At 66.4% G+C, this 113,969-nt stretch carries 103 protein-coding genes, 3 tRNA genes and 3 pseudogenes (1 of these 109 running past the window's edge); 57 read left to right on the top strand and 52 right to left on the bottom strand.

The features are described 5' to 3' along the window. Both IPP91_18275 and cobA read left to right on the top strand, forming a co-directional pair. Positions 1–453 carry the end of a cobyrinate a,c-diamide synthase gene (locus tag IPP91_18275; GenBank protein MBL0143988.1) on the top strand. 963 nt of this gene lie to the left of the window's left edge, so the window shows 453 of its 1,416 coding nt (coding positions 964–1,416); the start codon falls outside the window, past its left edge; its stop codon occupies positions 451–453. An 84-nt stretch (positions 454–537) separates the two neighbouring features. Next, entirely contained in the window at positions 538–1,560 is a 1,023-nt protein-coding gene (gene cobA / locus IPP91_18270) for a uroporphyrinogen-III C-methyltransferase (GenBank protein MBL0143987.1), read from the top strand. Positions 1,561–1,581: 21 nt separating this feature from the next. On the opposite strand, the gene IPP91_18265 is transcribed toward cobA, so the two are convergent. Together IPP91_18265 and IPP91_18260 are read right to left on the bottom strand one after the other, a co-directional pair. Beyond that, entirely contained in the window at positions 1,582–2,235 is a 654-nt protein-coding gene (locus tag IPP91_18265; protein MBL0143986.1) for a response regulator, read from the bottom strand. Positions 2,236–2,238: 3 nt separating this feature from the next. Then, positions 2,239–3,438 carry a GAF domain-containing protein gene (locus IPP91_18260; GenBank protein MBL0143985.1) on the bottom strand — a complete coding sequence of 400 codons (1,200 nt, stop codon included), beginning with the start codon at positions 3,436–3,438 and terminating at the stop codon, positions 2,239–2,241. Between the two features lie 261 nt (positions 3,439–3,699). On the opposite strand from IPP91_18260, the gene IPP91_18255 reads away from it, so the two are divergent. Genes IPP91_18255 through sat form a run of 3 tightly spaced genes read left to right on the top strand, consistent with a single transcriptional unit; the run spans position 3,700 to position 6,679 of the window. Then, positions 3,700–4,431: a 4Fe-4S dicluster domain-containing protein gene (locus IPP91_18255; GenBank protein ID MBL0143984.1), complete on the top strand. Its 732-nt coding sequence runs from the start codon at positions 3,700–3,702 to the stop codon at positions 4,429–4,431. Positions 4,432–4,438: 7 nt separating this feature from the next. Further along, a complete protein-coding gene (locus tag IPP91_18250) occupies positions 4,439–5,419 on the top strand; it encodes a dimethyl sulfoxide reductase anchor subunit (GenBank protein MBL0143983.1) in 981 nt (326 codons plus the stop codon). 51 nt (positions 5,420–5,470) lie between these two features. Then, positions 5,471–6,679 carry a sulfate adenylyltransferase gene (gene sat / locus IPP91_18245; GenBank protein ID MBL0143982.1) on the top strand — a complete coding sequence of 403 codons (1,209 nt, stop codon included), beginning with the start codon at positions 5,471–5,473 and terminating at the stop codon, positions 6,677–6,679. A 25-nt stretch (positions 6,680–6,704) separates the two neighbouring features. Here the strand turns inward: sat and IPP91_18240 are convergent, their stop codons facing one another. Beyond that, positions 6,705–7,337: a Rieske 2Fe-2S domain-containing protein gene (locus IPP91_18240; protein ID MBL0143981.1), complete on the bottom strand. Its 633-nt coding sequence runs from the start codon at positions 7,335–7,337 to the stop codon at positions 6,705–6,707. Positions 7,338–7,447: 110 nt separating this feature from the next. Here IPP91_18240 and IPP91_18235 point away from each other — a divergent pair, with 110 nt between their 5' ends. Beyond that, entirely contained in the window at positions 7,448–8,275 is an 828-nt protein-coding gene (locus IPP91_18235) for a response regulator transcription factor (GenBank protein ID MBL0143980.1), read from the top strand. A gap of 44 nt (positions 8,276–8,319) precedes the next feature. Continuing rightward, positions 8,320–8,817, top strand: coding sequence for a hypothetical protein (locus IPP91_18230; protein ID MBL0143979.1), 498 nt, complete (start codon positions 8,320–8,322; stop codon positions 8,815–8,817). A gap of 45 nt (positions 8,818–8,862) precedes the next feature. On the opposite strand, the gene hemN is transcribed toward IPP91_18230, so the two are convergent. Then, complete coding sequence (gene hemN, locus IPP91_18225; protein MBL0143978.1) at positions 8,863–10,296, bottom strand: oxygen-independent coproporphyrinogen III oxidase; 1,434 nt, start codon at positions 10,294–10,296, stop codon at positions 8,863–8,865. An 88-nt stretch (positions 10,297–10,384) separates the two neighbouring features. On the opposite strand from hemN, the gene fnr reads away from it, so the two are divergent. The 4 genes from fnr to IPP91_18205 all read left to right on the top strand — a co-directional run bounded on the left by fnr (position 10,385) and on the right by IPP91_18205 (position 14,903). After that, a complete protein-coding gene (gene fnr, locus IPP91_18220; GenBank protein ID MBL0143977.1) occupies positions 10,385–11,125 on the top strand; it encodes a fumarate/nitrate reduction transcriptional regulator Fnr in 741 nt (246 codons plus the stop codon). Between the two features lie 149 nt (positions 11,126–11,274). Further along, on the top strand, positions 11,275–11,718 hold the full coding sequence (locus IPP91_18215) for a universal stress protein (GenBank protein ID MBL0143976.1): 444 nt from the start codon (positions 11,275–11,277) through the stop codon (positions 11,716–11,718). Further along, positions 11,718–12,125, top strand: coding sequence for a TraR/DksA family transcriptional regulator (locus IPP91_18210; GenBank protein MBL0143975.1), 408 nt, complete (start codon positions 11,718–11,720; stop codon positions 12,123–12,125). Before IPP91_18215 ends, IPP91_18210 begins: the two co-directional genes overlap by 1 nt. Positions 12,126–12,134: 9 nt before the next feature. After that, positions 12,135–14,903, top strand: coding sequence for a bifunctional acetate--CoA ligase family protein/GNAT family N-acetyltransferase (locus IPP91_18205; GenBank protein MBL0143974.1), 2,769 nt, complete (start codon positions 12,135–12,137; stop codon positions 14,901–14,903). A 71-nt stretch (positions 14,904–14,974) separates the two neighbouring features. Here the strand turns inward: IPP91_18205 and IPP91_18200 are convergent, their stop codons facing one another. From IPP91_18200 to IPP91_18110, 19 genes are all read right to left on the bottom strand, one after another. Beyond that, the gene (locus IPP91_18200) at positions 14,975–15,277 is read right to left on the bottom strand and encodes a hypothetical protein (protein ID MBL0143973.1); all 303 of its coding nucleotides are present in this window, start codon (positions 15,275–15,277) and stop codon (positions 14,975–14,977) included. A 38-nt stretch (positions 15,278–15,315) separates the two neighbouring features. Continuing rightward, positions 15,316–15,831 carry a FixH family protein gene (locus IPP91_18195; protein ID MBL0143972.1) on the bottom strand — a complete coding sequence of 172 codons (516 nt, stop codon included), beginning with the start codon at positions 15,829–15,831 and terminating at the stop codon, positions 15,316–15,318. Beyond that, on the bottom strand, positions 15,828–17,261 hold the full coding sequence (ccoG, locus tag IPP91_18190) for a cytochrome c oxidase accessory protein CcoG (GenBank protein ID MBL0143971.1): 1,434 nt from the start codon (positions 17,259–17,261) through the stop codon (positions 15,828–15,830). The genes IPP91_18195 and ccoG overlap by 4 nt, the downstream gene beginning before the upstream one ends. Positions 17,262–17,309: 48 nt before the next feature. Further along, the gene (gene ccoP, locus IPP91_18185; protein MBL0143970.1) at positions 17,310–18,224 is read right to left on the bottom strand and encodes a cytochrome-c oxidase, cbb3-type subunit III; all 915 of its coding nucleotides are present in this window, start codon (positions 18,222–18,224) and stop codon (positions 17,310–17,312) included. After that, a complete protein-coding gene (locus tag IPP91_18180) occupies positions 18,221–18,388 on the bottom strand; it encodes a cbb3-type cytochrome c oxidase subunit 3 (GenBank protein MBL0143969.1) in 168 nt (55 codons plus the stop codon). The genes ccoP and IPP91_18180 overlap by 4 nt, the downstream gene beginning before the upstream one ends. A 4-nt stretch (positions 18,389–18,392) precedes the next feature. After that, positions 18,393–19,007, bottom strand: a complete 615-nt coding sequence (gene ccoO, locus IPP91_18175) for a cytochrome-c oxidase, cbb3-type subunit II (protein MBL0143968.1) — start codon at positions 19,005–19,007, stop codon at positions 18,393–18,395. Positions 19,008–19,019: 12 nt separating this feature from the next. Next, positions 19,020–20,465: a cytochrome-c oxidase, cbb3-type subunit I gene (ccoN, locus tag IPP91_18170; protein MBL0143967.1), complete on the bottom strand. Its 1,446-nt coding sequence runs from the start codon at positions 20,463–20,465 to the stop codon at positions 19,020–19,022. Between the two features lie 118 nt (positions 20,466–20,583). Next, a complete protein-coding gene (ccoS, locus tag IPP91_18165; protein MBL0143966.1) occupies positions 20,584–20,733 on the bottom strand; it encodes a cbb3-type cytochrome oxidase assembly protein CcoS in 150 nt (49 codons plus the stop codon). A 21-nt stretch (positions 20,734–20,754) separates the two neighbouring features. Then, a complete protein-coding gene (locus IPP91_18160) occupies positions 20,755–23,130 on the bottom strand; it encodes a cation-translocating P-type ATPase (protein ID MBL0143965.1) in 2,376 nt (791 codons plus the stop codon). A 43-nt stretch (positions 23,131–23,173) separates the two neighbouring features. Continuing rightward, on the bottom strand, positions 23,174–23,677 hold the full coding sequence (locus tag IPP91_18155; GenBank protein ID MBL0143964.1) for a dihydrofolate reductase: 504 nt from the start codon (positions 23,675–23,677) through the stop codon (positions 23,174–23,176). A 69-nt stretch (positions 23,678–23,746) separates the two neighbouring features. Continuing rightward, on the bottom strand, positions 23,747–24,541 hold the full coding sequence (locus IPP91_18150) for a thymidylate synthase (protein MBL0143963.1): 795 nt from the start codon (positions 24,539–24,541) through the stop codon (positions 23,747–23,749). Then, positions 24,538–25,026: an N-acetyltransferase gene (locus IPP91_18145; GenBank protein MBL0143962.1), complete on the bottom strand. Its 489-nt coding sequence runs from the start codon at positions 25,024–25,026 to the stop codon at positions 24,538–24,540. Before IPP91_18145 ends, IPP91_18150 begins: the two co-directional genes overlap by 4 nt. An 8-nt stretch (positions 25,027–25,034) precedes the next feature. Then, positions 25,035–26,267 (bottom strand): hypothetical protein, encoded by a 1,233-nt coding sequence (locus IPP91_18140; GenBank protein MBL0143961.1) that lies wholly within the window; start codon positions 26,265–26,267, stop codon positions 25,035–25,037. Between the two features lie 68 nt (positions 26,268–26,335). Beyond that, positions 26,336–26,764 (bottom strand): biopolymer transporter ExbD, encoded by a 429-nt coding sequence (locus IPP91_18135; protein MBL0143960.1) that lies wholly within the window; start codon positions 26,762–26,764, stop codon positions 26,336–26,338. Between the two features lie 25 nt (positions 26,765–26,789). Further along, the gene (locus IPP91_18130) at positions 26,790–27,221 is read right to left on the bottom strand and encodes a biopolymer transporter ExbD (protein MBL0143959.1); all 432 of its coding nucleotides are present in this window, start codon (positions 27,219–27,221) and stop codon (positions 26,790–26,792) included. A 4-nt stretch (positions 27,222–27,225) separates the two neighbouring features. Then, on the bottom strand, positions 27,226–28,083 hold the full coding sequence (locus IPP91_18125) for a MotA/TolQ/ExbB proton channel family protein (protein MBL0143958.1): 858 nt from the start codon (positions 28,081–28,083) through the stop codon (positions 27,226–27,228). Between the two features lie 58 nt (positions 28,084–28,141). After that, positions 28,142–28,783, bottom strand: a complete 642-nt coding sequence (locus IPP91_18120; GenBank protein MBL0143957.1) for an energy transducer TonB — start codon at positions 28,781–28,783, stop codon at positions 28,142–28,144. Positions 28,784–29,377: 594 nt separating this feature from the next. Continuing rightward, a complete protein-coding gene (locus IPP91_18115) occupies positions 29,378–32,236 on the bottom strand; it encodes a TonB-dependent receptor (GenBank protein ID MBL0143956.1) in 2,859 nt (952 codons plus the stop codon). Positions 32,237–32,697: 461 nt separating this feature from the next. Next, the gene (locus IPP91_18110; GenBank protein ID MBL0143955.1) at positions 32,698–35,412 is read right to left on the bottom strand and encodes a TonB-dependent receptor; all 2,715 of its coding nucleotides are present in this window, start codon (positions 35,410–35,412) and stop codon (positions 32,698–32,700) included. A gap of 295 nt (positions 35,413–35,707) precedes the next feature. Here IPP91_18110 and rimP point away from each other — a divergent pair, with 295 nt between their 5' ends. The 11 genes from rimP to IPP91_18055 all read left to right on the top strand — a co-directional run bounded on the left by rimP (position 35,708) and on the right by IPP91_18055 (position 45,457). Further along, the gene (gene rimP / locus IPP91_18105; GenBank protein ID MBL0143954.1) at positions 35,708–36,172 is read left to right on the top strand and encodes a ribosome maturation factor RimP; all 465 of its coding nucleotides are present in this window, start codon (positions 35,708–35,710) and stop codon (positions 36,170–36,172) included. Between the two features lie 17 nt (positions 36,173–36,189). Beyond that, the gene (gene nusA / locus IPP91_18100) at positions 36,190–37,677 is read left to right on the top strand and encodes a transcription termination/antitermination protein NusA (GenBank protein ID MBL0143953.1); all 1,488 of its coding nucleotides are present in this window, start codon (positions 36,190–36,192) and stop codon (positions 37,675–37,677) included. A 23-nt stretch (positions 37,678–37,700) separates the two neighbouring features. Next, the gene (infB, locus tag IPP91_18095) at positions 37,701–40,376 is read left to right on the top strand and encodes a translation initiation factor IF-2 (GenBank protein ID MBL0143952.1); all 2,676 of its coding nucleotides are present in this window, start codon (positions 37,701–37,703) and stop codon (positions 40,374–40,376) included. Between the two features lie 25 nt (positions 40,377–40,401). Continuing rightward, entirely contained in the window at positions 40,402–40,776 is a 375-nt protein-coding gene (rbfA, locus tag IPP91_18090; protein MBL0143951.1) for a 30S ribosome-binding factor RbfA, read from the top strand. A gap of 9 nt (positions 40,777–40,785) precedes the next feature. Then, positions 40,786–41,679 (top strand): tRNA pseudouridine(55) synthase TruB, encoded by an 894-nt coding sequence (gene truB, locus IPP91_18085; protein ID MBL0143950.1) that lies wholly within the window; start codon positions 40,786–40,788, stop codon positions 41,677–41,679. A 103-nt stretch (positions 41,680–41,782) separates the two neighbouring features. After that, positions 41,783–42,052, top strand: a complete 270-nt coding sequence (rpsO, locus tag IPP91_18080; GenBank protein ID MBL0143949.1) for a 30S ribosomal protein S15 — start codon at positions 41,783–41,785, stop codon at positions 42,050–42,052. A gap of 126 nt (positions 42,053–42,178) precedes the next feature. Then, positions 42,179–44,326: a polyribonucleotide nucleotidyltransferase gene (gene pnp / locus IPP91_18075; GenBank protein ID MBL0143948.1), complete on the top strand. Its 2,148-nt coding sequence runs from the start codon at positions 42,179–42,181 to the stop codon at positions 44,324–44,326. Between the two features lie 82 nt (positions 44,327–44,408). Then, positions 44,409–44,485: transfer RNA gene (locus IPP91_18070), tRNA-Pro, on the top strand. Between the two features lie 28 nt (positions 44,486–44,513). Beyond that, positions 44,514–44,590 (top strand) — tRNA-Arg (locus IPP91_18065). A gap of 35 nt (positions 44,591–44,625) precedes the next feature. After that, positions 44,626–44,700, top strand: a tRNA-His gene (locus IPP91_18060). Positions 44,701–44,743: 43 nt separating this feature from the next. Further along, entirely contained in the window at positions 44,744–45,457 is a 714-nt protein-coding gene (locus IPP91_18055; protein MBL0143947.1) for a DUF3313 family protein, read from the top strand. A gap of 44 nt (positions 45,458–45,501) precedes the next feature. Here IPP91_18055 and IPP91_18050 read toward each other — a convergent pair whose 3' ends face one another. Further along, on the bottom strand, positions 45,502–46,566 hold the full coding sequence (locus tag IPP91_18050; GenBank protein MBL0143946.1) for a hypothetical protein: 1,065 nt from the start codon (positions 46,564–46,566) through the stop codon (positions 45,502–45,504). Between the two features lie 203 nt (positions 46,567–46,769). Continuing rightward, positions 46,770–47,216 carry an SsrA-binding protein SmpB gene (smpB, locus tag IPP91_18045; GenBank protein MBL0143945.1) on the bottom strand — a complete coding sequence of 149 codons (447 nt, stop codon included), beginning with the start codon at positions 47,214–47,216 and terminating at the stop codon, positions 46,770–46,772. 81 nt (positions 47,217–47,297) lie between these two features. Between smpB and IPP91_18040 the strand changes: the two genes are divergently transcribed. After that, a complete protein-coding gene (locus IPP91_18040) occupies positions 47,298–47,762 on the top strand; it encodes a type II toxin-antitoxin system RatA family toxin (protein MBL0143944.1) in 465 nt (154 codons plus the stop codon). Further along, positions 47,762–48,052 (top strand): RnfH family protein, encoded by a 291-nt coding sequence (locus tag IPP91_18035; protein MBL0143943.1) that lies wholly within the window; start codon positions 47,762–47,764, stop codon positions 48,050–48,052. Before IPP91_18040 ends, IPP91_18035 begins: the two co-directional genes overlap by 1 nt. Here IPP91_18035 and IPP91_18030 read toward each other — a convergent pair. From IPP91_18030 to IPP91_18015, 4 genes are read right to left on the bottom strand one after another with little or no spacing between them, the layout of a single operon-like run. Next, the gene (locus IPP91_18030) at positions 48,018–49,628 is read right to left on the bottom strand and encodes a hypothetical protein (GenBank protein MBL0143942.1); all 1,611 of its coding nucleotides are present in this window, start codon (positions 49,626–49,628) and stop codon (positions 48,018–48,020) included. The two genes, IPP91_18035 and IPP91_18030, sit on opposite strands and share 35 nt — an antisense overlap. 9 nt (positions 49,629–49,637) lie before the next feature. Then, positions 49,638–51,953, bottom strand: coding sequence for a hypothetical protein (locus tag IPP91_18025; protein MBL0143941.1), 2,316 nt, complete (start codon positions 51,951–51,953; stop codon positions 49,638–49,640). A gap of 43 nt (positions 51,954–51,996) precedes the next feature. Then, positions 51,997–52,437, bottom strand: a complete 441-nt coding sequence (locus IPP91_18020) for a DUF4124 domain-containing protein (protein ID MBL0143940.1) — start codon at positions 52,435–52,437, stop codon at positions 51,997–51,999. A gap of 48 nt (positions 52,438–52,485) precedes the next feature. Next, positions 52,486–52,857 carry a hypothetical protein gene (locus tag IPP91_18015; GenBank protein MBL0143939.1) on the bottom strand — a complete coding sequence of 124 codons (372 nt, stop codon included), beginning with the start codon at positions 52,855–52,857 and terminating at the stop codon, positions 52,486–52,488. Between the two features lie 142 nt (positions 52,858–52,999). Between IPP91_18015 and guaB the strand changes: the two genes are divergently transcribed. From guaB to IPP91_18000, 3 genes are all read left to right on the top strand, one after another. Next, positions 53,000–54,460, top strand: coding sequence for an IMP dehydrogenase (gene guaB / locus IPP91_18010; protein MBL0143938.1), 1,461 nt, complete (start codon positions 53,000–53,002; stop codon positions 54,458–54,460). A gap of 12 nt (positions 54,461–54,472) precedes the next feature. Continuing rightward, the gene (guaA, locus tag IPP91_18005; protein MBL0143937.1) at positions 54,473–56,050 is read left to right on the top strand and encodes a glutamine-hydrolyzing GMP synthase; all 1,578 of its coding nucleotides are present in this window, start codon (positions 54,473–54,475) and stop codon (positions 56,048–56,050) included. Positions 56,051–56,640: 590 nt separating this feature from the next. Beyond that, positions 56,641–57,729, top strand: a complete 1,089-nt coding sequence (locus IPP91_18000) for an AraC family transcriptional regulator (protein MBL0143936.1) — start codon at positions 56,641–56,643, stop codon at positions 57,727–57,729. A 299-nt stretch (positions 57,730–58,028) separates the two neighbouring features. On the opposite strand, the gene IPP91_17995 is transcribed toward IPP91_18000, so the two are convergent. The 9 genes from IPP91_17995 to IPP91_17955 all read right to left on the bottom strand — a co-directional run bounded on the left by IPP91_17995 (position 58,029) and on the right by IPP91_17955 (position 70,313). After that, entirely contained in the window at positions 58,029–59,567 is a 1,539-nt protein-coding gene (locus IPP91_17995) for a DUF1254 domain-containing protein (protein MBL0143935.1), read from the bottom strand. A gap of 57 nt (positions 59,568–59,624) precedes the next feature. Continuing rightward, a complete protein-coding gene (locus tag IPP91_17990; protein ID MBL0143934.1) occupies positions 59,625–61,118 on the bottom strand; it encodes a DUF1254 domain-containing protein in 1,494 nt (497 codons plus the stop codon). Positions 61,119–61,272: 154 nt separating this feature from the next. Then, positions 61,273–61,425: a hypothetical protein gene (locus IPP91_17985; protein MBL0143933.1), complete on the bottom strand. Its 153-nt coding sequence runs from the start codon at positions 61,423–61,425 to the stop codon at positions 61,273–61,275. Positions 61,426–62,186: 761 nt separating this feature from the next. Then, positions 62,187–62,882: a two-component system response regulator KdpE gene (gene kdpE, locus IPP91_17980; GenBank protein ID MBL0143932.1), complete on the bottom strand. Its 696-nt coding sequence runs from the start codon at positions 62,880–62,882 to the stop codon at positions 62,187–62,189. After that, positions 62,879–65,623, bottom strand: coding sequence for a DUF4118 domain-containing protein (locus IPP91_17975; protein ID MBL0143931.1), 2,745 nt, complete (start codon positions 65,621–65,623; stop codon positions 62,879–62,881). The genes kdpE and IPP91_17975 overlap by 4 nt, the downstream gene beginning before the upstream one ends. Positions 65,624–65,629: 6 nt before the next feature. After that, positions 65,630–66,208 (bottom strand): potassium-transporting ATPase subunit KdpC, encoded by a 579-nt coding sequence (gene kdpC, locus IPP91_17970; GenBank protein MBL0143930.1) that lies wholly within the window; start codon positions 66,206–66,208, stop codon positions 65,630–65,632. A 10-nt stretch (positions 66,209–66,218) separates the two neighbouring features. Then, a complete protein-coding gene (gene kdpB / locus IPP91_17965; protein MBL0143929.1) occupies positions 66,219–68,303 on the bottom strand; it encodes a potassium-transporting ATPase subunit KdpB in 2,085 nt (694 codons plus the stop codon). A gap of 19 nt (positions 68,304–68,322) precedes the next feature. Beyond that, the gene (gene kdpA / locus IPP91_17960) at positions 68,323–70,131 is read right to left on the bottom strand and encodes a potassium-transporting ATPase subunit KdpA (GenBank protein MBL0143928.1); all 1,809 of its coding nucleotides are present in this window, start codon (positions 70,129–70,131) and stop codon (positions 68,323–68,325) included. Next, positions 70,131–70,313: a potassium-transporting ATPase subunit F gene (locus tag IPP91_17955; protein MBL0143927.1), complete on the bottom strand. Its 183-nt coding sequence runs from the start codon at positions 70,311–70,313 to the stop codon at positions 70,131–70,133. Before IPP91_17955 ends, kdpA begins: the two co-directional genes overlap by 1 nt. Before the next feature lie 271 nt (positions 70,314–70,584). Between IPP91_17955 and IPP91_17950 the strand changes: the two genes are divergently transcribed. Beyond that, positions 70,585–71,397, top strand: a complete 813-nt coding sequence (locus tag IPP91_17950) for an SDR family NAD(P)-dependent oxidoreductase (protein ID MBL0143926.1) — start codon at positions 70,585–70,587, stop codon at positions 71,395–71,397. Positions 71,398–71,413: 16 nt separating this feature from the next. Here the strand turns inward: IPP91_17950 and IPP91_17945 are convergent, their stop codons facing one another. Then, complete coding sequence (locus IPP91_17945) at positions 71,414–71,773, bottom strand: hypothetical protein (protein ID MBL0143925.1); 360 nt, start codon at positions 71,771–71,773, stop codon at positions 71,414–71,416. A gap of 58 nt (positions 71,774–71,831) precedes the next feature. After that, a pseudogene (locus IPP91_17940) lies at positions 71,832–72,374 on the bottom strand (arylsulfatase). On the opposite strand from IPP91_17940, the gene IPP91_17935 reads away from it, so the two are divergent. Next, complete coding sequence (locus tag IPP91_17935) at positions 72,327–72,566, top strand: helix-turn-helix domain-containing protein (GenBank protein MBL0143924.1); 240 nt, start codon at positions 72,327–72,329, stop codon at positions 72,564–72,566. The pseudogene IPP91_17940 and the gene IPP91_17935 overlap by 48 nt on opposite strands. 6 nt (positions 72,567–72,572) lie before the next feature. On the opposite strand, the gene IPP91_17930 is transcribed toward IPP91_17935, so the two are convergent. Continuing rightward, the gene (locus IPP91_17930) at positions 72,573–73,337 is read right to left on the bottom strand and encodes a DUF3313 domain-containing protein (protein ID MBL0143923.1); all 765 of its coding nucleotides are present in this window, start codon (positions 73,335–73,337) and stop codon (positions 72,573–72,575) included. A gap of 288 nt (positions 73,338–73,625) precedes the next feature. On the opposite strand from IPP91_17930, the gene IPP91_17925 reads away from it, so the two are divergent. From IPP91_17925 to dnaE, 4 genes are all read left to right on the top strand, one after another. After that, positions 73,626–74,798 carry a PQQ-binding-like beta-propeller repeat protein gene (locus IPP91_17925; GenBank protein ID MBL0143922.1) on the top strand — a complete coding sequence of 391 codons (1,173 nt, stop codon included), beginning with the start codon at positions 73,626–73,628 and terminating at the stop codon, positions 74,796–74,798. 64 nt (positions 74,799–74,862) lie between these two features. Next, on the top strand, positions 74,863–76,299 hold the full coding sequence (locus tag IPP91_17920; GenBank protein MBL0143921.1) for an aspartate aminotransferase family protein: 1,437 nt from the start codon (positions 74,863–74,865) through the stop codon (positions 76,297–76,299). Next, positions 76,275–76,763 carry a tRNA adenosine(34) deaminase TadA gene (gene tadA, locus IPP91_17915; protein ID MBL0143920.1) on the top strand — a complete coding sequence of 163 codons (489 nt, stop codon included), beginning with the start codon at positions 76,275–76,277 and terminating at the stop codon, positions 76,761–76,763. Before IPP91_17920 ends, tadA begins: the two co-directional genes overlap by 25 nt. A gap of 60 nt (positions 76,764–76,823) precedes the next feature. Next, entirely contained in the window at positions 76,824–80,237 is a 3,414-nt protein-coding gene (gene dnaE / locus IPP91_17910; protein ID MBL0143919.1) for a DNA polymerase III subunit alpha, read from the top strand. Positions 80,238–80,277: 40 nt separating this feature from the next. On the opposite strand, the gene IPP91_17905 is transcribed toward dnaE, so the two are convergent. The 3 genes from IPP91_17905 to metG form a co-directional block, all read right to left on the bottom strand. Beyond that, complete coding sequence (locus IPP91_17905; protein ID MBL0143918.1) at positions 80,278–81,531, bottom strand: MFS transporter; 1,254 nt, start codon at positions 81,529–81,531, stop codon at positions 80,278–80,280. A 186-nt stretch (positions 81,532–81,717) separates the two neighbouring features. Continuing rightward, positions 81,718–82,086 carry a peptide chain release factor-like protein gene (locus tag IPP91_17900; protein ID MBL0143917.1) on the bottom strand — a complete coding sequence of 123 codons (369 nt, stop codon included), beginning with the start codon at positions 82,084–82,086 and terminating at the stop codon, positions 81,718–81,720. A 91-nt stretch (positions 82,087–82,177) separates the two neighbouring features. Next, entirely contained in the window at positions 82,178–84,328 is a 2,151-nt protein-coding gene (gene metG, locus IPP91_17895; protein ID MBL0143916.1) for a methionine--tRNA ligase, read from the bottom strand. A 173-nt stretch (positions 84,329–84,501) separates the two neighbouring features. Here metG and apbC point away from each other — a divergent pair, with 173 nt between their 5' ends. The 8 genes from apbC (at position 84,502) to IPP91_17855 (ending at position 90,638) form a co-directional block, all read left to right on the top strand. Beyond that, entirely contained in the window at positions 84,502–85,590 is a 1,089-nt protein-coding gene (apbC, locus tag IPP91_17890) for an iron-sulfur cluster carrier protein ApbC (GenBank protein ID MBL0143915.1), read from the top strand. A 21-nt stretch (positions 85,591–85,611) separates the two neighbouring features. Beyond that, positions 85,612–86,178, top strand: coding sequence for a dCTP deaminase (locus tag IPP91_17885; protein ID MBL0143914.1), 567 nt, complete (start codon positions 85,612–85,614; stop codon positions 86,176–86,178). Between the two features lie 166 nt (positions 86,179–86,344). Beyond that, entirely contained in the window at positions 86,345–87,529 is a 1,185-nt protein-coding gene (locus IPP91_17880; GenBank protein MBL0143913.1) for a type III PLP-dependent enzyme, read from the top strand. A gap of 13 nt (positions 87,530–87,542) precedes the next feature. Further along, a complete protein-coding gene (locus IPP91_17875) occupies positions 87,543–88,559 on the top strand; it encodes a hypothetical protein (protein MBL0143912.1) in 1,017 nt (338 codons plus the stop codon). 51 nt (positions 88,560–88,610) lie between these two features. Beyond that, the gene (locus IPP91_17870) at positions 88,611–88,868 is read left to right on the top strand and encodes a hypothetical protein (protein ID MBL0143911.1); all 258 of its coding nucleotides are present in this window, start codon (positions 88,611–88,613) and stop codon (positions 88,866–88,868) included. Beyond that, the gene (locus IPP91_17865) at positions 88,865–89,071 is read left to right on the top strand and encodes a hypothetical protein (protein MBL0143910.1); all 207 of its coding nucleotides are present in this window, start codon (positions 88,865–88,867) and stop codon (positions 89,069–89,071) included. The genes IPP91_17870 and IPP91_17865 overlap by 4 nt, the downstream gene beginning before the upstream one ends. An 8-nt stretch (positions 89,072–89,079) precedes the next feature. After that, positions 89,080–90,057: a threo-3-hydroxy-L-aspartate ammonia-lyase gene (locus IPP91_17860; GenBank protein ID MBL0143909.1), complete on the top strand. Its 978-nt coding sequence runs from the start codon at positions 89,080–89,082 to the stop codon at positions 90,055–90,057. Next, positions 90,054–90,638: a 1-acyl-sn-glycerol-3-phosphate acyltransferase gene (locus IPP91_17855; GenBank protein ID MBL0143908.1), complete on the top strand. Its 585-nt coding sequence runs from the start codon at positions 90,054–90,056 to the stop codon at positions 90,636–90,638. Before IPP91_17860 ends, IPP91_17855 begins: the two co-directional genes overlap by 4 nt. Positions 90,639–90,668: 30 nt before the next feature. On the opposite strand, the gene IPP91_17850 is transcribed toward IPP91_17855, so the two are convergent. Then, positions 90,669–91,637: a tripartite tricarboxylate transporter substrate binding protein BugD gene (locus IPP91_17850; GenBank protein ID MBL0143907.1), complete on the bottom strand. Its 969-nt coding sequence runs from the start codon at positions 91,635–91,637 to the stop codon at positions 90,669–90,671. Positions 91,638–91,775: 138 nt separating this feature from the next. Here IPP91_17850 and ampE point away from each other — a divergent pair, with 138 nt between their 5' ends. From ampE to IPP91_17820, 6 genes are read left to right on the top strand one after another with little or no spacing between them, the layout of a single operon-like run. Beyond that, positions 91,776–92,702: a regulatory signaling modulator protein AmpE gene (gene ampE, locus IPP91_17845; GenBank protein ID MBL0143906.1), complete on the top strand. Its 927-nt coding sequence runs from the start codon at positions 91,776–91,778 to the stop codon at positions 92,700–92,702. 14 nt (positions 92,703–92,716) lie between these two features. Beyond that, positions 92,717–94,399: a carboxypeptidase gene (locus IPP91_17840; GenBank protein ID MBL0143905.1), complete on the top strand. Its 1,683-nt coding sequence runs from the start codon at positions 92,717–92,719 to the stop codon at positions 94,397–94,399. A 55-nt stretch (positions 94,400–94,454) separates the two neighbouring features. After that, positions 94,455–95,267 (top strand): AmmeMemoRadiSam system protein B, encoded by an 813-nt coding sequence (amrB, locus tag IPP91_17835; GenBank protein MBL0143904.1) that lies wholly within the window; start codon positions 94,455–94,457, stop codon positions 95,265–95,267. Next, the gene (gene amrA, locus IPP91_17830) at positions 95,260–95,823 is read left to right on the top strand and encodes an AmmeMemoRadiSam system protein A (protein MBL0143903.1); all 564 of its coding nucleotides are present in this window, start codon (positions 95,260–95,262) and stop codon (positions 95,821–95,823) included. Before amrB ends, amrA begins: the two co-directional genes overlap by 8 nt. Next, complete coding sequence (amrS, locus tag IPP91_17825) at positions 95,804–96,916, top strand: AmmeMemoRadiSam system radical SAM enzyme (GenBank protein MBL0143902.1); 1,113 nt, start codon at positions 95,804–95,806, stop codon at positions 96,914–96,916. Before amrA ends, amrS begins: the two co-directional genes overlap by 20 nt. After that, positions 96,913–97,812: an amidohydrolase family protein gene (locus IPP91_17820; GenBank protein MBL0143901.1), complete on the top strand. Its 900-nt coding sequence runs from the start codon at positions 96,913–96,915 to the stop codon at positions 97,810–97,812. Before amrS ends, IPP91_17820 begins: the two co-directional genes overlap by 4 nt. On the opposite strand, the gene IPP91_17815 is transcribed toward IPP91_17820, so the two are convergent. The 6 genes from IPP91_17815 to IPP91_17790 all read right to left on the bottom strand — a co-directional run bounded on the left by IPP91_17815 (position 97,807) and on the right by IPP91_17790 (position 103,230). Further along, positions 97,807–98,772, bottom strand: a complete 966-nt coding sequence (locus IPP91_17815) for a tripartite tricarboxylate transporter substrate binding protein (GenBank protein ID MBL0143900.1) — start codon at positions 98,770–98,772, stop codon at positions 97,807–97,809. The two genes, IPP91_17820 and IPP91_17815, sit on opposite strands and share 6 nt — an antisense overlap. 50 nt (positions 98,773–98,822) lie before the next feature. After that, positions 98,823–99,635 (bottom strand): 3-oxoadipate enol-lactonase, encoded by an 813-nt coding sequence (gene pcaD / locus IPP91_17810; protein MBL0143899.1) that lies wholly within the window; start codon positions 99,633–99,635, stop codon positions 98,823–98,825. 37 nt (positions 99,636–99,672) lie between these two features. After that, positions 99,673–100,629 (bottom strand): TAXI family TRAP transporter solute-binding subunit, encoded by a 957-nt coding sequence (locus tag IPP91_17805; GenBank protein ID MBL0143898.1) that lies wholly within the window; start codon positions 100,627–100,629, stop codon positions 99,673–99,675. Positions 100,630–100,641: 12 nt separating this feature from the next. Continuing rightward, positions 100,642–101,568 (bottom strand): ribosome small subunit-dependent GTPase A, encoded by a 927-nt coding sequence (gene rsgA / locus IPP91_17800; protein MBL0143897.1) that lies wholly within the window; start codon positions 101,566–101,568, stop codon positions 100,642–100,644. Between the two features lie 68 nt (positions 101,569–101,636). Beyond that, positions 101,637–101,966, bottom strand: coding sequence for a 4a-hydroxytetrahydrobiopterin dehydratase (locus tag IPP91_17795; GenBank protein ID MBL0143896.1), 330 nt, complete (start codon positions 101,964–101,966; stop codon positions 101,637–101,639). Between the two features lie 13 nt (positions 101,967–101,979). Beyond that, entirely contained in the window at positions 101,980–103,230 is a 1,251-nt protein-coding gene (locus tag IPP91_17790) for a M48 family metallopeptidase (GenBank protein MBL0143895.1), read from the bottom strand. 72 nt (positions 103,231–103,302) lie between these two features. On the opposite strand from IPP91_17790, the gene orn reads away from it, so the two are divergent. Continuing rightward, on the top strand, positions 103,303–103,887 hold the full coding sequence (gene orn, locus IPP91_17785) for an oligoribonuclease (GenBank protein ID MBL0143894.1): 585 nt from the start codon (positions 103,303–103,305) through the stop codon (positions 103,885–103,887). Positions 103,888–103,896: 9 nt separating this feature from the next. Here the strand turns inward: orn and glpK are convergent, their stop codons facing one another. Beyond that, positions 103,897–105,387 (bottom strand): glycerol kinase GlpK, encoded by a 1,491-nt coding sequence (glpK, locus tag IPP91_17780; GenBank protein MBL0143893.1) that lies wholly within the window; start codon positions 105,385–105,387, stop codon positions 103,897–103,899. Positions 105,388–105,426: 39 nt separating this feature from the next. Between glpK and IPP91_17775 the strand changes: the two genes are divergently transcribed. The 9 genes and pseudogenes from IPP91_17775 (at position 105,427) to recA (ending at position 113,888) form a co-directional block, all read left to right on the top strand. Next, the gene (locus IPP91_17775) at positions 105,427–106,266 is read left to right on the top strand and encodes a hypothetical protein (GenBank protein ID MBL0143892.1); all 840 of its coding nucleotides are present in this window, start codon (positions 105,427–105,429) and stop codon (positions 106,264–106,266) included. 273 nt (positions 106,267–106,539) lie between these two features. Next, positions 106,540–107,853: a sn-glycerol-3-phosphate ABC transporter substrate-binding protein UgpB gene (gene ugpB / locus IPP91_17770; protein ID MBL0143891.1), complete on the top strand. Its 1,314-nt coding sequence runs from the start codon at positions 106,540–106,542 to the stop codon at positions 107,851–107,853. Between the two features lie 53 nt (positions 107,854–107,906). Beyond that, complete coding sequence (ugpA, locus tag IPP91_17765; protein ID MBL0143890.1) at positions 107,907–108,788, top strand: sn-glycerol-3-phosphate ABC transporter permease UgpA; 882 nt, start codon at positions 107,907–107,909, stop codon at positions 108,786–108,788. A gap of 34 nt (positions 108,789–108,822) precedes the next feature. Continuing rightward, the gene (gene ugpE / locus IPP91_17760; GenBank protein ID MBL0143889.1) at positions 108,823–109,671 is read left to right on the top strand and encodes a sn-glycerol-3-phosphate ABC transporter permease UgpE; all 849 of its coding nucleotides are present in this window, start codon (positions 108,823–108,825) and stop codon (positions 109,669–109,671) included. A 104-nt stretch (positions 109,672–109,775) separates the two neighbouring features. Next, the gene (locus IPP91_17755; protein MBL0143888.1) at positions 109,776–110,846 is read left to right on the top strand and encodes a sn-glycerol-3-phosphate import ATP-binding protein UgpC; all 1,071 of its coding nucleotides are present in this window, start codon (positions 109,776–109,778) and stop codon (positions 110,844–110,846) included. Further along, on the top strand, positions 110,843–111,589 hold the full coding sequence (locus IPP91_17750) for a GNAT family N-acetyltransferase (GenBank protein MBL0143887.1): 747 nt from the start codon (positions 110,843–110,845) through the stop codon (positions 111,587–111,589). The genes IPP91_17755 and IPP91_17750 overlap by 4 nt, the downstream gene beginning before the upstream one ends. After that, positions 111,586–112,091: pseudogene (locus IPP91_17745) on the top strand (nicotinamide-nucleotide amidohydrolase family protein). Before IPP91_17750 ends, IPP91_17745 begins: the two are co-directional and overlap by 4 nt. Positions 112,092–112,239: 148 nt before the next feature. Beyond that, positions 112,240–112,810, top strand: a pseudogene (locus IPP91_17740) (LexA family transcriptional regulator). A 112-nt stretch (positions 112,811–112,922) separates the two neighbouring features. Next, on the top strand, positions 112,923–113,888 hold the full coding sequence (gene recA / locus IPP91_17735; GenBank protein ID MBL0143886.1) for a recombinase RecA: 966 nt from the start codon (positions 112,923–112,925) through the stop codon (positions 113,886–113,888). Positions 113,889–113,969 lie beyond the last annotated feature (81 nt).

Here is a 113,969-nt window from a genome sequence, read left to right as displayed (position 1 = left end):
GAGGGCGGGCTTCCGGTCAATGCGGAGTGCGGGGGTCTCATGTACCTCTCGCGCTCGCTGTCATGGCGCGGGCACACATGGGAAATGGTCGGCGCGATCCCGGCGGATGTCGTCATGCAGGCAAAGCCCGTGGGCAAGGGCTACATGCGGCTGGCCGAGACCGGCGACCACCCGTGGGGGTCGGGCGAGGGCACGCAGATCCGCGCCCACGAATTCCACTACTCCCGCCTCGACAACGTGGATCCCGACTTGCGATTCGCCTATCGCGTGGAGCGAGGCGAAGGCGCCAGCGAGGGCCGCGACGGCATCGTTCACCGCAACGTGCTCGCCACCTACGCGCACCAGCGCAGCGTGGGCGGGAACGACTGGGTGCAGCGGTTCCTCGCGCATGTGCGCAGGGCAAGAACAGCCCGGGAAGGGCTTGCGGCGACGCTTCGCGCCGCGGTCCTGTGACGGGACCGAAATCTCCAGGAAGGCCGGTGACATGATCTCGATCACGCAGGTGGCCGCGGAAAAAATCCGCATGGCGGCAACCGAATCGGGCCCCGAGGCGCCCGTGCTTCGCATCGCGGCGAAGCTGGCCGGGGACGGCTCGATCGAATTCGGCATGGGCTTCGACCAGTCGCGCCCCGGGGACGTCACCGTGGAGGTCGAGGGCATCGTGATCGTCATCGCCCCGCAAAGCAGCGAGCTCGTCGAGGGCGTGCAGGTCGATTTTGTCGAGGTGGAGCCGGGCGATTTGCGCTTCATCTTCGCGCATCCGGGCGAGGCGGACGGCGATTGAGTGCGCCGGGCGAGGTCTTCCTGGTCGGCACGGGTCCCGGCGACCCCGACCTGCTGACGGTCAAGGCCCTGCGGCTCATCCGCGAGGCCCAGGTGGTCCTTTACGACAACCTGGTCTCCGAGGAGATCCTCGCCCTGGTACCGGCATCGGCGGAGCGCATCTACGTCGGCAAGCGCCGCAGCGACCATGCCATGCGCCAGGAGGCGATCAACGAGCTGCTCGTGAAGCTGGCGCGCGAGGGACGGCGCGTCCTGCGCCTGAAGGCCGGCGACCCGTTCGTCTTCGGCCGCGGCGGCGAGGAGATCGAAACCCTGGGCGCGAGCGGCGTGCGCTTCGAGGTCGTTCCGGGCATCACCGCGGCGCTCGGTGCAGCAGCCTACGCCGGCATCCCCCTCACGCACCGAGATTACGCGCAGTCGTGCGTGTTCGTGACCGGAAACACGCAGGACGGCGCCCTGAACGTGGACTGGGCGGCCATCGTGCGCCCGCGCCAGACCGTGGTCATCTACATGGGGTTCCAGAACCTCGGCGAGCTGTGCCGCGAGCTGATCGCCCACGGCCTGCCGCCGCTGACGCCGGCCGCCATGATCCAGCAGGCCACGACGAGCTCGCAGCGCGTGGTAAGCGCCGATCTCGCCACCCTGGCCGAGCGCGCACACGAGGCGGGACTGAAGCCGCCGACGCTCATCATCGTGGGCGAAGTGGTTCGATTGCGCGAGCGGCTGGAATGGTTCGACACGAACCGTGCCGCCGACAACGCCCCGAAGCGGGGTTGAGCCCGGGAACGGGCGGCGCTCTCAGTGGGTCGAACCGGAGTACTTGCGGCCGACCGCGTAGACGGCAGCTTCCACGCGCGATGTCAGGTTGAGCTTCGACAGGATGTGGCGGACGTGGAGCTTCACGGTGTCGTGACTGATGTCGAGCGCCTTGGCAATGCCCTTGTTGCTCATGCCCTGCGCGATGTAGCCAAGGATCTCGAGTTCGCGCTCGGTGAGCGAACGCCCGGTCTCCTTGCCGGACGGCGCGCCCAGCAGGTGGGTGAGCTTGGTGGCCATCGCCGGGGCTACCACGAGTTCGCCGCGAAGCGCGCGGCGGATGGAATCGACGACATCGTCCGGGTCCATGTCCTTCAGCAGGTAGCCGCGAACGCCGGCGCGCAGGGCGTTGGCCAGATCCTCGTGGGAATCGCACATGGTGAGGATCACCGCGGGAGTCTCGAGGCCTTCGTCGCGGATGCGCTTGAGGAGCGCGAACCCGTGCATGGCCGGCATGCGCAGGTCCATGATCATGAGGTCCGGCTTGAGCTCGTGGAGCAACCGGAGCGCGGCATCGGGCTCGCCCGTCGCGCCCACCACGCGGATTCCCGCCCGATGCTCCAGGAGTTCGGCCAGCCCGCGGCGGCACAGGCCGTGGTCATCGATCAGTACGACGCGAATCGCGTTTTCGGTCATGGGTCAGTCCGTTGTGCCCGATTCCCGGGGGATGGAAAGGCACACCTGCGTGCCCTTGCCTGGCGCGCTCACGATACGCAGCCGGCCGCCGATGCGCCGGGCGCGTTCGCGCATGATCTCGAGCCCGTAGTGCTCGTCGGGTGCGGAACCCGGCCGGCGGCGCAGGATGCGGGTGCCGGAACCGTCGTCCTCGACGCTCACGCGAAAGGACTTGGCGGTGCGATCGAGAACCACTCGCGCATTGCTGGCGCCCGCGTGCTTGATCACGTTGGCGAGCGCCTCGCGCACGATCTGGTACACCTGCGCCTCCTGCTCGGCGGGCAGCCTCAGGTTGCGGGCGCGGTTCTCGATGCGAAGGGCGACGCCGGTACGGTCGTGGAACGTGAGCGCGGTGTTCTCGAGCGCATGCACGAGCCCCTGGCCGTCGATGGGCTGGCGGAAATGGGTGATGAGCTCGCGAAGCCCAGCGTGCGCCTCGCCGAGCGAATCCTGGATGTCGCGGAAGTACTTGAGCGACTGCGGGGCATTGCCGGCGCGGATGGCATCGTTCAGCAGGGCCATGCGCATGCGCATGAAGGCGAGCCCCTGCGCCAGCGAGTCGTGGATCTCGCTCGCGAACATCTGGCGCTCGGAGGACAGGGAAGTTTGCAGTCGCTCCTGTTCCAGCAGCGCATTGTCCAGGACCAGGTCGAGCATCTCGGACACCGGACCGAGCAGTCCCATCACATCCGCGGGCAGGCGCGCCGAGTCCCCGAAGAACAGGTTGAAGACCCCGATGGTCCGGTCCCGGCAATGCAGCGGCACGGCGAGCATCGGGCCGGTTTTCGCCCCGGCGGCAAACACGCCCATGCGCCGCGCGCAGGCAACGGGCCCGTCCTGAACCTGCACGTCGTTCGTCCTCAGGGCGGCGCCGCACATACCGCAGCCGGAATCGACGAGCAGCTCGTTCGCGAGAATTTCGGACGGCAGCCCGACCGAGCAGACGAGTTGCATGGAACCGCTCGCCGGAGGGACCAGACGGATTACCCCTCCGCGCGCGCCCGTGAGCGCGACGATCGCCTTCAGGCCGCGCTCGAGGAGGGCGTGCAGGGCGTCGCTCGACACGAGGTCCCCGACCTGGGCGGCCTTCGGACACGGGTCCGGGACCGGGGGCCTCGACGAGGCGCCCGATTCCAGGGGGAAGAGGGTCAGCTTGCGGGGCACGACGTTTTTGTCCTCCTCCGAAGGGGAATTGCCGCAGGGTCCCGGCCATCAGGGTCCCGTCACTGGGTAGAACACCAATTCTACGAGAAATCCCCCCCCTACGGTCCGGCCCCTGCGCCCGCAACTCCCCCAAGTGGGTAGGGGAACCTCCCCCTTTCGGGAATAGACAGCGCGAACGCCAAGCTGCCGTAATAGACGGTCCACTCAAAGGGTTTTCCCGGAAGGTCCATTTCCCATGGCTGCGCGCGCGAGCCGGATGTCATGACACAGCTCGCGCTGGTCATCGACCTGAACGTTTGCGTGGGTTGCCATGCGTGTGTCACCAGCTGCAAGGAGTGGAACACCTCGGGATCGGCCGGCCCCCTTCCGGACACGAAGGCCTACGGGGCCGACTATGCGGGAACGTTCTTCAATCGCGTCCAGACCTACGAGGTGGGCTGCTATCCGGACACGGAGACCATTCACTTCCCGAAGTCCTGCCTGCATTGCGAGGACCCCCCCTGTGTCCCGGTCTGCCCGACGGGCGCTTCGTACAAGCGGGCCGAGGATGGCATCGTCCTCGTGGACTACGACAAGTGCATCGGATGCAAGTACTGCTCGTGGGCCTGCCCGTATGGCGCGCGCGAGCTCGACGACAAGAACCGCGTGATGAAGAAATGCACGCTCTGCGTGGACCGGATCTACGACACTTCGCTTGCCCCGCAGGATCGCAAGCCCGCCTGCGTCATGGCCTGCCCGACCTCGGCGCGGCTCTTCGGCGACATCCACGACCCGCACAGCGAGGTTTCGCGCGCCATTCGGGAGGAGGGGGGCTATCCCCTGATGCCGGAGTGGGGCACGCATCCGGCCAACCATTACCTGCCGCGGCGCAGAACCCACGTGCATATCCATGCCGACGAGCTCGAGCGGGCGGACAACCCCCTCAAGGTCGATCGCCAGCAGCCCCGCCCCGCCAAGAGCGAGCCGACGCTCGACGACGCGGTCACCTGGTAACGCCGCCATGCGCCCGGCCCTCTCGGTGATCCTGCTCACCACCCTGCTCGGCGCAGGGCAGGGACTCTTCCTCGCGATCTTCACGCACCAGACCCATGCGCTGCTGGGCGTGCTTTCCCCCCAGGGAGCCAAGGACCTCTACGGGCCCGCGGCCGCCGTCGCGCTCGGTGTCCTGGTCGCGGGCCTGGTTGCGTCGTTCTTCCACCTCGGACGCCCGGAGCGCGCGTGGCGCTCGGCCGCCAAGTGGCGCACGTCGTGGCTGTCTCGGGAGGTAATCGTGCTGCCCGCGTTCATGGGCGCGGTCTTCCTGTACGGCGCAATTCACCTGACGGGCTTCAACCCCGTCCTTCTGCGCCTGTCCGGCGGGGCCGAGATCGATGCCAGCATCGCCGTGGGGGCGGGCGGATCCGTACTCGCCTTCGCGCTCTTCATCTGCACCGCGATGATCTACGCGTGCCTGAAGTTCCTTCGCGAGTGGCATAGCCCGCTCACTGTCGCCAACTACATCCTTCTGGGCATCGCATCGGGCTTCACGCTGGCGGCGGTGCTTTCGGCCCGGCTTTCTCCGCACGAAGCGCCGTACTTTGCCGGGTGGGCTCTCGTGTTCACCGCGCTTGGCGCCGTGTCGCGCGGGGCTTCCCTGTGGCGAAACGCCCGGCTTCGCCCGGTGAGCACCCTGCAGACCGCCATCGGCGTTCGCCACCCGGCGATCCGCCAGATCTCGCAGGGATTCACGGCCGGGTCCTTCAACACGAGGGAGTTCTTCCACGGGCAGGGGCAATCGCTGGTACGCTCGGTGAGGTGGCTTTTCCCGCTCTTCGCCTTCGCGATCCCGGCAGTCCTGTTCGCGATATACCTGGGCTCCGGCTCGGTCATGGCACTGGCCGCGGCTCTCGTCGCGCAGATGGCCGGCCTCATGGCCGAGCGGTGGTTCTTCTTCGCCGAGGCCAACCACCCGCAGAACCTCTACTACCAGGCGGTGGCTTAGGCCACGGCCCAGAACGAGAATGCTGACCCGATCACGATTCGAGGAGAAACCATGGCCCTTGTGAGACCGCATGGCGGCGGGGAACTGCGACCGCTCATCCTTGCCGGCGAGGCGCTCGCGGCAGAGTTGGCGCGTGCGAGAGATCTTCCCCGGCTCGTCGTGAGCTCGCGCGAGAAGGGCGATCTCATCATGCTCGGCATCGGCGGCTTCACGCCGCTCGACGGGTTCATGACGCATGCCGACTGGCAGGGGGTCTGCGACGGCATGCGCACGACGGCGGGCCTTTTCTGGCCGATTCCCATCACCCTTTCGGCCTCGAAGGCCGAAGCCGCGGCGATCGCGGTGGGGGGCGAAGTGGCGCTGCTCGATCCGGACGACGGCGACGTGCTCGCAACGATGCGCGTCACCGAGAAATACGGGATCGACAAGGCGCACGAATGCGCGAGCGTGTTCCGGACCACGGATACGGAGCACCCCGGCGTGCAGATGGTGATGGCGCAGGGCGAGGTGAACCTCGCCGGCCCGGTGCGTGTGCTCTCCGACGGCGGCTTCAAGGCGAAGTACGGCGCGCTCTTCATGACGCCGGCGCAAACGCGCGCGGAGTTCGAGCGGCTGGGCTGGTCGAAGGTGGCCGCGTTCCAGACCCGCAACCCCATGCACCGCTCGCACGAGTACCTCGCCAAGGTCGCGATCGAGGTGTGCGACGGGGTGCTCATCCATTCGCTGCTGGGCAATCTCAAGCCCGGCGACATCCCTGCCGACGTGCGCACGCGCGCGATCGCGGTGCTCACGGAAAAATACTTCCAGGGCAAGACGGTGGTGCAGGCCGGCTATCCGCTCGACATGCGCTATGCCGGCCCGCGGGAAGCGCTGCTGCACGCGCTCTTCCGGCAGAACTACGGCTGCTCCCACCAGATCGTCGGGCGCGATCACGCGGGCGTGGGAAGCTACTACGGGCCCTTCGATGCGCACCACATCTTCGACGAGGTTCCGCACGGGTCTCTCGAGACGCAGCCGCTGAAGATCGACTGGACCTTCTGGTGCTACGCGTGCGGGGGGATGGCTTCGGCGCGAACCTGCCCGCATGGCGACGGCGACCGGTTGCTGGTCTCGGGAACGAAGCTGCGCAAGTGGCTTTCGGAGGGCGCCGACGTGCCCGCCGAGTTCAGCCGCCCCGAGGTGCTGGAAATTCTGCGCGAGTACTACGCGGGGCTCACGGAAAAGGTTGAAGTGAAACTCACGGGCCATTCGGCCCGCTAGGCGCACTCGACAGGAAGAGCACCCTTCACCAGCGAACCTCGAGGAGATCACCGGTAACCCGGTGCTCCAGCCGGTTGAGCGGGCTCGTTCCCTTGGCGATGCAGTCCCCGGTGGCGAGATCGAAGGCCCACTCGTGCTTGGGACAGGTGAGGGTGCGGCCCTGGATCGCGAGCTCCGGGATGTTGGTGGCCTGGTGCGGGCAGAGGCTGTCGTAGACGCGGATCCCGGCGGGCGTTCGCAGGACGAACAGCCCCCGGTCACCCACCTCGAGCCGGCGAACGCCATCCGCGGGCAGGTCCGCCAGGGCCACGACGTCGTGCCATTCCGGCGCCGTCCCGGCCCCCATCCGGGCCGGATCGAAGCCGGGGATCTTCATCTCCAGAATGATGTCGATCGCCCAAATGATCTTCGCCAGCCCGAGCGCGGGGAAAGCCATCAGGAAGGCATCGAGGATCTCGTCGGGCGTGGCCCCCTCGCGCAAGGCCCGTCCGAGGTATTGCCGGAAGCCGTTTTGCGTCTGCGAGTGGACCTTTGTGATGACCGAGATGAGGTTGCGGGTCTTGGGGTCGAGATGGCGGCCGGCCTCCTTCAGGAAGGCGAGGTAGGGGCCGATCGCGTCGGGGCGGACCTTGACGAGGTAGTTGAGGGCGTCGCTCATGGTGGCGGGCAGTGCTCGAATTCGTGCGGGCCCCGGATGAGGCCCGTTGCTGGCATCATAATGGCTATCGAACGAAGCGTGAGCGCCGTTCCTGGCGGAGGTTCGCGTCAATGCTGGAACCGCTTGATGACAATGAAATCCTCGTCCTGACCGGGAGCGGGGAGAACGAGCTGCACGAGGCGGGAACGACGCTCACGCCGCTGCAGCTGGAGGCGCTCGTTCTCATCGATGGCCATGCAAGCGTCGCCCAGGTGCTCAAGCGCGCGCCGGAGGCGCCGCAGCAGGCCTTGCGGACGAGCCTGCAGGAGCTCCTGGAAGCGGGTTTCGTGAGGACACTTCCCCCTTCCGACTCCGATGTCCTGGAGCCTGGCGATTTCTTCACCTCGGCAAGGACGCAGTCCCACGCGGTCGTGCCTGGCCACGAGGCGGAAGCCGAGGCCGCCGCCAACATGGAGTTCCTCCGCCAGAACGGCTACTGCGTCAACGTGGTCCGCCGCCCGAAGGTCAAGCGCGAGCGGGTCAAGGGGAGCAAGCCGATGGTGCTCGTCATCGACGACGACCCGGACATCTGCAGCCTCTTGCAGATGTATCTCAAGCTCGAGGGATTCGAATCGCGAACCGCAGGCAATCGCGCCGAAATCATCGCTGAATTGCGCCGCGTTCCCAGGCCGGATGCGGTGCTGCTCGATATCCATCTGCCGGACGCCGACGGCTTCGACGTCCTCCACAGGATGCGCGAGCATCCGGCACTCAGGAGCCTGCCGATCATCATGCTCACCGGCGAGGCGAACCGCGAGGCGGTGCTCAAGGGAATACTGGGTGGAGCCGATGGCTATATCACGAAACCCTTCGACATCCATCATATGATGAGGGCGGTCAAGGCGGTGCTCGGCCTGAAGGACGGCCCCATCGGCCAGGACTGGGACTATTCGCTTTGATCACCCGCGTCCCGCGCCGCGGGGACCTGTTAGGGAGACAGCCCATGTTGACTGAAGCCAGGTTTGCCATTCTTGCCGCCGCCGCGTTACTCGCCGGGTGCACGGCTGTGGGCATCAACCGTCTCGAGCCAGGCAAGTCCACGGAGGCCGATGCTCGTCGCGCGCTGGGAGAGCCCGCGCGGTCGTACTCGGATCCGGACGGCTCGCGCCAACTCGTGTTTCCGCAAGGACCGGAAGGCGGCCAGACCTACATGGTCTTTCTCGCGCCCGACGGGAGCCTGCGCCGCGTGGAACAGGCGCTGACGAACGACTCCTTGCGGCGCATCCAGAGTGGCTCCACGACCAAAGAGCAGCTCGGGCGCCTGATCGGCCCGCCCTGGCGGATCGTCGCGTTTCCCAATCTCCGCCAGGATGCGTGGGACTACGTGATCCAGGACGACTGGGGATACACGGTCGATTTCTCCGTGATGATCGATGAGCGCGGGATCGTGGCCGGCACTGTCTATGCCCGCCGTGAACGGGGTGACGGGGGCTTCAGGTAGGTCAGGGCGCCAGCGCCACGCGGAATGCGCCCGGCCCCGGATCCTTCAGATGATGCGGGAGTAGGCGACGCGGTCCTTGTCGGCGCGAAGGTACCGGTCGAAGACTGCGCCGATGGCGCGCACGAAGAAGCGGCCCTTGGGCGTGACCGTGATCCAGCCCGGCTCGCGCACGATGAGGCCGAGTTCCTCGAACTCCTTCAGCGCCTCGAGCTCGCCGGCGAAGTAGGTCTCGAAGTCGATCAGGTGCGAGGCCTCGATCGACTGCGTCGAGACGCAGAACTGGCACATGAGCGCCACGATGATCGCGCGGCGCAGCAGGTCGTCGGCTGAAAGCTCGATGCCGCGGATGATGGGCAGCCGCCCCTGGTCCAGCGAATCGTAGTAGGCCGGCAGGTCGCGGGCGTTCTGGCAGTAGGTGGGTCCGACCTTGGCGATGGCGGAAACGCCGAACGAGAGCATGTCTCCGTCGGGGCCGACCGTGTAGCCCTGGAAGTTGCGCGTGAGCGTGCCGCTGCGTTGCGCGCGGGCAAGTTCGTCGTCTGGCAGGGCGAAGTGGTCCATCCCGATGTAGATGTATCCCGCGCGGTTGAACAGGTCGATCGCGCGCGCCATGATGGAGAGCTTCTCGGCGGCGCTGGGCAGGTCCACGTCGAGGATGCGCCGCTGCGGCTTGAATCTCTGGGGCAGGTGGGCGTAGCTGTACAGCGCGATGCGGTCGGGCCTGAGCTCAAGCACGCGCTCGACGGTATCGGCGAAGCTCGACACGCTCTGCTTGGGCAGGCCGTAGATCAGGTCGATGTTGAGCGATTTGAAGCCGCAGGCGCGGGACGCCTCGATCACGTCGCGTGTCATTTCATAGGGCTGGATGCGGTTCACCGCGCGCTGCACCGCCGGGTCGAAATCCTGGACGCCGAAGCTCGCGCGGTTGAACCCGAGTTCGGCCAGGAGCCGGATGGCATCCGGCGAGCAGGATCGCGGGTCGATCTCGATCGCATATTCGCCGTCGGGCGTGAACTCGAAGTTCGAGCGCAGAAGCTCCCATACCACGCGCAGTTCGTGGTCGGAAAGGAAAGTGGGCGTGCCCCCGCCCCAGTGCATCTGGCGCACGCGCCGGTCGTCGCCGGCGAGCGCGGCCTGCATCGCGATCTCGAGGCCGAGGTAGTGGATGTACCGGGCAGCCCGGGACTTGTCGCGCGTGACCACCTTGTTGCAGCCGCAATAGAAGCAGATCGTGTTGCAGAACGGCAGGTGGACATAGAGCGAGAGTGGCTGGCTCACGGCCCCGATGAGGCGCGTGCGCATCGCCTGCTCGAAGGAGCGCGCGTCGAACGCTTCCACGAAGCGGTCCGCCGTGGGGTAGCTGGTGTAGCGCGGACCCAGCTTGTCGAAGCGCTGCACGAGATCCAGGTCGATCTGGGCGGGCAGCGATTCGGGGCGAGGGGCGCGTGCGGAAAATTCGGGGGTCGCGTCCGTGAGCATGGATCGCATCTTGCGTCAACGGCATGCACTTGCCTTGACATGGATCAACCCTCGCCGGGCGCTTTGGCACCCTCTACAATGGTGCCCTATGACCGAGATATCCCCCGCCACGCTCACGCGCCTGCGCACGGCGTGCTCGCAATGCAGCCTGCGCGAGCTTTGCCTGCCGGTGGGACTGACCGCCGACGAATTGCAGACGCTCGACAGCCTGGTGTCCACGCGGCGCAAGATTCGCCGGGGCGACAGCCTGTTCTACGGCGGCGAACCGTTTTCGGCGCTGTACGCGGTTCGCTTCGGCTTCTTCAAGAGCACGCTCACCAGCGGCGACGGCCGCGAGCAGGTCACCGGCTTCTACATGGCGGGCGAGCTCCTCGGGATGGACGGTATCGGCGGCGACCGCCACACCTGCACGCTCACCGCGCTCGAGGACAGCGAGGTGTGCGTGATGCCTTTTGCCCGGGTCGAGGACCTGTCGCGCAATTTCGAGCCGCTGCAGCGCCATTTCCACAAGGTGCTCTCGCGGGAAATCGTCCGCGACCAGGGCGTGATGATGCTGCTCGGGTCGATGCGCGCGGAGGAACGCCTCGCGGCTTTCCTCGTGAACCTCTCTCAGCGGCTCACGGCGCGGGGCTTTTCCGCCTCGGAGTTCGTCCTGCGCATGACGCGCGACGAGATCGGCAGCTACCTCGGCATGAAGCTGGAGACGGTGAGCCGCCTCTTTTCGCGCTTCCAGGAGGACAGACTGGTGGAGGTTCACCAGAAGCACGTGCGCATCCTGGACATCGGGGGCCTCAAGCGGGTCATGGCCCAGGCGCAAAGCGCTCCCTGATACAGGAGATGGACGCCTCGGGGACAGACTCTCAGGCCACTCGTGGGCCGTCCCTCGAGCGTTCTTTTTCATGATCCCCGTCAAGCAAGGGCAGAGGCCCGGGGGTAGCATGGACTCACGAACCCCAATTCCACGAGAGGAGACCCGCCATGTTCCGACGCATCCTATGCGCTACCGACGGTTCGAAGCGCTCCGCCCATGCCGTGAAGACGGCTGCGGTGCTGGCAAAAGGGTCCGGTGCGCTGCTTACTCTCGTCCACGTGACGCCCGATTACCGCACGCCCTACTACCCTGACGGGGTGATGATCGATTGGCCGTCGGAAAAGGACTACAAGCGCGACTGCAAGGCCGCTGCCGACAAGGTGTTCGCCAAGGACAGCGCCATCGCCCTGAAGGAAGGCATCGAGGCCGAATCGCTTCAGCTTTTCGGTGATTCTCCCGCCGACGAGATCCTGGGGGCCGCGAAGAAGGTCAAGGCGGACCTCATCGTGATGGCATCCCATGGCCGCAAGGGGTTCGAGGCGCTTCTGCTCGGCAGCGAAACCCAGAAGGTCCTCGCGCGCACGAACGTGCCGGTGCTCGTGGTGAGGTGATGAGCGCCCCTCCCGGCATGAAGCGCCTGGATGCGAGCCAACTCGTGTGGCTTCGCGGCGAGTTGGAGCGCCTGAAGCGCGACGCGCTGGCGGGTGTGCGGCGCGCGAGCGGTGAACTCAGCGGGGAGGATGCGGAGCTGTTTCGCGACCTCGGCCTGACGGGCGATGGTGCCTTGGCCGAGGCCGAGTTCGAGCGCGACGTGGCCGGGGCCGGGCAGGTTCGCGCGGCGCTCCTGGCCATCGTGGCTGCCGAGCGTCGCCTGGAAAAGGGCGAGTACGGCCTTTGCGAGGATTGCGGCAGTGCCATCGGATTTGCGCGTCTGGAGGCCCAGCCCGCCGCCTCGCGATGCGTGCGGTGCCAGGAACTGGCAGAGAAACGAGGCGGGCCGACCCATTTCACCGGATGAGCCGCAATCATGAGCATCAAGTTGAGGAATCGCCTGGCCGCCAATCGCTTCCGGATTCCTGATGCGGGGGCCGTGCCCTCGGCGGCCGGCATCTCGAAGCTGATCCACCCGCTCCATCCCCTGCTGTCGCCCGCGTCGGTCGCTCTTGTCGGCGCGAGCGCGCGCCCGGGCTCCCTCGGACAGGTGGTTCTCGCCAACCTTCGCCAGGGAGGATTTCGCGGGCCGATCCATCTCGTGAACCCGCGGCACACGCAGCTCGACGGCGTTGCCTGCCATCCGACCCTCGAGGCCCTGCCTGAGGCGGTGGATCTCGCGATCGTGACGGCGCCGGCCGTGGCCATTCCGGAGATCATCGCGCAGGCCGGCCGCGCCGGTATTCCGGCCGCTATCGTGTTGTCCGCCGGCTTCGGCGAGACGGGCGAGGCCGGAAAGGCACTGGAAGCGCAGGTCCTTGCGGTGGCGCAGGCAGCGGACGTGCGCATCCTCGGCCCCAACTGCGTCGGAATGCTCCGGCCTTCCATCGGATTGAACGCCTCGTTCGCGCGCACCGCATGCGAACCGGGCAGCATTGCGCTCGTCTCGCAGTCCGGCGCGATCTGTACCGCACTCGTGGACTGGGCGGCGAGCACCAAGGTCGGGCTCTCGAGCGTCGTTTCGCTCGGCGCCGCCGTTGACGTGGACTTCGGGGACGTGCTCGATTACCTGCTTTTCGATCCCAAGACGGAAAGCGTCCTGCTCTACGTGGAGGGTGTCCACAACGGGCGCACCTTCATCAGCAGCCTTCGCGCCATCGCCCGCGCGAAACCGGTGATCGTGCTCAAGGTGGGACGCTATGCCTCCGGCTCCCAGGCGGCACGTTCGCACACCGGGGCGCTGGTCGGCAACGACGCGGTCTTCGACGCGGTGCTCACGCGTTGCGGCGTGGTCCGCGTCCACAGCGCCCAGGACCTCTTCGCGGCTGCACGCGCGCTGTCATCGCGACGCAAGCCCTACGGCGACCGGCTCGCCGTGGTCACCAACGGCGGCGGCCCGGGCGTGCTTGCCGCGGACGCATGCAGTTCCGAAAACGTCCAGCTCGCGAAGCTCGCGCCGGACACGCTCGAGAAGTTGAACGCGATACTGCCGAAGCACTGGTCGCACGGCAATCCCGTGGACGTGATCGGGGATGCGAACGGCGAGCGGTTCGGAGGCGCGGCGAAGATCGTGGCCGAGGATCCGAACGTGGACGCGGTGCTCACCGTGTTCTGTCCGACCGGCATCGCCAGCGCCGAATCCGTCGCCGACGGGCTCCTGCCCGTGGCGAAGGAATGCTCGAAGCCTTTCCTCACGGCGTGGCTGGGAGAGAGCGGCGTGGTGGCCACCCGGCATCGGGTCGAAGAGGCCGGCGTGCCTGCCTATCGGGCCGGAGAAGTCGCGGTGCAGGCCTTCGCGGCGCTCGCCACGCACGTGAAGAACCAGAAGCTGCTTCTCGAGTCGCCGCCGCCGCGATCGACGCAGATCGAGCACGACATTCCGCGGGCCGAGGAGATCTTCCGGGTCGCCGTGGACGAGGGCCGCACGCTCCTGAACGAGGTGGAGGCGAAGAGCCTGCTCGCCGCCTTCGGCGTCCCCGTGCCGCCCTTTGCGGTCGCCGCGACGCGCGAGGAAGCCTTGCAGGCCGCCGGCACGATCGGCTACCCGGTGGTGATGAAGATCCTTTCGCCCGACATCTCGCACAAATCCGACGTGAACGGCGTGCGCCTCGACATACGCGACGCCAACGACGTGGGGCAGCAGTTCGACGACATCATCGCGACCGTGAAGCGCATGCGTCCCGAGGCGAAGATTGCCGGCGTGCTGGTGCAGGCCATGGTCGTCCGGCGCGATGGGCGCGAGCTCATGATCGGGGTCATGACCGACCCGGCCTTCGGCCCCGCCATCAGCTTCGGTTCGGGCGGCGTGGCGGTCGAACTGCTGCGCGACAACGCCGTCGGGCTTCCCCCGCTCAACTTGAGACTCGCGGGCGATCTAGTCGACCGGACGCGCGCCGCGCGGCTGCTGGGAGCCTACCGAAACGTCCCGGCTGCGAACCGCGCGGCCCTGCTGGACGTGCTGCTGCGCGTTTCGGATCTCGTCTGCGCGCTGCCGTGGGTCGCGGAGATGGACATCAACCCGCTGCTCCTCGACCCGAGCGGGGCGATTGCGCTCGACGCCCGCGTCGTCATCGATCCGGAGCGCCGGCACCTCGACAGCCGCTATTCGCACCTGGCGATCCATCCCTATCCGGAGGCGCTGGAAGCGGTGGAGCGCCTTCGCGACGGGACGGAAGTGACGATCAGGCCGATCCGCCCCGAGGATGCGGAAATGGAGACCGCGTTCATCACCGAGTTGTCCGACGAGTCGCGCTACCTGCGCTTCCTCTCGCTGGTGCGCCACGTGACGCCCGAGATGGTGGCGCGCTTCACGCAGATCGACTACGACCGCGAGATGGCCCTGATCGCGGTTCGCCACGAGGGCGATCGCGAGTCGATCATCGGGGTGGCGCGTTACGTGCGCGACCCGAATCCGGCCAGCGCCGAGTTCGCCATCGTCATCGCCGACCGCGTCCAGAGGAAGGGGCTCGCCTCGAAACTCATGGGGCGGCTCATGACGCACGCGCGCTTCGCCGGCATCGAGCGGCTGCGCGGACTGGTGCTCGCCTCGAACGGTTCGATGCTCGACCTGATGGATCGACTGGGATTCGAGGCTTTCCAGATCCCCGACGACCCGAGCCTCGTTGACGTCATCAAGGTCCTGTAGCGGTCAGGTTTCATCGCCTGGAAAAAAGGGCGGTTCCTTGAACCGTCCCTTTTCCCGATGAAACCCCTTTCTTAGGGACAGCAGCCCGGCCCTTCGCGCTTCGGGCATCCCTCCGGCCGCTCCATGGCCGGCAGCGGGCAGCGGTTCACTTCCCACGGCGACCACTGCAGGAAGCAGGTGAGGAAGCTCGACGCCGCCGCCAGCGCCCAGAAGACGAAGAACCCGACCGAATAGATCGCCATGCGGCTCGCCTCGAGCGGCTCGCCGAAGAAGCTCATGTCCGACGGGTCGAAGAGCGTGAAGAAGAGGACCTCGGATGCGCAGGCGACGAGGAACGCCGGCCACAGGATCCAGGCGATGCGTTGCGTAAGCATGCGTTCATTCTCCCTTCACTGCGGTCCCGGCCCCGGGTTCAGCGGACGCCCGGCGAAAGTTCGGCCGCTTGCGCGGTCCTGGTGTCGATCTGCGCCGCGACTCGCCATTGCACCGTCTCGACGATGGCGCGCCATCGGCCGGCGGGCAGGTCGGGGAGCGGCGCCTCCCAGAGGTCCTCGGCCGTGCGCGCCAGGTGCACGACCCGGTCCTCCGAAGCTCGCGCGGGATGCACGAATTTGATGGTTATCCGGTCCGGGAGCGCGGCGGAGGAACGCAGCGTTACCCGGACGGCTCCGGGCAGCATCCGGAGCTCGCCGGTGATGCCGAGGCTGCTCGCCGCCTCGTCGCGGGCGATCTGGCGGTTGATGGTGAGCCCCTGCTTGTAATAGTCGTCGGCGACGAGTCCGTCGGCGCCCCGGAACGCGACGACGGCCGTCGTCACCCCGGCGACCACGACAAGGGCCGGCCCGGACATGAGGAGCCAGGGCCAGGGTTCGCGGTACCAGGGCTTGCGCGGGGGATGCTGATCGAGGGGAGTGGTCACGGCGTTCAATGTCCGTCCTTCCTGGGGGAGAGGAATACGGCCTTCTCCCGCACGTGGATGCCACTGCCGTCTTCGGCGGTGACGCTGATGTGGATCTTCTGCGAGCCCCCCGGAGCCTGCGCGCCGGGAACGCGAATGCGCACCGGGAATGCGCGGGTGGAAGCGGCGGCCATTTCGATCACGGAATCCGAGGCGATGCGCACGCCGGGCAGCCCATCCACGGCGATCCGGTAGCGCAGGGTCGACTCGGTGGCGTTCGTCACCTGCAGCCGGTACACGTTCTCGAGTTCACCATCCTCGACCTCGCGCACAATGGCGCCCCGGTCGCGGATCACGTCCACCTTGAGCGGTACGCGCATGAGGAGCGCGGCGACGGCCGCCACGATCACGGTCGCCAGGGTGGCCGTATACACGAGCGTGCGTGGCCGGACGATGCGCTTCAGGATGCCAGCCAACCCGCTCTGCTGCTGCAGCGCGTGCTCGGTCGAATAGCGGATGAGCCCCTTCGGGTAGCCCATCTTCTCCATCACCTGGTCGCATCCATCGATGCAGGCCGCGCATCCGATGCACTCGTACTGCAGGCCATTGCGGATATCGATGCCGGTCGGGCAGACCTGGACGCAGATTCCGCAGTCGACGCAGTCACCGAGCCCGAGGCCCTTCGGGTCGGCTTTCCTGCTCCTCGATCCGCGCGGCTCTCCCCGCCCGGGATCGTAGGCGATGATGAGCGTGTCCCGGTCGAACATCGCGCCCTGGAAGCGCGCATAGGGGCACATGTACATGCACACCTGCTCGCGCATCCAGCCGGCGTTGCCGTAGGTCGCGAACCCGTAGAAGAAGACCCAGAAGGTCTCCCACGGGCCGAATGCCAGGGAGAAGACCTCCCCGCCCAGTTCCTTGATGGGCGTGAAGTAGCCCACGAAGGTGAACCCGGTCCAGAGGGAGAGCGCAGCCCAGGTGCCATGCTTCGCGGCCTTGATGCCGACCTTGCGCGGGGTGAGCGGGCCGTTGTCCAGCTTCGTCCGCGCGTTCCGGTCGCCTTCGAAAAGGCGCTCGATCCAGAGGAATATCTCGGTGTAGACGGTCTGCGGGCACGCGAACCCGCACCAGAGCCTGCCCGCCACCGAGGTGAACAGGAAGAGGGATATGGCGGCTGCGACGAGGAGCAGCGTGAGGTAGATGAAGTCCTGCGGCCAGAAGACGAAGCCGAAGATGTAGAACTTGCGCGAGGCAAGGTCGAACAGGACCGCCTGGCGGTCGTTCCAGGCAATCCAGGGCAGCCCGTAGAAGATCACCTGCGTGAGCCAGACGGCCGCCCAGCGCAGGCTCGCGAACCACCCCGTCACGGCCCGCGGGTAGATCTTCTTGCGCACCTCGAACAGTGCGCCTTCGGACTCGTCCTGCGCCCCTGCTCGCGGCGTGACGTCCTTCAGGGGGATGACGGGGGCTCTCTGAGCCCCCGGAGTTGCTTCAGACACTGGCGGGGCTCACTTCGCGGCGGCAGACCCATTGGACAGGCCCCACACATAGGCGGCCAGGATTCGCGACCGCTCGGGGCCCAGGAAGTCCTTGTGGGCCGGCATGACATTCGTGCGGCCCTTCTCGATCTGCTCGGAGATCGCGGCCAGGGTTCCTCCGTGCAGCCAGATCTTGTCCGTGAGGTTGGGCGCGCCGAGGGCGGGGTTGCCCTTGGCTTCCGGTCCGTGACAGGCGGCGCAGGCCAGGAACTTCCCCTTGCCGGCTTCGGCGAGCTTGGCGTCGTGCGCGGCTCCCGAAAGGGAGAGGACGTAATTGGCGACTTCCTTGACGCCATCCGGCCCACCCACCGCGGCGCCCATGGGCGGCATCATGCCGGTGCGCCCCTCCATGATCGTCGTGAGGATCGCCTGTGGCTCGCCGCCCCACAGCCAGTCGTTGTCGGCGAGGTTGGGAAAGTGCCCCCCGCCGCGTGCGTCCGACCCGTGGCACTGCGAACAATAGGTGAGGAACATGCGCTCGCCCATGAGCCTTGCATGCGGGTCCCTGGCGATCGCCTCGATCTCCATCGCCGCGTACTTCTGGAACACCGGGCCGTACGTAGCCTCGGCACTAGCCTGCTCCGCCTTGTACTGGCCTGTCGACGACCACCCGAGCACTCCCTTGAAAGTGCCCATGCCCGGATAGAGGGCGAGGTACACCAGGCCGAAGATGATCGTGATCCAGAAAAGCCACATCCACCACTTGGGCAGGGGGTTGTTGTACTCCGCGAGGTCCTCGTCCCACTGGTGGCCGGTGGTGCCTACGGACTCGCCAGCGGGGCGCTTCTTGTGCTGCATCGTGAGCAGCAACGCGCAGGCCAGGATGGACACCAGCGTGATGCCGGCAACGTAAAGGCTCCAGAAGCCGTCGACGAAGTCGCTCATTTGCGCCTCTCCCCGGAAGGCACGATGTCATCCTCCTCGAGAGGCAGGCGGGCAGCCGCCTCGAAGTCGGCGCGGCGGCGCGAGGACCAGGCCCACGCGATGATCCCGAGAAAGGTGATCAGGGCTGCGACGGTGATTCCGGCGCGAATGGCATTGATGTCCATCGTCCTATCTCCGCGACTTGATGACGGTTCCGAGATCCTGGAGGTAGGCGATCAGCGCGTCCTCCTCGGTATTTCCGGCCACTTCCTTCGTCGACGAGGCGATTTCGGCGTCGGTGTAGGGTACGCCGACGATGCGCAGCGCCTTCATGTGCGCGGGCAGATCCTCGCCCGCCACCGGTGTCTTCGAAAGCCACGGGTAGCCGGGCATGTTCGACTCCGGCACCACGTCGCGCGGATTGCGCAAGTGGGTGCGGTGCCAGTCGTCGCTGTAACGGCCCCCGACGCGCGCGAGATCGGGCCCCGTGCGCTTGCTGCCCCACTGGAATGGATGGTCGTAGACGAACTCGCCGGCCACCGAATAATGGCCGTAGCGTTCGACCTCGGCGCGGAACGGCCTGATCATCTGCGAATGGCAGTTGTAGCAGCCTTCGCGCTGGTAGATGTCGCGCCCCGCCAGGCGCAGCGCGTTGTAGGGTTTCAGGCCCGAGACCGGCTCCGTCGTCGAGCGTTGGAAATAGAGCGGAACGATTTCGACCAGTCCGCCGACGCTCACGACGAGCACGACGAGGAGGGCGAGGAGGCCGGTTTTCTGTTCAATGATGTCATGGGTGATTTTCATGGTGTTTCTCGCTCAGGCGTGCGCGGGCGCGTCGAGACCCGAGCCGGCGGCCACGGGCGGGATGTCGCCTTCGACGGCCTTGCCCGCGGTGATCGTCTTGACCGTGTTCCACGCCATCACCAGCATGCCGCTGAACACCAGCAGGCCGCCGGTGAGCCGGATCACGTAGTAGGGGTAGGTCGCCTTCACGCTCTCCACGAATGTGTAGGTGAGCGTGCCATCCTCGTTCACCGCTCTCCACATGAGGCCCTGCATCACGCCCGCGATCCACATCGAGGCGATGTAGAGCACGATGCCGATCGTCGTGATCCAGAAGTGCAGCGTGATCGCCTTCACCGAGTGCATCTCGGTGCGGCCGAACAGCCGCGGAATGAGGTAGTAGAGACTGCCGATGGTGATCATCGCGACCCAGCCGAGCGCGCCGGAGTGCACATGGCCGATCGTCCAATCCGTGTAATGCGAGAGCGCATTCACGGTCTTGATCGACATCATCGGGCCCTCGAAGGTCGACATGCCGTAGAACGAGAGCGAGACGATGAGGAACTTGAGGATCGGGTCGGTGCGCAGTTTGTGCCATGCGCCGGAGAGCGTCATGATCCCGTTGATCATGCCGCCCCAGGAGGGCGCCAGCAGGATGAGGGAAAAGACCATCCCGATCGACTGCGCCCAGTCCGGCAGTGCCGTGTAGTGCAGGTGGTGGGGGCCCGCCCACATGTAGGTGAAGATGAGGGCCCAGAAGTGCACGATCGACAGGCGATAGGAGTAGACGGGCCGGCCCGCCTGCTTCGGGATGAAGTAGTACATCATCCCCAGGAAGCCGGCGGTGAGGAAGAATCCGACCGCGTTGTGACCGTACCACCACTGCACCATCGCATCCTGGACGCCGGCGTAGGCGGAGTAGGATTTCAGCAGCCCCGCCGGCACCTCGGCGCTGTTGATGATGTGCAATAGAGCGATCGTGAGAATGTAGGCGCCGAAGAACCAGTTGGCGACGTAGATGTGCTTCACCTTGCGCTTGGCAATGGTGCCGAAGAACACGATCGCGTAGGACACCCACACCACAGCAATGAGGATGTCGATGGGCCACTCGAGCTCCGCGTACTCCTTGCTGGTGTTGTAGCCGAGCGGAAGGGTGATGGCGGCGAGGAGGATGACGACCTGCCAGCCCCAGAAGGTGAACGCGGCGAGCGAGCCGCCAAACAGGCGCGCGTGGCTGGTGCGCTGCACCACATAGTAGGAGGTCGCGAAGAGCGCCGAGCCGCCGAAGGCGAAGATGACCGCGTTCGTGTGCAGCGGGCGCAGGCGCCCATAGGAGAACCACGGGATATCGAAGTTGAGCGCCGGCCACGCGAGTTGCGCGGCGATGATCACGCCGACCAGCATGCCGACGATCCCCCAGACCACGGTCATCACCGCGAACTGGCGGACGACCTTGTAGTTATATTGTGCTTCGTTCATGTCGAGCTCCCCGGAAATGGCTCAAAACACACACGGATCCGCGCATGCGCCTCCCGAGCCGAGTATATCGGCCCGCCTGTTCGCGGGCTTGATACCAGTCAATAAGGAGATGCTTATACTATAGCCGCGATTCCTCGTCGTCCACGACGGATCCGGCCTCGCGATCCAGCTCGTCGAACTGGCCGCTCGCGATGGCCCACCAGAACACGGCGCCGATCACGAAGACGATCACGACGCTGACCGGAATCAGGAGGTAGAGGATGTCCATGGACGCAAAGTGGGGGTCGGGTTACGCATTGGCCGGGGTTCCGGCAGTCCGGTCGCCGGATCGCTTCCCGCCGTATGCCCCGACCCCACGCAGCAGCCGAAGGGCATTGGCCACCACGAGCAGCGATGAGAGGGACATGCCGAGGCTCGCCAGCCAGGGAGTGAGGAATCCGCCCAGCGCCAGGGGCAGGGTGACAGCGTTGTAGGCGATCGCCCAGGCGATGTTCTGACGAATGATTCGGCGCGTGCGCCGCGAGAGCTCGATGGCCTCGCCGATGGCGAGGAGCGAGGGGTTGGCCACCACGAAATCCGCCTGCGACTGCGCAAGCGCCGCCCCGCTCGCCAGCGCAATCGAGACCTGTGCCCGGGCGAGGACCGGGGCGTCGTTAATGCCGTCCCCGATCATGGCGACGACGGCACCCTCGGCGGCCATGGTCTCGACGCGGCGCGCCTTTTCCTCGGGGCTTGCCTCCGCGATACGCAGCGTGATCCCGAGTTCGTCGGCGACCCGATCGACCACGGGTACCCGGTCGCCCGACAGCAGGACCACCTCGCACCCTGCTGCGCGGGCCCGGGAGACGAGTTCGCGCGATTCGGGCCTGAGCGCATCTTCGAAATGGAAGGCGGCGAGCCAGCGACCTTGCGAGGCCATCGCCGCGACCGGCTCCGAGGAGTCCGTGGGGCACGGAAAGGGCGAGCCTGCGATTCCGGCGCAAAACGCGGGCGATCCGACCCGGATGAGCCGGTCTCCCGCCATCGCCTCGACGCCGGCGCCGGCCACCGCCCGGATCGCCGTCATTTCGGGCATGGTGCTTCCGGCGGGGCGGGCCTTCACCAGGGCATGGGCGATCGGATGGGACAGGGCGGATTCGAGCGCAGAGGCCAGGACCAGGCAAGCTGTCCGGTCCAGGTCGCCCAGCACCTCGACGGCGCGCAGGTGCATGCGTCCCGTGGTGAGCGTTCCCGTCTTGTCGAAGACGAGGTGGGTGGCGGATGCGAGCGCCTCGATGGCCCGGCCGCTCGTCACCATCACGCCATGGCGCGACAGGGCATTCACGCAGGCGGTGAGGGCCACCGGGGTCGCGAGCGAAAGCGCGCAGGGGCAGGTGACGACCAGCGTCGATACGGCCACCCACAGGGCTCTGGAAGGATCGATCCACCACCACACCAGGGCGCCCAGCGCCGCGAGGACCACGACGACGATCACGAAGTAGCTCGCGACACGATCGGCCACGAGGGCCCAGCGGGGTTTTTGCGAGGCGGCCCTTTCCATCTGCCGGCGGATCACGTCGAGCATGGCTTCCCCCGGCGCCCTTTCCACGCGTGCCGTGACCGGGGACGCGAGGTTGATGCTGCCGGCGAGCACCTTGTCGCCGGGAGCCTTCGGGACCGGGTAGGTTTCGCCGGTGAGGAGCGCCTCGTCGAACTCCGTCGCACCGGAAACAACGCAGGCGTCGGCGGGCGCAGCTTCGCCCGCCGGGATCGAAACCAGTTCGCCCGGGTTCAGCAGGGAGGGATCAGTCTCGACGCGCTCGTCGCCGATGAGCTTCCATGCCCGCCGCGGCAGGAGCTGCGCGAGTGAATCCGCGGCATCGACGGTGCCCGCGAGCGCCCGGGCCTCGAAGTAGCGGCCGCACAGGATGAAGAACACGAACATCGTGATCGAGTCGTAGTACACCTCGCCGCCGGCCCAGGTGCCGTAGAGGCTCGCCAGGAAGCTCACCACGATGCCCAGCGCCACGGGCACGTCCATCCCGGGCTGGCGCGCCGCGATGCCGTGCCACGCGGCCCGGAAGACGGGCCCCGAGGAGAACAGCAGCACCGGCACGGTGATCACCAGGCTCGCGATGTTGAGGAGTTTCTCGAGGTCCCATGCCAGGGAGCCGTCGATATCCAGGTAGGCCGGGAAGGCCAGCATCATGATCTGCATCATCGCGAAGCCGGCCACCGACAATCGCCAAAGGGCCCTGCGCTCCTCCGCGCGGCGCATGCTCTTCGGGTCGCGTCCCGGCACGCGGGCGCGATAGCCTGCGCGGGCGATCACGGCGGCCAGCTGCTCGCGAGTGGCGGACGGCGAATGCCGGATGCGTACGCGCCGTGTCGCCAGGTTGAGACTCGATTCGGCCACCCCCGGCAGTCGTGCCAGGGCCGATTCGACCCGGGTGATGCAGGCCGCGCAGCTCACGCCTTCGACGTCGAAGACCGTTTCCATTTCCGTGGGCGCGGCGGGCGCCGGCGCCGGGGTAGTGGCACGGGCGAGGCCATCATCGATACCCGCGCAGCCGGCGCAGCAGAACACGAGCGCCGTGCCGTCCTCATCGGCCTTCACGAACGGTGCCGGGGCCGGCTTGCCGCACTGGGCGCACTTCAGGACGTTGGTGAAGCGGGTATCGGGCACTTGGGAAGTCTAGGTGTGCGGCGGTTCGCGCGCTTGCGTCGGGTCAACGGCCCGAGGGCACTCGCTGCCTCTCGAGAAGCAGGAAACGGAGCGCGAAACGATTCCTCTCGTCGGCCGGGTGCTCGCCCAGGACCGATTCGCGCCACTCGCCTGGCGCCAGGACGGGGAAGAAGGTGTCGCCCTCGATCTCGCCTGCGATATCCGTGAGGTACACGCGGTCGGCATCCGGAAGGGCATCGGCGTAGAGCTGCGCGCCGCCGATGACGAACGCTTCGTCCGCCCCGGCGACCGCCTGCCAGGCATCGTCGAGCGAGGCGAGAACGCGGGCGCCGGGCGCCGCGAATCCCGGCGTTCGGCTCACCACGATGTTGCTACGTCCCGGAAGCGCGCGGCCGATGGACTCCCACGTTCGCCGTCCCATGATGATCGGGTGGCCGAGCGTCGTCAGCTTGAAGTGCGCGAGGTCGGCCGGCAGGTGCCAGGGCATGCCGCTGTCCTTGCCGATCGTGCCGTTGCGTGCTCGGGCAACGATGAGGGATCTCAACATGTCATCTGCCGGATTGATAAGTGACGGAAGCGATCGACGGCTCGTTCCTGGACCACGCCTCGACGGTGTTCAGACCGCGATCGGCGCCCGGATCGGCGGATGCGGATCGTAGCCTTCGAGCGCGAAGCCCTCGTACCGGAACGCGAAGAGGTCGCACACGGCGGGGTCCAGCCGCATCACCGGCAAGGCGCGGGGCTCGCGCGACAGCTGCTCGCGGGCCTGGTCCAGGTGGTTGAGGTACAGGTGCGCGTCGCCGAAGGTGTGGACGAATTCTCCCGGCTTGAGGCCTGTCACCTGCGCGACCATCATCGTGAGGAGCGCATAGGAGGCGATGTTGAAGGGCACGCCCAGGAAGATGTCCGCGCTTCGCTGGTAGAGCTGGCACGACAGGCGCCCATCGCACACGTAGAACTGGAAGAAGGCGTGGCAAGGAGCCAGCGCCATGCGCGGGATGTCCGCCACGTTCCACGCCGACACGATAAGGCGGCGCGAGTCGGGATTGGCGCGGATCTGCGCGACGACCTCGGCGACCTGGTCGATGCTGCGCCCATCCGGCGCAGCCCACGAGCGCCACTGGTGGCCATAGACGGGGCCCAGCTCCCCGCGCTCGTCCGCCCATTCATCCCAGATCGAGACGCCGTTCTCCTTCAGGTAACTCACGTTGGTCGAACCCTGCAGGAACCAGAGCAACTCGTGGATCACGCTCTTCATGTGCACGCGTTTCGTCGTCACGAGCGGGAAGCGCTCCGCGAGGTCGAAGCGCATCTGGTGGCCGAACACGGAGAGCGTGCCCGTGCCGGTGCGGTCGGCTTTCTTCGCGCCGTGTTCGAGCACGTGGCGCATGAGATCGAGATAGGCCTTCATGGAGTCAGTCGCCTGCCGAGGATCACCAGGTCGCGTTCGATCCCGTCGAGTTCCGCTATCCGGGGTAGCGTACCCCAATCGGAGAACCCCGCCAGGCGAAAGAGCGCAAGGCTCGCCTCGTTATGGCCGAAGACGAACGCGAGGAGGGTGGCGATTCCGAGTGCAGGGGCGGCGTCGATCGCGTGTTGGAGGAGCGCCCTGGCCGTTCCACGCCGCTGGAATTCCGGCGCCACGTAGACAGCCGCCTCGACACAGCGGTGGTACGCGGGGCGCCCGTAGAAGGAGCGCAACCCGAGCCAGCCCGTCATCCGGCCATCGGACTCGGCCACCCAGAGAGGGCGGTTGGCCTGATTGAAGGACGCAAACCAGTCGCGGCGGTCATCGACGGTGACGGCAACCGTGTCCGCGGTCGCGAGCCGGCCGGGTATGGACGCATTGTAGATCGCGACGATGGCCGGCAGGTCGGCCTCGGTCGCGTGGCGGATAGCGGGCGCTACGAGCGCTGCCCGACGAGAAGCCACAGGCGCGCCAGGTCGGCGGGGCCATCGTTGCCATGGACGCCCTTGAGCGTCTGCATGCCCCGCGCGCGCGCGCCGCTGTGCAACTGCGCGACGCCGAGCAGGAGCTTGGAATCCTCGGGGCGCTTGAGTCCCCCCTTCTGGATTCCCTGTTCCATGAACGCGAGCCCCTTCTGCGGCGCACCCTCGGTCACGTAGTTGTAGCCCACGGCGACGAGGGCATTGCCGGCCTTGTCGGCCAGCGCGTCCTTCTCGGTCTGCGCGCGAGACTTGAGGGACTCGTCCACCGACTTTTGGGCGAGATCGCGCAGGCGCTTGTGCCGATCCGCATCCTTGCCGGTGCCCAGCGCGCCCGCGGCATAGCCTTTCTCGACGATCGTCTTGGCCTCCGACGGGAAGCCCGCCTGAAGAGCGAGTTGCGCCATTTCCAGGTAGTCGTTGGTGGTGGTCACGTTGCCGGTGACGAGCTTCAGCCTGAAGACGTCGAGCGAAAGCCGGTCGGAGAAGCCGTTCTTCCTCTGGACGCGGTTGAGGAGGTCGGTCCAGTATTCCTTCTTCGGGTAGTACATCACCAGCTTTTCTATCGCGTTGACGTAACCCGTATTGTCCTTCTGCTTGAGATAACAGTTGGCGAGGATCTGCAGTTCCGTTTCGGAAGGCCGGCGGCCGTTCCTGCCCTCGGCGTCGCCTTCGCCGGCCGCGCGCGAGGCGCTCGCGCAGTCATTGTTGAGCGAGTACGACTGGACGAGCAGCGTGCGCATGGCCGGATCGTTGCCGCCTTCCTTCTGGTAGCGCGCGGCCCACTGGGCTGCCTTGGGATAGTCCTTGGCCTGGTAATGGAGCCCGGCCACCGCTTGCACGATCTTGAGTTGCTCTGCTCCGGTGGTGCGCCCCGTCGCGATCACCGCCTCGAAAGCCCTGGCGGCTGCCTCGTGGTCGCCCGCGGCTGCGGCAATGCTGCCTCTCGTACGCTGGATGATGTAGGTCTCGTAGGCGGTCTTTCCCGCGACGGCGTCGGCCTCGACGACCTTGGCGAGGGCCTCGCGATACTTCTTCGCCTTGTAGAGGGCATCGGCCGCCTGGAGAGGCTTGCCCACTGCCGGGCGGACGGTGTTCCCGCCGGCTTCCTGGGCCAAGGCCGGCACGGCGCAAGCGAGGAGGAGGATGGCGGCGAGTGCGCCGGCGCGAAGGGTGTTGAGGCCGATCATCGGGCTTTTCTCCAGATTCCGGAAAAGGCCGGGGCCGCGCTTTTGGCGCGGCCCCGGGGATGCTTGAATCAATCGATGAATTGCTCGGCCCCGATGAGACCGATCTTGGTGATGCCGTGGCTCTGGGCCGAGGCCATCACGCCCGCGACGTACTTGTAACTCACGATCTTGTTGGGCCGCAGGTGGAATTCCGGCTGCACGGGCATCGCCGCCGCGTTGATGAACTTCGCGTCCAGGGTCGGGCGGTCGGCCACCGTGTCGCCATTCCAGATGACCGTGCCGTCGAAATCGACCTCGACCAGAATCACCTCGGGCGGAACCGCGGGCGGCGGGGGGTTGCCCACCGGCATGTTGAGCTTCACCGCGTGCGTCTGGATCGGGATGGTGATGATCAGCATGATGATGAGCACCAGCATCACGTCGATGAGCGGCGTGGTGTTGATGTCGATCATCACTTGGGGATCGCCGCTGCCGCCGGAGCCGACTTGCATGCCCATGCGTTTTTCCTTTCGTAATCGCCGCTCAGAGGACGCGGGCGGGAGGCTCGGTGATGAAGCCGATCTTGAGGATCGAGGCGCGCTGGCAGGTCGCGACGACGCGGCCCACGAACTCGTAACGGGTGTTCTCGTCGGCGCGGACGTGGATCTCCGGCTGCGGGTTCTGCACCGCGACGACCTTCAGTTTCTCGAAGAGCGCCTTGGTGCTGGGAACGTACTCCATGCCCCAGAAGACATCCCCGTCCTTGTTGAGGGAGATCGTGATGTTCTCCGGCTTGGTCAGGGTGGGGACGTTGCGCTCCTTCGGGAGCTCCATCGGGACCTGCTGGATGACGACCGGGATCGTGATCAGGAAGATGATGAGCAGCACCAGCATCACGTCCACGAGCGGCGTGGTGTTGATGGCCGACATCACCTCCTGCTCTTCCTCCTCGGCCTGGCCGACGGTCATGGCCATGGATCTATCCCTTGGTCTTCCGGGCGGCGCCGCCCACGATGACGAGGTGCAGGTCCGCGCCGAAGGCGCGCAGATGCTCCATCGCCACCTTGTTGCGGCGAACCAGCCAGTTGTACCCCAGCACCGCGGGAACCGCGACCGCGAGGCCGAAGGCCGTCATGATGAGCGCCTCGCCCACGGGGCCGGCGACCTTGTCGATCGACGCCTGGCCGGCAATCCCGATCGCGGTCAGCGCGTGATAGATGCCCCACACCGTGCCGAAGAGGCCGACGAACGGAGCGGTGGAGCCCACCGTCGCGAGGAACGCGAGCCCGTCCTGCAGGCGGCTGCCGACGTTCTCGACGCCGCGCTGGATGGCCATCGTCACCCACTCGTTGAGGTCGATCTGCCCGAGAAGCTTGCCTTCGTGGTGCTTGGTCGCCTCGAGGGCGGACTCGGTGATGAAACGGAAGGGGCTGCCTTCCTTCAAGGTGGCCACGCCTTCGGTCACCGAACCTGCGGACCAGAACGTGGACTTGGCGGCGGCCGCCTCGCGGTAGAGCTTGTGCTGCTCGTACACCTTCACGAACATGATGTACCACGAGCCCATCGACATGATGACCAGGATGATGAGCGTGCCCTTGGAAACGAAATCACCTTCCTTCCAGAGGGCCTCGAGGCCGTACGGGTTCTCGATCACCTCCTTGTTCTTGGCGGCGGCGGGCGGTGGCACCGGGGCGGGAGCCGCAGCCTCGGCGGGCTTGGCTGCGTCGGCGGCCGGCGCCTGGGCGTGGGCCGCGGTGGAGAGCACCAGCGGCGCTGCCGGCGCGAAGGCGAGGATGATGGCCGCGAGCAGCGCGGGCAGTCGGCGGATCAGGGGCATGTGAATTCCTCCAAATTTCCTGGTGACGTATTGCGGGTGAATAGGGGCCGGCGGAGCGTCAGTCCGTCAGCTTGAAATCGATGTCCACCTCGCCGATGAAGCCGACGGACTCGGGGGCGAATCGCCATTGCGAAAGCGCGCGGATGACCTCGCGGTCGAAGACGCGCGGTGGCTTCGACGAGACGATCCTTACCTCGGAAACCGTGCCGTCGGGACGGATGTGCAGGTGGGCGACCACGTTGCCGTTCTGGATGCCGTCGCGGATCGCCTGGCGCGGGAACACCGGCCGCACGATTTCGCCGACGGGCTTCACGTTCTTGCGCACGACCGGGCCGGTGGGCGCCGGAGGCGCGACCGGGGCGGCCTTCGGCGGCGGGCCGGGCGGCGGACGGTTCGTGGTGACGGTCGTGATCGTGGGCGCCTGCTGGGCCTGCATCGGCACCTGGATGTTCACTTCCGGCGGCGGGATGAACGGCGGCGGCGGGGCGAACTTGGGCGGCGGCGGGGGCGGTGTGTCGGGAGGCGGCTTCTTGATCTCCTCGATGATCTTGGTCTCGAGCGGTGCCTTTAGGACCTCGACGACCGTTCTCGCAAGACCGGTGACCAGCGCGTAGCCGACGAGCAGATGCAGGAGGCCGACCATGATCACGCTCGGCAGGTGTTTCGCCGGGTTTCTCTGGGTCTCCCTGTAGCTCTTCATGAAACCACCCTCCACCCCCTCGGCGCGCGTATGCGCCATTCGGTCACGACCGGCCCTGCGGCCGCCCGTTTTGCAGGCCGCGTGCCGACTCCGGACACACGGGATATCTAGTTCTCCTCCTTGCAGACCGATCAGGAGGAGACTGTTTCGGAAACCCGGAATTCTATTCGACTATCGGGGCAATTTCCAGCGCAATGATTTGTGGTTAACCTTGGACGGGGAACCCCTCACAGCCGTTCAAGAACCGATGCCGGGCAGCCCATTCATGCAAGCGCCATCCTCGATGAGGAGAAAGTGGGTTAAGCGCGATCCGGAAGGCGCTGGCCATCGATCCGGACGACCTGCTGGCGCTGATCATGCGCGCCAACCTGCACTAGCGTCGGGGTAGGGAACACGAGGCCGCCACGGCCTGCCGGGGGCAGTCGCCACCGTGTCACCGACCCCCGAGCGCCTTCCCCCCGGGAGGGGCGGACGGATTCGACCTGCAGCCGGCGGTGGCCTTCCCCCGAATCGCGTGGCGAGCCAGATTCTGCAATCGTAAAAAAAACGGCGAGCCGAAGCTCGCCGTTTTTCGGGTTGAAGCGGTCCCGCGGATCAGAACTTGTAAGTTGCGTTGACGAACCAGTGACGCCCGAAGGAGTCGTAGGTGCCCGGGAAAGTGTTGCCGTTCCCGAACACGGACGGGCCCTGCTGCGAGGTGAGGGGCGGATCGCGATCGAGCATGTTGTTGATGCCGCCGCGCAGCGTGAACTGCTTGGTCACGTTCCAGGAACCAGCGATATCGATGTAGTTCTGCGAGCTGAGCGTCTTCTCGATCTCGTTGTAGCCTCCGGCGAGCAGCGGGTTGGACGAGGTCTCCTGCACCTCAACCTCGCCAAGGTAGCGCCAGGTCAGCGCCAAGTCCCAGTTCCACGGGGTGGTCCACGTGCCGCGCATCTTGTGGCGCCATTCCGGGTTCGGGGAACCGCACTTGTTCGCCCCGTACAGGCCTACGCAGTCATACTTGCCCAGCCCCTTGATTTCCTCGGTCTCCAGCTTCTGCAGCCAGGTCCCGATCATGTTGAGGCCGAGGCTGCCGTAGCCGTTCGTCATGCGATAGCTGTAGTTGAATCCCACGTCGATGCCGGAGGTCTCCGTGCCACCGAGGTTCTGGTTGGTGGCGGTGATCCGGCCGTCGTTAAGGAGCCAAAGCGTGCCGAGCGTATCGCGGTGGATCAGGTCACAGAACGCGCCGTTCGAGAGGCACTGGCTGAGGGTCGTGGTCGGCGAGACGATCGAAATGGTCCTGTCGATCTTGATGTCGTAGTAGTCGACCGTTGCGCTGAAGTTGCGCATCGGCGTCCAGACGAACCCGATCGTGTAGGTCTTCGCTTCCTCGGGCTTGAGTTCCGGATTGCCGCCCTGCAGGAAGTTGTACTGACCCGCCGGGCTGTCCTGGATGGTGCCGTACTGCGCTGCTGTCACGCCGGTGCGCGCGCACTCAACCCGGGTTGCGGTCGGGGTGGGCCCGGCACACGGGTCGGAATCCATGTCGAACAGGTTGTTGCCCTGCGCCTGGTAGAGCTCGACCAGGTTCGGGGCGCGAACGGCACTCTGGTAGCTGCCGCGCAGGCGCGCGGTCTTGACGGGCGCCCAGTCGAGGCCCAGGCCCCAGGTGTTCGTGGAGTTGCCCGTGCTGTAGCTGGAGTGACGAATGCTGCCCGAGGCGCTGAGGGACTCGGCCCCCTTTACCCCGTCCAGGATCGGCAGGCGCATTTCCCCGAAATACTCGTTCACCGTGTACTTGCCGTCGAGCGGAGGCGTGGGTCCGCCGGATCCGGACAGGTTGCCGGTAGCCACGTTCCCGTCGGGCAGCAGATCCACCTTTTCCGTACGACGCTCGGCGCCAAGCGCCACGCCCACGCCGCTTTGGGCCTGCGGGAGCTTCCAGCCATAGTCGCCAAGGTCGGCGGTCAATGTTCCGCCATAGAAGGCCTGCTGCGTGCCACCGGTCTGGATCCCCGGCGCCTGCAGGTAGCTCAGCATGGCGGGCGTGACGGCGCCGTTCGACCATACGTTGTAGGGCACGCAATTCGGGTCGGTGCCGTTGGCGGCCGTCCGGCAGACGGCCTGGCCGTTGACGTTCACCACATCGAGGGCGCGGTTGATCCGGTCGTCCATGAAGTAGTTCTGCTGGGTCTGGGAGACGATGACCTTGGCCGCTTCCATATAGACGTCATAGCTCCACTTGCCGATGTCGCCCTTCACGCCCAGCACCTCGCGGTAGGAGGTGTGGCGGTAGTCCGACTGGCGCCCGCCGCCTTCCACGTTACGTCGCTGGACCACGACGTCTGTGCTGTCCGTGGCGCTGTTCAAACCGAGCGCGCTTCTCCAGCCGGCCGAGAGGAGGGGGTTGTCCCCGTAGATCGTGGCGATGTTGCCGAAGATGCCGCCGGGCGCGACCTGACCGATGCTTCTGTCGTCCATGAAGTTGAACTCGGCATAGATCTTTGCCTGGGGCGTGATGTCATAGTTCGCGTAGGCGGCGGCGGTGTAGCGCTCGTCGGGACGCTGGTAATAGTTGGTCGGGCCGAAGTTGTACTGGTCCAGGGAGTTGTTGTAACGGCGCGTCGCGTTCGTCGTGCGGTCGTTCGTCCAGACCCGGCCGTCGGCCAGGTTGGTGACGCGGCCCGTGGCGCTCGTGCCCGAGCCACCGCAGCTGAAGCTGCTGCCGCTCGCGGCGAGCGCGCAGGCGCTGAAGTCGCGTTCCGACTGCAGCAGCGCATCCGCGTTGTGATAGCCGAAGAAGACCGTGCCGTTGCCCTTGCCGTCGGCGAAGTTGCTGCCCATGGTGATGGCGAGGTCACCGATCCGGCCGTCCGAACTCTTGTTGCCCGGCACCTGGAACTCGGCCGGGTTGGTGGCCGCGCGCCCGTTGATGATGTCCGCCACGCCTTTGGGATTGTCCTGTTGGTGGCTGTTCCAGCTCTGGTTGGCGTCGATCTGAACGCCCTGGAACTTGTCGTTCATGATGAAGTTCACCACGCCGGCGACGGCATCCGAGCCGTAAACGGCGCCGGCGCCGCCGGTCAGGATCTCGACGCGCTTGATGAGGGCCGCGGGAATCTGGTTCAAGTCGGGAGCGACGGTCGTGGTGTCGCCCAAAGGCATGCGGCGGCCGTTCATGAGCACCAGGGTACGGTTCGTCCCGAGGCCGCGCAGGTTCACGGTTGCCGTGCCCGAAGCGCCGTTGGAGACCGTGCTGTTCTGGTCCGCGAAGACCTGCGGCATGCTGTTGAGCAGGTTCTCGACGTTCATCGTGCCGTCGATCTTGATGTCTTCCGCCGTGATGACGGACACCGGGCTGGGGCCCTCGAGGTTCGGCGCCGGCAAGCGAGTACCCGTGATTTCGATCTTCTCGACCTTCTCGGTTTTCGGCGCAGCCTGCTGCGCGAAAGCCAACGGTGCGGCCATCAGCGAGATCGCGATCTCGGTGGCGATGACGCACGTCTTCCTCCGGAAAGACTTGGCCGGTTGCTTGTAATTGCTCATCAAGGGCTCCTCAATTGACGTGGGTAAGCGAAACGTCCGATCCAATACGGTCGACCCTGACTCGGTGCCGTTACAGGCGCTGTTACGAAATCCGGCGTCGTTTCAGGAATCATCGCGTTCCCCGTGCTTGGGGAGTTTTTCTTTTATAGACAGCAACTTGGAATAAACAGCTGCTGGCCATATGGCGGTCCGGACGCGATTGATCGCCGGATAATAGCCACAGTCTTGTGAAAGTTCCAACATTTTCTCGATATTTGTCGCATTTCTGCAACGCGTCGGCCCGGCGCAGGGAGCAAGGCAAAAAAAAGACCCGCAGGCAGGTGCCTGCGGGTCCGTGTCCGGCAAGGATCATCCCCGGCCGCTTGGGCCGGCGGGGATGCCGATTACATCGTGTAGTTGAATCCCACGCGGACGGTGCGGCCGATCACGTTGTACATGCTGAAGTCGTACAGGTAGGTGCCGCTGAAGCCCGGGTCGTAGGGCGGCTTCTTGTTGTCGAGGTTGGTGACCGAGGCCGTCAGGCGCAGGTTCTTGTTGACCTGGTAGCGGCCGAAGAGGTCCCACGTGAAGTAATTGTCGATCCGCTCGTGGTAGGCGCCGGTCTGGTAGCTCGCATCCTGTCCTGTGAAATAGGAGCCCGGAAGCAGTTGCTGGTAATAGCCGCGGATGTAGTTGTACTGCAGCGTCGCAGCCAGGCCCGCGTAGTCCCAGTCCTGCGTCAGCGTCCCGCGGGTGCGCGGCATGGTGTTCGTGCCCCCGTTGGTGCCTACCGTCTCCACGCCGTCCTCCTTGAAGGAATCGATGTAGGAGAAATTGGCCCGGGACGTGAACTTGCCCACGGAGGTGCTGATCGCGTACCGGACATCGAGGTCGATGCCGTTCGTCTTGGTGACGGCGAGGTTGCGGTAGTTGTTGAGCACCGTGACGATCGCGTTGGTCAGCGGATCGCGGATCACGCGCGGGCCGCCGTCGTTCACGATCGACTGGAAGCTGTCGGAGCCGACGATGTTCTTCCACTCGATGTTGTAGTAGTTCAGGCCGATGTTGAAGTCGCGGGTCGGCTCCCACACGATGCCGGCGGTGGTGGTGGTGGACTTCTCGGCTTCCAGGCCCGGGTTGCCCGCGAAGACGCCCGAAATCTGCGTGTTCTGGCCCGTGAGCGGATCGATCACGGAGGTGAAGAAGGTCGCCGTGGACGGGGAGATTTCCGGCAGTGTCGGGGCACGGAATCCCTGGCCCCAGTTGGCGCGCAGGATCAGGTTCGACGTCGGGCGGAACTTCACGCCGACCTTCGGGGTCGTCGAACTGCCGTAGTCGCTGTAGTGGTCGTAGCGCAGCGCGATCTGGCCCTCGATCATCTGCGTGAAGGGCAGCGCCAGTTCGCCATAGATCGCGAAATTGTCGCGTTTCCCGTCGGTGGCCGTCGTGCCCTGGCCCAGGATGTCTCCCGACGAGGCGCGCGGGTCCGGCGTGTCCTTCAGCTTTTCCTCGCGGTATTCGGCGCCGATTGCCAGCCCGATGCCGCCGCCGGCCAGCTTGCCGATCTCGGTGGAGCTCTTGGTGTCGACGAAGAAAAGCTCCGAATCGGAATTGCGCGGGAAGTCGGCGCGGATGCTGTCACGGACGGCAGCCGAGTTGCCGTTGAAGTTGTTCAGGTTGTAGGTGGCGCTGCTGGAGATCGGAACCGGCGGCTGCGGCGTGCTGGGCACGCTGAACGCGGCGCTCGTCCCGGAAAGCGACAGGCGGTTGAAGTTCATCGCCTCGACCTCGTTCTTCGAGTAGCCCAGGGCGCTGTCGAAATCCCACTTGTTCCAGGTGTAGGTGGCGCCGGTGAGGAAGCGGAGCGTGTCGGACGTGACCTCGGTATCGCGCGTGCCCATGTCGCCCAGCACGCCGACGTAGCGCGCGTTGGTCGGGAACGGGTTGCCCGCGACGCCGGGAGCGAAGTTGATGTTGTAGGTGAACGGGCGAAGTCCGGCCGTCGTGGCGACTAGCCCCGTCGTTCCCGCGAAGAACGGGTCCTGGAACTTCTGGAAGGTCGAGATCCGGCTCAGGGCCAGTTCGACGTATCCGGTGGTCGCTGCCGAGAACTCGCGCGTGGCCCGGCCGAGGAAGCCCGTCCGCTCGGTATCCGGCAAGGCGGTGAACTCGTTGTTGAAGTCCTGCGCGCAGAACGTGTTGCCCGGGATGTTGAACGACGTGTTGCCGGCCGGGGCGCCGATGAGGCCCGCGTTGACAGCCGTCGGTCCGTCGATCACCGAGCCGCGGCAACTGGAGATCGACCGCTGGTTGGCCGTGAGCGCGTTCGCCGCGGTAAGCTGGCGCCACGTGCCGCCGCCCGTGAGCGACTGGAAGTTGCGCCCGCCGTCATAGCCGCGCATGTCGCGCGTGTGGCCGAACTCCGTGTCGGAGAGCATGAGCAGGTCGCGCTTGTAGTAGTCGAACACGCCGAAGACGTTGTAGCGGTCCGTGGCCAGGTCGCCGATGCCACCGGTGAGGTTCAGGCGGTAGTCGTTCTTGCCCTCGAACTGGCCGACGAAGCCGCCGATCTCCCCTCCCTTGTAGTCCTTGCGCAGGATCACGTTCACCACGCCGGCGATGGCGTCGGAGCCGTACACGGCGGAAGCGCCGTCCTTGAGGATCTCGATGCGCTCGACGGCGGCGCTGGGAATGGAGTTCAGGTCGACGAAGGTGTCCTGGAGGTTCTGCGCAAACCCGTAGCCGGCGGTGCGGCGGCCGTTGAGGAGGACGAGCGTCGTCTTCTGGCCCAGGCCGCGCAGGGAGATGCCGGCGGCACCCGGAGCGAAGCTGTTGGTGAAGCTCTCGCTGAAGCTGCCGCCGCTGTTGGCGGGAATGTTGCGCAGCACGTCGGCAACCGTCGGCTGGCCGGAGCGCTCGATCTGGTCGCGAGTGATGACCTCGACGGGGGCGACAGTCTCGGTATCCACGCGCTTGATGTTGGTGCCGGTGACCTCGATCTTCTCGACCTTCTGCGCCTGCTGGGCCAGGGCTCCGGCCGCGATCATCGACAGGGCGACCCCGGTGCCCAGGGCTTGCGCCACGACGCGTACGAGCTGCTTCTTCCTGATCTGTTTCATCATTTCTCCGGTTTGGCTGACGTAATGGTGACCATGGCATGTCCTCTAAAGGGCTTCGGCGCCAGGCTGGCGACAACAGGCCGGGAGATTCTCGGGCGCCAATGGCAAACCCGCGCAGCATATTGCAGAAGGCGGGCTCCCGCAATCGCCGGGGCGTCATTCCGCGAGGGAGCACGGTATCCCGGCGGGCCGGCTTTTCGGAGTCTGGAAGTGGCGCGCGCCCGGGGCGGTAAAGCCATGCCGGGATACCGGGCGGGGGCGATTGCTGCTACAATCTTGTGGTTTCGGAAACCAGATGGGCGGCAGCGCCCATTTTTTGTTTGTGAAACCGATTTCGGGCAACGAAGACTGGCTGGAGGCAACCCTGGGGTCCCTGGGCTACGAGCTCGTGGACCTCGAGAAGTCGCGAGGCGGAATGGTGCGCGTCTTCATCGACAAGCCGGGAGGGATCACCGTGGAGGATTGCGCCGCGGCAAGCCGCCACCTGATGCGGGTTTTCGCCGTCGAGGGATTCGACTACGAGCGCCTGGAAGTGTCGTCGCCGGGGCTGGACCGGCCGCTCAAGCGCCTGGAGGATTTCGCGCGCTTCGCGGGCAGGGATGCCTCGGTGCGCTTGAAGCTGCCTCGCGACGGCAGGCGCCGCCTGGAAGGACGCATCGCGGGGGTCGAGGACGGGAATGTCCTCATCGAAGTCGAGGGGAAGCGCTGGTCGGTCGCGATGACGGATATCGACCGGGCCCGGCTGGTGCCGGACGTTTGACGCTGGAGGTGTTGGAAATGACGCGGGAACTCTTGTTGCTGGTCGATGCGCTGTCGCGCGAGAAGAACGTGCCGAGGGACGTGGTGTTCCTCGCGCTCGAGATGGCGCTCGCCTCGGCCACGAAGAAGCGCTTCAAGGACGAAGTCGACGTCCGGGTCGAGGTCGACCGCGAGACGGGCGAATACAAGGCGTTTCGCCGCTGGACGGTGGTGCCCGACGAGGACCACGAGGAGCCCGCCCACCAGGTGGCCATCACGGACGCGCTGGCCGAGAACGCGGAGGCCAAGCTCGGGGACGTCTTCGAGGAACCCCTCGAGCCCGAGACCTTCGGGCGCATCGGCGCCCAGGCCGCCAAGCAGGTGATCCTGCAGAAGATCCGCGACGCCGAGCGCGAGCAGATCCTCAACGACTTTCTCGAGCGGGGCGAGTCGCTCGTGACCGGCACGGTGAAGCGCGCCGAGCGCGGCAACCTCATCGTGGAATCGGGGCGCGTCGAGGCGATGCTGCCCCGCGACCACCTGATCCCCAAGGAGAACCTGCGCGTGGGCGACCGCGTGCGGGCGTACATCGACAAGATCGACCGCCAGGCGCGCGGACCGCAGCTCATCCTCTCGCGCATCGCGCCCGACTTCCTCGCCAAGCTCTTCGAGCTGGAGGTGCCGGAGATCGAGGAAGGCCTGCTCGAGATCAAGGCGGCCGCGCGCGACCCCGGGCTGCGCGCCAAGATCGCGGTGAAGTCGAACGACCGGCGCATCGACCCGATGGGCACCTGCGTCGGCATGCGCGGCTCGCGCGTGCAGGCCGTGACGCAGGAACTGGCCGGCGAGCGCGTCGACATCATCCTCTGGTCTGCGGACCCGGCGCAGTTCGTGATCAACGCCCTGGCGCCGGCGGAGGTGAGCTCCATTGTCGTGGACGAGGAACGCCACGCGATGGACGTGGTCGTCGAGGAGGACCAGCAGGCGATCGCCATCGGCAAGCTTGGCCAGAACGTGAAGCTCGCCTCCCAGCTCACCGGCTGGGAACTGAACATCATGACGGTCGAGCAGCGCAAGGAAAAGGCCGGAGCCGAGACGGAGGGCCTGCGCGCCCTGTTCATGGAAAAGCTCGACGTGGACGAGGAAGTCGCCGACATCCTCGTGGCGGAGGGCTTCACGTCCATGGACGAGGTTGCCTACGTGCCGATCAACGAGATGCTCGAGATCGAGGCGTTCGACGAGGAGACGGTGAACGAATTGCGCCGTCGCGCGAGAAACGCGCTCCTCACCGAGGAGCTGCAGCACGAGGAGACGGTGGAAAGCGCCGCCGGCAGCCTCGAAAGCATGGAAGGCATGGACGGCCAGACCGCCCGGCTGCTTGCCTCGAAGGGCATCACCACGATGGATGCGCTCGCAGACCTTGCGACCGAGGAGCTCACCGAGCTCACCGGCATGGAGGATGAGCGGGCCAGCCAGCTGATCATGACGGCGCGCGCGCCGTGGTTCAAGGAGCCGGCGCAGGCCTGATCGCCGCCCGGGAAGGAACGTCAATGGCCAAATCCAACGTCGCCCAGTTCGCCGAGGAGCTCAAGCTCACGGTGCCGCGGCTCATCGAGCAGCTGCAGGCCGCCGGCGTGAGCAAGCAGGCCGGGGAAGACCCCGTGACCGAGCAGGACAAGACGCGCCTGCTCGACTACCTGCGTGAAGTTCACGGCCACAAGGAAGAGAAAAAGAAGATCACGCTCACGCGCAAGCAGACGACCGAGATCAAGCGGGCCGATTCGACCGGAAAGGCGCGCACCATCCAGGTGGAGGTTCGCAAGAAGCGCACCTTCGTGAAGGTCGACAAGCCGGAGACGCCGGTCGAGGTGGAGAAGCCCGCGGCGCCCGCGGCGCCGATCATCGACCAGGACGAGGTCCGCAAGCGCGAGGAGGAGGCCCGCCGCCAGGCCGAGCTGGCCTCGCGCCAGGCCGCGGATGCCCAGTCGAAGACCAAGAAGGCGAAGACCAAGAAGGAAGAGGCCGAGGCTGCCGCCGCGGCTGCCGCCGCGGCCGCTCCCACTGAGGCCGCCCCCGCGACTCCCGTCGAGGGCGAGGGCGTCAAGAAGAAACGCGTCATGCGCAAGAAGGGCGAGGAGCTCGCCACCGAGGCGCAGGCCCCCGTACTCGTGGAAGTGAAGGCCGAGGCCCCCGCCGAAGCCGGGGCGGTCCCGGATGCCAAGGCGCCGGCGAGCGAAGGCACGCTCCATCGCCCGGCCATCAGGGCCGACGAGAAAAAGGCCGTGAAGAAGCCGGCCCGGCCGACCACGTCGTGGGCCGACGAAATGGCCAAGCGCCGCGGGATGAAGACCCGCGGCGACGCAGGTGGCGGACGCGGCGGTGGCTGGCGCGCGGGTGCGCGCGGCTCGCGCCATCGTGACGAGGACCCCTTGTCCGCCCACAGCGTTCCGGTGGAGCCGAAAGTGATCGAAGTGCTCGTTCCCGAGACGATCAGCGTCGGGGACCTTGCGCGCAAGATGGCGGTGAAGGCGGCCGAGGTCATCAAGACCATGATGAAGATGGGCTCGATGGTCACCATCAACCAGGTCATCGACCAGGAAACGGCCATGATCGTGGTGCAGGAGATGGGCCACACGGCCAAGCTCGCGAAACTCGACGACCCCGAGGCCTTCCTCACCGAGGCCGATGCCGGAGAGTCCGCGCACTTGAGCGAGACCCGGCCACCTGTCGTCACCGTGATGGGCCACGTGGACCACGGCAAGACCTCCCTCCTCGACACGATCCGCAAGGCGCGGGTCGCGGCGGGCGAGGCGGGCGGGATCACGCAGCACATCGGCGCCTACCACGTGAAGACGGCGCGCGGCGTCATCACCTTCCTCGACACACCGGGCCACGAGGCCTTCACGGCGATGCGCGCACGCGGAAGCCAGATCACCGACCTCGTGATCCTGGTCGTGGCCGCCGACGACGGAGTCATGCCGCAGACCATCGAGGCCATCAACCACGCCAAGGCCGCGAACGTGCCGATGATCGTGGCGGTGAACAAGATCGACAAGCCCGAGGCCAACCCGCAGCGCGTGAAGCAGGACCTGCTCGCGCACGGCGTGGTTTCCGAGGAATTCGGCGGCGATGCGCAGTTCATCGAGGTTTCGGCCAAGACGGGGCAGGGCGTCGACCGGCTCATCGAGGCGATCCAGCTCCAGGCCGAGGTGCTCGAGTTGCGCGCGGTAGTGAACGCGCCGGCCAAGGGCATGGTCATCGAGGCGCGGCTCGACAAGGGCCGTGGACCGGTGGCGACCGTACTCGTGAAGTCCGGCACGCTCCGGAAGGGCGACAACGTCCTCGCCGGCGCCGTGTTTGGACGCGTTCGGGCCATGACCGACGAGGACGGCAAGCCGGTCAACGAGGCCGGCCCGGCCATTCCGGTCGAGATCCAGGGCCTGCAGGAAGTGCCGCGGGCAGGCGACGAGATGCTGGTGCTCAACGACGAGCGCAAGGCGCGCGAGATCGCGCTCTTCCGCCAGGGCAAGTTCCGCGACGTGAAGCTCGCCAAGCAGCACGCGACCAAGATCGAGAGCGCCATGGAGCAGATGGCCGAGACGGGCCCCGCCAAGTCGCTGGCCCTCATCATCAAGGCGGACGTGCAGGGCTCCTACGAGGGTCTCGCGCATGCGCTCGCTAAGCTTTCGACCGACGAGGTGAAAGTCAACATCATCCATACCGGAGTAGGCGGCATCACGGAGTCCGACGTGAACCTCGCGCTGGCTTCCAAGGCGGTGGTGATCGGCTTCAACGCCCGGGCCGATGCCACCGCGAGAAAGCTCGCCGAGCATTCCGGCGTGGACATCCGCTACTACAGCATCATCTACGACGCGGTCGACGACCTGAAGGTCGCCGTCACGGGCATGCTGCCCCCGGAACGCAAGGAATCCATCCTCGGCATGGTCGAGGTGCGAAACGTGTTCAGGATCTCGAAGGTGGGCACCGTGGCCGGGTGCATGGTGACCGAGGGGTTGGTGAAGCGCGGCTCGCAGGTCCGTCTCGTGCGCGCCGGCGTCGTCGTTCACACGGGCGAGCTCGACTCGCTCAAGCGATTCAAGGACGACGTGAAGGAAGTGAAGACCGGTTTCGAGTGCGGCCTGTCGCTCCGGGGTTTCAACGACGTCGAGGTCGGCGACATGATCGAGGCGTTCGAGGTCGTCGAAGTGGCGAGGACGCTCGCCTGAGCCCTTGCCGGGGCACGGCACCGCCATGAGCACTGCGCGTCTCGCCCGTATCGCGGACCAGATCCAGCGCGAGCTTTCGGAACTGATCCGCCTGGAGCTTCGCGACCCGCGCGTGAAGCTCGTCACGATCACCGGCGTCGAGCTTGCCGGCGACCAGGCGCACGCGAAGGTCTTCTTCACGACACTCGGCTCGCCCGAGGAGGCGCAAGCCTGCGGCGACGGGCTCACCCGCGCAGCCGGGTTCCTGAGGGCGGGTCTCGCGCACCGCCTCTCGACGCGGACCGTTCCCGACCTGCACTTCGCCTACGACCGGTCGATCGAGAACGGCGTGAGGCTTTCGCGCCTCATCGACGAGGCGGTCGCCCCGCTGCCGCCGGCCCCGCCGCACAGCACCGACTGAGGATTCCGAATGGCCGGCGGACCGGACGGGGTTCTCCTCGTCGACAAGCCCGCGGGCATCACTTCGACGCGGACCCTGGCCATGGCCAAGCGGGCCCTGGATGCCCGCAAGGCAGGCCACACGGGAACCCTCGACCCCTTTGCCACGGGGCTGCTTCCCCTGGTCTTCGGCGAGGCCACCAAGTTCTCGCGATTCCTGATCGATTCGGACAAGAGCTATATCGCCACGCTTCGCCTGGGGGCCACCTCCACGACGGGCGATACGGAAGGCGAGATCGTGCCCGGGACTCCGATTTGTATTTCAATTTCGGAGATCGAGGCCTGTTCGCGGGAGCTAATGGGTGTTTCGACGCAGATACCCCCCATGCACTCTGCCGTCAGGATCCAGGGGCAGCGCCTCTATGACCTGGCGCGGCAAGGGGTCGAGGTGGCTCGCGAACCCCGGGTCATTCGGATCGACCGGATGGAGATTGTGGAGTTCTCCGGCGAAAAGCTCGTAATTTCGGTTAAATGCTCTAAAGGAACCTATATCAGAACCTTGGCGGAAGCGCTGGGAGAGCGGTTGGGATGCGGGGCGTACCTCACCGGATTGCGCAGGACGGTGACCGGAGCCTTCGGCATCGAGGAAGCCGCGTCCCCTGACGCGCTGGCGGACATGGGGATCGAGGCGGCACGGGCGAGGCTGCTGCCGGTCGAGGTGCTCGTCCAGTCGCTTCCCCGGTCGGACCTGGGCGAGCAGGAGGCCTGGGCCATCCGAAACGGACAGGAACTCGTCGCCGACCCCGGCTGGCCGGCGGGGGAGCGGGCGGTCTTCGACCCGGCGGGCCGATTCATCGGCGTGGCACTGGTGGCGAACGGCGGCCTGGCTGCCGTACGCCTCATGACGACCGGCCCGATGGGGTAGGCCTCTGATTCTGCTTGAATTTGAGCCCTGAAACTTGCTAAAATGACCCTTTCCCCGAGATCATGACCATCATTACGGGCGAATCGCCCAGGAGAGTTCAGCAATGGCCGTAACCACCGCCAACAAGGCGCGCGTTGTTTCCGAATTCCAGCGTGGGGCGGGTGACACCGGGTCTCCCGAAGTGCAGATCGCCCTTCTTACCGCGAACATCAACAGCCTCACCGACCACTTCAAGGCGAACGTGAAGGATCACCATTCGCGCAGGGGACTCCTGCACATGGTGAGCCAGCGCCGCAGCCTGCTCGACTACCTCAAGCGCTGCGACGTCGACAAGTACCGCTCGACGATCGAACGCCTCGGCATCCGCAAGTAGGCAGCCCCCGGGAACAACGACCCCGCGACGATCCCTTTCCGGGCGTGCGCGGGGTTTTTTCGCCGGGAGCCCGGTCAGGATCCGCCGCCGGGCGAAGTTTTCCCCATTCCAAGAGGATTGATACCCGTGAAACCCATCAAGAAGACTTTTGCGCTCGGTCGGCACCAGGTGACCCTGGAGACCGGCGAAATCGCGCGCCAGGCCGACGGCGCCGTGCTCGTTACCATGGACGATACCGTTGTGCTGGTGGCCGTCACTGCGCGCAAGGACGTGAAAGCGGGGCAGGATTTCTTCCCCCTGACCGTCGATTACCAGGAGAAGACCTATGCCGCGGGACGCATCCCCGGGGGCTTCTTCAAGCGTGAAGGCCGACCCTCCGAGAAGGAGGTCCTCACCTGCCGTCTCATCGACCGGCCCCTGCGCCCGCTCTTCCCCCACGGGTTCTACAACGAGGTGCAGGTCGTCGCAACGGTCCTGTCGATCAACCCGGAAGTCGATTCCGACATCCCCGCGATGATCGGCGCCTCCGCCGCCGTGACGCTGGCCGGCATCCCGTTCGATGGCCCCATCGGCGCGGCCCGCGTGGGCTACCTCGATGGCGAATACATCCTCAACCCGACGAAGACGGAGCTGGAAAGCTCGAAGCTGAACCTCGTCGTGGCCGGGACGGCGCAGGCCGTGCTCATGGTCGAGTCCGAGGCGAGCGAACTGTCCGAGGAAGTGATGCTGGGCGCCGTGGTGTTTGGCCACGAGCAGATGCAGGCCGCGATCAAGGCGATCAACGAACTCGCGGAAGAGGGCGGCAAGGACGACTGGGACTGGGCACCTGCCCAGAACGACCCGGCGCTCGTGGAGAAGATCCGCACCATCGCCGAGAACGACCTTGGCGACGCCTATCGCGTGAAATCGAAGTCGATCCGCCAGGAGAAGCTCGAGGACGTGAAGAAGCGCGTGCTGGAAGCGTGTGTCGTGAACGCCGACCCGCCCGCCGACGGCAATGTCGTGCGCGGCATCCTGAAGGACATGGAGTCGAAGATCGTGCGCGGCCAGATCCTCAACGGCGAGCCGCGCATCGACGGCCGTGACACGCGCACGGTGCGCCCCATCTCCATCCGCCCCACGCTGCTGCCGCGCGTGCACGGCTCCGTTCTCTTCACCCGCGGCGAGACGCAGGCCATCGTGACGGCCACGCTTGGCACGGGGCAGGACGAGCAGAGGATCGACGCGCTGACGGGCGAGTACACCGAGCGCTTCATGCTGCACTACAACTTCCCGCCGTACTCCACCGGGGAGACGGGCCGCGTCGGTGTCCCGAAGCGCCGCGAGATCGGCCACGGGCGCCTGGCCAAGCGTGCCCTCCTGGGCGTCCTGCCGACCCGCGAGGAATTCGGCTACACGCTTCGCGTCGTCTCCGAGATCACGGAGTCGAACGGCTCCTCGTCGATGGCCTCGGTCTGCGGCGGCTGCCTTGCGCTCATGGACGCGGGCGTGCCGCTCCACGGCCACGTGGCGGGCATCGCCATGGGCCTCATCAAGGAAGGCGGCCGCTTCGCGGTGCTGACCGACATCCTGGGCGACGAGGATCACCTCGGCGACATGGACTTCAAGGTGGCCGGCACGGACAAGGGCATCACCGCCCTGCAGATGGACATCAAGATCAACGGCATCACCAAGGACATCATGAAGGTCGCGCTCGACCAGGCGCGCGAGGGCCGCATGCACATCCTCGGCCTCATGAAGACCGCGGTGCCGGGTCCGCGCGAGGAGCTCTCCACCTACGCGCCGCGCGTCATCAAGATCAAGATCAACCCGGACAAGATCCGCGACGTGATCGGCAAGGGCGGCAGCGTGATCCAGGCGCTCACGCGCGAGACCGGCACCACGATCGACATCGAGGACGACGGCACCATCTCCATCGCCTGCCTGTCGGTCGAGGCCGGCGAGGACGCGAAGAGAAGGATCGAGGCGATCACCGCGGACGTGGAAGTGGGCCGGGTGTACGAAGGCCCCGTCGTGCGCCTGCTCGACTTCGGCGCGATCGTGCAGCTGCTGCCGGGCAAGGACGGCCTGCTGCACATCTCGCAGATCGCGCACGAGCGCGTGAACGCGGTGTCGGACTACCTCAAGGAAGGCCAGATCGTGAAAGTGAAGGTGCTCGAGGCCGATGACAAAGGCCGCGTTCGGCTGTCCCGGAAGGTGCTGCTCGACCCGCCGGCCAGGCGTGAGGAGCCGGCGACCGCCCCCGCGGGCGACGGCGGCGCACCGGCGCAGTAAACGGTCCGGGCTGGAAGAGCCCGTGGTGTAGGGTCCGAGGCGAGGGCAGCGTATAATCCGCGCTCGCCTTGGATGTATCCGACGGGGTGTAGCGCAGCCTGGTAGCGCACTTGCTTTGGGAGCAAGTTGTCGGGGGTTCGAATCCCTCCACCCCGACCAGTTTTCCCGCCCTTGGATGGTTCGGTTTGCGCCCGTAGCTCATTTGGATAGAGCACCGGCCTTCTAAGCCGGGGGTAACAGGTTCGAGTCCTGTCGGGCGTGCCAGTTTTTTCCGGCCTCGCGAATCGAGGCCGGCAGTGGTGGCTGTAGCTCAGCGGTAGAGTCCTGGATTGTGATTCCAGTTGTCGTGGGTTCGAATCCCATCAGCCACCCCATCATTGCCAAGCCGGGCCGGGCGCCGAGGCAAGGAGGCACATCATGAAAATCCTCATTCGAGCCGCCATCGTGGTGCTCGCCTGCCTTGCGGGTAAGACCTGCCTTGCGCAGTCACCGGCGGCGTCCGACGCTGAAGGACTCGTCGCCATCAAGGCACGCAACGTGGACCGGGCCTGGCTGCTGCCGGGTGCGGACTTCCGGCCGTACACGAAGGTGCTGCTCAAGAACGCCGATGTAGCCTTCCAGAAGGACTGGCTGCGCGACATGAACAGCAATCGCGGGGCGCGCCCGAGCCAGGTGACCAAGTCGGACGCACGCAAGATCGTCGAGGCGGCGCGATCCGGATTCGACGAGATCTGGGCCCAGGCCTTCAGGTCCTCCGGCTACGCGGTCGTGACGAGCCCCGGCGGCGACGTGCTCGAGGTTTCGCCGCGCGTCGTGGACCTCTACGTGAACGCGCCCGATGTGCTGAACGCCGCCGGAACGCGCCTCTACACGGTGGAAGCCGGGGAGGCCACGCTGCGCATGGACATACGGGATTCCCTGACGGGAACCCTGCTCGGGCGGGTCGCCGACCACCGCGAGACGCTGAAGACTCCGCGGGCCCAGGCCACCGACTCCGTCACCAACCGCGAGCAGTTTGCCCAGATGTTTGCGGTCTGGGCGCTGGTCGCGGCCAAGGGGCTGCAGGAACTCAAGGCGAATTCGCCGTTGCCCGAAACACTCCAGCGGGAGCGCAAACCCCCGTCGCGCTAGGCTCTCCCCGGGATGGCTTCGCTTCCGGGGCCGCGAGCGTCAGTTCAACCCTTCCTGCGATTGCGCACCAGCCACGCATCGACCAGCGCCACCGTCTCGTCCACGCTGGCATTGCGCATCCCCTTCTGCGCGGCCACGGCCTGCACGAGCCGGTCGACGCGTTCGATGTACTGCGCCCCGCCTGCCAGGGCGCGGGCCGCAGACGACGGGCTTTCGAGCGAGAGCGCGGCGGCCGCGTACTTCTCGAACGGCACCAGGTCCGCCGCGTCGGCGCCCAGCGAGACGCACAGGCTCACGACCCACTGGTAGACGGCCCGCGAAGCGGCCAGGTCGCCATGAACCGCCTCCTTGATCGGGCGCACGGAATCCGCCTGCACGCAGCGATAGTTGCCGGCCAGGAGCATGGCCCACTTCGCCAGCGGCACGAACACCGACTCGTGCACCTTGAGCTTCACGGGCAACTCGATTCTCTGGCCATCGAGGTCGAACCGCGCCGCCTCAATGTCCGCCGCGAGTCCGCGCAGGAGGGCGGTGTGCGCATCCGATTCGAACCGCGCGGCCTTGAAGTTGCTCGGCAGGCGCACCTGGAGCACGTTGGCCTCATCCTCGGGCGGACGGAACGCCTGCGCGTCGGGGCTGCAGAGCGTCATGAATTGCGGCTCGAACGCATCCCACACGGAGGGATCCGTATAGCAGTCCACGCAACGCGCCACGTCGATCCCCGGGACGCGGCGCAGGTAGGGAACCGGCGGCATGTTCATGATCGACATGCAGGGAACGCGGGATGTGGCTACCGTGCGCAGCAACTCGCGCACGCCGGGCGAGCGGTACTGCGGTTCCTGCATCGCCAAGGCAACCAGGTCGTAGTCGGCGGGAGCGACCGCGCCGGGTCCGTCGGCGGTGAGGTTGCCCGCCAGGCTGCGCGAATTCACCTCGACAAGGCCGTCGCGCCCTTTCGCGGGCAGGCGCAGGATCGCGCCCCTGTCGTTGATGAGCGTTGCCTCGGCGGGAAGGCAGACAAGTTTCACGGTGTGCCCGGCAAGGGCCAGCTTCACGCCGAGCAGCGAACCGTACGAGGCACCCAGCACCAGGATCTTCCGAACAGTCATGCGTTCTCCTCCTTCGCTTGTGGCGGCGCGGACGGGGAACGACTTCTCGTGGATGCCGGAGCCCCGATCGCAGTCCGTTGTTGTGGGGCCATCGTAGGCCCGCTGCGCGGCGGCGGTGCCTGATTCCGGGAGGAAACGGTTGATACCTGTTTGGCGGGAGTCGGCGCCCGCGGGCGCCGGGCGGCGGGAACAGCCGGACGGCGTCAGGCCTTGTTGCGCATCAACCGCTGCTTCTCGCGCAGCCAGTCGCGGTCCTTCTGCGCCTCGCGCTTGTCATGCTGCTTCTTGCCCTTGGCCAGCCCGATGTCGGCCTTGATGCGGCCCTTGGCGTAGTGGAGATTGATCGGGACGAGCGTGTAGCCGCTGCGCTCGACCTTGCCGATGAGCCGGGCCAGCTCGTTCCCGTGCAGCAGGAGCTTGCGGGTGCGGGTGGGGTCGGGGTGGATATGCGTCGATGCCGTGGGAAGCGCGCTCACGTGCATGCCGATGATGAACGCCTCCGCGCCGCGCACGATCACATAGGCCTCCTTCAGCTGCACGCGTCCCGCGCGGATCGACTTCACCTCCCAGCCCTCGAGCACGAGCCCGGCCTCGAAGCGCTCTTCGATGAAGTAGTCGTGGAAGGCCTTGCGGTTGTCGACGATGCTCATGGGGGAGGACGCGGGGGCGGACGGGACAATTCCGCGCGAGGTTCGCATTCTACCGGGGGTGCGCCGTAAAATGCCGCTGGCATGCCTACCATCATCCGCAAGGTCATCGTCGATCGCTCCGCCGAGGCCATGTTCGCCCTCGTGGACGGGGTCGAGCACTACCCGCAGTTCCTCCCCTGGTGCAGCGGCATCGAGGTGTTCGGCCGCACTCCGACCGAAACGTGCGCGCGTATCGACATCGACTTCCACGGACTAAAGACCCACGTGGCCACGCGCAATCGCAACGAGCCACCCGAGTGGATCCACCTCGAGCTCGCCGACGGGCCCTTCGAGCGCCTGGCCGGGCACTGGCACATCCGCCCGCTGGGCCCGGAGGGTTGCGCGATCGAGTTCTCCATCGACTACGCGTTTTCCAGCCGGGCACTGGACACCGTGATGGGACCGGTGTTCGGCCAGATCATGGAGACGATCGTGGACCGATTCGTCGAGCGGGCTGCGGCCCTGCGCCGCTCGGAAGCGGCGGCGCAGCCCGCGGCAGGCTCCTGATGCGCGTTCTCGTCGTGGTGGCGCTTGCGGAGGCGCAGGACGTCGTCGCGATCGAGCTCGATGAGGGAGCGAACCTCGCCCAGGCGCTGGTCGCCGCCCGGGTGGCCGAGCGCTTTCCGGGTTTGACGCTGGATTGCGTGGGCGTCTGGGGAAGGCGCCGCAGTCCGGGCTTCGTGCTGCGCGATGCGGATCGGGTGGAAATCTACCGGGACGTGCGAGCCGACGCGAAGGCCATGCGACGTGCGCGGGCCGGGATCAGGTCTTCGCCTCGATCTCGAAGCGGGCCCTGATCCAGTCGGCGCCCTTCTTCGCGATGCGGTTGAGCCGGATGCGGTAGGTGGCGCCTCCTGCCTCCAGGCGGTACGGCGTCGTGGCTGAGAAGTCCGTGGCGCGGATCATGATCGAATCGAGCCGGCCGCTCGCCTCGGTTCCCGGCAGGTAGAGGGCCTCGATCGCGGCGCCCCCTTCCGCGGGTGAGAGCTCGATGAGCAGCGGCCGGAAGGAAAGGACCTCGACACCGGCAAGGATCTCGCCGCGCACGCGGTTGGCGAGCTTTCTCACCACGCTTCCCAGGATCCATCCGCCCGACAACTGGTTGCGAAGGCCGATGACGCCATTGAGCATGACCGTATCGGCGGAGGCCTTGTCCACGAGCAGTCCGTATCCCTTGGAGCTCAGGTCCTTCACGCGCCAGGTCTGGATGTCCGGGTCCACGGCGACTGCGGCTGCGGGCGCCGTCTCAATGGAAGTCAGTGACAGCCCCGATGGGGTGATCTCCACCATTTCGGAGGTCACGGTGACCCCCTGGGAAGCCGTCCCGGCCTGTGCCGGCTCGGGCCCCCGGCGGATCTTCGCCAGCACGCGCTCCATGCCTGCCACGACCTCGATCTCGCGATCCTCGAACCGCGTTCGCTCCTCGATGCGGTTCTCCGCGCTGGCGATCATCGACTGGTAGAGCTTTTCCATGACCGCGAGCAGCGCCACATGCTCCTCGACGGGGAACACGGCGCCGGCGCCATGCCCTGCGTAGAGCTTGCCGTGCCGCAGCCCAGCCTGCACTTCCTCAAGCTGGGCGTTCAGGCCGTCGGTGCGAACGTACCGCACGGTGTCGCCGTGGCTGTCGTTCCTCATGAGGTGCAGGCCCCGATCCGTCGCGAGATCCACGTAGAAAAGGTGCGAGCGTGACGAGTAGTCCGTGTCGAGCGAGTAGTCCCCGCACCACGACGAGAACCAGCCGTCGGCGATTTCGAGCTGCACGCGCGACAGGTTGCCGGCATTGACCAGGTCGAGAATGAGCGTGCGCAGGAAAAGCGATTGCACGGAAGGCCTGAAGCTCGGCTGCGAAGGATGGAGGACGAAGGGAACCTGCGAGTACCCCCCGGACTCCGCGAGGGCGTAGAGGGCGTGCAACTGCTTCCACGGCACGCTCCGGCCGGGCTCGCCCAGGAAGCAGCCCCACTTCACGAAACAGTGGATCGCGTTCATCGCAAGACCGGTCACCCGGAACTTCATCTCGGCGGATTCCGGCGTCGTGGCCCAATCGTCGCGGTGGCGCAGGAAGCGCTGGAACCCGTTGGCAATTTCCAGGCAGATGCGCTGCACGGTATGCGCGAAGTCGCGCTCGGCCTCGGCGACCGACGCGGGCCCGCGAAGGAACTCGAACTGGTCGTAGAGCAGCAGCGCCTCGAACTGCTCCTCGACCCGCGTCAGCCGATCGAGTCGATCGGCAGTGAAAGGCGGGGTGTCCTTGCCGAGCTCGCGCACAGCCGCGAGGAAGAGCGCACGCGAACCCGCGTCGCGAATCGACTTCGCGGCGAGCACCCGGTCGAGGTCCAGGGGATAGGCAGCGCTGGCGTCTTGCGTCACGGGCGATCCTCAGGCGACGTTGAACATCTCGACGTTCTTGAGTGCCGGCATCGGGTCGGCGGCAAGGTCCGAGTCATTGAGACCGGCGTCCGCGAGGAGGCCGGCGTGCAGGCTGGCCGCGTGCGCGTCGGTGGTGAAATCCATCGGCGCGTTCAGCCAGTTCTCGGCGAGCGGATCGAAGGTGACCGGCATGATCGCCTTCGAGGCGGAGTAACCGATGGTCTCGAGGTTGTTGACCGGGGCTTCGCGATAAAGGGCGTTGCCGGGATCGATCTCGCGCCCGATGAACTGCACCTTTCGCCAGTCCTGGCTCGAGCCATGGTGCTCCTGGAAGCGCGCCGCGAGTTCGGTGAAAGCCCCGGAGAGGTTTTCCAGCCGGAAGATCTCGAACAGGGCGAGCCACGGCTTGAGGGAGGCCGGGTTCTCTTCCGCCGCGAATTGCAGCAGCTCGATCGCACGCGCAATGGCCCCGTCCTCGTAGAAGAGCCGCGCGGCCTTCACGATCGATTCCGGCTGGTCGAGGTTGATCGTGCCGCCCGCGATTTCCGGAAAGCGTTCCTCGATGTAGCGCCGGCGAAGCGCCGTCGGGTCGGCACCCGGGATGCGCGTGGCGAGGCTCGCGTCGGAATCCGCCACGACGCGATGTTCCGCCTCGTCCGGCAGCGCGGTCTGGCCGGCGCTGCTCGCGCTGCTCCCTCGCATCAGGGCTTCCGCCTCATCCAGGTCGGATGCGGCGGATGCCGCCTTGGGGGGCGGTGCCACCTTCCGGCGACGGGACGACAGATGCCAGGCAAGTGCCGCGATGCCGGCAACAAGCAGGGCAAGCACACCCCACAGCCACGACGGTGCCCCGTTCGCCTGTGACACGCTTTGATCGGGAGAAGCAGAAGGAGCGGGGGGCGTGGGCTTCTTGTCGGATGCGCCAGTCCTTGGCTCGGGGAGCGGGGCCTTGTCCGGCACGGCGGGTCTTGAATCAGGCGCGGCGGGCTTCGCGGCGGGCACCGGTGGGGTCGGCTTTTCGATTGCCGGATTCGCGGGAACGGCGGGCACGGGAGCCGGTGCGACCGGCGCCGGCAGTGGCGCAGGCGCAAGCGCCGCGGCAGGCATCGCGGGCGCGGCGGGCGCGGCAGGCTTCGCAGGCGCGGCAGGCGACAGGGCGGAAAGCTTCAATTGCAGCTCCGCAACGCGGCCTTCGAGCTGCCTCAGGCTGTGGCGCATCGTGAGCAGCGCAGCGACCTGGTCGTCCGCGTCGAGAACCAGCAGGCGTTCGCGCAACTGGGAACGCGTGCGATCGTCGATGCCGCGACTTCGGCTCAGGTCGACCTCCGCGGATGAAAGTCGCAGCACGAACGGGCTGGCCCTGGGTGTAGCCTTCGTCGAAGCCGGTGGCTTCGGCGCCGGCGCCTCGCGAATTGCGGCGGGAGCCTTCGAGGCTGGGGGACGTTCGGGCTTCGGTGCGTCGGTCTTCGCCGCCACGGCCGTTTCGCGTTGCGGATCTGCGACCTTCGATGCCGCCGGAGGGCGCCCGGTATCGTCGGCGCTGCGGCGCGGTGTGGAGGATCCGGGCGGCGTCGTGGCCGGGCTTGTCGCGACCTCCTGCTTGCGCGCGGGCGCAACTTCCGGAGTCGTCGCGAGGCTCATCGAAAACCGGCGCAGGTCAGGCAGGGCGATCTCGGTGCCCGGGGGGAGCGGCTCGTCAGGCGCCAGGCTGGCCAGCGAGGTGTTGCCCGCTCGAAGCGCTTGCAGGTAGGCTTCGCGGGCCCTGCGGTTCTTCGGGTAGATCGCGGTGGCGATCGACGCCAGGGTATCGCCGGGCAGTGCGCGAAACCCTTGTCCGCCGGGCGGCGCGGACTCCCTGGTGGCGGTCCCGGTGGCATCGCCGGGGGCAGGGCCTGTCGTGGTGCCGGCGGCATCCCGGGCTGCCGCTTGCGGCAGCACTGCGCGAGCGCTGAAGAGGAGTTCGTAGTCCCGGGTCGTCGCGCGGCCCCCTGGGCAAGAGGCATTGAGCCGGATCTGCAGCACCGGCTCCTGGATGGCCGACACCGTTCGCAGGCGAAGCCGGGACGCCGCGGCCAGCGTCTCGATGGCGATCGTGGGCTGCGCGGCCACCAGGAGGTCGGTCGCGCGGGCGTTGCCCAGCCGGAAACATCCCGGCTCGACCGCCTCGCCGGGCAAGGTCTTGAGGGCGACGGTCGCGTCGAGCGGTTCGCCAAGGGACGAATGCACCTGCAGGTCGCCCATGCCGAGCGCGGCCGCGGGCAGCGCGAGCCCGGAAAGGAAGCAGGCCAAACCCCGCCGGATGATGGAGGATGCGTGCGCCTTCATGGGTTCCTGTGTCGCCTCTAGCGGGCGGTTACCCCTTGGTGGCTCATGAAGCCTTGCAGGCTTCGTCGACGGTCTTCTGTGCCTTGACGCGCTCCGCCTCGATCTGCTGGTCGTCCAGGAGGATGCGCTCGCCCTTGGCATCGGTGGTGGAAATGCGGCCGCCGTCGGTCACCGTGCGCAGGTAGGCTTTCGCACGGGCGCAGTTTTCCTGATCGATCTGCGCCTTCTGCGCGGCATTGTCGGAGACTTTCGCCTTTTCCTGAGCCGCTATCTTGGCCTTTTCGGCCTCCTTCTGGCGATCGACAGCCGACCGTTGCGGGGCCGCGGGCTGGCTCGTGTCCACGTTCAACTGCTTGGCCTGTGACGCGGGGGGCGCCTGGTCCGAGTAGGTGACGCGCCCGTCCTTGTCCACCCATTTGTAGAGCTGCGCGACGGCCGTGGTGGAGACCACGAGGGTACAAGCGAGTAAAAGGATCTGCTTCATGGCGAACTCCCTTATCGGCGGTCGGCTCGTTGCTCGACCTTGGATCACTTATTGCGCGACGGCCGGGTAGGCCAGTTGTTCGAGACCGAGCTGCGCGAGCTCGCTTGCCCGTCTGGCCTGCCGTATCGCGGCGGCGTTGTCGCTGGCCGTGAGCGAAGCGCGGGCGCCCACCAGGGCTTCCCACGCCTTTGCCCAAAGCGCACGGCGCGCGCGCGCGCGCTGGATGTCCGTTTCCGCCTGGGCCAGCAGCGCGCTGGCTTCTTCTGCGAGCGCTCCGGGATCCGCGGAGGGCTTCTCGACGGCCACCGGCGCCACCGTCGGTGCCACGGGCTGCGCGGGCGGCTCGGTCGCGGTCGTCGCACATCCGGCCAGCCCCAGCGCGGCAATCGCGAGGACCGTCGCGAGAGCCCGCAGCCGCATGCCCCAAATCCGTGATCTTTCAAGCATTTACGAAACCTTACCGAGAAACTACCGCAACGTCAATCAAGGGGCTCGTCAGTGGCCGAGATTGTTGGGATGGGGGCCACCCCGGTATAATTTCCTTTTGTATCGAGGCTAAAGCATGCGCGTCATCCAGAAAGCGCTCACATTTGACGACGTCCTCCTCGTTCCCGCCCATTCGATCGTCCTTCCCCGCGAAGTCAGCCTCACCACCCACCTCACGCGGTCGATCCAGCTGAACCTGCCGCTCCTTTCCGCCGCCATGGACACGGTGACGGAGTCACGGCTCGCCATCGCCCTCGCGCAGGAAGGCGGCATCGGCATCGTCCACAAGAACATGCCCCCCGCGGCCCAGGCGGGCGAAGTGGCGAAGGTGAAGCGCTTCGAGAGCGGCGTGGTGAAGGACCCGATCACCATCACGCCCACGATGTCGGTGCGGGAGGTCTTCGAGATCACGCGCAAGCACCGGATCTCGGGGCTGCCCGTGCTCGACGCCGGCCGCGTGGTCGGCATCGTCACCAACCGGGACCTGCGCTTCGAGACGAATCTTGACCAGCCGGTGAAGAACATCATGACGCCGCGCGACAAGCTCGTGACGGTGAAGGAGGGCGCGAGCCTGGAGGAAGCCAAGGCGCTCATGCACCGCCACCGCCTCGAGCGCGTGCTCGTGATCAACGGCGACTGGCAGCTTCGCGGCCTCATGACGGTGAAGGACATCCTCAAGTCCTCCGAGCACCCCAACGCCTGCAAGGACCAGCAGGGGCGGCTTCGCGTCGGCGCTGCGGTCGGCGTGGGCGAGGGCACCGAGGAGCGCGTGGAAAGGCTCGTGGAAGCGGGCGTGGACGTGCTCGTCGTAGATACGGCGCACGGCCACTCGCAGGGCGTGCTCGACCGCGTGAAGTGGGTGAAGAGGCAATTTCCCCAGTTGCAGGTCGTCGGCGGGAACATCGCGACCCGGGACGGCGCGAAGGCGCTGGTGGACCACGGGGCCGACGGCGTGAAGGTGGGCATCGGCCCGGGCTCGATCTGCACCACGCGGGTCGTGGCCGGCGTGGGCGTGCCCCAGATCACCGCCATCCAGAACGTGGCCGCGGCCCTCGAAGGCAGCGGCATTCCCTGCATCGCCGACGGCGGCATCCGCTTTTCCGGCGACGTGGCCAAGGCGATCGCGGCTGGCGCTTCCAACGTGATGCTGGGCAGCCTCTTCGCCGGCACGGAAGAGGCGCCCGGCGAGATCGAGCTCTACCAGGGGCGCTCCTACAAGTCGTACCGCGGCATGGGGTCGCTCGCAGCGATGCAGAAGGGGTCGAGCGACCGCTACTTCCAGGAAGGCGACATGAACGCCGACAAGCTGGTCCCCGAGGGCGTCGAAGGCCGCCTGCCGTACAAGGGGCCCGTGACCGCGATCGTCCACCAGCTCATGGGGGGATTGCGCGCCAGCATGGGCTACACCGGGTGCCGGTCCATCGAGGAGATGCGCGCGCGGGCCGAATTCGTCGAGATCACGTCGGCGGGCATGCGCGAGTCGCACGTCCACGACGTGCAGATCACGAAGGAAGCGCCGAATTACCAGATCGACTGAAGGCGGGATGTCATGGACCGGATCCTCATCCTCGACTTCGGCTCGCAGGTCACTCAGCTCATCGCGCGGCGCGTGCGCGAGGCCGGCGTCTACTGCGAACTGCACTCCCACGACGTGGACGAGCGGTTCATCCGCGAATTCGCGCCGAAGGGGATCATCCTTTCCGGCAGTCACGCATCGGTGACGCAGGAGGAACCTCCGGCGGCCGACCCCTACGTGTTCCACGCCGGCGTGCCGGTGCTCGGCATCTGCTACGGCATGCAGACCATGGCCTCCCAGCTGGGTGGCGAAGTCGAGGCCGGCAAGATGCGCGAGTTCGGCTACGCGCAGGTCCGCGCGCGCGGGCACTCGAAGCTCTTCGACGGCATCCAGGACCACGCGAATGCCGAAGGCCACGGCCTTCTCGACGTGTGGATGAGCCACGGCGACAAGGTGACGAAGCTCCCGCCGGGGTTTTCGGTCATGGCATCCAACGAGGCCTGTCCCATCGCCGGCATGTTCGACGACGCGCGGCGCTTCTATGCGGTGCAGTTCCATCCCGAAGTCACGCACACGAAACAGGGGCGCGCCATCTACTCGCGCTTCGTGCACGAGATCTGCGGCTGCGAGCGGCACTGGAACATGCCGGAGTTCGCGCCGCAGGCGATCGCGAGGATCCGCGAGCAGGTCGGCGGCGACGACGTGATCCTGGGCCTTTCGGGCGGCGTCGATTCCGCCGTGGCCGCGGCGCTCATCCACAAGGCGATCGGGGACCAGCTCACCTGCATCTTCGTGGACACGGGGCTGCTGCGCCTGAACGAGGGCGACCAGGTGATGGACACCTTCGCGCAGCACATGGGGGTCAAGGTGGACCGCGTGAATGCCGCGCCAGAGTTCTATCGCGAACTCGCCGGCGTGGCCGATCCCGAGCAGAAGCGGCGCATCATCGGGCGCCTCTTCGTCGAGGCGTTCCAGCACGAGGCGAAGGCTCTGCCGAAGGCGAAGTGGCTCGCACAGGGAACGATCTATCCCGACGTGATCGAATCGGCCGGCGCCAAGAACAAGAAGGCGGTGAACATCAAGTCGCACCACAACGTGGGCGGGCTGCCGGAATCGCTGCACCTGAAGCTCCTCGAGCCGCTGCGCGAACTCTTCAAGGACGAAGTGCGCGCGCTGGGCCTGGAACTGGGGCTGCCGCGCGACATGGTCTTCCGCCATCCCTTCCCGGGACCGGGGCTCGGCGTGCGGATCCTGGGGGAAGTGAAGGCGGAGTACGCGGCCCTGCTGCAGCGGGCGGATGCGATCTTCATCGAGGAGCTGCGCAGCACGAAGGCGCCGGACGGCTTGTCCTGGTACGACAAGGTGGCGCAGGCATTCGCGGTGTTTCTCCCCGTGCGCTCGGTGGGCGTGATGGGGGACGGACGCACGTACGACTACGTGGTCGCGCTGCGCGCCGTCGAGACGACCGACTTCATGACGGCGCACTGGGCGCAACTGCCTTACGACCTGCTCGGCCGCGTCTCCAACCGCATCATCAACGAGGTGCGCGGCATCAACCGTGTGGTCTACGACGTCTCGTCGAAGCCGCCGGCTACGATCGAGTGGGAATGACTGTCATGGTTGATGCTGTAGAAATGTCATACGAGTCATGCAATTGACTGTTTGCATCAACTATTGTCGTTCTGCAGCAAACAAGATGACTGCTCTGTCTTGAGTGATTGAACCCTAAAGTGCTTCCGGGTTTCCCTCCATCTGGGGTGCGCGCAGATATACACGTGAAGTTGACGGTAAATCGGACGCCAAAAAGCGGGGTTTTGGCCAGATCCCTTCGTAGAACCCCGCGGCTGACGGGTGTGTCTCGGACTTTCACTCAATGTCTCCCCGGTCGTGCCGGAGCCTCTCGATGGCGTCGGCTTCCGGCGGATTGGAGGTTTGCTGTTCAGGTCGAGTTCACGACGCCGGGGCCAGCCGGCTGCGCGGGTGGCGGTCTGATTTACGCAAATCCGGAGGCAGCGGGGAGACTTGCGGGCCCGTGGGTCGGCGCTGCGGGAAGAAGGCAGGCTCGCCAGCCGTGGCGGCCGGGATTCCGGGCTGGCAGACTCCGCTCACGTGGTGTTTGAAATGCCTTGTATGCAACTTCTTGCCCGCTCGTGACAAACTGGCGCCTGCTGCACCACGCGTAGCGCAATGAGAATGCCCCTATGCAAAAGAATTCGGTTTTGACGGATTCAGATGCCGAGATACTTCACAAAGCGGCCAGTCCGGGTGGCGTGGTCCCGGGCGGCTATAGCCGGGTTTCAGTGATTCTGGCAATGGTGCCATTGCTGGATCAATTTGGCGTCGGTCTCGATGGTGTCCTTCGCGAGTCCGGGCTGCCCGCGGATCAGTTTGATGATCCCGAGAACCTGATTCCGTTCCGTGAGGGCGGCCGATTGATCGGCTTATGCGCTGACCGTACTGGTTGTGCACACTTGGGGTTGATGTTAGGAAAAGGTGCAACACTGGAATCCTTTGGGATCGTCGCGGATCTGGTCAAATCGGCGGCCGATGTGCGCAGCGGGCTTCGACTGCTGGGGCGCTACCTGACTCTGAGCGATGGTGGCGGTCTGGCGACATTCTCTGAAGACGGCCAGATCGCGGAGTTGAGCTACGCGCTCTACGAGCCGGGCATTGAGCGCCCCGAATTCATCTACGATCTTTCTCTGTGCGGATTGATGAACATCATGCAATCGCTGTGTGGCCTGCACTGGCGCCCGGATGAAGTTCTATTTTCCCGGAGACGCCCGCACGACCTGAAGCCCTATAGGGATTTCTTCAGCGCGCCTCTGCGATTTGATGCCGAACACACAGCCCTTGTGTTCAAACGCGAGTGGCTGGATGCCCCACTGACAACAAGCGATCCCGCGGGTTTGCTGGCACTCGAGGCACAGGCCCGGGACATGGAAGCACGAAGTACAGGTGATCTTCTCGCCCAGATCAGGCGGATCGTGCGCCGCCAGCTCCTGAGCGGATCGACATCGAGCGCGAAAGTTGCCGATGAACTGGCCGTGCACCCGCGTACGATGGCGCGTCGGCTGGTGGCGCACCAGACCGCGTTCCGTTCGCTGGTCGATGAAGTACGCTACGACGTTTCGCAGCAGCTATTGACGACCCACTTGCCGATCCTGGCGATCGCGCAATGCCTGCAATACGCCAACCCCGCTGCCTTTACCCGTGCATTCCGACGCTGGTCAGGAGCGCCCCCGTTGCGTTGGCGCGCGCGCCTGGTCGTGCCCCGGGAAGTGGTGTAAGAGCTGATGTGTAGAGGGGCCCCTTTCGGGGGGTCATCGGGTTTTCCGCTACGGTTGCGTTTGCGAGAACGTCACCAACAACGGAGAGAACACCGATGACCGACATGAGGATGGCACTGGCGGAGCTTCTTGAGAAGGGGTCTGACGCCGACCTGCTGCGCGAGATGGTGGGTTTCGTGGCCCAGCGGATGATGGACCTGGACGTCGAGGGGATCTGCGGCGCCGAGCACGGCGAACGCAGCGCTGAGCGCAGCAACTGGAGGGCATTCATCCGGGACAGCGCGAACTGCAAACGCGAGTTACTTGACAGGCTCGATCTCGCTCGGCCGCCAGGTCTTGTCGAACCACGGTTCGAGTGCGCCGTAGAGGCGCAAGGCCACGAAATAGCCAGTGCCCGACGTGGTCTGAACCCAGTTGGACTCCTTTCCTGCCGGGGCTTTGGGACCGAAATACACGTCGACCGAGCCATCCGCGTTTTCCTGCAGCCCCTTGGTCTGGCTGCTGACACTCGGGAAGCGCTGATCCGTCTGGATCATTGAGCGCGTCTGGTTGCCGTAGAGAATCAGCGACCAGAAGTCCTTCGCCGGCGCATTTGGCGGCAGGTGCACCTTGTAGTTCTTGCCTCCGTCCAGCGGTTGGCCCCCGGCGTCGCGGCCGGTCAAGGCGTATTGGGAACCCTTGCCCACGATCTTTGCCTCCATGGCAGGCGTGACAAGGATTGCCTGGGCGAAATAGAAGGTCGCCGCGTCCAGGTTCAAGACGCCGGGCACGGTCTGGAACTGGTAGCCGCCGATGAACGGCCGCTGCCAGTTGCTGTCGGGATAGTAATAGACGGCCTTTTCCCGGGACTGAAAGGCGATGGCCCGGGAGGTGGCATCTCCCACGGTGGCCGCTTCGGTCAGAATTTTCTTCATGCGCGCGTCGGGCGCGAAGGGCTTGCCCTTCTCGATGCCGATGGACTGGAAGAAGCCGAGCTGGACCGGGTCGAGAGAGTCAGTCGGCTCCTCCTGCACGACCTCGTTGAGCAGTTCCCAGAAACGGTAGTCCGCCGGATACACGCTGTTGAACGGCTTGCCCGACATGTCCACAAACTTGAGCGGCGGATGCGCCTTGCCGGCATCGGCCAGCAGATAAATCTTCGTGACTTTCTTAACGCCTTCCACGGTCGGTTTCGGGTCGTCGTTCACCATGAAGCTGCGCCAGGGGGTCCACAGACCGTAGGTCGGTGAATGCACCACAAAATAGCCCTTTGGCACATTGCCCTTGTAGCCGGGCGGTAGATACAGATACTTGCCACCCTTGCCCTTGTCCGGACCGGTAATGCCGATATCTGCGACCCAGCGGCCCCACATGTCGTTGGCAGTGCCGAGGGATTTCGGGGGCAATTCCAGGACGAGCGGCCCCTTGCTGAGGTCAATCCATAACCAGTTGTAGATGGTGTTGTTGTTGGCCGTGAGGATGATGCTGCGCGCGTCCTGCAGCTGCTCGAAGATCGGCAGGATCGTATTCAGTGGACCGAGCGTGCGGTAGGCATCGCGGTTGGCCGCTTGGCTCACGACCGGGATGGCTAGCAGATACGCCTGCACCGCTCGCTGGAAGTCGAGGTTGTCATAGAGTTTTTCGGTCGAGGCCTTGTCGGGGAAACCGTCAAAGAAGTGTAGCGTGCCGATTTTGGTGTCGACGCTATCGGGTACCTTCACGCCGGTCGGCGTTTGCGTCGAGTATTTGAACTGCGGATTTGCCGGCGGGCCGTTGAGCGCTTGCGCATAGACACGGGAAGTCGCCGCCATGGTAATGGCGGCGACCGCGAGTGTTGTGACAAACAGATGATGTTTCATTGTTGCGATCCCCTTGTTTTTCAGAATTTGCCGGTCAGTCATGAGTGAGGTGCGTGTCTATTTCGCCAGCTCCACATCTCCCGGCCGCCAGGTCTGGTTGAACCATGGCTCCAGCGGACCATAGAGTCGCAGGCCGAGGGTGTAGCCCTTGCCGGGCATGGTCTGCACCCAGTTGCTTTGATGATCGGCCGGTGCCGCGGGCCCGAGCCAGATGGTGACGCCACCATCCGCGTTCATCTTGATGCCCGGAACCGTGCTGTCGGTGCCCGCCAGCTTCTGGTCGGTCGGGAGCATCGAACGAGTCTGGTTGTCATACACGCTGAAGGACCAGAAGTTTTTTGCGGGTATCGGACCGGGTAGCGTCACCGTGTAGGTGTGATCACCATCCAGGTAGTTTCCGTTCACATCGCGCGCGGCAATTGCGTAGGCGGAACCGGTGCCCGGCTTGGCATAGCTCATTGCTGGTGTGATGCCCGTCGCGTAGAAGAAGAACATCGTCCGCGCGTCGAGCAGACGCTCAGCACCGTTGAGAAACAGGTAGCTGTTGCCTACGAACGGTGAGAACCATTTCCGGTTGGAGAAGAGTGGGGCTTTCGGATCTCGCGAGGCAAAAAAATCCGAGCGGGCGATGGCATTCCCCACCGCCACCGAGTCCGTCAGTATCTTTTTCATCCGTGCATCAGGTGCGAATGGTTGTCCCTTACGTATGCCAATCGCCGCGTACAAGCCCACGGTATCCGCATCGACCCAGTCCGCAGGCTCGTTCTGGACCACAGCGTTCAACTCCTCGTAGAAGCTGAAGTCGTTGGCGCTGATGGTGTTGAACTTCTTGCCCGAGGTGTTCACGAAGGTGGTTGCTGGAGAATTGGCCGCCTGGGAAAGGGGATAGATCGCCGCCTTGGCTTTCACGCCCGCCACCGCCGCCGCGATGTCGCCCTTTTCAACAAATGCGCGATAGAACACCAGCGACCGGTTGGTGCGTGGCTTGACGACGCGGTAGCCCTTCGCGGGCACAGTGCCCTTGTAGCCGGGTGGGACGAACAGGTATTTGCTGCCCGCCCCTTTGTCCGGACCGGTCAGCCCGATGTCGGTCACCCAGCGGAAATCGGCGTCGTCCACCGTACCCAGAACCCGCGGCGGCACGTCTACGACGATCGGTCCATCCTTCAGGTCGACGCACATAAAGGCGTAGACGGTCGTGCTGTTGCCTGTCAGAAACAGCGAGCGGGCATCCATCAGGTCTTCGGTAATGCCGATGCCGTGGTTGGCCTTGAAGCCCGCCGACTCAAAGCCCGCGCAAAAGGATTGGATCGAGGTCGCCGACATGCCCTTGAGAAACGCATCGGTGCCGCGGCTGAAGTCCAACTGGTCATAGGCCAGTTGGACCGTTGCGGGATCGGGGGCGCCGTCCTTGAAGCGCAGCTTGCCGATCCGGGTCTCCACCGTATCGGGTGTCGTGATCTTTGCTGGCACGTTGGGTGCGTATTTCGGTGCAGATGTCTGTGCGATGCTCAAGCCGGGCAGCATGATCACTGCCGTCATCATTGCCATGCCGAACCAGGTCTTGCAGGTCGATTTCATTGCTTCATTCCTCAAGATTTAACGCCGTTCAAGTAAGTAGGGTCACGGTAATTTCGCCCCAGACCTAATTGTTGCTGCTGACCGCCTGACGTTATTCGATACCGGCAGCGGATTTCTTCATGCCTCACGGTTTGCTGTTCTTGCCGGAAGATTCGCGTGCCGGGCTGGTAGTCCGTCCGGCGCGGATCAGGCCGCGCGGTTCACGATTCCCGACGACCACGAACAGGCTGCGCCAACCGGTCCCTGTCGATAAATCACTCATGATCGTCAGCAGCACAGGGCACTGCGTGTGTCACGACCGGCACGGTGTCCCGTGGTGCTGCAGCGTCGCGATGCTCCTCCGTTGTTCCTGACCGTTCTTACCATTTCTCGACTATCTGACGCGCGTTGGTCCCGAGCGGCCGGATTGATCAGATCACGAGCCGCACGGCAATCGCACATCGCCGCACTGGATCTGGCGCAATCCAGAGGGCGTGTCTTGTCGGCGCCATGGCCAAGCCAGGGACAGCTTTGCACCGTGAGGTTGGAGGGCTAGGGGCCGGTGAGGGGCGCTGGAGGACCTGGCTGCGCCGGTCGCGGTCCGCGAAGCACAAATCGGGGGAATCGCGACGATTCGCCGGGCCGTGCCGGGGGAGAGTCGGCACGACGGCCGTGGTGGCAGGGATCCTGGGCTGGCTGAGCCGGGACGCGGAAAGCAGCCACCTGAGGTTCGACCGGGAGGACACTGCCCTCGACGGCCTGCTCAGCCATCCGATCACCTAACCCATGGCGCTGTGACGGTAAAAAAAGACGAAAAATGTGTTAAGAAACAAAAGATTAACTCACCGGATGCCGGCACTTGTTACGCACCATTTCGCCCAATAGAAGGGATTGCTGACGCTGCCAGGAATCGTGGCGAGAACCGATAGATGGATGTCGATACATCTCGAAGGGTGACCCGCGTCGAGTGCAAACCGGCGTGGAAATATGACCAGGTGGGGGTGCGGATTGCGAGCCGGTTGACAACACTGGAGGTCCATCGGGATCCATCGGCCTGTGTCAGTCGACCAGGAGCCGATATCCGACCCCCGTCTCGGTCATGATGTGCTTCGGCTGGGCCGAGTCGTCTTCCAGCTTCTGACGCAGCGTGCCCATGTACACGCGCAGGTAGTGCGTGCTCTCGGCGTGCGAAGGGCCCCAGACCTCGCGCAGCAGATGGCGATGGGTGAGCACGCGGCCCGCATTGGCTATCAGCACGCCGAGAAGACGGTATTCGATCGGCGTCAGATGCACTTCGCTCCCGCGCTTTCTGACCACGCGGGCAGCGAGATCGACCTCGACGCCGCCGAAGCGAACCACCACATCCGTCGCGACAGGCCCGACCCGCATGCGTCGCAAGCTGGCTCGCGTGCGGGCGAGGAGCTCGTTGATCCCGAACGGCTTCGTGATGAAGTCGTCGGCGCCCGCATCCAGCGCGGCCACCTTCTCGCTCTCGTGGGTTCGCGCCGAGAGCACGATGATGGGAACGGCCGACCAGGTGCGAACCTCGCGGATGAAATCCACGCCGTCCCGATCGGGCAGACCCAGGTCCGCTATCACGAGATCGGGCCGCCGCGTCCCGGTTTCGATCAGGCATTGCTTCACGGTGTCTGCCTCGAATACCTGCCAGCCTTCCTTTTCCAGGGACGTGCGCACGAAGTGGCGGATTTCGCGTTCGTCCTCGAGCACCAGCGCGATCGGAGAACGCGACTTCATGCCCGCGCCCGCGCGCTGTCGGCACCTTCATCCGGAGCTCGGACGTCCTCGTCCAAGTCGATCAAGGGGGGCGTCCCCAGCGGAAGAGTGAATGTGAAAGTAGCACCGTGCAGGTGGGTGGGCTCAACGCGAATGCGCCCGCGGTGCGCCTCGACGATCGCCCTGCAGATCGCGAGTCCGAGGCCGACCCCCGGTGTGGCTGACTCCGTGTTGCCGCGCGTGAACTTCTCGAAGATCTGCGCTTCGCGACCGCGCGGCACACCGGGTCCGTGGTCACGGACACTCACGTGCACTTCCTGATCGACCAGGCGGGCGAGGATTTCCACAGGTGAGCCGACCGGTGTGTACTTGCCGACATTCTCCAGCAAATTGACCAATACGCGCTCGATCAACACCGCATCGCATTCAACCAGTGGAACGCTCGGGTCGATGCGTACTTCCACCGTTCGCTCGCCGAGACAATCGTGAGCCGCATTCAGGGCGCCTCCGATGATCTCCTCGATCGACTGCCATTCAACGCTCAATCGGACTTCGCCGCTCTGGATGCGCGCCATATCAAGCAGGTTCGTGACCATGGCCGCCATGCGCAGGGTCCTTTCCCGAATGCCCTCAGCCAGACTCTTCTGGCTCTCGCTCAGCACTGGTTGGCTGGACGTCAGGGTATCCGCCATGGCGACCAGGGCCGTGAGCGGTGTTCGCAGATCGTGCGACAGGGCGGACAGCAGAGAATTGCGAAGTCGCTCCGATTCGATCTGAACGGTGGCCGTGCGCGCGACGTCCACATAGTGAATCCGCTCCAGGGCCATGGCGGTCAATGCCGCAAAGGTCTCCAATTGCCGCCGCTGCTCGGGAACCAGCAGGAAGCGCGGTTGATCGGGCTGTATCGCCAGCACTCCGCGCGAACGCACGGCCGTTCTCAATGGAAGGTAGAGCCAAGCACTGCCCGACAGCGTGTCTGTTCCCAGCCCGGCAGGCTGGTCGTGATCCAGCGTCCATTGCGCCGTGCCAAGGTCAAGGCCCTTGACGGTGTCGGCGTCGGCACGCGGCTGCAGGCGGTCCTCCGAATCCAGCGCGTAGACCCGTACCTGGGCACGAAATTCCCGGGCGATCACCGTCTGCGCGACTTCCACCGCCTGTTCGACGGTCACCATGTTCGACAGATCCCGCGCGGCCTCGAAAAGGGCCCGCGAACGCTCTTCACGATGAGTCGACACGCGCGCCTGGAAACGCAGCCCCGCGGTGAGCTGTCCGGTGACGAGGCCGACGGACAGCATGATGGCGAAGGTCAGCAGGTACTGCACGTCGGACACCGCAAACGACAGTCTTGGCGGCACGAAGAAGTAGTCGAATGCGGCTACGCTGACGATGGCCGCCAGCACCGCCGGTCCGCGGCCCAGCCACACCGCCACGCCGACCACCGCGAGCAGAAAGACCATCACCACGTTGGGCAGATCGAAATACGGCACGAGCAGATGGGTCAGGGCCGTCGTGGTTGCGCAGGCCGCGGCCGCCAGGAGATACGGCCGAAGCGGCGCCGCGCCGGCCCCATCGCTGCCGGCGACGCCATCGCGGGGCCGGGCCGCGGTGCGTGACTTCTGCGCCTGGCCGACCTCGATGCGATCAATGTCGGGCGCCACTGCCGCAAGGGCCTGGCCCAGCGTCCGGCGCGGCCACCAGGCAGACAAGCCGCGGCTGCCCAACACGACCTTTGACAGGTTGTGGGCGCGCGCATGTGCGACGAGCGCCTGCGCTACGCTCTGCGCCGAGAGGACGGCCGTGCGGGCCCCGAGCCGCTCAGCCAGCCTGATCGTTTGCAGTATCCGTTCGCGCCGCGCCTTCTCCAGGCGTTGCAGCGTCGGCGTCTCGACGTACACCGCGTGCCAGGTGACGGCCAACTGTTGCGCCAGCAATGCAGCGCTGCGCACGACATGCTCGGCGAACTCGTCCGGGCCGACGCAACACAGCAGCGCGCCCTCGGTCTTCCAGACCTGCCCGACCTTGCGGTCGATGCGATAAGCCTGCACATCGTCTTCAACACGGTCCGCAGCCCGGCGCAGCGCCAGCTCGCGCAAGGCCATCAGGTTGCCTTTGCGGAAGAAGTGCCTCGACGCCCGCTCGGCCTGGGCAGGCAGGTACACCTTGCCCGCGGCGAGCCGTTCGATCAGCTCGTCGGCCGTCGTGTCGACGAGCACGACCTCGTCGGCACGATCGAAGAATGTGTCAGGCAGCGTCTCACGAACGACGACCCCGGTGATGCCCCCCACCACGTCGTTCAGGCTCTCCAGATGCTGGACGTTGAGCGTGCTGTAGACGTCGATGCCGGCGGCAAGCAGTTCCTCCACATCCTGCCAGCGCTTGGGATGGCGTGAACCCGCGACATTCGAATGTGCCAGCTCGTCGACGAGGATCAGGCCCGGCCTGCTGACCAGCGCGCCGTCGAGGTCGAACTCGGCCAGTTGCTTGCCCCGGTACTCGATCTGCGCCAGTGGCATCACCGGCAGCCCGTCAAGCAGCGCCGCGGTCTCGCCGCGACCATGGGTCTCGACGACCCCGACCACCACGTCCACCCCATCGGCGCGCAACTTGCGGGCCGCCAGCAACATCGCGAAGGTCTTGCCGACGCCGGCCGAAGAGCCGAAGTAGATGCGCAATCGGCCGCGCTTCGCGCGCTGCTCATCCTGCCGGATCCGGGCCAGCAATGCGTCAGGGTCGGGGCGTTGGATTTCGGGCAGCGCCGGCATGGTTCATCATGGCCCGCGTGCGGCGTCGAGCGCAAGATTGAGCTGCAGGACGTTCACCCGGGGTTCGCCAAGGAACCCGAACATGCGCCCTTCGGTGTGCGTACCGATGAGTTGCTGCACTTGTGCGGGCGGCAGGCTGCGAGCCAAGGCGATCCGGGCGGCCTGGAATCTTGCGCCTGCAACACTGATGTGCGGATCCAGACCGCTGCCCGAGGCCGTGACCAGGTCCACCGGCACCGGTGCAGTGTTGCCGGGGTCCGCAGCGCGCAGTGACTCGATGCGGATCTTGACGGCATCGGCCAGCGCCGGGCTCAGCGGCCCCTGGTTCGAGCCGCTGGAGTTGCTGGCGTTGTAGGGCATCGGGCCCGTGGCCGAGGGTCTCCCCCAGAAGTGCGTCGGGTCGCTGAAGCTCTGCCCGATCAGCGCCGATCCCACGGCCTGGCCATCGCGCACGATCAGGCTGCCTGCGGCCTGGTCGGGAAACGCCACCTGGCCGATGCCGGTGACGACGAGGGGATAGACGACACCGGTCAGCGCGGCGAGCACCGCGAACAGGACCAAAGCCGGACGAATGACGCAGGTCATGACAGTTCCTTCAGGCAAGGTGCAGGGCCACCAGCAACAGGTCGATGAGCTTGATGCCGATGAAAGGTGCGATCAACCCGCCCACACCGTAGATGAAGACGTTGCGGCGCAGCAGCGCAGCGGCGCCGATGGCGCGGTACTTCACGCCCTTGAGCGCCAGCGGAATCAGCAGGACGATGACGATGGCGTTGAAGATCACCGCGGACAGGATGGCCGACGACGGGGTGGCCAGTCCCATCACGTTCAGCGCGCCGAGCTGCGGATAGGTGGTCACGAACATCGCGGGGATGATCGCGAAGTACTTGGACACGTCGTTGGCAATGCTGAAGGTGGTCAGGGAGCCGCGCGTCATCAACAGCTGCTTGCCGGTCTCGACGATCTCCAGAAGCTTGGTCGGATTGCTGTCCAGGTCGACCATGTTGCCGGCCTCCTTGGCGGCCTGCGTGCCCGTGTTCATCGCCACCGCCACGTCGGCCTGGGCCAGCGCCGGGGCGTCGTTGGTGCCGTCGCCCGTCATTGCCACCAGGCGCCCCTCGGCCTGGTAGTCCCGGATCATCTTCAGCTTCGCCTCGGGCGTGGCCTCGGCCAGGAAGTCGTCCACGCCGGCCTCGGCAGCGATGGCCGCCGCGGTGAGGCGGTTGTCGCCGGTGATCATCACGGTCTTGATGCCCATGCGGCGCAATTCGGCGAAGCGCTCCTTGATGCCCCCCTTGACGATGTCCTTCAGCTCGACGACGCCGAGGACCCGGACCCCGTCGGATACGACGAGCGGCGTGCTGCCCCTGCGGGCGATGTCGTCGGCTGCAGTCTGGACGTCGGCCGGAAAGCTGCCACCCAGCACTTCGACGTGCCTGCGGATGGCATCACCGGCACCCTTGCGAAGCTTGCGCACGGTGCCGCCGTCGCCTTCGATGTCGACACCGCTCATGCGCGTCTGCGCCGTGAACGGCACGAAGATCGTCTTGTGCGACGACAGGTCGCGTTCGCGCAGATTGAACTTCTGCTTGGCCAGCACGGTGATGCTGCGTCCTTCGGGCGTCTCGTCGGCCATCGAGGCGAACTGCGCCGCGTCGGCCAGTGTCTGCTCGCTCACACCCCTGGCGGGCACGAAGGCAGAGGCCTGGCGGTTGCCGAGCGTGATGGTGCCCGTCTTGTCGAGCAGCAGCACGTCCACGTCGCCCGCGGCCTCGACCGCGCGGCCCGAGGTCGCGATGACGTTGGCGCCCATCATCCGGCTCATGCCGGCCACGCCGATGGCCGACAGCAGCGCGCCGATGGTGGTGGGAATCAGGCACACCAGGAGTGCGATCAGCGCAGTGATCGTCACCGGCGCACCCGCCCTGTTGGCTTCGACACTGAAGATCGAATACGGCAGCAGAGTCATCGTCACGACCAGGAATACGATCGTCAGCGCCACCAGCAGGATGGTGAGCGCAATCTCGTTGGGCGTCTTCTGGCGCCTGGCGCCCTCGACCATTGCGATCATGCGGTCGAGGAAGGATTCGCCCGGGTTCACGCCGACACGGACCACCAGCCAGTCCGAGAGCACACGTGTGCCGCCGGTGACCGACGCGAAGTCACCGCCGGATTCGCGGATCACGGGCGCCGATTCACCGGTGATGGCGCTCTCATCCACCGAGGCCACGCCTTCGATCACATCGCCGTCCAGTGGGATCACGTCCCCGGCCTCGACCAGCACGACGGCACCCTTGCGCAGCTCATCGGCTTCCTGCGGATGCCATGACGAACCGTGCACCGGCTTCTCCAGCTTCTTGGCGATGACCTTTCGCTTCATGCTGCGCAAGGATGAGGCCTGCGCCTTGCTGCGACCCTCGGCAAGCGCTTCGGCGAAGTTGGCGAAGAGCACGGTGAACCAGAGCCACAGCGCTATTGCCAGAATGAAGCCCTGCGGCGCCTCGCCCTGGCCACCGAGAGCCTGCACCCAGAGGATCGTGGTGAGGAAGCTGCCAATGTAGACGACGAACATCACCGGGTTGCGCCATTGCACGCGCGGGTCCAGCTTGCCGAAGGCCGAGGCGATGGCCGGCTTGACGAGCGCGGGGTCGAACAGGGGCAAAGCTCTTGCGGTTGTCATGATCGTGTCCTGTCCTGGCTCACTTCGGGTACCACAACATGAGGTGCTCGACCACCGGCCCCAGCGCCAGCGCCGGCACGTAATTGAGCAGGCCGACGAGCAGCACGGTGCCGATGAGCAGGGTCACGAACAGCGGCCCATGCGTGGGCAACGTCCCTGAGGTGACCGCCATCCGCTTCTTGGCAGCCAGCGAACCCGCAATGGCGAGCACCGGCACGATCACACCGAAGCGGCCGAACCACATCGCAATGGCCAGCATCGTATTGTAGAAAGGGGTGTTGGCCGACAGTCCGGCGAAGGCGCTGCCGTTGTTGTTTCCCGCCGAGGTGAAGGCGTAGAGGATCTCGGAGAAGCCGTGCGCGCCCGGGTTGGCTATGCCGGCCTTGCCGGCATCGGCCAGAACGGCCACGGCAGCACCCGTCAGCACGAGGATCGGCGTGACGAGGATCGCGATCGACGTCATCTTCATCTCGTAGGTCTCGATCTTCTTGCCGAGGTACTCGGGCGTGCGGCCGATCATCAGCCCGGCGATGAACACCGCCAGGATGGCGAAGATCAGCATGCCATACAGCCCGGTGCCCACGCCGCCGAAGACGACTTCACCAAGCTGCATCAACACCAGCGGCACCGCGCCACCGAGCGGCGTGAACGAGTCGTGCATGCCGTTGACGGCGCCGCACGACGCGGCCGTGGTGATTGCGGCGAACAGGCCGCTTGCAGCAATGCCGAAGCGCGCCTCCTTGCCCTCCATGTTGCCTCCTGGCTGGGCGGCGCTGACGGACTGGTCGGCACCGAGTGCCTCGAGCTGCGGACTGCCCTGCTGCTCCTGCGCCGTCACGACAATGACCGAGACGACGAAGAGCGCCGTCATCGCAGCCAGCACGGCCCAGCCCTGGCGCGGGTCGCCAACCATGCGCCCGAACATGAACACGAGCGCGGCGGGGATCAGGAAGATCGACAGCATCTCGAAGAAGTTCGACAGTGCCGTCGGGTTCTCGTACGGGTGCGCCGAGTTCGCGTTGAAGAACCCGCCGCCATTGGTGCCGAGCAACTTGATCGCTTCCTGCGAGGCGACCGGGCCCATCGCGAGCGTCTGCCTGTCGGTCTTGACGTCCTCCATCACCGGGTTGCCCTTGGCGTCCTTCAGCGACTGGCCGTCAGGACCGCTCCCGGGTTGCTGATAGGCGTTGACCTCGAGCGTCGTGACGTCCTTGTAGGGCGAGACGTTCTGGATCACCCCCTGGCTGACCAGGAAGACCGAGAACACCAGCGACAGCGGCAACAGCACGTAAGCCGTCACGCGGGTGATGTCGACCCAGAAGTTGCCGATCGACGGCGAGGACCTGGCGACGAAGCCGCGGACCAGGGCGATGACCACGACGATGCCGGTCGCGGCGGAGAAGAAATTCTGCACGGCCAGCGCCAGCGTCTGCGTGAGGTAGCTCATCGTGGTTTCGCCGCCGTAGCCCTGCCAGTTGGTGTTCGTGACGAAGCTGACTGCGGTGTTGAATGACGAGTCGGCCGCGACTGCGGCCATGCCCTGCGGATTGAGCGGCAGCACACCCTGCAGGCGTTGCAATGCGTAGGCGGCCATCACGCCCAGGAAGTTGAAGGCGACCAGGGCGACGGCGTACTGGCGCCAGCCCATGCCGGCTTCAGACGCCACGCCGGCCAGCCGGTACAGGCCGCGCTCGATGGCCTGGAGCGGCGCCATCCAGCGCGGAAAGCGACCGTCGGCGACCGCAACCAGCCACTTGCCCAGCGGCCACGACAGAGCAAGCAGGACGGCCAAATAGGCGACCAGCTGGACCCAGGCTTGCGTGTTCATCAGAAGTCCTCGGCACGCAACAAGGCGTAGGCCAGGTAGACGACCAGGCCCAGCGAAGCCGAGCCGGCGAGCCAATAGAGCCAGGTCACTTGCGCACCCCCAGCTTGTCGCAGCCGATGACCATGCCCACGATCGCAAGGAACATCAGCACGCTCGCGCCGATAAACAGGACATCCATACATGCCTCCCAATGGCAGCAATAGAAGTCGAAAGTCTAGGGAGCGGCGCATCAAGGCCGCATAGAGATTGCGCGATGGGGCATCAAGATCGCGTAAAGAACAGGGTTCGCGGCAGTCCGATGCCGCCCCTCGGCCGGCACGCGATTGCTTCACGGTACCGGAGCCGATGGTTCGCAAGCGTGCAAGCCGCGCCCCACTTTCCGGGGGGTGGCGCGGCATACTGTCCGGGGTAGCCTTCTTCGTCGTCCAGCGATCCTCGGAAGGGAAGCAACCCATGGGCAAGACGATTGTCATCACCGGCGCGTCGGCCGGCATCGGCCGCGCACTGGCCTTCGCCTTCGCCGAGCGCGGGTACCACCTGGGTCTTACCGGCCGTCGGCGCGACGCGCTGGAGGAGGTGCGCGCCGAGATCGGCAGGCGCAACGTCAGGTTGCGTGTCGAACTGCTCGTGGTGGACGTCACCGACGTTGCCGCCGTCGGTCCGGCCCTCGGTGGCCTCTTCAAGGCACTGGGCGGCGCGGACATCGTGGTTGTCAATGCGGGCGCGAACGACCTGACCCGGATCGGGCGTGGCGAGATGGCCAGGGAACTTGCGTTGATCAGCACCAACCTCGCCGGCGCAATCGCGACGACCAATGCCGCCGTCGAGCATTTTCTCGAGCGAGGCAGCGGCCAGATCGTCGGCATCTCGTCGCTCGCCTCGCTGCAGAAGCTGCCGCAACAGGCTGCCTACTGTGCGAGCAAGGCCGGCTTCTCGATGTATCTCGATGTCGCGCGCGACGAGCTGGCGCGCAATGCGATCACCGTCACCAGGATCATGCCCGGCTTCGTCAAGACCGACATTGTCGAGAGCCTCGACATCGGCAAGATTCCGTTCGCGATCACTGTCGACCAGGCAGCGCGCGAAATGGTGCCGCTGATCGAAAGGCGCGTGGCTTCCGGCATCGTGCCGGCGTTCCCGTGGAAGGTGCTGCGGCCGTTCCTGGGCCACCTGTCGGCCCGCCTCGTGGGCAGAATCAGCGGGATCCCGTGGGCACCGGCCGAGGACGACAGTGCGCCGGCGCGTTCCCCGCGGGCACCGGGCTAGGCCGCGCCCCGTCTCTTTACGCTTCGCCTTGCGGTCGACGTCTGCCCGCGAAGGCCCAGGTCAGGACTGCCGTCAGGACCGCGTGCAGGGCAACCGCTGGCCACAAGAGAACGCCGGTCGATCCCCCTTCGAAACCGAGGCAGGAAAGGTACAGCGTGACGGCCAGGCTGTAGGTGAGCATGCCCAGCAGCGCCGGGCCCGGCCAGCAGGCAAGCGCCAGCGCGATCAGCGCGATGCCCGCCACGCGTGCCACCGGCAATGCGGCGCCAGTCAGTTCCTCGCCCAGCAGCAACCGCCCGACGACCGTTGGCACGACCAGCAACGCAAATCCGGTCGCGGCTTCGCCGACAGCGGCGAAAAGCAGAGCCTTGTTCATCGCCCCGATTGCGCTTGGTCCTTCGGGCCCGGACACGGCCGGCAACGGTCGGCAGCCATCAGTGCACCGCTTTCGCGTTCTTCTCCGGCTCGAGCCTGAAGGTCAGCTTGTTGATCTTGCCCGTGAACTTGAACGGCGCATCGTAGCGATACTCGAGCAACGCCACCCCGGTGCGGGTGTCCTGGCCGATGTCGAAGGTCTCGTCTTCCGGGAACGTGATCGGGGTGCCGTGTTCCATCGAGTTCCTGGCCACTTCCTTGCCATCCACGGAGAGCACGCCCTTGCCGCTCTTGCCCAGTCCCGGTTCATCGACCTTGTAGTCGAAGACGATGGTGTGCTTGCCGGCGCCGAGCTCGGGCCCCTCCCAGGCCGTGCGCTTGAGGTCGAGCAGGTTGTACAGGAACACCACCTTGCCCCGGCCCACGCCGAACTCGCCGCGGCTCAGGAACAGGCCGTAGCCGCCGAAGCGCCCGTCTTCGGTGACGATCATGCCCTCCGCGCCACCGGCGGGAATTTCCACCTCGGCCGTGATCGTGTAGGACTTGTTCAGGATATTCGGTGCCGTGCTGCCCGGCACGCCGGTCAGCACGCCCGAATAGGTGCCGCCGAGCGGACCAGCCTGCGCCAACTCGTCAGTCAACCGCGCTTCGAACTTGCGAAGCAGCTGCTGCAAAACACGCAACTTTCGTTGTCGGAAGTCGCTGCTGCAATACGCTATGCGGATCCGGCGGTCTTCTCGCGGGCGTTCCGGAGCTGGGCAAGGATGAGTCCGAAGCAGTGGCGCGCCCGCTGAGCAGGCCTACCTGGCCGGCACCCCGCGCAGCTCGGCAAAGCGCCTGGCAGTGAGTTCCGACCACTTGTCGAACGCGTTGCGCGCGTAGGCCCAGCTCTCGAACGAGTTCAGGTAGCCGCTCGCCCACGTTTGGGCCGCGCCCGCCGCGGAGGAGTCGACGTCGGCAGCGTACTTTCTCCCGATCTGCGTATCGCGGCACTCGGCAAGGATGTCCCCCGAGGCGCCGTCGCGGATCTGCATCTCCATGCCGGTCTCGCCCAGGTACGGGGTCGAACCCGCCGGCTTGCCCTCCGCCGCGCCTGATCCCGCTTCCGCCACGAATCCGTAGGGCACGAGCGTGCCCATCGCGCTGCGCGAAACCTCGGTCGGCACCAGGTCGGTAAGTGCAATCCGCATGACGGCCACGCCGGTGCCCGGCTTGTCGACGACCTGCATTTGCCGCTTGAGCGCCTTCGTCATCGAGCCATGGAAATAGTCCACGAGCGTCTTGAGGTCGGTGGGATCGATCTGGTTGTTGTCGCCGGGCTTGAGGGTCACGACCATCCTCGAGATCATGACCTTGTCGTACTTCTTCGGATCGAGGCCAGGCGAGCGCCAGCACTCGATGCCTTCGCCGGCAATCGTGGGCTTGAGCCGTGCGTAGTCGGACAGGAAGCCGCTTCGGGTCAGGCGGGTGGTATCGGTGGCGGTCACCTGGGCGCCGTCGCCCAGCACCGAACCCGTCGATCCGCAGCCCGCGAGCATCGCGCCCGCCACGAAGATCGCGAGCATGGATTTCAATGACGTATTGGCGCGGATCGCGCTATGGGGCGACATCATTTCACTCTCCAGTAAGGGTAAGGTCGACCTGATTGCCGGTGGGCAAATCGCGTTCCCGGATATTTCGAGACGGGGGGAGGTTCCGTCGGAACGAAGGCGGTTGCGTGCGGCGAAGTCTAGCATGTCGCTTCGTGCGTCCTCCGCTTTCGCGGCGGGCACCCCCCCCGGATCGGCGCAGCTAGTCGATCGAAGCTTGCCCGGGATCAAACCGGGGCGAAGTCCCCGCACTAGGCTGGCGGCATGAATACGCCAAACTTCGTTCTTTCCTGTGCGCGGGTGGGCTTGACCGCGATTTTCGCCGCCGCTGCAGGACTTGCGCTTGCCTCGCCACCCGCGGAACTGGTCAAGGGCGCGCCACCCTCGAAGAAGGAGGTGGTCAAGGGGGGCATCGATGATCCGAAGGGCGCGGGCGCCGTCTCCAGCGGCGTGACGCTTCCCGCCATCCCGCCGGTCACCGGCAACCGCAAGGCGCCGGTTGCTTCCTGGGGCAAGCCGCTGCCATTTCCCATCCTCATCGCGGACCGCCGCAACAACCGCCTGCTCGAAGTGACGCCCGACAAGCGCATCGTCTGGGAATTCACTTCCCCCAACCTCACGATCTACAGCGGCAACGAGGACGTGAATTTCTCCGGGGACGGCAAGCTGCTCGCAGTGAGCGAGGAGGACAACTACGACGTACACATCGTCGATTACGAGAAGCGTGAGATCACCTGGACTTACGGCGTGCCGGAGCAGAAGGGCTCGAAGCCGGGCTTCCTTCACTACCCCGACGACGCGCACCTGCTCGCCGACGGAAAGTTCCTCACGGCCGACATCCGCAACTGCCGCGTGCTCATCATCGACCCGACGCTGAATGCCATCTCGACGCAGTGGGGCAAGACGGGCGACTGCCGCCATGACCCGCCGGCGCGCCTCGCCTACCCGAACGGCGCCACGCCGCTGGAAAACGGCGACATCCTCGTTTCCGAGATCCGGGACGCGTGGATCACGCGGATCACCCGCGAAGGCAAGGTCGTCTGGAGCGTGAAGGCCCCCAACATCCGCTATCCCTCCGATGCGTTCCCGACGGCCGATGGCAAGAACGTCATCGTCGCGGATTTCTGGAAGCCGGGCCGCGTGGTGATCTTCGATCCCGCGACGCGCAAGGTCCTGTGGCAGTACGACCCGAAGTCGGGAGACGGGATGCTCGATCACCCGTCGCTCGCCAGGGAACTTCCGGGAACCGGCGACATTCTCGTCTCCGACGACTTGCGCCATCGCGTGATCGTGATCGACCGGATCACCAAGAAGATCATCTGGCAGTACGGCGTCACCGATACCCCGGGGCACAAACCCGGCTACCTCTTCTATCCGGACGGGTTCGACCTCGATGTCTTCCGCGACTGGAAGGCGGTGAAGGCGGGCACTCCCTAGAGGTTTTCCGCGCAGCTCCGGCCGCTTTCCGCCGAGGTCGGGGGAGAGAGGAGGGCGGTGTAGGATGGCGCTCGACGCCACCGTCACCCTGCTGGAGATTTCCGCCTTGTCCGCACCGCGATCCCCCGTTATCCCGGCGCTTGCCGAGAGTGACGTCAATCGCACGCCGCTGCGCGCCGAATGGCAGGCAAGATCGATCGACCCGGCCGCGCGCGCGCTGCTCGATCGGGACTCGGCCGTTTTCCTCAGGCAATCCGTATCGACCCCCTGCCTCAATGCGATCGCCAGGGCCGAGGGCATCTGGATCGAGGACACGGCCGGCCGGCGCTACATGGACTTCCACGGCAACAATGTCCACCACGTGGGGTATGCCCATCCGCGCGTGATCGCCGCGATCAAGCGCCAGCTGGACGAACTCTCCTTCGCCCCGCGCCGCTTCACGTGCGAACCCTCCGTCCGGCTCGCCGAGGCACTCGTGGCGCGCATGCCGTTCCCCGGTGCGCGGGTGCTGTTCACGACGGGCGGGTCGGATGCCATCGAGGTTGCGCTGAAAGTGGCGCGCGCGGCGACCGGGCGCTTCAAGACGATCTCGTTCTGGGATTCGTTTCATGGCGCCGGCTTCGGCGCGTCGAGCGTGGGCGGTGAGTCGCTCTTCCGCTCCGGGCCCATCGGGCCGCTGCTTCCCGGGGCGGAGCACGTGGCCCCCTACGCGTGCTATCGATGCGCCTATGGCTACCGGACGGGACCCGACGGCAAGCCGCCCCTTGCAACCTGTGGCCTCGCGTGCGCGAAAATGGTCCGCTATGTGCTCGAGCGCGAACGCGACGTGGCGGCCGTCATCGCCGAGCCGGCCCGGGCCGTTCCCTACGTGCCCCCGCCGGGATTCTGGCAGGCGGTCCGCGAGGCCTGCGACGCGCACGGGACGCTACTCATCTTCGACGAGATCCCCACGGGGCTGGGCAAGACAGGGCGCTTCCTGGCCTGTGACCACGACGGCGTGAGGCCCGACATCGTCGTCCTGGGCAAGGCGCTTGGCGGGGGCGTGCTGCCGATCGCAGCCGCGGCCTGCCGCGAGGGGCTCGACGTCGGCGAGGACCATGCCTTCGGGCACTACACGCACGAGAAGAATCCGGTGACCGCGGCCGCGGCGCTCGAGACCCTGGCGGTGATCGACGAGGAAGGCCTGGTGGAGAACGCCGCGCGGGTCGGCGCGCGCGCGCTGGAGCGCATGGCGCAGTGGCGAGATCGCTTTTCCCTGGTCGGGGACGTGCGCGGCCGCGGTCTGCTGCTGGGCGTCGAGCTCGTCGAAGACCGCGACAGCCGCGAACCCGCCAACGCCGCCGCCGAGCGAATACTCTATCGCGCCCTCGACCGCGGGCTTTCCTTCAAGACCTCGATGGGCAACGTCCTCACGCTGACGCCGCCGCTCGTGACCACGCAGGCGGACATGGACCGGGCGCTCGCGATCCTCGAGGAATGCCTTTTGCAGGAGGGCCGGTGAGCGGGGAGGACGCGACCGCGGGTGACGCAGTCTTCATGCGCGAGGCGCTCGTCCTCGCCGCTGGCGCGGGCGCGCTTGGCGAAGTGCCCGTCGGGGCCGTGGTGGTGAAGGACGGGGAAATCATTGGCCGCGGGTCCAACCGCCCCATCGGCACGAACGACCCGAGCGCCCACGCCGAGATCGTGGCGCTGCGCGCGGCCGCTGCCCGGCTGGGCAATTACCGGCTCACGGGTTGCAGTCTTTACGTGACGCTTGAGCCCTGCGCGATGTGCGTGGGCGCGATGTTGCACGCCCGCCTGGCGCGCGTCGTCTTCGGCGCGCAGGATCCCAAGACGGGTGCCTGCGGTGGGGCGGTGGCTCTTGCGTCCGACGCGAAACTGAACCACCAGACGGCATTCACGGGCGGCGTCCTCGCCGACGAGTGCGGAGCGATCCTCAGGCGATTCTTCGCCGAGCGTCGCTAGCGGGAGCGGGCGCTGCGCCGGGTGTAGAATTTGCCGGCAATCCCCACGCGTTCCGCCTCGATGCCCGCTCCCCGTTTCGTCCACCTTCGCCTGCACACGGAGTATTCGATCGTGGACGGGATCGTGCGCGTGGACGACGCCGTCACCGCTGCCGCGGCCGATGGCATGCCGGCGCTTGCGATCACGGATGCCGCGAGCCTGTTCGGGGCGGTCAAGTTCTACCTCGCCGCCCGTGCGAGCGGCGTGCAGCCGGTGATCGGCTGTGATCTGGCGATCACCAACGAGAGGAACCGCGACCAGCCTTCGCGCATCGTCGTGCTTTGCCGCGACCATGCCGGCTACCTCGCGCTGTGCGAAATTCTCACGCGCGCATACGCCGAGAACCAGTGGCGCGGCCGGGCCGAAGTGCGGCGCGAATGGCTGAAGGGCGTCCACGGGCTCATCGTCCTGTCGGGGGCGGAGGCGGGAGACGTCGGCGCGGCGCTTCTCGCGGGCGCCACGGAGCAGGCGGAATCGCTCGCGCGGGAGTGGGTGCAGGATTTCCCTGGCGCTTTCTATCTGGAACTGCAGCGCGCGGAGCCGGGGCGCAATGCTCCTTACGTACACGCGGCCGCGGCGCTGGCCGGACGGCTCGACCTGCCGGTCGTGGCGACGCACCCGGTGCAGTTCGTGCGCGAGGAGGAGTTCGCCGCCCACGAGGCCCGGGTGTGCATCGCGCAGGGCTGGGTGCTGGGCGACGCGCGCCGTCCGCGCGAGTTCCGGCCGTCGCAGTACTTCAAGACGCAGGCGGAAATGGCCGAACTCTTCGCCGACCTGCCCGAGGCGCTCGAGAACTCGGTGGAGATCGCGCGCCGCTGCGCGTTCGAGTTCGTGCTCGGCAAGACCCGGCTGCCGGAGTTTCCGATACCTGCGGGTCAGTCGGAGGGCGACTACCTGCGCGCGCTGGCGATGCAGGGCCTCGAAAGCCATCTCGCGCAAGCCTGCCCGGATGCCGCGCAGCGTGATTGCGCTCGGCCGGCCTATGTCGAGCGGCTGGATTACGAAGTGGCCACGATCGTGCAGATGGGCTTTCCCGGCTACTTCCTCATTGTCGCGGACTTCATCAACTGGGCGAAGAAGAACGGCGTTCCCGTGGGTCCCGGCCGCGGTTCGGGAGCCGGGTCGGTGGTCGCCTGGTCGCTCGGCATCACGGGCCTCGATCCGCTTCGCTACGAGCTCCTCTTCGAGCGCTTCCTCAATCCCGAGCGCGTATCGATGCCCGACTTCGACATCGACTTCTGCCAGGAGGGGCGCGACCGGGTGATCGAGTACGTCCGCGCCAAGTACGGCGCGCACAGCGTGTCGCAGATCGCCACTTTCGGCACCATGGCGGCCAAGGCGGTCGTTCGCGACGTCGGGCGCGTGCTCGGCATGGGCTATGGCGAGGTGGACCGCATCGCCAAGCTGATCCCTTTCGAACTGGGCATGACCCTCGACAAGGCGATCGAGGTGGAGCCGCAGCTCAGGCAGCTGATCGAGGAGCAGGAGGAGGTCCGCGGCCTCATGCGCCTGGCCCGGGCGCTGGAGGGGCTCACGCGCAACGTGGGCATGCACGCTGGGGGCGTGCTCATCGCCCCCGGCAAGCTCACGGACTTCACCGCCCTTTATTGCGCCGACGGATCGGCGGCCACGGTGAGCCAGTTCGACAAGGACGACGTGGAGAAGGCCGGGCTCGTGAAGTTCGACTTCCTGGGCCTCACCACACTCACGATCATCGCCGATAGCGAGCGCCACATCCGCCGGATGGGGCATCCGGACTTCGACATCCAGTCGATCCCGCTCGACGACCCCGCCGCCTACAAGGTGTTCTCCTCGGGCAACACGGTCGCCATCTTCCAGTTCGAATCCCGCGGCATGCGCGACCTCATCATGAAGGCGAGGCCCGACCGCCTGGAGGACCTCATCGCGTTGAATGCGCTCTACCGTCCCGGACCGATGGACCTCATCCCCGAGTTCATCGAGAGGAAGCATGGCCGGCAGCGCTGGGAGTACCTCGATCCCCGGCTGAAGGAGATCCTGGAGCCCACCTACGGGGTCATGACCTACCAGGAGCACGTGATGACCATCGCGCAGGTCATCGGCGGCTATACGCTCGGTGGGGCGGACCTGCTGCGGCGCGCCATGGGCAAGAAGAAGCCCGAGGAAATGGCCCAGCAGCGCAAGGTCTTCCTCAAGGGGGCCACGGAGCGCGGGCTCGAGGAAAGGAAGGCCACGGTCCTCTTCGACCAGATGGAGAAGTTCGCCGGGTACGGCTTCAACAAGTCGCACTCGGCGGCCTATGCGCTGATCGCGTACCAGACGGCCTACCTCAAGACGCACTACCCGGCGGCATTTTGCGCCGCGAACCTCTCGGCGGTGATGAACGACACCGACAAGGTGCAGGTCATCTTCGACGACTCGCGCGCCAACGGCCTCGAGGTCTTGCCGCCGGACGTGAACGAGGGCGGTTACCGGTTCGCACCGCTGGACGGCAAGCGCGTCCGTTACGGGCTCGGGGCCGTGAAGGGAACGGGCGAGCAGGCCATCGACAACCTCGTCAAGGCGCGCCAGGCGGGCGGCCCGTTCCGCGACCTGGGCGATTTCTGCCGGCGCGTGGATCGCCGCGTCGTGAACCGCCGCGCGATGGAGGCGCTGGTGAAGGCCGGCGCGTTCGATTCCATCGAGGCCAACCGCGCAGGCCTCCTCGCCTCGCTCGGCGCGGCGCTGGAGCTTGCGGAGAAGGCGGAGCGGTTCGCGCAGCAGACCAGCCTCTTCGGCGGCGCGGAGGAGGCGACGGCCGAGGCCTTCGAACTCATGCGGGTGCCGGACTGGCCGGAGCGCGAGAGGCTCGTGGCGGAGAAGCAGAGCCTGGGGTTCTACCTGAGCGGCCACCCGTTCAGCGTCTGGAGGGACGAAATCCGCCGTGTGGCCAGGACGCCGCTGGCGAACCTGCAGCCTGCCCACGAGCCGCAGATGGCGGCGGGCGTCATCTACGGGGTGGCCATGCGCAATTCGCGGCGGGGCCGCATGGCGGTGCTCACGCTCGACGATGGCAGCGCCCGCATCGAGGTCGTGGTGTTCGGCGAGTTGTTCCACGAGAAGCGCGCCGTGATCCAGGAAGACCAGGTCGTGGTCGTGCAGGGACGCGTATCGCAGGACGAGTTTTCCGGCGGCTTGCGCTTCACGGCCGACAAGCTCATGGACCTGGCCGAGATCCGCAGCGTCTATGCCCGGGCCCTGCGGCTTTCCATCAACGGGCAGGCGGACTCCGCCAAGCTGCGCGCGCTCCTTGCGCCCTACGCGGGCGGCAAGTGCGCGGTGGCCATCCGCTACCGCAACGCCCAGGGCGAGTGCGATATCCGGCTGCCGGACGAATTCCGGGTGAAGGTGTCCGCGCCGCTCCTCGCCTCGCTCTCCGAGTGGCTCACGGAGCGCAACGTCGAGGTCATGTACTAGCGGGGTCGAGGAACGAGCCGGATTCCGCCGAGAGGCTGGTCTATCGCGGGACTGACGAATCGCCGCTCAGGCGATCGCGTTCCAGATCCGGCAAAAACCAGACGATCAGGCCGATCGCCGGCAGATAGGAGCAGAGCTGGTAGACGAACGCAATGCCGCTGGCATCGGCGATGCGACCCAACACCGCTGCACCCAGGCCACCCAGGCCGAAGGAGAAGCCGAAGAACATGCCCGATACCAGGCCGATGCGCCCGGGCATCAGCTCGTGCGCGTAGACCAGGATGGCCGGGAGAGTGGAAGCCATCAGCAGGCCGATGACGATTGTCAGCACGTCGGTCCAGAACAGGTTGGCGTAGGGCAGCAACAGCGTGAACGGCAGCGCACCGAGGACCGAGATCCAGATCATCGGCCGCCGGCCGATCCGGTCCGAGACGGGACCGCCGACCAGGGTTCCCACCGCGATTGCGGCCATGAAGATGAAAAGCTGCACCTGCGCGTCCTGCACGGACAGGTGGAACCGCTCGATCAGGTAGAAGGTGAAGAACGACGTCAGGCTGGAGGTGTAAACGCTCTTCGAGAACACCAGGATCATCAGCAGGAAGACGAAAAAGATCACGCGAGCCCGCGGGATCTCCGCCACACCGGCGGCTGCGCGCGTGACCTTGCGGGTATGGCGCTGGTGGGCCGCGTACCACATGCCTACGCGCGTCAGCAGCATCATGGCAAGCAGCGCGGCAAGCGAGAACCAGGCAATCGCACCCTGGCCCCGCGGCAGGACGATGAAGGCAGCCAGCAGCGGGCCGATGGCGCTGCCGAGATTGCCGCCGACCTGGAACAGCGACTGGGCGACGCCGTAGCGCCCGCCGGAGGCCATCCGCGCGACACGCGAGGCCTCGGGGTGAAACACCGCCGAACCCATGCCGACAAGGGCGGCGGCGAGCAGCACCGACGCGTAGGCATTCGCCATCGAAAGCAGGACGAGCCCGATCAACGTCGCACCCATTCCGATAACCAGTGAATACGGCTGCGGCCGCCGGTCCGTATAAATCCCGATCGTCGGCTGCAGCAGTGACGCGGTGAGCTGGAACGCCAGGGTGATCATGCCAATCTGCGTGAAGTCCAGATGGAACTGCTGTTTCAGCATCGGATACAGAGCCGGGATCAGCGACGACATGAGGTCGTTGAGCAAATGGCATACGCCGAGCGAAATCAGGATCGGAAACACCGCCTCCTGCCCCGTCATCCGCGTCGGGGCGATGACGTCCGTGGGTTCGGCGACGACTGCTTTCTGCATTGGGGGAATTCCTGCTTTGCGCTCTGGTGAACCGGCATTATCCGGCATCGCGGCGTTGCGCTGGTCTTGCGCACAATCCGGCGTGGAAACACGGCCAGGGCCAGCCGCTGCGCCTGCCCGTGCATGGCGTAACCCAAGCCCACTGCCTGCAGGAGTGCGTGGACCCGCAAGCGCAGGCAGGCCACCTCACTCGTCGCCCACCTTCCCGCGCCCGCGCTTGGTCACGCCCCGCAGCTTCTTTTCCCCGATGCGCCGTTCCTTCGAGGCCCGGGTGGGCCTCGTTGCCACGCGCTTCCTGGGCACGTGATTGAGGCGGACCAGCCTCTCGATGAGCCTGTCGAACGCGGTCTCGCGATTGCGGTGCTGGGAGGGCGAGTCCTGGGCGATCACCACCACCCCGGAAGGCGGGTGCGTCAGGCGCAGCGCCGATTCGGTGCGATTCACGTGCTGCCCGCCCGGCCCGCTGGCCCGGAAAACGTCCACCTGCACTTCGCGCTCGAGTTGCGCGCGGTCGGTGGCATAGGGCGGGGGTGCGAGGGGGGAGCGGCGGGCCATGCCCGGATTCTGGGGGATTTCCGGGGAGAAGCGCACCCCCGTCCGGCAGTGACATGGGTGCAATGCGCGCCGGAAAACCGGCGGACCCTTCCTACTTGATGCGCATGCCGGGGGTCGCGCCCGCGTCCGGCGCGAGGAGGTAGATGGAGCTGCCGTCGCCCGCCGCGAGCACCATGCCCTGGGATTCGCCGAAACGCATCTTGCGGGGCGCCAGGTTCGCGACCATCACGGTGAGCCGGCCGATGAGATCCTTGGGCGTGTAGGCCGAGCGGATGCCGGCGAAGACGGTTCGCGTCTCGGCGCCGAACCCGATGTCGAGAGTGAGCTTGAGGAGCTTGTCGGCGTCCGCGACCAGCTCCGCATCCACGATGCGCGCCACGCGCAGGTCGATCTTCCCGAAATCGTCGATCGAGATCGTCTCGCCCACCGGCAGGATGGGGGCGGGCCGCGGCGGCTCCACGGGCTCCAGCCGGAACTCCGGCGCTTCCGCCGCCGCGGGCTTGGCGCTCCCCTCCGGCTTCCCTTCGGCGGGGGGCTCCAGCAATTGCTCGATCTGCTTCGGATCGATGCGCGACAGCAGGTGCCTGTAGGGCTGCACGGTGTGTCCCGGCTTGAGGGCGTTCGGTACGTCCTCCCAGGCCAGGGGCTTTGCCAGGGCGAGGAAGGCCTCGACATCCTCGGCGACCCTGGGCAGCACGGGCTTGAGGTAGATGGTGAGGATGCGGAAGAGTTCGAGGTAGAGCGTGCAGAACCACTGCAGCGCCGCCTCCTGCCCCGATTCCTTGGCGATCTCCCAGGGTTTCTGCTCGTCGACGTACTGGTTCACCCGGTCGGCCAGGAACATCACCTGGCGGATGGCCTTGCTGAACTCGCGCGCGTCGTAATCGGCGGCGATCTGGTCCGCGAAGCTGCGCACCTCGAAGAGGATGGAAGGGACCTGTTCCTCGTTGTCGGGGACGGGCGCGGCCACGTTGCCGCGCAGCTTGTGCTTGAGTTCGCGGCCGGCCGAGAGCGGCTCCTCGGAGAGCTTGCCGTTGAATCGCTTCGAAATGAACCCCGCTGCCCGGCTTGCGATGTTCACGTACTTGCCGACGAGGTCAGAATTCACCCGGGCGAGGAAATCCTCCGGGTTGAAGTCCATGTCCTCAACGCGGGCGTTGAGCTTTGCGCCCAGGTAGTAGCGCAGCCACTCGGGGTTCAGGCCCAGCTCGGCATATTTCTGCGGGCTGATCGACACGCCCCGCGACTTGGACATCTTCTCGCCCGAAAGCGTGATGAAGCCGTGCACGAAGACATGGTCCGGGACCTTGCGTCCGGCGAACTTGAGCATGGCCGGCCAGAAGAGGGTGTGGAAGTAGATGATGTCCTTGCCGATGAAGTGGATCTGCTCCACCTTCGGGTCCGCCACGTACTTCGCGAAATCCTGCCCCTTCTTCTCCAGGTGGCTCTTGAGCGCGGCGAGGTAGCCGATGGGTGCGTCCAGCCACACGTAGAAGTACTTGCCCTTGGCGCCGGGGATCTCGATCCCGAAGTAGGGGGCATCGCGCGTGATGTCCCAGTCGTTGAGACCGCTGTCGAGCCACTCGCGGACCTTGTTGGCCACTTCGGTCTGCAGCTTGCCGTCCTGGGTCCATTCCTTCAGGAACTCCACGCAGCGCGGATCCGAGAGGCGGAAGAAGAAATGGTCCGACTTCTTCATCACCGGCGTGGCGCCGGTCAGCGCCGAGACCGGGTTCTTCAGGTCCGTGGGGGCGTACACGGCGCCGCAGGCCTCGCAGGAGTCGCCGTACTGGTCCTTCGCGCCGCACTTGGGGCATTCGCCCTTGATGTAGCGGTCGGGCAGGAACATCCCCTTCACCGGGTCGAAGAACTGCTCGATCGTCTTCGTGGCGATGAAGCCCGCCTCGCGCAGGGAAGCGAAGATCTCCCCCGCCAGGACGCGGTTCTCCTCGGAATGCGTCGTGTGGAAATGGTCGAAGCTCACCCCGAAACGCGCCAGGTCGCGCCGGTGCGATTCGGCCACGCGCGCGATGAGTTCCTCGGGCGTGATGCCTTCGGCCTCGGCCTTGAGCATGATCGGCGCACCATGGGTGTCGTCGGCGCACACGAAGTGAACCCTGTGCCCCTGCAGCCTCTGGAAACGCACCCAGATGTCGGCCTGGGTGTACTCCATGATGTGGCCGATGTGGAACGGGCCGTTGGCGTAGGGAAGCGCCGTGGTGACGAAAAGCTTGCGGGGCATCGAAGCCGGAGTGGCGAGCCTAAATTGGTTGGCGGACGGCTCGGGTCGTCGCGCGAAGCGGCGGCGAGTGCATGAATTTCAATGCGATACAGTCACCGCGATTGTAGCAAATTGCTTTAAAATTGCATGCTTACTTCCTGCCCGCGCTCTCGCCCCGCGAACGCCACCCCGCCATGCCACTTGCCGACAAGGATGTCCTCGCAGCCCTTTCCGAACTGATCGACCCGGTCACGGGACGCAACTACGTGGAGGGCCGCAGCGCGAAGAACGTGAAGGTGGAGGGTGACCGCGTCTCGCTCGATATCGTGCTGGGCTACCCCGCCCGCGGCGTGATCGAGAAGGTGCGCTCGCAGGTGACGGACCGGCTCAGGCAGCTTCCCGGCGTGGCGAGCGTGAGCGCGAATGTCGTCTCGAAGATCGTGTCGCACGCCGTGCAGCGGGGCGTGAAGCTGGTTCCCGGCATCAAGAACATCATCGCGGTGGCCTCGGGCAAGGGCGGCGTGGGGAAGAGCACGACCGCCGTGAACCTGGCGCTGGCGCTGGCCGCCGAGGGCGCGACCGTCGGCATGCTCGACGCCGACATCTACGGACCGTCGCAGCCCACGATGCTCGGCATCACCGGACGGCCCACCTCGGCGGACGGAAAATCCATGGAGCCGATGGAAGGGCATGGCATCCAGGCGATGAGCGTGGGCTTCCTCATCGAGGCCGATACCCCCATGGTGTGGCGCGGCCCGATGGTCACGCAGGCCCTGGAGCAACTGCTCACCGAGACGCGCTGGCGCGACCTCGACTACCTGGTGGTGGACCTGCCGCCGGGCACCGGTGACATCCAGCTCACGCTCGCGCAGAAGGTGCCGGTGACGGGTGCCGTGATCGTCACCACGCCGCAGGACATCGCCCTCATCGACGCGAGGAAGGGCCTGAAGATGTTCGAGAAGGTGGGGGTGCCCATCCTCGGTATCGTCGAGAACATGGCGATCCACGTCTGCTCGAAGTGCGGCCATGCCGAGCACATCTTCGGGCACGGCGGCGGCGAGCGCATGTGCAACGACTTCGAGGTGGAGTTCCTCGGGGGTCTACCGCTCGACATCACCATCCGCGAGCAGACCGACAGCGGCAAGCCCACCGTGGTTGCCGACCCGGACGGCCCGATCGCCTCGATCTACCGAGACATCGCCCGCAAGGTGGCCGCGCGCATCGCGAGGCAGGCGGAGGACCGCACCGCGATCTTCCCCAAGATCGTCATCCAGAACACCTGATCCGGCAGGCGGCGCTTCCCGATGAGCATCAAGAGCGACAAGTGGATCCGCCGCATGGCGGCGAGCCACGGCATGATCGATCCCTTCGAGCCCGGCCAGGTACGCGAGGTGGACGGGAAGCGGATCGTGTCCTACGGCACGTCGAGCTACGGCTACGACATCCGCTGCTCGCGGGAATTCAAGATCTTCACCAACATCAACGCGACCATCGTCGACCCCAAGAACTTCGACGAGAAGTCCTTCGTGAACTTCGAGAGCGACGTCTGCATCATTCCGCCCAACTCGTTCGCGCTGGCGCGCACCGTCGAGTACTTCCGCATCCCGCGCAACGTCCTGACCGTGTGCCTCGGGAAGTCCACCTACGCCCGCTGCGGCATCATCGTCAACGTGACGCCCTTCGAGCCCGAGTGGGAGGGGTTCGTGACGCTGGAATTCTCCAACACGACGCCGCTTCCGGCCAAGATCTACGCCGGCGAGGGCTGCGCGCAGGTGATCTTCTTCGAGTCCGACGAGGTCTGCGAGACTTCCTACCGCGACCGCGGCGGCAAGTACCAGGGGCAACAGGGCGTCACGCTTCCCAAGATGTGATGGTCCCGGCCGCGTCCATGGCCCCTCGGGCCCATGTCCCTTCCGCCGGCAGAAAACTTGCGGTTCAGGTCCCGATTTGCCCTATACTTCGCGCGTTTTTCGCCCTCGGGCCGAGGCCCGGAGCGGGGAACCGTATCGCCTCGACGACCCGTCCCGAAAGACATCGATGCCCCGTGCCGTAGTCAAGAAGCTCCGCCCCATTCCGGAGTTCCCTCTCGATACCCATCCCGAAGTCAGCCTGGACTTCGGCGCCGTCAAGCAGTATCTCGCCCGGCACCCCTACAAGAAGCCTGTCCTCCTTGTCGACCTGGACATCGTCCGCGTCAAGACGAGGCGTTTCCGCGCGGCACTTCCTCGCGTGCGCCCGCACTTCGCGGTCAAGGCCAACCCCGACCCGCGCGTGCTGAAGGTGCTGATCCAGGAGGGGGCCGGGTTCGAGATCGCCTCGATTGCCGAGCTGGACCTGCTCATCACGCTGGGCGTTCCCGTGACGGAGATCTTCTACTCCAACCCGATGAAGTCGCGCGCCTATCTCGAGTACGCCAGCGCGAAGGGCGTCGAGTGGTTCGTGGTGGATTCCGAGGAGGAGATCCGCAAGGTGCAGTCGGTCAAGGCCGACGCCAAGCTCTACCTGCGCATCGATGCGCCCAACATCGGCAGCGACTGGCCGCTCGCGGGCAAGTTCGGCGCGCACATGACCGACGTTCCGGGGCTCATCGCGACCGCGGTGGACTGCAAGGCCGACCTGGCCGGCATTACCTTCCACGTGGGCTCGCAGTGCCTCAATCCGGAAAACTGGCGCGTGGGCATGGAGCGGGCGCGCAAGGTCTTCGCGAGCATGCGGCAGGCCGGGCTCAACCCGCGCCTGCTGAACCTGGGCGGCGGCTATCCGGTGCGGCACGTGAAGCCCATCCCGTCCATCGAGACGATCGCCGACCTGATCAACCGGGAACTCAAGCACTTCGGCCCGGAGATCCAGGTGATCGCGGAGCCGGGGCGCTACCTCGTGTCCGACGCCGGCTATTTCATCTGCCGCGTGGTGGGGACCGCCACCCGCAACGGACAGCGCTGGATGTACTGGGACGCGGGCGTCTTCGGTGGCGTGATCGAGACCACGGAAGGCCTGCGCTACAACCTGTACACCGACCGCGATGGCGAGCCGGTGGCCTGGAACGTGGCCGGCCCCACCTGCGACTCGGTGGACGTGGTGATGCGCGACGAACTCCTGCCGGCGGACCTCCAGGAGGACGATTTCATCTTCATCAAGAACGCCGGCGCCTACACCACCGCGTACGCGTCGAACTTCAACGGCTTCCCCCTGCCCGAGGTGGCTGTCCTCGGCACGGTTTGAGACCGGGAAGCCGGTGGCGCAGGATTTCTGGGCGTCGAGCGGCTTCCGGCTGCTGAAGCGTGGGCCGCAGGGGTGGCTCGAGCCCGGCGACGACTACCTGCGGCATTTCCTTTCGCGCATGGAGTTGGCTCCGCCTCCCGAGGCGGGCCCCGGCGAGCGTCACCTGCATGCGAGGCTGCTCGACAAGCCGCGCCTGGCGATCGGGGCAGCGGACCTGGCGGCGGTCGAGGACGCGGATGCCCGCGAGAACTGGGAGGAATTCCTCAAGTTCCGCGACCGGCTGCTCGCCGCGGGCTCCCTGGAGGCGTGCTATGTCGACCAGTTCCGGCGAGGGGAAGTGGAGATCGCACCGCCTTTCATCGACGCGCTCGCGCAGGCCATCGTGCGCGGCCTCCTCGAGGGCACGGCGGATCCGTGGCTGGCCCGCGCCGGGGAGTTCTTCTTCCGCCGGCAGCGCGTGAGCGTGGAAGGCGGGCGGGTGCTGGCGGCCGACGCCTCCACGATCGAGGCTTATGCGGAAACGGGCGGCTTCGGCAATCTTGGCCGGCTCCTCAGGCAGCAGCAGACGCCGGTGGCCGCGGTGAAGGTGGACGTGCTGAACGCCGAGAACGCCCCGTTCTACTTTCTTCGCGATGAGCTTTTCTCCTTTCTCCTGGACCTCACGCCGGGAGGCGAGGGAGCGAAGGCGCTGGCGAGTGTCCTGGAGCGCTGGGTCGCGCACTTCACGGGCGTTCGGGTCGCGATCGAGCCCGTCGAACGCGTGGAGGACGAGCGCTGGCGCTGGCATGCGGGGCTCGACGTGGAATCGACCTCGATCCTCAATGCGCTCTACCGTGGCGAGGCGGTCGCGGACGAGGCGCGCGAACGCCTCGCAACACTCTTTCGCCTGACGTTCATCGACGCGTCCGACTCGTTGCCGGAAGCCGTGGGGCGCCCCGTGTACCTCGGCCTCGCGTTCCGCGAGGACCACACGCTGCGGATGAAACCGCAGAACCTCCTCATGAACCTTCCGTTCGCGCGGGTGAGCTGAAGGCCGCTTCGCGGTAAGATGATCCATTCGAAAGGCGTTCGAGGCGAAGCGATGGCGATGGCAGGCGAGAGCACCGGCACATTCATGCTGAGCAAGGAGCTGGACATCCTGATGGCCGAGCGCAAGCGCCTGCTCGCGGTGGCAGGAGCCGCGGCGCAGTTCGTCGCCCTCATGGAGAGCCGCGCGCTTCCCGAGTCCGTGGCGACGGAAGCTGAATTCCTCGCCGAGAGCGTCAACGCACTTCCCGAGGACACGCTGCGGGACGCCCTCGCGGCCATCACCCGTACCCGCCAGGAGACCGAGACGTGAATCCAGAGACTTTCAACATGAGCATCCGCAAATTCCTGAAGAGCGTGGGCGTGCAGTCCCAGCGCGAGATCGAGGAGGCGGTGGACAAGGCGATCGCCTCCGGCCAGCTCAAGGGGAGCGAGTCGCTGCCCGCGAAGATGACGCTGACCGTCGAAGGCCTTGCGCTCAGCGTGACCATCGACGGCCGCATCGCGCTCGAATAGCGGTTGCCATGGACGACCAAGCCGGCGTTCAGCCGGTCACCTGGGCCGACGTCGAGTCGGCGGCCGCAAGCCTGGAAGGGGTTGCGCACCGCACGCCGGTGATGACGTCGCGCACGTTTGACGGGAAGACCGGCACCACGGCGTTCTTCAAATGCGAGAACTTCCAGCGCATGGGCGCATTCAAGTTCCGCGGCGCGTACAACGCCCTTTCTCGCCTGGCGCCCGAGGCGAGGAGCCGCGGCGTCGTCGCCTTTTCGTCGGGCAACCACGCCCAGGCCGTGGCGCTCGCGGGAAAACTGCTGGGCATCCCGGCGGCGATCGTCATGCCGGCGGACGCGCCCGCGGTGAAAGTGGCGGCAACGAAGGGCTATGGCGCCGAGGTCATCCTGTACGACCGCGCCGCGGGGCAGGACCGCGAGCAGTTCGCGGCGGGCATCGCCGCCGAGCGCGGGGCCACCGTCATCCCTCCGTTCGACCACGCGCACGTCATCGCGGGGCAAGGGACGGCCGCGAAGGAGCTGCTCGAGGAGACGGGGCCGCTCGACTGGCTCTTCGTGTGCTGTGGCGGTGGAGGGCTCCTGTCGGGATGCGCCATCGCCGCGCACCACCTGTCGCCGGGCATCAAGGTGATCGGCGTGGAGCCGGCGGCGGGAGACGACGCGGCCCGCTCGTTCCGCACGAAGCAGCTGCAGCGCGTGGAGAATCCCCAGACCATCGCGGACGGCGCGCGCACCCAGTCGATGGGAAAGCTCACCTTCCCGCTCGTGCTGGCGAACGTCCACGACTTCCTCACCGTCACCGACGAGGAACTGGTGGAGGCGATGCGCTTCCTGTGGGAACGCATGAAGCTCGTGGTGGAGCCCACCGGAGCGCTCGCGACGGCAGGCGTCCTCTCGGGCCGGCTCGATGCCCGTGGCGCCCGCGTCGGCGTTATCCTGTCCGGCGGCAACGTCGACTTGCGCGTGGCAGCCAAGTTCTTCGGGTGAGCACGCAGGCGCTGGAGTTGCCTCCCGCCATTCCGCGGCGGCACTCCGCGTTGTGGCGCTGGATCGGCCGATCGGTCATGCGCATCACGGGCTGGCGGTTCGAGGGGGTCTTTCCCGACATCGGCCGGTTCGTGATCGCCGTGGCGCCGCACACCTCCAACTGGGATTTCCTGCACGGGGCGGCGGCCATGTTCGCTCTCGACCTGAAGGTCACGTTCATCGGCAAGCACACGCTCTTCGTGTGGCCGGCCTCCTCGTTCCTGCGGTGGATGGGCGGAATACCCGTCGACCGCTCGGCCGCCCACGGGCTGGTGGGGGAAGCGGTGGACTCGTTTCGCGCCGGGACGCCCCGGGTCCTGGTGATCGCGCCGGAAGGCACGCGCAGGAAGGTGGAGCGCTTCAAGACCGGGTTCCTGCATATCGCGCGGGGGGCGAGCGTGCCGGTCGTGATGGTCGGGCTCGACTATGCGATGCGCACCGTTCGCATCGGACCGGTGATCGAGGTCGGCGAGGATATCGAGGTGGAGCGGCGCCGGGTGGAGGCACACTTTGCGAAGATCCCGGGCCGGCATTCGCGGTGATCGCCGGTCGCCCGAACGCCGATTTCTGAATCAGTCGGCGTACACGCCAGTTTTCCGGATGATCGGTGCCCACTTGTCGATCTCCGCCTTGAGGTGCGCTCCAAGGGCAGCAGGGGTCGCCTGGCTCTGCGCGACGGGTTCGGCCCCGAGTTCCTCCAGTTTCGCGATCACGGCGGGATCCTTGATGGCCGCCTGAAGCGCGGCGGCGAGCTTGCCGATGACCGGCTTCGGCGTGCCCTTCGGTGCCCACAGGCCGTTCCAGACGACGACCTCGAAGTCCTTGATGCCGGATTCCTGCACCGTGGGCAGATCGGCGAGCGACTTCACGCGCTGGGCGGATGTCACCGCATAGGCCTTGACCTTGCCGCCCTTGATCTGGGGCGTGGTGTTGGTCGCCTGGTCGCACGAGAAGTCGACCTGGCCACCCATGAGGTCCGTCAGCGAGGGCCCGGTTCCCTTGTACGGAATGGTCGTCGCGTCGGCCTGGATGGCGCTCATGAACAGCAGGCCGCACAGGAACGAAGCCGAGCCCACGCCGGCGTTGGCATAGGTCACCTTCTCCCGGTTCGCCTTCAGGTAGGCGATGAGTTCCTTCATGTCCTTCGGCGGGAAGTCCTTGCGCGAGATGAAGGTCATCGGGACGTCCGCGATCAGTCCGATGGGCTCGAGGTCGGTGACCGGGTTGTAGCCGAGGTTGCGGTAGAGCGACACGCTGGTGGCCATGCCGATGTGCATGAGCACGAGCTGGTAGCCGTCCGGTTTCGCGCCGGCGACCCGCTTCGGCCCGATGGTGCCTCCCGCGCCGGCCACGTTCTCCACGATCACGGACTGGGCCAGTGACTTCGACATCGACTGCCCGACGAGGCGCGCCACGGTGTCGGTCGGGCCGCCGGCCGCGAACGGCACGACGATGGTGATCGTCCTGCTCGGGTAGTCCTGGGCGAAGGCCACCGCGGACACCATGAAGGCTGCCAGGGCAGCCAGAAGGATTCTGGGCATCGTGTTCTCCTCGGATTTAGGTCTTGTTCAACGGCCGCGTCATGCGGCTACGGTCGCTGTGGCGGCGATTATCGCCCGCTTTGACTCGCGGCGCGGCGCTCCAGCCACCTATAATCGGGGCTCACGCCGGAGCCGTTCTTGAACCTCGCCGCCCTTATCGCCGCGCTCATCGCCCAGTACGCCTATCCCCCTCCGGAGAGGCCGCCGCTGGCCGCCCTGTACGGACGCTTGTGCCTTTCGACCGCCAAGCGGTTCAATGCCGGCGACCGCAATTCGGGCATGCTGGCCTATGCCGGGCTGGTCTTCGTCGTCCTCGTGCCGCTGGCGCTCGTTGCGGCGCTGGCCGCCTCGATCCACGGGGTGGTGCTTCTGGCGCTCAACGCGTTCGTGCTCTACGGCAGCCTCAAGTTCGTCCAGACCACCTCGAACCTCGCCGCCATCGAGCGAAGCCTTCGTGAAGGCGATTGCGCGGCGGCGTCGCGACGCCTCGGGCAGTGGCAGGGCGAGGCGCCGCCATCCGACGACCCGGGGGCGACTGCGCGGCTGGCGGCCGAACACGGTCTTCGGGAGGCGCACCAGGGAACCTACGCGATCCTCTTCTGGTTCCTCGTGCTGCCGGGGCCCCTGGGCGCGGTGATGTATCCGCTCACGCAGCGCGCCGCGCGCCTGTGGAATGCGGGGGTGGAGCCCGACGAGCGGGAATTCGGCTGGTTTGCCGGGCGCGCGTTCGAGATCCTCGACTGGGTTCCGCAGCGCGTGACCGCTTTCGTGTTCGCGATCGTCGGCGATTTCGAGGACGCGCTCTTCTGCTGGCGCTCGCAGGCGGCGCAGTGGATGCGCCCGGAGGAGGGCATCGTGCTCGCGAGCGGAGCGGGAGCGCTGGGCGTGCGGCTGGGCGAGCCGATCGCGCGCGGTGAGGGGCTCATCGACCGGCCGGCGCTGGGTACCGGGGAAGCGGCGGGCGAGGACGCGCTGGCGAACCTGGAGGGCATGCTGTGGCGCTCTCTCGTGCTCTGGCTCGTGGCCTACCTCCTCTTCGCGGCCCTGCACGGCCGGCTCGACTGAACCCGGAGGGACACGTGCAACCGGCCTTCGACCGTTTCCACCGCTACGAGGAGCTCAAGTCGATCCTGCTCGCCTTCGAGGCGCGCCGCCCCGACCTGTTCCGCGTGGAGAACATCGGCCGCAGCCATGAGGGTCGCGACATCCCGCTCGTCGTGGTCACGAATCGCGACACGGGGCCGGATGCGGACAAGCCCGGCGTCTGGGTCGACGGCAATATCCACGCCGGCGAACTCACGGCGTCCACCGCCTGCCTGTACTTCCTGAAGACCCTCGAGGAGGGGTACGGCAAGCGCGAGGACATCACGCGGCTCCTCGATACGCGCGCACTCTACGTCTGTCCGCGCGTCAATCCCGACGGCGCGGAATGGGCGCTTGCCGACCGGCCGAAGCACATTCGCTCCTCGACACGGCCCTATCCCTATGACGAGGAGGCGATCGACGGCCTCGACGTCGAGGATGTGGACGGCGACGGGCGCATCCTCATGATGCGCATCCCCGACTCCAACGGAGGCTACAAGGCGCATCCGGCGGACCCGCGCCTCATGACGCCCCGCGATCCCGCGGAATCGGGCGGCCAGTACTGGCGCCTGATGCCCGAGGGCAGGCTGCGCAATTTCGACGGGGTCGAGATCCGGCTGAACCGCAACAAGGAAGGCCTGGACCTCAACCGCAACTTCCCTTCCGGCTGGCGCCAGGAATACCAGCAGCTCGGCGCGGGGCCGTATCCCGTGTCGGAGCCTGAGACGCGGGCCGTCGTGGACTTCATCGTGAAGCACCCGAACCTGTGCATCGGCGTGAGCTTCCATACCCACAGCGGCGTGATCCTCAGGCCCTTCTCCAGCGAACCCGACGAGAACATGCCCGCCGAGGACCTGTGGCTCTACAAGCTCTTCGGAAAGCGCGCGACGGAACTCACCGGCTACCCGAACATCTCGATCTTCCACGACTTCAAGTACCACCCGAAGCAGATCATCACGGGCGGATTCGACTGGATCTACGAGCAGCTCGGGCAGTTCTTCTGGACGGTGGAGATCTGGGCGCCGGTCAAGGAGGCGGGCATCGAGGACTACCACATGATCGACTGGTACCGCGAGCATCCGCCCGAGGACGATCTCAAGTTGATCGCGTGGAGCGACAGGGAGCTGGGCGGGGAAGGATACGTCTCGTGGTATCCCTTCGATCACCCGGAGCTCGGGCCCGTGGAGCTGGGCGGCTGGAACAAGATCGCCACCTTCCGCAACCCGCCGGCGAAATACATCGAGCGAGAGGTCAAGCGCTTCCCCGACTGGCTCGTGTGGCAGTCGCTCACGACGCCGAAGATCGAGATTCTCGATGCGGTGGCCGAGCCGCTGGGCGACGGGGCGTGGCGGGTGCGGCTCGTGGTCCAGAACACGGGCTACCTGCCGAGCTACGCAACGAAGCGCGCACTCGAGCGCAAGGTGGTGCGCGGCGTGGTTTACGAGATCTCGCTCCCGGAAGCGGCTTCGCTCGTCACGGGCAAGCGCCGTGTCGAAGGCGGCCAGCTGGAAGGCCGCGCCAGCAAGGTGACGCTGCAGGCGTTCCTGCCGGACCTCCATGTCACGGCCGATCGGGGGCAATGCGAGTGGACCGTGCGTGCGCCGCGCGGGACCACGATTTCCCTTTCCGCGCGGCACGAGCGGGCCGGCCGGGCAGCGACCACGCTGAAGCTGGACTGACCCTCTTGTCGAAGCGCCAACCTGACCGCATCTGCCTTGCAGACGGAGGTGCAGGATGGTCATGATTCGTCCCGCCGCAGTGGCGGGGGCCTTTTATCCGGGGGACGCCTCGACGCTGGCGGTCGAGGTGGAGGGTTGCCTGCGCGAAGCGGGCCAGCCCCGCGAGGGTGAGCGGCCTCCCAAGGCGATCATCGCCCCGCACGCCGGCTACCTGTACTCCGGGCCGGTCGCCGCAAGCGCCTATGCACGCATCGCGCCGCTGCGCGGGAAGGTCTCGCGGGTGGTCCTCGCCGGGCCTGCCCACCGCGTCTTCGTGACGGGCGCCGCGGTGCCGCAGGCGGACGCCTTCGAGACGCCACTCGGGCGTGTCGGGCTGGACGAGGTAGCGCTGGCGCGACTACGCCGGCTGCCGTTCGTCGAGGCCAGCGACCGCGCACACGCCCTCGAGCATTCCCTCGAAGTGCACCTGCCTTTCCTCCAGGCCGTCCTGGGCGAGTTCAAGCTCGTCCCCGTGGTGGTGGGCGGCGCGTCGCCCGGCCAGATGGCCAGCCTCTTCGACGAGGTCTGGGGCGGCGAGGAAACGCTGGTCGTGGTGAGTTCGGACCTCTCCCATTTCCTGTCCTATCGCGCGGCCTGCGAGCGGGACCGCGAGACGGCCGATGCGATCCTGCGGCTTTCGCCACGGCTCGACGGGGAGGATGCCTGCGGGGCTGCGCCAGTCAACGGGCTGCTGGAGGTGGCTCGCCGGCGCGCCCTGGAGGTGGAACTCGTGGACCTGCGCAACTCCGGGGACACCGCGGGCGGCCGCAGCCAGGTGGTCGGCTATGGATCCTTCGTGTTCCGCGAGCCGGAGAGCCGTCATGGTTGAGGAATCGGACCGTGGCCTCGTGCTGGTCAGCATCGCTCGCGAGGCGATCGGCGAGCGGTTGGGACTCGCGCTTCCTCGCCATCGCGACGAACCCTGGCTCGCGCAGCCGGCCGCGACGTTCGTGACGCTGCAGTTGGAAGAGGAACTGCGCGGCTGCATCGGCTCCATCGACCCGCGGCGGGCGCTCGGCGAGGACGTGGTCCACAACGCGCGCGCCGCGGCCTTCTCGGACCCGCGCTTCGTGCCCCTCACGGCCGTGGAGTTCGAGTCGGTCTCGGTCGAGGTATCGGTGCTTTCTCCGCGCATGCCGCTCGTCGCGGCGAGCGAGGCGGAGGCGGCCGCCGCGCTTCGCCCGGGCGTGGACGGTGTGTACCTGGAATACGAAGGACTGGCGGCGACGTTCCTGCCGCAGGTGTGGGACGACCTCCCGGAGCCGGTCGAGTTTCTCGCGGCCCTGCGCCACAAGGCCCGGCTGCCGGCGCGCTTCTGGGACGCGAGGATCCGGCTCACGCGATACACGGTGGAGAAATACGGCGATGGATACCCGGCACGCTGAGCCCGTCGAGGGCTCGCATCACCCGGCGCGGTGGTGGCACCGACTGGAAGACGGACGCATCCAGTGCGACCTGTGCCCGCGCGACTGTCGACTGCACGAGGGGCAGCGCGGCGCGTGCTTCGTGCGCGCGCGATCCGGCGACGCGATGGTGCTCACCACCTACGGGCGTTCGTCGGGGTTCTGCCTCGACCCCATCGAGAAGAAGCCGCTCAACCACTTCTACCCCGGGACTTCCGTGCTCTCCTTCGGCACGGCCGGCTGCAACCTCGCGTGCAAGTTCTGCCAGAACTGGGACCTCACCAAGTCGCGCGACATGGATTCGATGATGGATCAGGCCTCCCCGGGGAGCATCGCGGGGGCGGCGCGCGATGCCGGCGCGAGGAGCGTTGCGTTCACCTACAACGACCCGGTGATCTTCGCGGAGTACGCGATGGATGTCGCGGATGCCTGCCGCGGGATCGGCATCGCCACCGTGGCGGTGACGAACGGATACATGCACGCGGAGCCGCGCCGCGAGTTCTACGCGCGGATGGACGCGGCCAACGTCGATCTCAAGGCCTTCACCGACGAGTTCTATGTGAAGCTCACGGGCGCGAAGCTGGCGCCGGTGCTGGATACCCTCGCTTACCTGGTTCACGAGACGAAGGTGTGGCTCGAAATCACGACCCTGCTGATTCCCGGGAAAAACGATTCGGTCGCGGAACTCGAGGCGGAAAGCCGCTGGATCCGGAAGGAACTGGGCCCGGACGTTCCCGTGCACTTCACCGCCTTCCACCCCGACTACAAGATGGACGACCTGCCGGCCACCCCCGCGGCTACCCTCGAGCGGGCTCGCCGCATCGCGCTGGACGAAGGGCTTCGCTACGTCTACACGGGCAACGTCCACGACCACGAGGGCGGGACGACCTTCTGTCCGGGCTGCCGGGCCGCGCTGGTCGAGCGCGACTGGCATCGCATCGACGCCTACCGCCTCACGTCCGATGGGCATTGCCCCGATTGCGGCACGGCCATCGCCGGCCGCTTCGAGGCATTCGAACCGAAGCATCAGTTCGGGCGCCGCCGCATTCCCCTGGCGATCGGGCGCGCTTCATGAACGGGGAGGCGGGCGCGCCCGCGTGCGCGGCGCCCGATTACGCCCCGCGCAAGCCCCGGCTCGAGTTTCCGCCTCGCTCGTGCGATTGCCATGCGCATATCCTCGGGCCGGCCTCGCGCCACGCGTATTCGTCCGATCGCATCTACACGCCGCCCGATTGCCTCGTTCCCGATTACCGCGCGATGCTCGCAACCCTTGGCGTTGAGCGCGCGGTGCTCGTGCAGCCCAGCGTCTATGGCATCGACAACACGGTGATGCGCCAGGCGCTGCGCGAGGCCGGGCCGGTGTTTCGCGGCGTGGCCGTTGTCGACTGGGCTGTCGGCGAGCCGGAGCTCGCCGCCCTGCACGCGGACGGCGTTCGAGGCGTGAGAATCAACGTGGTCGACGTAAAGGAGGGCGGGGGCGCGCTGCCGGTGGAGCGCCTGCGCGACCTCGCGCGACGGATCGCGCCGCGCGGATGGCACCTGGAACTGCTGGCCCATGTCGACGAATATGCGAGCCTGGATCGCGATCTCGCGGACTTTCCCGTCGAAGTGGTGTTCGGCCACCTGGGGTACATGCGAACCGACAAGGGCCTCGAGGCGCCGGGTTTCCAGGCGCTCGTTCGCCTGCTTGAGGCCGGCCGCGCCTGGGTGAAGCTCACCGGGCCGTACCGCATCTCGACGGGGGGCATGCCCCACGGGGACGTCGCGCCCTTCGCCCATGCGCTGCTTCGTGCCGCGCCCGGACGCGTGGTGTGGGGCAGCGATTGGCCCCATGTCATGGTCAAGGGCGCGATGCCCAACGACGGCGACATCGCGGACCTCGTCCTCGACTGGATCCCCGACGAGGGCCTGCGCAGGAAGGTGCTGGTCGACAATCCCGCGCGCCTGTACGGCTTCGGGGATGGCCTATAGAGGCTGGATGTCGGCCTGCTTCACGATCTTCCGGTAGGTCTCGATCTGCTCGCGCACGAAACGCGCGAACTCGTCTGGCTTCATCGGCGCGGGCGTGATGCCGAGCTTCGCGAACTGGTCGCGCACCTCGGCCCCCTGCAGGATCGCGGCGATCTGCGCATTGAGCTTCTGGACGATAGCGGCCGGGGTGCCGGCGGGCGCCCAGACGCCGAACCAGAGGGAGATGTCGAAATCCTTGAGCCCCTGCTCGGCGAGCGTGGGCACGTCGGGCATCACCTCGGCGCGGCGAATCGTGGAAACACCCAGCGCGGCGAGCTTGCCGTCCTTCATCTGCCCGATCACGGTGTTGATCGGCGCCATGTAGAAGGCCGAGCGCCCCGTCATCGCGTCCTGGATCGCCTCGGGCGACCCCTTGTACGGGATGTGCAGCATCTTCACGCCGGCGACCTGCGCGAAATACTCCGCGGCCAGGTGAGTCGAGCTGCCGACGCCGGCCGACGCGAAGGGAATGGCGCCCGGTTTCGCCTTGGCGGCATCGATGAGGGCCTTGACCGTCGGATATTCGCCGCCCTTGGCCGTCACCATGACGTAGGGCGTGATGCCGAGGATCGCCACGTCCACGAGGTCCTTCAGCGGGTCGTAGGGCAGGGTCTTGTAGATCGCGGAATTCGCCGCGTGCGAGGCGGACTGCACCAGCAGCGTGTAGCCGTCGTGGTCGGCCTTCACCACGGCCTGCGTGCCGATCTGGCCGCCGGCGCCGGGCCGGTTCTCGACGATGACGGGCTGCTTCCACGCCTCGCTCAGGTGCCGGGCGACGATGCGCCCTGCGATGTCCGCGCCCGAGCCGGGCGTGAGCGGAACGATGATGCGGATCGGCTTCGCGGGGTAGTCCTGGGCGGCGGCGAGCGTCGCGGCGGCCGTTACGGCCGCAGTGGCGGCCAGCTTGGTCAGCAGGTTCATGTCTTTCTCCTCGTCGGTGTCTTCCGGATGGGGTCTCGACCGGATTCGGTTCAGGGTACGGCAGGCAGTCCCGCATCGACGCGATCGATGAATTCGCGAATCGCGCGATTGAACGCTTCCGGCTGCTCGATGTTCGACAGGTGCGCCGCATCCTCGAGAATCTGCAGCTTCGATCCGGCGATCACGCGGTGCAGGACCATGGACTGGTCGACGGTGCACGCGGGATCCTGCCGCCCAGTCATGACGAGGGTCGGCGCCGTGATCTTGAGCAGGAGAGTTGTCTGCGCCATGTCGCGCACGGCGCTCGCGCACGCGATGTAGCCCTCCACCCCGGTGCCCAGGATCATGCGCCGGACCTTGTCGACGTCCCCGGGAGCGCGCCGGATGAACGGCTCCGTGAACCAGCGCTTGATCGTGCCGTCCGCGAGCCCGGCGATGCCTTGCCCGCGGGCGATCGCGAGGCGCTCCTCCCACATTTCCCGCGGCGGCATCTCGCTGGCGGTGTCGCACAGCGAGAGTGAAAGGATTCTTTCCGGGTACCGGGCGCCCAGTTGCTGGCCGATCATTCCACCCATCGACAGGCCGACGAAATGGGCGGAGGCGATGCCGAGCTGGTCGAGCAGCCCCGCCGCGTCGTCGGCCAGCCCCGCGATCGAGTAGGGGCCGGGAGTCGTGGAGGAACGGCCGTGGCCGCGCATGTCGTAGCGCAGGACGCGGTAGCGATCGGAGAGGGCGCCCACCGTCCAGTCCCACATGCCGTAGTTCGACATGAGGCTGTTGCTCAACAGCACCACGCGGCCCTTTTCAGGGCCGTCGAAGCGATAGGCGGTGTCGGCGCCGTTCACGCGAACCGAGGCAGTCATGGAGTCTCCTGGCGACGCGGGGGCCGAGGTGCAGGGGTCAGCGCAGGATGCCCGCTTCGCGCAGGTAGCGCTGCACGCCGGGATGGATGAGGTCGACCCGCGGCGCCGCGGCCACGGTGTTCGCGGCGGTGGTTTCACGGGCCTGGGGCAGGCGTTTCGCGATCGCGGACTCTCCCCGGTGGAGGGCGCGCGCCAGGCGATACGCCGTGTCCTCGGGAAGCGTCGGGCGGGCGATCACGAACGCCCACGACCCCACGGATGCGATCGGGGCATCCTGGCCCGGATAGCTGCCCGCGGGAATCGTCAGTGGCTTCAGCAGCGAGTGCTTCTCGAGGATGCGCTTCACCTGCGCCGCATCGGGGACGATGAAGCGTGCGCCCGTGGGACTCTTTGCCACGGCGGCAAAACCCGGCCATCCGAGGCCGCCGCCCCAGAGCGCCGCCACGCGCCCGTCCTGGACCATCTCCGGGCCGTCGCCAGCGCGCTCGAGGTAGACCGCCTGGAAATCCTTGTTCATGTCGTAGCCCAGGCCGTCGAGGACATAGCGCGCGAGGATCACGAGGCCGGAGCCCTTGGCGCCGAAGGCGACCGGCTTGCCCAGAAGGTCGGCGATCGCGCGATGCGCGCTGTCGCCGCGCGTGACGAACATTCCCGGCGAGGAATACATCGCGGCGATGATCTTCAGGTCCGCGGGTGCGCGGCCGATGCCGTTTACCGCCTCGTAAAGCGGCTCGCCGGTCACCAGGGCTATGTCGAGCTGTCCGGCTTCGATCAGGGGGATGTTCTCCGTGCTGCCCTTGGTGTTGCGGGGCTGCACGAGCAGCGTGGGATCGGTTTCGTTGACCGTTTCGGCGAACGCGGCCCCGTAGACGGGGAACCCGCCGCCGGGAGTGGCCGTGCCGAGGATAACGGTTGTCTGGGCCTGGGCCCGCGCCAGACGGGGCGCGATCATGGCGAGGAGTCCGGCGGCGAGGAGGGCGCGGCGTTCATTCATGGGCATCCTTTTTCAGCGGCCCCAGTCGGGGTGCTTCTCGTGAAGCTCGCGATGCTGCTCGAGCAGCACCTGGTAGAACGTCAGTCTCTCGGCGGAGATCTTCCCGGCGCCCACCGCGCCGACGACGGCGCAGCCCGGCTCGGTGAGGTGCACGCAATCGTTGAACTTGCAGGCACCCAGGAAGGGGCGGAAGTCCGGCATCGCCTCGGCGATCTGCGCCTCGGTGAGGTGGAACAGGCCGAAGGACTGGAATCCCGGCGTGTCGACGATGGCGGCGTCGCGGTCCAGCCGGAACATGCGCGAGAAGGTCGTCGTGTGCGTGCCGATGCCCAGGGACGCGGAGATCTCGCCCACGCGCGCGACCTCGTTCATCACCAGCGCGTTCACCGTCTTCGACTTGCCCATGCCGCTCTGGCCGACCAGCAGCGTGATCCTGCCTTCCAGCAGCGGCAGCAGCGCTGCCGTGTCGAACTTGGCCGACATCGAGATGACCGTGTAGCCGATGCGCTCCCAGGGCGCGAGCGATTCCCGGGCGGCCTTGTGCTCCTCCAGATCCGACTTGTTGAGCGCGATGATCGCCGGAATGCCCGCGGCCTCGCAGGCCACCAGGCTCAGGTTCAGGAACGCCTCGCTGAAGACGGGCCGGGGCGCCAGGAGGATTACTGCCTGGTCCACATTGGCCGCGAGCGTCTTTTCCTTCCACTGGTCGGAGCGGAAGAGGATGTTGCGCCGGGTTCCCACGCGCTCGATGGAGCCTTGCGCGGCGCCGGACATGCGCACCTGGACGAAGTCGCCGCAGGCCGCGTCTTGCTTGCGGCCCTTGCGCGTGCAGACGATCTGGCGGCGGTCGGCGAGTTCGACCAGGAAATCGCGCCCGAAGTCGGCGATCACCCGGCCCTCGACGACGACCTGCTGCTCGCGCTCGCGCCGCGTCGTCATGGTGTCCGTGCCCCCGACGCGCGTCCGGAAAGCGGCAGCGAAGCGCCGTCAGGAAGGATCATCAGGGCCTACAGCTCGAAAAGCGCATCGATCTTCGCGGCGCAGATGAAGTCGTTCTCGGAGAGCCCGCCGATGGCATGCGTCCAGTACGACACCTTGCACTGGTTGTAGCCGACCGAGAGGTCGGGATGATGATCCTCCCGATGCGAGATCCAGGCGGTCGCGTTCACGAAAGCCATCGTCTCGTGATAGTTCGCGAACCGGAAGGTCTTCGTGATGGTGCTGCCCTCGCGAGCCCATCCGGCGAGTCCCTTGAGCATGGGGCCGACCTGGGTGTCCGTGAGGGGGGCGACGCCCCCTTCGCAGGGAACGCACTTCTTGCGGGCGAGATCGTTCATGGCGGGAAGGGGGTCAGGCGGGTTTCGCGGCGAGGCTCCTCAAGCGTGCGATACGCAGCGCCGCGGGAGGATGGGAATCATACACGAGCGAATGCAGCGGATCGGGCGTGAGGGTGGCCGCGTTGTCGCGGTAGAGCTTGCCCAGGGCGCTCACCAGGTCGTCGGCGCTGGCGTGGCGCGCGGCGAACTCGTCGGCCTCGAATTCCTGCCGCCGCGACAGCAGGCTCGCGAGCGGCTGGAACGGGAACGTGAACACCGGCACGGCCAGCATGAAGGCGGCCAGGAGCGCCCCGGTGGGCGCAGGCGAGGCGAGCCCGAAGACCGCGGAGAATGCCGGCTCGCGAGCCGCCCATCCGAGGACGGACAGGAGCACGAACGCGAGCGCGAAGCGCACGACGAGCAGCCTCGGGATGTGGCCGCGCGCGAAATGACCGAGCTCGTGCGCGAGCACCGCCTCGATCTCGCCCAGGGTCAGGCGCTCGACGAGGGTGTCGAAGAACACGATGCGCTTCGCGCGCCCGAAGCCGGTGAAATAGGCGTTGCCGTGGCTGGAGCGTTTCGACCCATCCATCACGAAAAGGCCCTCGGCGCGAAAGCCGCAGCGCGCGACGAGTGCCTCGATGCGCGAGCGCAGCTCGCCGTCCTCCAGCGGCGTGAACCGGTTGAAGAGCGGCGCGATCCAGCGCGGGAAGACGGCCACGAGGACGAGCGTGAAGGCCACCCACGCGACCCAGGCCCAAACCCACCACCAGGCCCCCGTTGCCTCGATGAACCAGCACACGGCGAGCACGAGCGGCGCGCCGAGCACCACCGCGAGAGCCAGCCCCTTCGCCAGGTCGGCCAGGAACGTCGCGAGCTTCGTCTGGTTGAAGCCGTACTGCGCCTCCACGCCGAAGGTCCGCCACGCGTCGAAGGGGAGCGAGGCGAGCGCGCCCACCGCCAGGAACCCGAAGACGGTGGCCAGATCGCGGGCATAGCCGTCCCCGAGCAGGGCGCGCGAGCCGCCATCCAGCAGGGCCAGGCCGCCCCCCACGCTCATGGCAAGGAGGAGGGCGCCGTCCGCGAACACGGTCTCGATGGCGGCAACGCGGATCTTGTCGCGCGTGTAGTCCGCCGCTCTTGCGTGCGCCTCGGGCGGCACGATGGCAGCGAAATCCTCGGGGACGCGGTCGCGATGGCGTGCGACGTGGCGCGCGTGGCGGGCGAGCAGCCACAGGCGCCAGGCGAGGGCGGCCAGCGCAAAGGCGACGAAGGTGGTGGCGATGGTATTCAATCCGGTTGGTGGAAGACGGCGCGCCGTGACACAATCCGGGCGCGCAAACACTCACTCATCACTATGGCACAGGAAAAAGCACCGCTCGTCTGGGTCGACATGGAAATGTCGGGGCTCGTCCCCGACCGCGACCGCATCATCGAGGTCGCGATCGTCGTGACGGACGGCGAACTCAACACGATCGCCGAGGCGCCCGTCTGGGTGGTCCACCAGCCCGACGAGGTGCTGGACGCGATGGACTCCTGGAACAAGGCCACGCACGGACGATCCGGTCTCATCGACAAGGTGCGCGCCTCGAAGTTCAGCGAAGCCGAGGTCGAGGCGATGATCCTCGACTTCCTCAAGCTCCATGTGCCGCCCGGCACGGCGCCGCTGGCGGGCAATACCGTGCACCAGGACCGGCGCTTCATGGCGCGCTACATGCCGGCCTTCGAGTCCTACCTGCATTATCGGATCGTGGATGTCTCGACGCTCAAGGAGCTGGCCAGGCGCTGGCGGCCCGACGTACTCGCCGGGGTGGTGAAGGAATCGAAGCACGAGGCGCTGGCCGACGTCTACGAGTCGATCGAGGAACTGCGCTACTACCGGCGCACCTTCCTGCGTGCCGAACCCGCGGGTTCCGACTCCGTGCCAGGCACGGGTGCCTGACACCGCAACCTAGTCGCGCGCCCAGTCCCGGGAACGCTCGACGGCGCGGTGCCAGACGGCGAGCCGCGCAGCGGCGACATCGCGCGGGATTTGCGGCTCGAAGACGCGATCGCGCGACCACAGCGAGGCGATTTGCGCCTCGTCCTCCCAGAATCCCACCGCAAGGCCGGCATGGTAGGCCGCGCCCAGCGCTGTCGTCTCCGTGACGCGGGGTCGCACCACCGGCACGCCGAGCAGGTCGGCCTGGATCTGCATGAGGAGATTGTTGGCGGTGGCGCCCCCGTCGACGCGCAGCTCCGTGAGCGCGATGCCCGAATCGGCCGTCATCGCCGCCAGCAGCTCGGTGCTCTGGAAGGCGATGGCCTCCAGAGTCGCGCGGGCGAGATGCGCCCGCGTCGAGCCGCGCGTCAGGCCGACAATGGTGCCCCGAGCGTGCGGATCCCAGTAGGGCGAGCCCAGCCCCGCCAGCGCGGGAACGAAGCACACGCCGCCGGCGTCGGGCACGCTGGCCGCCAGCGGCTCGACTTCCTCGGCGCTGCGGATGATCCCGAGCCCGTCTCGAAGCCATTGCACGGCGGCACCCCCGATGAACACGCTGCCTTCCAGCGCGTAGTGCGCGCCTTTCTCGCGGCGCCACGCCACCGTCGTGAGCAGGCGATTGCGCGAGGCCGAGGGGCGCTCGCCGGTGTTCATGAGCAGGAAGCAGCCGGTCCCGTAGGTGTTCTTCGCGAGTCCTGCGCGATGGCACGCCTGGCCGAAGAGCGCCGCCTGCTGGTCCCCCGACAGGCCCGCGATCCGGATGCCCGCGGGGAGTCCGGCGCAAGAGGTCTTCCCCACGACTTCCCCGGCCGCGATCACCCGGGGCAGGACGGCACGCGGGATGTCCAGGATGGCGAGGAGCTCGTCGTCCCAGTCGAGGTCGTGGATGTTGAAGAGCAGGGTCCGCGATGCGTTGCTCGCGTCCGTGACGTGGGCCCCGCCGCCGGTCAGGTGCCAGGCGAGCCAGGTGTCGATGGTGCCGAAGGCCAGCTCACCCCGCTCGGCGCGCGCCCGGGCGCCCGGGACCGAATCGAGGAGCCAGGCGAGCTTGGTCCCCGAGAAATACGGGTCCAGCACCAGCCCCGTGCGGTCGCGGAACCCGTCCGCATGCCCGGCCTGCCGGAGCGCGTCACATCGGGACGTTGTGCGGCGGTCCTGCCAGACGATGGCGTTGGCCACGGAGCGTCCGGTGGCCCGATCCCACAGGACCGTCGTCTCGCGCTGGTTGGTGATGCCCAGGGCCGCCACGTCCGAGGAGGAAAGCCCCGCCTGCGCCAGGGCCCGGGCCGCCACGTCGCGCTGGGTGGCGAAGATTTCCTCCGGGTCGTGCTCGACCCACCCGGGCTGCGGGTAGATCTGGCGGAATTCTTGCTGGACCACGGAGATCGGGGTCCCGGCGCGGTCGAAGACGATCGCGCGGGAACTGGTCGTGCCCTGGTCGAGGGCGAGGATGGCTTTCATCGACAGGGGGTCGCTGGCGGGTTGATGATACGATAAAATTTGCAGACGGCCCCCGAGGCCGACGAGGAGCAGCGAGTGGGACTTCTGGACGATCTCAAGAAACAGGCGGACGCGCTCAAGGCGCAGGACACGGATCGCACCGAAAGCCTGCGGTCCAACGCGGTGGCGGTGGACCACGCCCTGCGCCGGGTGTTCATGTACATGAACGACCTGGGCAAGCAGCTGAACGTGGTGCAGATGCCCTGCCCGTTCATATACAAGCTGCCGACGGTGGGCGACATCACCGGGCTCACCTTCAAGGACTTCTTCTCCGACTTCCGCAGCAAGCACTTCATCGACAAGGACTACTACGGCGAGGTGCACCTGGCCGCGCGCTGCGGCTCCGACAAGGTGCTCGCGATCAAGAAGGGCCCGGACGAGATGGAGAAGTTCCGGGACACCCTGTGGCAGTTCAACATCGAGCACAAGAGCGAGCAGTACCGCGACCAGCGCAAGGTCATCACGCACGAGATCTTCGAGGTGAAGTGCGATTTCCGCCTGCAGGCCAAGCTGGAGGGCGACCACGAGAGCGGCAAGCTGAAGATCATGGCCAAGAACGTGGGCGACTTCACCATCGACGTGTTCCAGATGACCGCGCTCGAGTTCAACGACAAGGCGGTCGAGGAGTTCGCCAAGTACTTCATCGGCCGGCCCAACGAGTGGCTCGAGATCGTGAAGCGCTCGGTGCTCAACCAGAGGGTTGCGGTCGCGGCGGCACCCAAGCCGAAGGTCGAGCCGCAGTACGCCGTGCGCAAGGACCCCCCCCGGGTCGCGCCCGCCGCCGAGGAAAAGCGCGGCCTGCTCGGGTCGCTGCGCTCCTTCATCAAGAAGGACAGCTAGGCGCCTGCGGGCGGCATCCGCCCGGGCCTGCTCGGGCCCCCCCGGGCCGGCCCGAACTTGTCGAATCCTTCGAAGGGAGGCGGTTCCCGGTGCGCCCCGCGGGGGATTTTCCCTTGGGGATTGCGCTGGGTCACAAAACGGGAATCCTTCGGGACGCGTCCCGATGTAATATGGCCGGACGCAGACGAGAGACGGCCACGGGATTGCCATGAGAAGCGCCGGGCCGCGAGCGACGACACGAACCGTGATACCCAATCCATGGAGAAATGCTCAATGACCCGCACATTCCTGCTGGCTGCCGCCGCTGCGGCCGCCCTTTCCGTCACCGGCGCGCAGGCCCAGACCGAAATCCAGTGGTGGCATTCGATGGGAGGCGCCCTCGGCGACAAGCTGGGCGATCTCGCCAACAAGTTCAACGCGAGCCAGAAAGACTACAAGGTGGTCCCCAGTTACAAGGGCTCCTATCCCGAATCGATGACCAACGCGATCGCCGCCTACCGCGCCGGCAACGCGCCGCACATCCTCCAGGTGTTTGAAGTCGGCACTGCCACGATGATGGCCGGCAAGGGCGCGGTGGTTCCGGTCTACAAGCTCATGAAGGACGCAGACGAGCCGTTCGACCCGAAGGCCTACCTGCCGCCGGTCTCGGGCTACTACTCCGACAGCAAGGGCAACATGCTGTCCTTCCCGTTCAACAGCTCCACCGTCGTGTACTACATCAACAAGGACGCGTTCAAGAAGGCCGGCCTCGACCCGAACAAGGCGCCGAAGACGTGGAAGGAATTCGTCGCCGCGGCCGAGAAACTCAAGGCCGCGGGGCAGGGTTGCGTGTACACCACCGGATGGCCCTCCTGGATGCACATCGAGAACTTCTCCGCATGGCACAACGTCCCGATCGGGACGAAGGAAAACGGCATGGGCGGGCTGGACACCGAATTCCAGGTGAATTCTCCGCTGCACGTGCGCCACATCGCCATGCTGGGCGACATGGCGAAGAAGGGCCTCTTCACCTACGCCGGGCGCACCAACCAGGGCGAGGCCAAGTTCTCGAGCGGCGAATGCGCGATGATGACTTCCTCCACGGGCGCGCAGGCCAATATCCGCCGTTCGGCCAAGTTCGAATGGTCGGTCAACTTCATTCCCTATCACGATGACGTGAAGGGCGCGCCCCAGAATTCGATCATCGGTGGGGCGTCGCTGTGGGTGATGGGCGGCAAGACCGCCAACGCCTACAAGGGAGTCGCGAAGTTCTTCGCGTTCCTCTCGAAGCCGGAGATCCAGATGGAATGGCACACCGGCACGGGATACGTACCGATCACGATGGCAGCCTATGAAATGACCCGCAAGTCCGGTTTCTATGACAAGAACCCCGGGGCCGACATCGCCGTGAAGCAGCTCACCAACAAGCCGCCGACGGCCAACTCCAAGGGCCTGCGCTTCGGCAACTTCGTGCAGGGCCGCGAGGTGATCGAGGAGGAAATGGAGAACGTGTTCTCCGGCAAGAAAGATGCGAAGACGGCCATGGACGAGGCCGTGAGGCGAGGCAACGAGATCCTTCGCAAGTTCCAGGCTGCAAACAAGGGCTGATCGAAAGGTCGTCGACAAAGGGGCCCTGACCGGCCCCTTTCCTCATCCCCGCCATGGAAAAGCGCGTCGTATTCAAGTCGGCCTGGCTTCCCTACGTGCTCCTGATGCCGCAGGTCGCGGTCACGGCCGTCTTCTTTTTCTGGCCCGCGCTGCAGGCGGTCTATTTCTCCTTTCAGATCCAGGACGCGTTCGGACTCACCACGCAGTTCGTCTGGTTCCAGAACTACGCCGCGCTCTTCAGCGATTCGCACTACCTTTCGTCGTTCCGCGTGACGGCCTTCTTCAGCTTGACCGTCGCGGCAACCGGGATCGGGATCTCGCTCGTCCTCGCCACGATGGCCGATTCGGTGGTCCGCGGGGCGCTGGCCTACAAGACCTTCCTCATCTGGCCCTACGCGGTGGCCCCGGCCATCGCAGGCGTTCTCTGGGCATTCATCTTCGCCCCGTCCATCGGCATCGTGACCTACTTCCTCAAGAAGTTCGGCGTCGACTGGAACTGGATCATCGATCCGGAGCAGGCGATGCTCCTGGTGGTGGTGGCCTCGGTATGGAAGCAGATCAGCTACAACTTCCTCTTCTTCCTTGCCGGCCTGCAGTCGATCCCGAAATCGCTCCTCGAGGCGGCCGCGATCGACGGGGCGGGGCCGTTCCGGCGCTTCTGGACGATCGTCTTCCCGCTGCTGTCGCCGACGACCTTCTTCCTGCTGGTCATGAACATCATCTACTCGTTCTTCGACACCTTCGGCGTCATCGATGCCACCACGCAGGGCGGCCCGGGGGATGCCACCAAGATCCTCGTCTACAAGGTCTACTACGACGGCGTTAAGGCGGCGGATCTGGGCGGCTCCTCGGCGCAGTCGGTGATCCTCATGATCATCGTCATCTCGCTCACGGTGATCCAGTTCCGCTACATCGAGCGCAGGGTCCAGTACTGATGCGTGGCCGAGACGAGAGCTGCCGGGAAATGAAATGGTAGAGAACAGGCCGGTCAGGGATTTCTTCGCGCACGCCGTGCTCATCACGGGCGTGATCCTGGTCGCGTTTCCGCTCTGGGTCACGTTCGTCGCCTCGACCCTCACCTTCGACCAGATCGTGACTGTCCCGATGCCGCTGTGGCCCGGCGACCAGTTCCTGCACAACTACACGCAGGTGCTCACCTCGGGATCGGAGAAGGGCTCCTCCGCCCCCGTCTCGGCGATGCTGCTGAACAGCCTGATCATGGCGCTGTCCATCGCGATCGGGAAGATCTCGATCTCCATCCTGTCGGCGTTCGCGATCGTGTACTTCCGCTTTCCCGGGCGCTCGTTCTTCTTCTGGAGCGTGTTCGTCACGCTGATGCTGCCGGTGGAGGTCCGCATCATCCCCACCTTCAAGGTGGCGGCAGACCTGGGCATCCTGAACTCGCATCTCGGCCTGGCGCTTCCGCTCATCGCATCGGCAACGGCGACATTCCTCTTCCGTCAGTTCTTCATGACCATTCCCGACGAGCTCGCCGAGGCGGCGCGCATCGATGGCGCAGGCCCCTTGCGCTTCTTCTTCGACGTGGTGCTGCCGCTGTCGAAGACGCACATCGCCGCGCTGTTCGTGATCCTCTTCATCTACGGCTGGAACCAGTATCTCTGGCCGCTGCTCATCACGGCGAGCGAGTCGATGTACACGGTGGTGATCGGCATCAAGCGCATGATCGCCGGCGGCGACGCCTCCAACGAATGGCAGCTCATCATGGCCACGGCCATGCTTGCCCTCATGCCGCCGGCGCTGGTCGTGGTTCTTATGCAGAAGTGGTTCGTGAAGGGCCTGGTCGAAACCGAAAAATAGATGGATGGACGTCGCGTCGATGGTTCAGGCATCGGGAACGGCGTTGGAGCGGACCAGAGGCCGCTCAACGCCGGCGGACATCGGAACGGAGTGAGTGAATCGAGATGGCGGAAATAGTCCTGCAAGGCGTGACCAAGAGCTTCGGCAAGACCGAGGTCATCCATCGCACCGACGTCACCATCGGGGACGGCGAATTCGTCGTGCTGGTGGGGCCGTCGGGCTGCGGCAAGTCGACGATCCTTCGCATGATCGCCGGCCTGGAGACCGCCACGGACGGCGAGATCCGCATCGCGGGCAAGCGGGTGAACGAGGTCGAACCCAAGGACCGCAACATCGCCATGGTGTTCCAGAACTACGCGCTCTATCCGCACATGAGCGTCTACGAAAACATGGCGTACGGCCTCAAGATCAGGAAGCTCGCCAAGGACGACATCGAGCGGCGCGTGCAGCGCGCCGCGGGGATCCTCGAACTGGGGCCCTATCTGCAGAGGAAGCCGCGCGAGCTCTCCGGCGGCCAGCGCCAGCGGGTGGCCATGGGCCGCGCAATCGTGCGCGAACCGGCCGCATTCCTGTTCGACGAGCCGCTCTCCAACCTGGATGCGAAGCTGCGCGTGCAGATGCGCCTGGAGATCCAGAAGCTGCACCGCGAACTGCGCACCACCAGCGCCTACGTGACCCACGACCAGGTCGAGGCGATGACGCTCGCCAACCGCATGATCGTGATCAACGCCGGTTCCGTGGAGCAGGTCGGCGCCCCGTTCGAGGTTTACGACGACCCGGCGACGCTCTTCGTCGCGGGGTTCATCGGTTCGCCGTCGATGAACTTCCTTCCCGGCAAGCGGACCGGCGACGGCGTCGACGTGGGCGAGGGGGTCATCGTGCCGATGCCCGAGGGCATACGCGCGCGGGCAGGCAACGAGGTGACCGTCGGCCTGCGGCCCGAGCATCTCGTCGCGGGAAGCAGCGGGGCGGGCCCCGTCCTCAGCTTCCGGGTCGAAACGGTGGAGGCGCTGGGCGCCGATTCGCTGCTGCACGGGACCTTCGACGACTCGACCCTGGTGGTGCGGATCGAGGGCCATACGCTGCCAAGGGTGGGCGAGACGGTTCCCTTCTCCGTGCTTCCGGGCAAGATCTACTTCTTCGACACCGCCACGGGCAAGCGCCTGAAGGCATGAGCCTGGAACCGCGGCGGCTCGAGGAGCTCTCGCTCAACTCGTCCGCGCCGCCGGGGCAGCTCCTTTACGACGGCTGGCTGCTGCGCTTCTCCCCGGGCAAGGCCAAGCGCGCCCGATCGATCAACGCCATCTATCCCTCGCGGCTGCCGCTCGCAGAAAAGGTGGCCCACTGCGAGCGCGTCTATGTCGAGCGCGGCCTGCCCGCCATTTACAGGGTTTCGATGCACACCGATCCGCCGGAACTCGAGGGGATGCTCGCCGCGCTGGGGTACGAGTCCTTCAGCCCGACCGAGGTGCGCGCGGCGGCCATCGATTCCGCGACTCTCGCCGGCCCGGATGTGGACTGTCCGCGCATTGAGGAATGGTTCGACATGGTGGGCGACCTGCGCGGCTCGCCCATCGCGCACCGCAGCGCCCACGTCGCGCGACTGGCCGCGCTGCCGCTCGAGATGCGGCCCGTAGCCCTGCTCGAGGCAGGCGTGCCGATGGCGACGGGACTCGCCATCCTCGAGGACGGGCACGTGGGGCTCTTCGACGTGGTGACGCGCGAAAGCGGGCGGCGGCGGGGATTTGCGCGCACCATCGTGGCGGCGCTGCTGCGCTGGGGGTGGGAGCGGGGCGCCAGGCGCTCGTACCTGCAGGTGGAGGAAGGCAACGCCCCCGCCGTCGCACTCTACGACGCGTTCGGGTTTTCGATGGCCTATCGGTACTGGTACCGCGCACGCCCGGGGGAGACCGCATGAACGAGATCGATGAGCTGTCCCGGCAACTCGGCGAGGCGTGCGTTCGCGCGCACCTCGTCGTCGCGACGGCCGAATCATGCACCGGCGGCGGCGTGGGTGAGGCCGTCACGCGGACGGCCGGAAGCTCCGCGTGGTTCGACCGCGGCTTCGTCACCTACTCGAACGAAGCCAAGGTCGACCTCCTCGGCGTCAAGCAGGAAACGATCGGGTCCCACGGCGCCGTGTCGGAGGCGGTGGCGCGCGAGATGGCCGTGGGTGCCCTGCACCAGAGCAGCGCGGACCTGGTCGTTGCCGTGACCGGCGTTGCCGGCCTGGCGGCGCAACCGCGGCGAAACCGGTGGGCCTCGTCTGGTTCGCCTGGGCCTCGCTCGACGGCGCCGTGGAGACGAAGTTCGAGATCTTCGGCGGCGACCGGGCCGCCATCCGGCAGCAGGCGGTGCTCGAGGCGCTCGAGGGATTGTTGGCGCTCGTCGCCCGGGAAGGCCAGGGAGCGCAAGAGTAAAAAAGGGGACAGACCCCTTTCTCTCCGAGAACAACGGAATAAGGGGTCTGTCCCCTTTTTTTGAGGGTCCGGTTCTCAAGCTGCTTGACACCAGAACGATCGTTCTGTAGCTTACCGAACAATCGTTCTGTCCACCGTTTGGCGGCCCATGGCGTTGAAGAATCATCAGCCCCTCGACCCGGCGTACCTGGAGAAGCTCCAGGACTACTACGCCGAGCACAAAGGTCATTCCCTCCTACTCGGTGCTCGCCACCCTGTGGGGGATTTCCGCGAAGTCGTGGGTGTCGGAGTGCGTACGCCGTTTCGAGGAGGCCGGCTACCTGGACTGGACTCCTGACCGGCAGTTGAAGCCCGGGGCGCGGTTCTTCGAGCGGCGGCTCGCGCACGACACCGTGCAGGCGGGGCTGCCCAATCCGGCCTTGGCCGATGGCTACGACCTCGTCACGATCGACGACTACCTGATCCGCGTGCCGTCGAAGACGAGCCTTGTGCGCGTGAAGGGCGAATCGATGATCGACGCCGGCATCCACGACGGCGACCTGATCGTGGTCGAACAGCAACCCAACGCCAACGTCGGCGAGATCGTCGTGGCGATCGTGGACAACGAATTCACCGTGAAGTACCTGGATCGAGAAAAAGGCGCGTTCGTCCTGAAGCCCGCGAACAAAGCCTTCCCGGTCATTCGCCCCAGGGGGCGCCTGGAAATTTTCGGTGTGATGGCGGGGTTTGGTGCGCAGAACGCGCTGAGCCTGGGCGGAAATTCAACTTTACCGATATGGGATAATTCCAATGCTCAAAGTCATCTCCACCCCCTCCTCCGAAGCCCCCGCAATGGACGAAAACAAGACGAAAGCCCTGCAGGCCGCGCTCACGCAGATCGAACGCCAGTTCGGCAAGGGCGCGATCATGCGTATGGGCGACAAGGATGTCGAAAAGGCATCGAGGTGGTTTCCCCCGGAGTCGTCCGGCAAGACCACGCTCACGCTGCAGGTCATCGCCAACATCCAGAAGCTGGGCGGCACCGCCGCCTTCATCGACGCGGAGCACGCGCTCGACCCGCAGTATGCGCAGAGGCTCGGCGTCGATACCTCCGAGTTGCTCCTCTCGCAGCCGGACAACGGCGAGCAGGCGCTGGAAATCACGGACATGCTGGTTCGTTCCGCTTCCGTGGATTGCGTCGTGATCGACTCCGTTGCGGCACTTACCCCCAAGGCCGAAATCGAGGGCGAGATGGGCGAGCCGCAGATGGGCCTGCATGCACGCCTCATGAGCCAGGCGCTGCGCAAGCTCACGGCCAACATCAAGCGCTCGAACACGCTCGTCATCTTCATCAACCAGATCCGCATGAAGATCGGCGTCATGTTCGGCAACCCCGAGACCACCACGGGCGGCAACGCGCTCAAGTTCTACGCCTCCGTGCGGCTGGACATCCGCCGCATCGGCTCCATCAAGCGCGGCGAGGAGGTCATCGGCAACGAGACGCGCGTGAAGGTGGTGAAGAACAAGGTGGCGCCCCCCTTCAAGGTCGCGGACTTCGACATCCTCTACAACGAGGGCATCTCCCGCCACGGCGAGATCATCGAGCTGGGCGTGCAGCACCGCATCGTCGACAAGAGCGGCGCGTGGTACGCCTACAAGGGCGAGAAGATCGGCCAGGGCAAGGACAACACGCGGGAATTCCTCAGGGACAACCCGCAGATGTCCGACGAAATCGAGACGCGGATCCGCGAGGCCGTGGGCATCGCGGGCGGGATGCCGCTCGACCACGGCGCTGCCGACGCGGCCGAGGCGGACTGACCTCGGCAGGCCCCGCGCACGCCGGTTCCCCGGTGGCCTGGGGCCTTGCCGTTCCTGCCATCGAGATGGATCTCCGAACGC

This window comes from Betaproteobacteria bacterium (genome assembly GCA_016720855.1).
Lineage (GTDB): Bacteria > Pseudomonadota > Gammaproteobacteria > Burkholderiales > Usitatibacteraceae > FEB-7.
This window is presented reverse-complemented; position numbering and strand designations above follow the sequence as displayed.

What these genes read in the sequence shown, in the direction of transcription:
- IPP91_18265 (MBL0143986.1), bottom strand. Translation starts at nt 2,235, where the DNA reads ATGACCGAAAACGCGATTCGCGTCGTACTGATCGATGACCACGGCCTG.
- IPP91_18255 (MBL0143984.1), top strand. Translation starts at nt 3,700, where the DNA reads ATGACACAGCTCGCGCTGGTCATCGACCTGAACGTTTGCGTGGGTTGC.
- IPP91_18250 (MBL0143983.1), top strand. Translation starts at nt 4,439, where the DNA reads ATGCGCCCGGCCCTCTCGGTGATCCTGCTCACCACCCTGCTCGGCGCA.
- sat (MBL0143982.1), top strand. Translation starts at nt 5,471, where the DNA reads ATGGCCCTTGTGAGACCGCATGGCGGCGGGGAACTGCGACCGCTCATC.
- IPP91_18240 (MBL0143981.1), bottom strand. Translation starts at nt 7,337, where the DNA reads ATGAGCGACGCCCTCAACTACCTCGTCAAGGTCCGCCCCGACGCGATC.
- IPP91_18235 (MBL0143980.1), top strand. Translation starts at nt 7,448, where the DNA reads ATGCTGGAACCGCTTGATGACAATGAAATCCTCGTCCTGACCGGGAGC.
- IPP91_18230 (MBL0143979.1), top strand. Translation starts at nt 8,320, where the DNA reads ATGTTGACTGAAGCCAGGTTTGCCATTCTTGCCGCCGCCGCGTTACTC.
- hemN (MBL0143978.1), bottom strand. Translation starts at nt 10,296, where the DNA reads ATGCTCACGGACGCGACCCCCGAATTTTCCGCACGCGCCCCTCGCCCC.
- fnr (MBL0143977.1), top strand. Translation starts at nt 10,385, where the DNA reads ATGACCGAGATATCCCCCGCCACGCTCACGCGCCTGCGCACGGCGTGC.
- IPP91_18215 (MBL0143976.1), top strand. Translation starts at nt 11,275, where the DNA reads ATGTTCCGACGCATCCTATGCGCTACCGACGGTTCGAAGCGCTCCGCC.
- IPP91_18210 (MBL0143975.1), top strand. Translation starts at nt 11,718, where the DNA reads ATGAGCGCCCCTCCCGGCATGAAGCGCCTGGATGCGAGCCAACTCGTG.
- IPP91_18205 (MBL0143974.1), top strand. Translation starts at nt 12,135, where the DNA reads ATGAGCATCAAGTTGAGGAATCGCCTGGCCGCCAATCGCTTCCGGATT.
- IPP91_18200 (MBL0143973.1), bottom strand. Translation starts at nt 15,277, where the DNA reads ATGCTTACGCAACGCATCGCCTGGATCCTGTGGCCGGCGTTCCTCGTC.
- ccoP (MBL0143970.1), bottom strand. Translation starts at nt 18,224, where the DNA reads ATGAGCGACTTCGTCGACGGCTTCTGGAGCCTTTACGTTGCCGGCATC.
- IPP91_18180 (MBL0143969.1), bottom strand. Translation starts at nt 18,388, where the DNA reads ATGGACATCAATGCCATTCGCGCCGGAATCACCGTCGCAGCCCTGATC.
- ccoO (MBL0143968.1), bottom strand. Translation starts at nt 19,007, where the DNA reads ATGAAAATCACCCATGACATCATTGAACAGAAAACCGGCCTCCTCGCC.
- ccoN (MBL0143967.1), bottom strand. Translation starts at nt 20,465, where the DNA reads ATGAACGAAGCACAATATAACTACAAGGTCGTCCGCCAGTTCGCGGTG.
- ccoS (MBL0143966.1), bottom strand. Translation starts at nt 20,733, where the DNA reads ATGGACATCCTCTACCTCCTGATTCCGGTCAGCGTCGTGATCGTCTTC.
- IPP91_18155 (MBL0143964.1), bottom strand. Translation starts at nt 23,677, where the DNA reads ATGTTGAGATCCCTCATCGTTGCCCGAGCACGCAACGGCACGATCGGC.
- IPP91_18150 (MBL0143963.1), bottom strand. Translation starts at nt 24,541, where the DNA reads ATGAAGGCCTATCTCGATCTCATGCGCCACGTGCTCGAACACGGCGCG.
- IPP91_18140 (MBL0143961.1), bottom strand. Translation starts at nt 26,267, where the DNA reads ATGATCGGCCTCAACACCCTTCGCGCCGGCGCACTCGCCGCCATCCTC.
- IPP91_18135 (MBL0143960.1), bottom strand. Translation starts at nt 26,764, where the DNA reads ATGGGCATGCAAGTCGGCTCCGGCGGCAGCGGCGATCCCCAAGTGATG.
- IPP91_18130 (MBL0143959.1), bottom strand. Translation starts at nt 27,221, where the DNA reads ATGGCCATGACCGTCGGCCAGGCCGAGGAGGAAGAGCAGGAGGTGATG.
- IPP91_18125 (MBL0143958.1), bottom strand. Translation starts at nt 28,083, where the DNA reads ATGCCCCTGATCCGCCGACTGCCCGCGCTGCTCGCGGCCATCATCCTC.
- IPP91_18120 (MBL0143957.1), bottom strand. Translation starts at nt 28,783, where the DNA reads ATGAAGAGCTACAGGGAGACCCAGAGAAACCCGGCGAAACACCTGCCG.
- IPP91_18115 (MBL0143956.1), bottom strand. Translation starts at nt 32,236, where the DNA reads ATGGCCGCACCGTTGGCTTTCGCGCAGCAGGCTGCGCCGAAAACCGAG.
- IPP91_18110 (MBL0143955.1), bottom strand. Translation starts at nt 35,412, where the DNA reads ATGAAACAGATCAGGAAGAAGCAGCTCGTACGCGTCGTGGCGCAAGCC.
- rimP (MBL0143954.1), top strand. Translation starts at nt 35,708, where the DNA reads ATGGGCGGCAGCGCCCATTTTTTGTTTGTGAAACCGATTTCGGGCAAC.
- nusA (MBL0143953.1), top strand. Translation starts at nt 36,190, where the DNA reads ATGACGCGGGAACTCTTGTTGCTGGTCGATGCGCTGTCGCGCGAGAAG.
- infB (MBL0143952.1), top strand. Translation starts at nt 37,701, where the DNA reads ATGGCCAAATCCAACGTCGCCCAGTTCGCCGAGGAGCTCAAGCTCACG.
- rbfA (MBL0143951.1), top strand. Translation starts at nt 40,402, where the DNA reads ATGAGCACTGCGCGTCTCGCCCGTATCGCGGACCAGATCCAGCGCGAG.
- truB (MBL0143950.1), top strand. Translation starts at nt 40,786, where the DNA reads ATGGCCGGCGGACCGGACGGGGTTCTCCTCGTCGACAAGCCCGCGGGC.
- rpsO (MBL0143949.1), top strand. Translation starts at nt 41,783, where the DNA reads ATGGCCGTAACCACCGCCAACAAGGCGCGCGTTGTTTCCGAATTCCAG.
- IPP91_18055 (MBL0143947.1), top strand. Translation starts at nt 44,744, where the DNA reads ATGAAAATCCTCATTCGAGCCGCCATCGTGGTGCTCGCCTGCCTTGCG.
- IPP91_18050 (MBL0143946.1), bottom strand. Translation starts at nt 46,566, where the DNA reads ATGACTGTTCGGAAGATCCTGGTGCTGGGTGCCTCGTACGGTTCGCTG.
- smpB (MBL0143945.1), bottom strand. Translation starts at nt 47,216, where the DNA reads ATGAGCATCGTCGACAACCGCAAGGCCTTCCACGACTACTTCATCGAA.
- IPP91_18040 (MBL0143944.1), top strand. Translation starts at nt 47,298, where the DNA reads ATGCCTACCATCATCCGCAAGGTCATCGTCGATCGCTCCGCCGAGGCC.
- IPP91_18035 (MBL0143943.1), top strand. Translation starts at nt 47,762, where the DNA reads ATGCGCGTTCTCGTCGTGGTGGCGCTTGCGGAGGCGCAGGACGTCGTC.
- IPP91_18025 (MBL0143941.1), bottom strand. Translation starts at nt 51,953, where the DNA reads ATGAAGGCGCACGCATCCTCCATCATCCGGCGGGGTTTGGCCTGCTTC.
- IPP91_18020 (MBL0143940.1), bottom strand. Translation starts at nt 52,437, where the DNA reads ATGAAGCAGATCCTTTTACTCGCTTGTACCCTCGTGGTCTCCACCACG.
- IPP91_18015 (MBL0143939.1), bottom strand. Translation starts at nt 52,857, where the DNA reads ATGCGGCTGCGGGCTCTCGCGACGGTCCTCGCGATTGCCGCGCTGGGG.
- guaB (MBL0143938.1), top strand. Translation starts at nt 53,000, where the DNA reads ATGCGCGTCATCCAGAAAGCGCTCACATTTGACGACGTCCTCCTCGTT.
- guaA (MBL0143937.1), top strand. Translation starts at nt 54,473, where the DNA reads ATGGACCGGATCCTCATCCTCGACTTCGGCTCGCAGGTCACTCAGCTC.
- IPP91_18000 (MBL0143936.1), top strand. Translation starts at nt 56,641, where the DNA reads ATGCAAAAGAATTCGGTTTTGACGGATTCAGATGCCGAGATACTTCAC.
- IPP91_17995 (MBL0143935.1), bottom strand. Translation starts at nt 59,567, where the DNA reads ATGAAACATCATCTGTTTGTCACAACACTCGCGGTCGCCGCCATTACC.
- IPP91_17990 (MBL0143934.1), bottom strand. Translation starts at nt 61,118, where the DNA reads ATGGCAATGATGACGGCAGTGATCATGCTGCCCGGCTTGAGCATCGCA.
- kdpE (MBL0143932.1), bottom strand. Translation starts at nt 62,882, where the DNA reads ATGAAGTCGCGTTCTCCGATCGCGCTGGTGCTCGAGGACGAACGCGAA.
- IPP91_17975 (MBL0143931.1), bottom strand. Translation starts at nt 65,623, where the DNA reads ATGCCGGCGCTGCCCGAAATCCAACGCCCCGACCCTGACGCATTGCTG.
- kdpC (MBL0143930.1), bottom strand. Translation starts at nt 66,208, where the DNA reads ATGACCTGCGTCATTCGTCCGGCTTTGGTCCTGTTCGCGGTGCTCGCC.
- kdpB (MBL0143929.1), bottom strand. Translation starts at nt 68,303, where the DNA reads ATGACAACCGCAAGAGCTTTGCCCCTGTTCGACCCCGCGCTCGTCAAG.
- kdpA (MBL0143928.1), bottom strand. Translation starts at nt 70,131, where the DNA reads ATGAACACGCAAGCCTGGGTCCAGCTGGTCGCCTATTTGGCCGTCCTG.
- IPP91_17955 (MBL0143927.1), bottom strand. Translation starts at nt 70,313, where the DNA reads ATGTATGGATGTCCTGTTTATCGGCGCGAGCGTGCTGATGTTCCTTGC.
- IPP91_17950 (MBL0143926.1), top strand. Translation starts at nt 70,585, where the DNA reads ATGGGCAAGACGATTGTCATCACCGGCGCGTCGGCCGGCATCGGCCGC.
- IPP91_17945 (MBL0143925.1), bottom strand. Translation starts at nt 71,773, where the DNA reads ATGAACAAGGCTCTGCTTTTCGCCGCTGTCGGCGAAGCCGCGACCGGA.
- IPP91_17930 (MBL0143923.1), bottom strand. Translation starts at nt 73,337, where the DNA reads ATGCTCGCGATCTTCGTGGCGGGCGCGATGCTCGCGGGCTGCGGATCG.
- IPP91_17925 (MBL0143922.1), top strand. Translation starts at nt 73,626, where the DNA reads ATGAATACGCCAAACTTCGTTCTTTCCTGTGCGCGGGTGGGCTTGACC.
- IPP91_17920 (MBL0143921.1), top strand. Translation starts at nt 74,863, where the DNA reads ATGGCGCTCGACGCCACCGTCACCCTGCTGGAGATTTCCGCCTTGTCC.
- tadA (MBL0143920.1), top strand. Translation starts at nt 76,275, where the DNA reads ATGCCTTTTGCAGGAGGGCCGGTGAGCGGGGAGGACGCGACCGCGGGT.
- dnaE (MBL0143919.1), top strand. Translation starts at nt 76,824, where the DNA reads ATGCCCGCTCCCCGTTTCGTCCACCTTCGCCTGCACACGGAGTATTCG.
- IPP91_17905 (MBL0143918.1), bottom strand. Translation starts at nt 81,531, where the DNA reads ATGCAGAAAGCAGTCGTCGCCGAACCCACGGACGTCATCGCCCCGACG.
- IPP91_17900 (MBL0143917.1), bottom strand. Translation starts at nt 82,086, where the DNA reads ATGGCCCGCCGCTCCCCCCTCGCACCCCCGCCCTATGCCACCGACCGC.
- metG (MBL0143916.1), bottom strand. Translation starts at nt 84,328, where the DNA reads ATGCCCCGCAAGCTTTTCGTCACCACGGCGCTTCCCTACGCCAACGGC.
- apbC (MBL0143915.1), top strand. Translation starts at nt 84,502, where the DNA reads ATGCCACTTGCCGACAAGGATGTCCTCGCAGCCCTTTCCGAACTGATC.
- IPP91_17885 (MBL0143914.1), top strand. Translation starts at nt 85,612, where the DNA reads ATGAGCATCAAGAGCGACAAGTGGATCCGCCGCATGGCGGCGAGCCAC.
- IPP91_17880 (MBL0143913.1), top strand. Translation starts at nt 86,345, where the DNA reads ATGCCCCGTGCCGTAGTCAAGAAGCTCCGCCCCATTCCGGAGTTCCCT.
- IPP91_17870 (MBL0143911.1), top strand. Translation starts at nt 88,611, where the DNA reads ATGGCGATGGCAGGCGAGAGCACCGGCACATTCATGCTGAGCAAGGAG.
- IPP91_17860 (MBL0143909.1), top strand. Translation starts at nt 89,080, where the DNA reads ATGGACGACCAAGCCGGCGTTCAGCCGGTCACCTGGGCCGACGTCGAG.
- IPP91_17850 (MBL0143907.1), bottom strand. Translation starts at nt 91,637, where the DNA reads ATGCCCAGAATCCTTCTGGCTGCCCTGGCAGCCTTCATGGTGTCCGCG.
- amrB (MBL0143904.1), top strand. Translation starts at nt 94,455, where the DNA reads ATGGTCATGATTCGTCCCGCCGCAGTGGCGGGGGCCTTTTATCCGGGG.
- amrA (MBL0143903.1), top strand. Translation starts at nt 95,260, where the DNA reads ATGGTTGAGGAATCGGACCGTGGCCTCGTGCTGGTCAGCATCGCTCGC.
- amrS (MBL0143902.1), top strand. Translation starts at nt 95,804, where the DNA reads ATGGATACCCGGCACGCTGAGCCCGTCGAGGGCTCGCATCACCCGGCG.
- IPP91_17820 (MBL0143901.1), top strand. Translation starts at nt 96,913, where the DNA reads ATGAACGGGGAGGCGGGCGCGCCCGCGTGCGCGGCGCCCGATTACGCC.
- IPP91_17815 (MBL0143900.1), bottom strand. Translation starts at nt 98,772, where the DNA reads ATGAACCTGCTGACCAAGCTGGCCGCCACTGCGGCCGTAACGGCCGCC.
- pcaD (MBL0143899.1), bottom strand. Translation starts at nt 99,635, where the DNA reads ATGACTGCCTCGGTTCGCGTGAACGGCGCCGACACCGCCTATCGCTTC.
- IPP91_17805 (MBL0143898.1), bottom strand. Translation starts at nt 100,629, where the DNA reads ATGAATGAACGCCGCGCCCTCCTCGCCGCCGGACTCCTCGCCATGATC.
- rsgA (MBL0143897.1), bottom strand. Translation starts at nt 101,568, where the DNA reads ATGACGACGCGGCGCGAGCGCGAGCAGCAGGTCGTCGTCGAGGGCCGG.
- IPP91_17795 (MBL0143896.1), bottom strand. Translation starts at nt 101,966, where the DNA reads ATGAACGATCTCGCCCGCAAGAAGTGCGTTCCCTGCGAAGGGGGCGTC.
- orn (MBL0143894.1), top strand. Translation starts at nt 103,303, where the DNA reads ATGGCACAGGAAAAAGCACCGCTCGTCTGGGTCGACATGGAAATGTCG.
- glpK (MBL0143893.1), bottom strand. Translation starts at nt 105,387, where the DNA reads ATGAAAGCCATCCTCGCCCTCGACCAGGGCACGACCAGTTCCCGCGCG.
- ugpB (MBL0143891.1), top strand. Translation starts at nt 106,540, where the DNA reads ATGACCCGCACATTCCTGCTGGCTGCCGCCGCTGCGGCCGCCCTTTCC.
- ugpA (MBL0143890.1), top strand. Translation starts at nt 107,907, where the DNA reads ATGGAAAAGCGCGTCGTATTCAAGTCGGCCTGGCTTCCCTACGTGCTC.
- ugpE (MBL0143889.1), top strand. Translation starts at nt 108,823, where the DNA reads ATGGTAGAGAACAGGCCGGTCAGGGATTTCTTCGCGCACGCCGTGCTC.
- IPP91_17755 (MBL0143888.1), top strand. Translation starts at nt 109,776, where the DNA reads ATGGCGGAAATAGTCCTGCAAGGCGTGACCAAGAGCTTCGGCAAGACC.
- IPP91_17750 (MBL0143887.1), top strand. Translation starts at nt 110,843, where the DNA reads ATGAGCCTGGAACCGCGGCGGCTCGAGGAGCTCTCGCTCAACTCGTCC.
- recA (MBL0143886.1), top strand. Translation starts at nt 112,923, where the DNA reads ATGGACGAAAACAAGACGAAAGCCCTGCAGGCCGCGCTCACGCAGATC.